The 84,202-nt window shown below is 64.1% G+C and carries 83 protein-coding genes and 1 tRNA gene; 43 read left to right on the top strand and 41 right to left on the bottom strand.

What is annotated here, in order from left to right:
• Positions 1–381: 381 nt before the first annotated feature.
• The 3 genes from AWB68_RS14150 to AWB68_RS14140 all read right to left on the bottom strand — a co-directional run bounded on the left by AWB68_RS14150 (position 382) and on the right by AWB68_RS14140 (position 6,692).
• Entirely contained in the window at positions 382–3,753 is a 3,372-nt protein-coding gene (locus tag AWB68_RS14150) for a maltotransferase domain-containing protein (protein ID WP_087644984.1), read from the bottom strand.
• A 305-nt stretch (positions 3,754–4,058) separates the two neighbouring features.
• Entirely contained in the window at positions 4,059–5,717 is a 1,659-nt protein-coding gene (gene glgA / locus AWB68_RS14145; protein ID WP_087644988.1) for a glycogen synthase GlgA, read from the bottom strand.
• A gap of 318 nt (positions 5,718–6,035) precedes the next feature.
• The gene (locus AWB68_RS14140) at positions 6,036–6,692 is read right to left on the bottom strand and encodes a DUF1345 domain-containing protein (protein WP_087644983.1); all 657 of its coding nucleotides are present in this window, start codon (positions 6,690–6,692) and stop codon (positions 6,036–6,038) included.
• A gap of 134 nt (positions 6,693–6,826) precedes the next feature.
• On the opposite strand from AWB68_RS14140, the gene AWB68_RS14135 reads away from it, so the two are divergent.
• From AWB68_RS14135 to AWB68_RS14115, 5 genes are all read left to right on the top strand, one after another.
• Entirely contained in the window at positions 6,827–7,360 is a 534-nt protein-coding gene (locus tag AWB68_RS14135; RefSeq protein WP_125482935.1) for a sugar dehydrogenase complex small subunit, read from the top strand.
• Between the two features lie 57 nt (positions 7,361–7,417).
• Positions 7,418–9,019 carry a GMC family oxidoreductase gene (locus AWB68_RS14130; RefSeq protein ID WP_087644982.1) on the top strand — a complete coding sequence of 534 codons (1,602 nt, stop codon included), beginning with the start codon at positions 7,418–7,420 and terminating at the stop codon, positions 9,017–9,019.
• Positions 9,019–10,296, top strand: a complete 1,278-nt coding sequence (locus tag AWB68_RS14125) for a c-type cytochrome (RefSeq protein ID WP_087644981.1) — start codon at positions 9,019–9,021, stop codon at positions 10,294–10,296. The genes AWB68_RS14130 and AWB68_RS14125 overlap by 1 nt, the downstream gene beginning before the upstream one ends.
• A gap of 165 nt (positions 10,297–10,461) precedes the next feature.
• Entirely contained in the window at positions 10,462–11,199 is a 738-nt protein-coding gene (locus AWB68_RS14120) for a metallophosphoesterase (protein ID WP_087644980.1), read from the top strand.
• A gap of 64 nt (positions 11,200–11,263) precedes the next feature.
• Positions 11,264–12,475, top strand: coding sequence for a DNA topoisomerase IB (locus AWB68_RS14115; RefSeq protein ID WP_087644979.1), 1,212 nt, complete (start codon positions 11,264–11,266; stop codon positions 12,473–12,475).
• Positions 12,476–12,531: 56 nt separating this feature from the next.
• On the opposite strand, the gene AWB68_RS14110 is transcribed toward AWB68_RS14115, so the two are convergent.
• From AWB68_RS14110 to AWB68_RS14100, 3 genes are all read right to left on the bottom strand, one after another.
• Positions 12,532–13,263 (bottom strand): RES family NAD+ phosphorylase, encoded by a 732-nt coding sequence (locus AWB68_RS14110; protein ID WP_087644978.1) that lies wholly within the window; start codon positions 13,261–13,263, stop codon positions 12,532–12,534.
• The gene (locus AWB68_RS14105) at positions 13,254–13,691 is read right to left on the bottom strand and encodes an MbcA/ParS/Xre antitoxin family protein (protein WP_087644977.1); all 438 of its coding nucleotides are present in this window, start codon (positions 13,689–13,691) and stop codon (positions 13,254–13,256) included. The genes AWB68_RS14110 and AWB68_RS14105 overlap by 10 nt, the downstream gene beginning before the upstream one ends.
• Before the next feature lie 83 nt (positions 13,692–13,774).
• Positions 13,775–14,032: a DUF2866 domain-containing protein gene (locus tag AWB68_RS14100; protein WP_087644976.1), complete on the bottom strand. Its 258-nt coding sequence runs from the start codon at positions 14,030–14,032 to the stop codon at positions 13,775–13,777.
• Positions 14,033–14,356: 324 nt separating this feature from the next.
• On the opposite strand from AWB68_RS14100, the gene AWB68_RS14095 reads away from it, so the two are divergent.
• Entirely contained in the window at positions 14,357–14,668 is a 312-nt protein-coding gene (locus AWB68_RS14095; protein ID WP_087644975.1) for a hypothetical protein, read from the top strand.
• A gap of 95 nt (positions 14,669–14,763) precedes the next feature.
• Here AWB68_RS14095 and AWB68_RS14090 read toward each other — a convergent pair whose 3' ends face one another.
• The 3 genes from AWB68_RS14090 to AWB68_RS14080 form a co-directional block, all read right to left on the bottom strand.
• Positions 14,764–15,552, bottom strand: a complete 789-nt coding sequence (locus AWB68_RS14090; protein ID WP_087644974.1) for an SDR family NAD(P)-dependent oxidoreductase — start codon at positions 15,550–15,552, stop codon at positions 14,764–14,766.
• A gap of 125 nt (positions 15,553–15,677) precedes the next feature.
• Positions 15,678–15,836, bottom strand: coding sequence for a DUF3309 family protein (locus AWB68_RS14085; protein ID WP_087644973.1), 159 nt, complete (start codon positions 15,834–15,836; stop codon positions 15,678–15,680).
• Between the two features lie 276 nt (positions 15,837–16,112).
• Positions 16,113–17,699, bottom strand: a complete 1,587-nt coding sequence (locus AWB68_RS14080; protein WP_087644972.1) for an inorganic phosphate transporter — start codon at positions 17,697–17,699, stop codon at positions 16,113–16,115.
• Positions 17,700–17,870: 171 nt separating this feature from the next.
• On the opposite strand from AWB68_RS14080, the gene AWB68_RS14075 reads away from it, so the two are divergent.
• Complete coding sequence (locus tag AWB68_RS14075; RefSeq protein ID WP_087644971.1) at positions 17,871–19,310, top strand: CHAD domain-containing protein; 1,440 nt, start codon at positions 17,871–17,873, stop codon at positions 19,308–19,310.
• A gap of 76 nt (positions 19,311–19,386) precedes the next feature.
• Here the strand turns inward: AWB68_RS14075 and AWB68_RS14070 are convergent, their stop codons facing one another.
• Positions 19,387–20,070 carry a phosphatase PAP2 family protein gene (locus AWB68_RS14070; protein WP_125482934.1) on the bottom strand — a complete coding sequence of 228 codons (684 nt, stop codon included), beginning with the start codon at positions 20,068–20,070 and terminating at the stop codon, positions 19,387–19,389.
• Positions 20,071–20,427: 357 nt separating this feature from the next.
• Here AWB68_RS14070 and AWB68_RS14065 point away from each other — a divergent pair, with 357 nt between their 5' ends.
• Both AWB68_RS14065 and AWB68_RS14060 read left to right on the top strand, forming a co-directional pair.
• Positions 20,428–21,585: an extracellular catalytic domain type 1 short-chain-length polyhydroxyalkanoate depolymerase gene (locus AWB68_RS14065; protein ID WP_087644970.1), complete on the top strand. Its 1,158-nt coding sequence runs from the start codon at positions 20,428–20,430 to the stop codon at positions 21,583–21,585.
• Positions 21,586–21,720: 135 nt separating this feature from the next.
• Complete coding sequence (locus tag AWB68_RS14060; protein ID WP_087644969.1) at positions 21,721–21,894, top strand: DUF3563 family protein; 174 nt, start codon at positions 21,721–21,723, stop codon at positions 21,892–21,894.
• Between the two features lie 106 nt (positions 21,895–22,000).
• On the opposite strand, the gene AWB68_RS14055 is transcribed toward AWB68_RS14060, so the two are convergent.
• The 5 genes from AWB68_RS14055 to AWB68_RS14035 form a co-directional block, all read right to left on the bottom strand.
• Positions 22,001–22,420, bottom strand: a complete 420-nt coding sequence (locus AWB68_RS14055; RefSeq protein ID WP_087644986.1) for an organic hydroperoxide resistance protein — start codon at positions 22,418–22,420, stop codon at positions 22,001–22,003.
• A gap of 99 nt (positions 22,421–22,519) precedes the next feature.
• Positions 22,520–23,002: a MarR family winged helix-turn-helix transcriptional regulator gene (locus AWB68_RS14050; RefSeq protein WP_087644968.1), complete on the bottom strand. Its 483-nt coding sequence runs from the start codon at positions 23,000–23,002 to the stop codon at positions 22,520–22,522.
• Between the two features lie 115 nt (positions 23,003–23,117).
• Positions 23,118–23,939 (bottom strand): BPSS1780 family membrane protein, encoded by an 822-nt coding sequence (locus AWB68_RS14045; protein WP_087644967.1) that lies wholly within the window; start codon positions 23,937–23,939, stop codon positions 23,118–23,120.
• A gap of 7 nt (positions 23,940–23,946) precedes the next feature.
• A complete protein-coding gene (locus AWB68_RS14040) occupies positions 23,947–24,918 on the bottom strand; it encodes a homoserine kinase (RefSeq protein ID WP_087644966.1) in 972 nt (323 codons plus the stop codon).
• A 154-nt stretch (positions 24,919–25,072) separates the two neighbouring features.
• Positions 25,073–25,471 carry a hypothetical protein gene (locus AWB68_RS14035; protein WP_087644965.1) on the bottom strand — a complete coding sequence of 133 codons (399 nt, stop codon included), beginning with the start codon at positions 25,469–25,471 and terminating at the stop codon, positions 25,073–25,075.
• 200 nt (positions 25,472–25,671) lie between these two features.
• Here AWB68_RS14035 and AWB68_RS14030 point away from each other — a divergent pair, with 200 nt between their 5' ends.
• Positions 25,672–27,201, top strand: a complete 1,530-nt coding sequence (locus AWB68_RS14030) for an AMP nucleosidase (protein ID WP_087644964.1) — start codon at positions 25,672–25,674, stop codon at positions 27,199–27,201.
• Between the two features lie 54 nt (positions 27,202–27,255).
• Here the strand turns inward: AWB68_RS14030 and AWB68_RS14025 are convergent, their stop codons facing one another.
• A complete protein-coding gene (locus AWB68_RS14025; protein WP_087644963.1) occupies positions 27,256–28,005 on the bottom strand; it encodes an LOG family protein in 750 nt (249 codons plus the stop codon).
• Position 28,006: 1 nt separating this feature from the next.
• Here AWB68_RS14025 and polA point away from each other — a divergent pair, with 1 nt between their 5' ends.
• The 3 genes from polA to AWB68_RS14010 all read left to right on the top strand — a co-directional run bounded on the left by polA (position 28,007) and on the right by AWB68_RS14010 (position 33,319).
• Positions 28,007–30,745, top strand: coding sequence for a DNA polymerase I (polA, locus tag AWB68_RS14020; protein WP_087644962.1), 2,739 nt, complete (start codon positions 28,007–28,009; stop codon positions 30,743–30,745).
• Positions 30,746–30,886: 141 nt separating this feature from the next.
• A complete protein-coding gene (locus tag AWB68_RS14015) occupies positions 30,887–32,224 on the top strand; it encodes an NAD(P)/FAD-dependent oxidoreductase (protein WP_087644961.1) in 1,338 nt (445 codons plus the stop codon).
• A 219-nt stretch (positions 32,225–32,443) separates the two neighbouring features.
• Positions 32,444–33,319, top strand: a complete 876-nt coding sequence (locus AWB68_RS14010; protein WP_087644960.1) for a dienelactone hydrolase family protein — start codon at positions 32,444–32,446, stop codon at positions 33,317–33,319.
• A gap of 6 nt (positions 33,320–33,325) precedes the next feature.
• Here AWB68_RS14010 and AWB68_RS14005 read toward each other — a convergent pair whose 3' ends face one another.
• Both AWB68_RS14005 and AWB68_RS14000 read right to left on the bottom strand, forming a co-directional pair.
• Positions 33,326–34,195 (bottom strand): sulfurtransferase, encoded by an 870-nt coding sequence (locus AWB68_RS14005; RefSeq protein ID WP_087644959.1) that lies wholly within the window; start codon positions 34,193–34,195, stop codon positions 33,326–33,328.
• Between the two features lie 139 nt (positions 34,196–34,334).
• Positions 34,335–35,441 (bottom strand): aromatic ring-hydroxylating oxygenase subunit alpha, encoded by a 1,107-nt coding sequence (locus AWB68_RS14000; RefSeq protein WP_087644958.1) that lies wholly within the window; start codon positions 35,439–35,441, stop codon positions 34,335–34,337.
• Positions 35,442–35,758: 317 nt separating this feature from the next.
• On the opposite strand from AWB68_RS14000, the gene AWB68_RS13995 reads away from it, so the two are divergent.
• The 4 genes from AWB68_RS13995 to folE2 all read left to right on the top strand — a co-directional run bounded on the left by AWB68_RS13995 (position 35,759) and on the right by folE2 (position 39,946).
• Entirely contained in the window at positions 35,759–36,079 is a 321-nt protein-coding gene (locus tag AWB68_RS13995) for an exodeoxyribonuclease VII small subunit (RefSeq protein ID WP_087644957.1), read from the top strand.
• Entirely contained in the window at positions 36,076–36,963 is an 888-nt protein-coding gene (locus AWB68_RS13990; protein WP_087644956.1) for a polyprenyl synthetase family protein, read from the top strand. Before AWB68_RS13995 ends, AWB68_RS13990 begins: the two co-directional genes overlap by 4 nt.
• 92 nt (positions 36,964–37,055) lie before the next feature.
• Positions 37,056–38,969 (top strand): 1-deoxy-D-xylulose-5-phosphate synthase, encoded by a 1,914-nt coding sequence (gene dxs, locus AWB68_RS13985; protein ID WP_087644955.1) that lies wholly within the window; start codon positions 37,056–37,058, stop codon positions 38,967–38,969.
• Between the two features lie 173 nt (positions 38,970–39,142).
• Positions 39,143–39,946, top strand: a complete 804-nt coding sequence (gene folE2 / locus AWB68_RS13980) for a GTP cyclohydrolase FolE2 (protein WP_087644954.1) — start codon at positions 39,143–39,145, stop codon at positions 39,944–39,946.
• Between the two features lie 59 nt (positions 39,947–40,005).
• On the opposite strand, the gene AWB68_RS13975 is transcribed toward folE2, so the two are convergent.
• Positions 40,006–40,932 carry a LysR substrate-binding domain-containing protein gene (locus AWB68_RS13975; RefSeq protein WP_087644953.1) on the bottom strand — a complete coding sequence of 309 codons (927 nt, stop codon included), beginning with the start codon at positions 40,930–40,932 and terminating at the stop codon, positions 40,006–40,008.
• Positions 40,933–41,032: 100 nt separating this feature from the next.
• On the opposite strand from AWB68_RS13975, the gene AWB68_RS13970 reads away from it, so the two are divergent.
• Together AWB68_RS13970 and AWB68_RS13965 are read left to right on the top strand one after the other, a co-directional pair.
• Entirely contained in the window at positions 41,033–42,277 is a 1,245-nt protein-coding gene (locus tag AWB68_RS13970; protein ID WP_235028324.1) for an MFS transporter, read from the top strand.
• A gap of 34 nt (positions 42,278–42,311) precedes the next feature.
• Positions 42,312–42,938, top strand: a complete 627-nt coding sequence (locus AWB68_RS13965) for a glutathione S-transferase family protein (protein WP_087644951.1) — start codon at positions 42,312–42,314, stop codon at positions 42,936–42,938.
• A gap of 41 nt (positions 42,939–42,979) precedes the next feature.
• Here AWB68_RS13965 and tsaD read toward each other — a convergent pair whose 3' ends face one another.
• The 3 genes from tsaD to AWB68_RS46475 form a co-directional block, all read right to left on the bottom strand.
• Positions 42,980–44,008, bottom strand: a complete 1,029-nt coding sequence (gene tsaD / locus AWB68_RS13960; protein WP_087644950.1) for a tRNA (adenosine(37)-N6)-threonylcarbamoyltransferase complex transferase subunit TsaD — start codon at positions 44,006–44,008, stop codon at positions 42,980–42,982.
• Between the two features lie 140 nt (positions 44,009–44,148).
• Complete coding sequence (locus AWB68_RS13955; RefSeq protein WP_087644949.1) at positions 44,149–44,430, bottom strand: hypothetical protein; 282 nt, start codon at positions 44,428–44,430, stop codon at positions 44,149–44,151.
• 85 nt (positions 44,431–44,515) lie between these two features.
• Entirely contained in the window at positions 44,516–45,262 is a 747-nt protein-coding gene (locus AWB68_RS46475) for a hypothetical protein (RefSeq protein WP_125482933.1), read from the bottom strand.
• 355 nt (positions 45,263–45,617) lie between these two features.
• On the opposite strand from AWB68_RS46475, the gene AWB68_RS13940 reads away from it, so the two are divergent.
• From AWB68_RS13940 to AWB68_RS13910, 7 genes are all read left to right on the top strand, one after another.
• Positions 45,618–46,850 carry a BaiN/RdsA family NAD(P)/FAD-dependent oxidoreductase gene (locus AWB68_RS13940; RefSeq protein ID WP_087644946.1) on the top strand — a complete coding sequence of 411 codons (1,233 nt, stop codon included), beginning with the start codon at positions 45,618–45,620 and terminating at the stop codon, positions 46,848–46,850.
• 373 nt (positions 46,851–47,223) lie between these two features.
• Positions 47,224–47,670: a GatB/YqeY domain-containing protein gene (locus AWB68_RS13935; RefSeq protein WP_087644945.1), complete on the top strand. Its 447-nt coding sequence runs from the start codon at positions 47,224–47,226 to the stop codon at positions 47,668–47,670.
• 12 nt (positions 47,671–47,682) lie between these two features.
• The gene (gene dnaG / locus AWB68_RS13930) at positions 47,683–49,557 is read left to right on the top strand and encodes a DNA primase (RefSeq protein WP_087644944.1); all 1,875 of its coding nucleotides are present in this window, start codon (positions 47,683–47,685) and stop codon (positions 49,555–49,557) included.
• A gap of 560 nt (positions 49,558–50,117) precedes the next feature.
• Positions 50,118–52,172 carry an RNA polymerase sigma factor RpoD gene (rpoD, locus tag AWB68_RS13925; RefSeq protein ID WP_374729572.1) on the top strand — a complete coding sequence of 685 codons (2,055 nt, stop codon included), beginning with the start codon at positions 50,118–50,120 and terminating at the stop codon, positions 52,170–52,172.
• 121 nt (positions 52,173–52,293) lie between these two features.
• Positions 52,294–52,370: transfer RNA gene (locus AWB68_RS13920), tRNA-Ile, on the top strand.
• Between the two features lie 111 nt (positions 52,371–52,481).
• Positions 52,482–53,393: a LysR family transcriptional regulator gene (locus AWB68_RS13915; protein WP_087644942.1), complete on the top strand. Its 912-nt coding sequence runs from the start codon at positions 52,482–52,484 to the stop codon at positions 53,391–53,393.
• Between the two features lie 101 nt (positions 53,394–53,494).
• Positions 53,495–54,946 carry an aldehyde dehydrogenase family protein gene (locus tag AWB68_RS13910; protein ID WP_087644941.1) on the top strand — a complete coding sequence of 484 codons (1,452 nt, stop codon included), beginning with the start codon at positions 53,495–53,497 and terminating at the stop codon, positions 54,944–54,946.
• A 62-nt stretch (positions 54,947–55,008) separates the two neighbouring features.
• Here the strand turns inward: AWB68_RS13910 and AWB68_RS13905 are convergent, their stop codons facing one another.
• A complete protein-coding gene (locus tag AWB68_RS13905; protein WP_087644940.1) occupies positions 55,009–55,359 on the bottom strand; it encodes a hypothetical protein in 351 nt (116 codons plus the stop codon).
• 99 nt (positions 55,360–55,458) lie between these two features.
• Positions 55,459–56,403 (bottom strand): LysR family transcriptional regulator, encoded by a 945-nt coding sequence (locus AWB68_RS13900; protein ID WP_087644939.1) that lies wholly within the window; start codon positions 56,401–56,403, stop codon positions 55,459–55,461.
• Positions 56,404–56,856: 453 nt separating this feature from the next.
• Here AWB68_RS13900 and oxlT point away from each other — a divergent pair, with 453 nt between their 5' ends.
• The 8 genes from oxlT (at position 56,857) to AWB68_RS13860 (ending at position 64,620) form a co-directional block, all read left to right on the top strand.
• Positions 56,857–58,203, top strand: coding sequence for an oxalate/formate MFS antiporter (oxlT, locus tag AWB68_RS13895; protein ID WP_087644938.1), 1,347 nt, complete (start codon positions 56,857–56,859; stop codon positions 58,201–58,203).
• A gap of 18 nt (positions 58,204–58,221) precedes the next feature.
• Positions 58,222–59,190, top strand: coding sequence for a LysR family transcriptional regulator (locus AWB68_RS13890; protein ID WP_087644937.1), 969 nt, complete (start codon positions 58,222–58,224; stop codon positions 59,188–59,190).
• A 171-nt stretch (positions 59,191–59,361) separates the two neighbouring features.
• Positions 59,362–60,375, top strand: a complete 1,014-nt coding sequence (locus AWB68_RS13885) for a 2-dehydropantoate 2-reductase (RefSeq protein ID WP_087644936.1) — start codon at positions 59,362–59,364, stop codon at positions 60,373–60,375.
• Positions 60,376–60,488: 113 nt separating this feature from the next.
• Entirely contained in the window at positions 60,489–60,710 is a 222-nt protein-coding gene (locus AWB68_RS13880; protein WP_087644935.1) for a hypothetical protein, read from the top strand.
• Entirely contained in the window at positions 60,700–61,431 is a 732-nt protein-coding gene (locus AWB68_RS13875) for a GntR family transcriptional regulator (protein ID WP_087644934.1), read from the top strand. The genes AWB68_RS13880 and AWB68_RS13875 overlap by 11 nt, the downstream gene beginning before the upstream one ends.
• 315 nt (positions 61,432–61,746) lie before the next feature.
• Positions 61,747–62,994 carry a formyl-CoA transferase gene (gene frc / locus AWB68_RS13870; RefSeq protein ID WP_087644933.1) on the top strand — a complete coding sequence of 416 codons (1,248 nt, stop codon included), beginning with the start codon at positions 61,747–61,749 and terminating at the stop codon, positions 62,992–62,994.
• An 88-nt stretch (positions 62,995–63,082) separates the two neighbouring features.
• Complete coding sequence (locus AWB68_RS13865) at positions 63,083–63,862, top strand: fumarylacetoacetate hydrolase family protein (RefSeq protein ID WP_087644932.1); 780 nt, start codon at positions 63,083–63,085, stop codon at positions 63,860–63,862.
• 17 nt (positions 63,863–63,879) lie between these two features.
• Complete coding sequence (locus AWB68_RS13860) at positions 63,880–64,620, top strand: hypothetical protein (protein WP_087644931.1); 741 nt, start codon at positions 63,880–63,882, stop codon at positions 64,618–64,620.
• 92 nt (positions 64,621–64,712) lie between these two features.
• Here AWB68_RS13860 and AWB68_RS13855 read toward each other — a convergent pair whose 3' ends face one another.
• The 3 genes from AWB68_RS13855 to AWB68_RS13845 form a co-directional block, all read right to left on the bottom strand.
• Entirely contained in the window at positions 64,713–64,967 is a 255-nt protein-coding gene (locus tag AWB68_RS13855) for a CsbD family protein (protein WP_087644930.1), read from the bottom strand.
• A 104-nt stretch (positions 64,968–65,071) separates the two neighbouring features.
• Positions 65,072–65,428, bottom strand: coding sequence for a response regulator (locus tag AWB68_RS13850; protein ID WP_087644929.1), 357 nt, complete (start codon positions 65,426–65,428; stop codon positions 65,072–65,074).
• Complete coding sequence (locus tag AWB68_RS13845; RefSeq protein ID WP_087644928.1) at positions 65,425–66,936, bottom strand: ATPase domain-containing protein; 1,512 nt, start codon at positions 66,934–66,936, stop codon at positions 65,425–65,427. Before AWB68_RS13845 ends, AWB68_RS13850 begins: the two co-directional genes overlap by 4 nt.
• A 407-nt stretch (positions 66,937–67,343) precedes the next feature.
• Here AWB68_RS13845 and AWB68_RS13840 point away from each other — a divergent pair, with 407 nt between their 5' ends.
• The 3 genes from AWB68_RS13840 to AWB68_RS13830 all read left to right on the top strand — a co-directional run bounded on the left by AWB68_RS13840 (position 67,344) and on the right by AWB68_RS13830 (position 69,472).
• Complete coding sequence (locus AWB68_RS13840) at positions 67,344–67,622, top strand: hypothetical protein (RefSeq protein ID WP_087644927.1); 279 nt, start codon at positions 67,344–67,346, stop codon at positions 67,620–67,622.
• Between the two features lie 137 nt (positions 67,623–67,759).
• On the top strand, positions 67,760–68,437 hold the full coding sequence (locus tag AWB68_RS13835) for a DUF2968 domain-containing protein (protein WP_087644926.1): 678 nt from the start codon (positions 67,760–67,762) through the stop codon (positions 68,435–68,437).
• 333 nt (positions 68,438–68,770) lie between these two features.
• Complete coding sequence (locus tag AWB68_RS13830; RefSeq protein WP_087644925.1) at positions 68,771–69,472, top strand: OmpA family protein; 702 nt, start codon at positions 68,771–68,773, stop codon at positions 69,470–69,472.
• A gap of 88 nt (positions 69,473–69,560) precedes the next feature.
• Here AWB68_RS13830 and AWB68_RS13825 read toward each other — a convergent pair whose 3' ends face one another.
• The 3 genes from AWB68_RS13825 to AWB68_RS13815 are packed head-to-tail and all read right to left on the bottom strand — an operon-like array spanning position 69,561 to position 71,140.
• Complete coding sequence (locus tag AWB68_RS13825) at positions 69,561–70,076, bottom strand: methylated-DNA--[protein]-cysteine S-methyltransferase (protein WP_087644924.1); 516 nt, start codon at positions 70,074–70,076, stop codon at positions 69,561–69,563.
• 52 nt (positions 70,077–70,128) lie between these two features.
• On the bottom strand, positions 70,129–70,389 hold the full coding sequence (locus AWB68_RS13820; RefSeq protein WP_087644923.1) for a hypothetical protein: 261 nt from the start codon (positions 70,387–70,389) through the stop codon (positions 70,129–70,131).
• Complete coding sequence (locus AWB68_RS13815) at positions 70,382–71,140, bottom strand: DNA/RNA non-specific endonuclease (RefSeq protein ID WP_374729573.1); 759 nt, start codon at positions 71,138–71,140, stop codon at positions 70,382–70,384. Before AWB68_RS13815 ends, AWB68_RS13820 begins: the two co-directional genes overlap by 8 nt.
• A gap of 186 nt (positions 71,141–71,326) precedes the next feature.
• Between AWB68_RS13815 and AWB68_RS13810 the strand changes: the two genes are divergently transcribed.
• Positions 71,327–72,385, top strand: coding sequence for an alpha/beta fold hydrolase (locus AWB68_RS13810; protein WP_087644921.1), 1,059 nt, complete (start codon positions 71,327–71,329; stop codon positions 72,383–72,385).
• A 7-nt stretch (positions 72,386–72,392) separates the two neighbouring features.
• Here AWB68_RS13810 and AWB68_RS13805 read toward each other — a convergent pair whose 3' ends face one another.
• Positions 72,393–73,718, bottom strand: a complete 1,326-nt coding sequence (locus AWB68_RS13805; protein WP_235028323.1) for an MATE family efflux transporter — start codon at positions 73,716–73,718, stop codon at positions 72,393–72,395.
• Positions 73,719–73,833: 115 nt separating this feature from the next.
• On the opposite strand from AWB68_RS13805, the gene AWB68_RS13800 reads away from it, so the two are divergent.
• The gene (locus tag AWB68_RS13800) at positions 73,834–74,154 is read left to right on the top strand and encodes a YnfA family protein (RefSeq protein ID WP_087644919.1); all 321 of its coding nucleotides are present in this window, start codon (positions 73,834–73,836) and stop codon (positions 74,152–74,154) included.
• A gap of 4 nt (positions 74,155–74,158) precedes the next feature.
• Here AWB68_RS13800 and AWB68_RS13795 read toward each other — a convergent pair whose 3' ends face one another.
• The 3 genes from AWB68_RS13795 to AWB68_RS13785 all read right to left on the bottom strand — a co-directional run bounded on the left by AWB68_RS13795 (position 74,159) and on the right by AWB68_RS13785 (position 75,743).
• Complete coding sequence (locus AWB68_RS13795; RefSeq protein ID WP_087644918.1) at positions 74,159–74,578, bottom strand: GNAT family N-acetyltransferase; 420 nt, start codon at positions 74,576–74,578, stop codon at positions 74,159–74,161.
• 15 nt (positions 74,579–74,593) lie between these two features.
• Complete coding sequence (locus AWB68_RS13790) at positions 74,594–75,193, bottom strand: short chain dehydrogenase (RefSeq protein ID WP_087644917.1); 600 nt, start codon at positions 75,191–75,193, stop codon at positions 74,594–74,596.
• A 94-nt stretch (positions 75,194–75,287) separates the two neighbouring features.
• Positions 75,288–75,743 (bottom strand): hypothetical protein, encoded by a 456-nt coding sequence (locus AWB68_RS13785; RefSeq protein WP_200828692.1) that lies wholly within the window; start codon positions 75,741–75,743, stop codon positions 75,288–75,290.
• Between the two features lie 117 nt (positions 75,744–75,860).
• On the opposite strand from AWB68_RS13785, the gene AWB68_RS48855 reads away from it, so the two are divergent.
• Positions 75,861–76,025 carry a hypothetical protein gene (locus AWB68_RS48855; protein ID WP_200828691.1) on the top strand — a complete coding sequence of 55 codons (165 nt, stop codon included), beginning with the start codon at positions 75,861–75,863 and terminating at the stop codon, positions 76,023–76,025.
• 62 nt (positions 76,026–76,087) lie between these two features.
• Here AWB68_RS48855 and AWB68_RS13780 read toward each other — a convergent pair whose 3' ends face one another.
• Entirely contained in the window at positions 76,088–76,708 is a 621-nt protein-coding gene (locus AWB68_RS13780) for a DUF3005 domain-containing protein (protein ID WP_087644916.1), read from the bottom strand.
• A gap of 292 nt (positions 76,709–77,000) precedes the next feature.
• Here AWB68_RS13780 and AWB68_RS13775 point away from each other — a divergent pair, with 292 nt between their 5' ends.
• Both AWB68_RS13775 and epsC read left to right on the top strand, forming a co-directional pair.
• Positions 77,001–77,234: a hypothetical protein gene (locus AWB68_RS13775; RefSeq protein ID WP_087644915.1), complete on the top strand. Its 234-nt coding sequence runs from the start codon at positions 77,001–77,003 to the stop codon at positions 77,232–77,234.
• A 111-nt stretch (positions 77,235–77,345) separates the two neighbouring features.
• Positions 77,346–78,311: a serine O-acetyltransferase EpsC gene (gene epsC, locus AWB68_RS13770; RefSeq protein WP_087644914.1), complete on the top strand. Its 966-nt coding sequence runs from the start codon at positions 77,346–77,348 to the stop codon at positions 78,309–78,311.
• Between the two features lie 36 nt (positions 78,312–78,347).
• Here epsC and folE read toward each other — a convergent pair whose 3' ends face one another.
• The 4 genes from folE to AWB68_RS13750 form a co-directional block, all read right to left on the bottom strand.
• Positions 78,348–78,998: a GTP cyclohydrolase I FolE gene (gene folE, locus AWB68_RS13765; protein ID WP_087644913.1), complete on the bottom strand. Its 651-nt coding sequence runs from the start codon at positions 78,996–78,998 to the stop codon at positions 78,348–78,350.
• A 68-nt stretch (positions 78,999–79,066) separates the two neighbouring features.
• Entirely contained in the window at positions 79,067–79,270 is a 204-nt protein-coding gene (locus AWB68_RS13760) for a hypothetical protein (RefSeq protein ID WP_087644912.1), read from the bottom strand.
• Positions 79,271–79,410: 140 nt separating this feature from the next.
• Entirely contained in the window at positions 79,411–79,842 is a 432-nt protein-coding gene (locus AWB68_RS13755; protein ID WP_087644911.1) for a VOC family protein, read from the bottom strand.
• Positions 79,843–79,856: 14 nt separating this feature from the next.
• Positions 79,857–80,279 (bottom strand): YybH family protein, encoded by a 423-nt coding sequence (locus AWB68_RS13750; protein ID WP_087644910.1) that lies wholly within the window; start codon positions 80,277–80,279, stop codon positions 79,857–79,859.
• A 137-nt stretch (positions 80,280–80,416) separates the two neighbouring features.
• Here AWB68_RS13750 and AWB68_RS13745 point away from each other — a divergent pair, with 137 nt between their 5' ends.
• A complete protein-coding gene (locus AWB68_RS13745) occupies positions 80,417–81,049 on the top strand; it encodes a TetR/AcrR family transcriptional regulator (RefSeq protein ID WP_087644909.1) in 633 nt (210 codons plus the stop codon).
• A 4-nt stretch (positions 81,050–81,053) separates the two neighbouring features.
• Here AWB68_RS13745 and AWB68_RS13740 read toward each other — a convergent pair whose 3' ends face one another.
• On the bottom strand, positions 81,054–82,460 hold the full coding sequence (locus AWB68_RS13740; protein ID WP_235028322.1) for an aspartate aminotransferase family protein: 1,407 nt from the start codon (positions 82,458–82,460) through the stop codon (positions 81,054–81,056).
• A 17-nt stretch (positions 82,461–82,477) separates the two neighbouring features.
• Positions 82,478–83,812 (bottom strand): glutamine synthetase family protein, encoded by a 1,335-nt coding sequence (locus tag AWB68_RS13735; protein WP_087644907.1) that lies wholly within the window; start codon positions 83,810–83,812, stop codon positions 82,478–82,480.
• Between the last annotated feature and the right edge of the window lie 390 nt (positions 83,813–84,202).

Here is an 84,202-nt window from a genome sequence, read left to right as displayed (position 1 = left end):
CTACGTTCCTGCTTGCTGCATGCTTCAATTCACCGCTTAGCGAACCTGTCGTCGGGCACGCAGTGCCAAGACGGATGTATGACTGCTGTTCCACTCCGCGCAGCGGTGCGACGTGCGCGCCTTGTCTACATGCCAACAACGATGAAACCCCGCTAACGACACTCCCCCGGTTGGACCACTCCGACACAGCGGGCTAGCGACGCTTGGCAAGGATTTGCGTTGGGAAGCTGCTTTCTTTGCTTACTTTCTTTGCAGCAGCAAAGAAAGTGAGTCCCGCCCCGGACAGGGGCAGAGCAAATAAACCAAAAACAAAGCAAGTTCCATAGGAGCGCTAGCGCATCAAACGGCGTAAACACCCCCCAACCCAACCCACACCCCTCCTCAAGCGCCAGCGACCGGCTGAATCCGCCAAACAGCAAACGGCAGCGAATTCGGATTCAGCCGTACATGCTGCCGCCGCCCGCGCCATTCAAATCGCTGTCCGGTCACCTGATCCTCGACCGCGACAGCGTCCCACTCATGCACGCCCCATCCTTCGAGCGTCTGCCACGGCAATTCAATATCCGCGCCCTGCTCATTGAACGGATCAAGATTGATCGCAACCAGCACGACGTTGTCCCTCGCCGCGTTGGCCTTCTCAAAGAAAAGAATCTGCTCATTGTGCGCCGGCAGGAAATTGACGCCCAAATGCGTCTGCAACGCAGGATTCGCCCGCCGGATACGATTGAGCGCCGTCACCTCGCCGACGATATTGCCCGGCCGGTTCCAGTCCCACGCGCGCAACTGATACTTCTCGGAATCGAGATACTCCTCGCTGTTCGGCAACGCAGCCGCCTCACAAAGCTCGAACCCGCTATACACGCCCCACAAGCCCGAAAGCGTCGCGGCAAGCGCCGCACGAATCACGAATCCGGCACGCCCCGAGCGCTGCAAAAAGCGCGGATTGATATCCGGCGTGTTCACGAAGAAGTTCGGCCGGAAAAATTCCTTCGCGTCGGTCTGCGTGAGATCGTGCATGTACTCGATGAAATCGCGCTTCGACTCGCGCCACGTGAAGTACGTGTACGACTGCGAAAAGCCAAGCTTCGCCAGCCGGTTCATCACGCGCGGCCGCGTGAACGCTTCCGCCAAAAACATCACATCCGGATGACGCGAGCGGACGTCGTTGATCGCCCATTCCCAGAACGGGAACGGCTTCGTGTGCGGATTGTCGACGCGGAAAATCCGCACGCCCTGCGCGATCCAGAACAGGAACACGTCGCGCAATGCAACCCACAACTCCGGCTTCGCATCCTTCGCGTAGAAGTCCGGATTCACGATGTCCTGATACTTCTTCGGCGGATTCTCGGCGTAGCGCAGCGTGCCGTCGGGACGCCACGCGAACCACGTCGGATGCTCCTTCAGCCACGGATGATCCGGCGAGCATTGCACGGCGAAGTCGAGCGCGATCTCGAGGCCGTGCGCGTGCGCGGCCTCCAGCATCTGTCTGAAGTCTTCGAGCGTGCCGAGCTCCGGATGCACCGCCGTATGCCCGCCTTCCTTGCCGCCAATCGCATACGGACTGCCGACGTCGCCCGGCTGCGCGGTCAGCGTGTTGTTCTTGCCCTTGCGGTTCGCCATGCCAATCGGGTTGATCGGCGGGAAGTACAGCACGTCGAAACCCATCTCGCGGATGCGCGGCATCTTGCCGATCACGTCGACGAAGGTGCCGTGGCGGTTTTCGTCGTCGCTCATCGAGCGGGGGAAGATCTCGTACCAGCTCGCGAAGCGCGCGGCGGCGCGCTCGGCGTCGACGCGATACGTCACCGGATCGCGCGACAGGAACGGCCGGTGGCGTGCCGCGGCCACCGCCTTTGCCGTCTCGGCCGCGAGCACGAGTTCGAGCTTGCGTTCGGCCTCTGCTTTCGTGAACTCCTTGACGATGCTCTTGAGCGGTTCCTTGGCGGCCCCCTCGGTCGTCTCCACTTCGGCGAGGATCAGCGCGAACAGGTGCCGCGCTTCCTCCAGTTCGAGTTCGACCGTCTGCCCGGCCTTCAGCTTCTTCTGCATGTGATCGATGAGCGACGCGAAGTCGTCGCGCCACGCCGTCACCGTGAACTCGTGCCGTCCGACGCGATCGAGCGGAATGCGCGTCGTCCACAAGTCGTTGCCAGTCGGCTGGACCGGGACCATCAGCGCTTCGTGCCAGTCGGTTTCGTCGGCGGCGCGCCATTGGACAGCGGCCGCGATCTTGTCATGGCCTTCGGCGAAAATCGCGGCCTGGACTTCCACCGCCTCGCCGACGATCCGCTTCGCCGGAAAGCGCCCGTGATCCACCGAAGGCGTCACGCTTTCGATCGCGACCCGGGGATTGCTCACCGCTTCATTGACGGCCTTCTTGTCGGCGGACTTCGAGCCGCGCTTGACCTGCGGCTGCGCGAGCAGCACGAACGGCTCGGACGCGGCCCGGAACATGCGCGCTTCGCCGGCCGCCAGCGTGAACGGAGCGAGCGGTTCGGGCGTGGCCTTCGCATCGTCAAGCGGACGAAAGCGCGTGAACTCGCCCGGCACCGCTTCGAGCAGATGCAGCGTATCGACGTGGACGGGTTTCGCGAGGTCGGGATTGATGACGATGAGCGCGGCAGTGTCGGCGTGGCGCAGGTCCGGACCGTTCGCGCGAATCAGCGCGGCGAACGACGTGCCCGCGCCGGTCAGCGAGCGCAGTTCGCCGGAACTCGCGAGCGTGCCGTTATCGCGCTGCAACGCGTTTGCCTTCGTGATGTCCTTCGACAGATCGAAACGCGCCTGCTCGCGCGCGCGCTCGTATTCGGCCGCGACGCCGTATTGATAGGACATCGGCAAGCCGACGCCGTATTCGAAACCCATCGGCACGAGCATGCCGGTGCCGATGGCGGCCGCCGCGTACAGTGCGCGGCGATATGCGCGCTCGACGAGCGAGGTGTCGCTCGTGTCGTGCAGGTCGGACAGCAGCCGCGTGCCGAACGGCTCCTCGGGAAACGAGATCGGCGGCGCGACGCGCACGAGCGCGGCGTGTTCATCGACGAGCCACGCGCTCTGGAAATCCCACCAGCGCGACGATGAGAACACGGCGTCGAACCCCGCATCGGTCAGGCCGTGCAGGTCGTGCCGGCTGATGTCGACGGTCCATGCGAGCAGTCGCACTTCCGGGTGACGCTCGCGCACCGCAGCCCCGAGCCGGCGCCAGACGTGCGCGGGCACCTTGTGCGGGGCGTCGAAGCGAAAGCCGCCGATTCCCGCATCCGCGAGCAGCAGCAGTTCGCGTGCCCACCATTCGGTGAGGTGCTGTGCCGCTTCGCCGTCACCGAAATTCGCGTGTGCAACGTTTTCCTCGCGCGGCGCGTGACGCGGATCGAGCCGCGCCTCGGCGCTCTCGAACGGATGGAACCAGTGCTTGTTCTCCTGATACAGCCCGCCATCGGCACTCACGCGATCGATCACGATGTCGACGAGCAGCGTCAGGCCGTGCTGCTTCGCGGCATCGGCGAGCTTGCGGAGACCTTCGCTCGCCGGTTCATCGGATTCGAAGGCGGCATGCAGGCGGTGATGATCGGAGACGGCCTGACGGTGCCCGTCCGCACCGGGCACGAACGGCGAGCCGGTCAGGACGTGGTCGAAACCCAGCGCGGCAGCGTGCTCGAACTGGGCAGGCCAGTTCGCGATGGGGCCGACGAGAAGCGGGTCGATGAAATAAATACGCGGCGCGTACGCATGATGGGCGGGATGGTTTTCCATCGTTCGTCTTTTCCAAAGTCGTCCTGCGGTGGCGGGGATGCGGGCAATCGACGCGATCACGCTCACGGGCGGCAAAGAGCCAATCCGCGTCGGATGGCTGCGGCAAGCGGGCCTCGGACAGTTTAAAGAATCGCCTTTCCGGGGTCACGCTTGGGGCGGATGCACCGCTTTCGAGCAGTGCGCCATTCGGTGCGGCGCCAGGGTCGCACGGGGGGTAGCAGCATGTAGCGTGCCGCACCCGGCGTGCAACCCGACGATATATTTCTCGAGACGCTTCCTTCAGACTGGTCTTCAGGCCGGTGGTTTCAAGCCATTTTTCGGGCACTGCGCGCGACAAGTCCCGCGCCGCCGCCGGCCGTGCGTTCCGCGAACGCTGGTGCGGGGGCTTCGGCTGCCCGGCGGGAGCCAGGCGTGGCCCTGGCCGGACGGGCATCGGACAGGCCGGCATACAACTGCACGAAACGCGCGACGGCATGCGTCCAGCCATAATCGCGCGACATCGCGTTGCGTTGCAGTGTGCGCCATTGTTGCGGACGCATGTAGGCATCGATTGCCCGGGTTGCGCCCGCGATCACATCGTGAACCGTTTCGCCGTCGAAAAGGAAGCCGGTCGGCGCGGGCGTCACGGTCGGCGCGAGGTGTGCGACCGGCGCGTCGTTGGTGGCTTCGCGCGGGATCGCCATCCGCGGGTCGATTGCGCAAGCACGGCTCGCGGCATCGACGATCGTATCGGCCAGCCCGCCGACGCGCGATGCCACCGGCACCGTGCCGTAGCGCATCGCGTAGATCTGCGTCAGGCCGCAGGGTTCGAAGCGGCTGCCGTGCAGCAGCATGTCGGCGCCCGCGTGCAGCGCGTGCGCGCGGCGCTCGTCGTAGCCGATGTGCACGGCCACGCGATCCGGCCAGTCCTGCGCCAGGCGCCGGAAGCCCGCTTCGATGTAGGCCTCGCCCTTGCCGATCACCGCGATTTGCAGGCGTGAATGCCTTTCCAGCAACTGCGGAATCGCCGTGACGACGACATCCGCCATCTTCTGCCCGGTCATGCGACTGCCGATCGCTATCAACGGCGCGAACGGATCGGCGGGCAGGCCGGACATCTGTTGCAGCGCGCGCTTGCAGGCGTGCTTGCCGCGCATATCGTCGAACGAATAGTTGCGCGCGATCAGCGGATCGGTCGCGGGATTCCAGGTCTTGCCGTCGATCCCGTTGATCACGCCCGAAAGCTTGTCCGCGCAGCTTTGCAGCACGCCTTCCATCAGTTGGCCGAAGCGCGGCGTGAGAATTTCGCGGGCGTAGGTCTCGCTGACCGTCGTAACCGAATCGGCGTGGACGATGCCCGCTTTCATCAGGCTCAAAGCGCCGTAGAACTCGATGCTCTTCGGCTCGGTCAGCGCGGGCACGAGCCATTCGGCGGGGACGCCGAGCGCCGCGCCCAACGACAGCGCGTAGTTGCCCTGGAACGCGAGGTTGTGGATCGTGAAGACGCTCTTCGCCTTGACGCCCGCGCATTTCATCAGGAGCGGCGTGAGGCCGGAATGCCAGTCGTGCGCATGAACGATGTCGGGTTTTTTCACGCCGCGGATGCCTTCCGCGACGCGCACCGCCGCCGTCGACAAAGCCGCGAAGCGCACGGCGTTGTCGGTGTAGTCGCGGCCCTGTTCGTCTTGATAGAGGCCCGCGCGAGCGTAGAGCGCATCGCAGCGCACGAGCAGGAGCGGCACGCCGGTATCGGGCATCCGGCCTCGCAATAACGCGCCGTCGCCGCCGGGCAGTCCGGGCAACGCGCAAACCTTGTGCAGCCCTTCCGCCGAAGCGATTGCGCCCGGATAGGCGGGCATCAGGATCGTGGCGTCGACGCCGGCTTCGCGGAGCGCGGCGGCGTAGGCGCTCACCATGTCGCCAAGCCCCCCGGTCTTGGCGAGCGGGACGGCTTCTGAAGCGACAAGCAGGACATTCAAGGACAAAATTCGGCTCCCGGTGCGAGCGAGGAAGACCGTCGATGGCGTGCCCGGAAGCTTCCGGGCCGCACGTTCGCGGCGCTTCATCAGGTTGTTTTTTATGCGGCCGGACTCGGATAGCAAGGGATGTGCCATGCGTCGTCGGATTGAATGGAGAGCAATGTCTTGCGTGGCGCTTCGAAACGACGCGCAGGGTGGAAAAAAGACGCCCGTGCCGCGTGTAAAACCGGTTGCGCGGCGGCCGCCTTTTTACACAGTGCGCGTGGGGGAAGCCGATTCGATCAGCTTAAGCAGCCGAGATGACAGTCGTGTTTAACGCGCGCATCAACTCCCGACGAGGCTCGCCGCGATGTTCACGCTCAAGCCCAGCACCGCGAGATTGAAGAAGAACGACAGCACCGAATGCGCGAGCGCCGTGCGCCGCACTGCGGTGGAACGCAGCACGACATCCGAGGTCTGCGACGCGACCGCGATCGTGAACGAGAAGTACAGGAAGTCCCAATAGCCGGGCTTGAGATCCCGGTCGGGGAAGAGCAGCGCGGTGTCGTCGTCGTCCGACTGGTAATAGTGTCGCGCGTAGTGCAGCGTGAACATCGTGGGGATGAGGAACCACGCGCCGAGCATCGTCGCGCCGGTCAGTGCGTAGTGCAGGACGGCCGCACCGACGCCGACGTTCTTCACCGCCGCCAGTTCGACGACGATTGCGACGACGCTCGCCAGTGCCGCGAGGCTCACGATGACCAGCACGGAGGCGGCGCTCTCGTCCTCGCGCTCGGCGAGTTCCTGAGCCTGCTGCTGCCCGGCGCGCGCCATCTTTATCCAGATCAATACGAGATAGAGCCAGACGGCCGTGTCCCAGCCGAGCAGCCCACGCACAATGGACGAGGCCTGTATCGGAACCAAAATCGAGACAAGGACACCAATCACGAGTGCGATCAGCGCGCGTGGACGGTAACGTAATGCGGTCGGGATGAAATTCATTCGATGCGAGGCGGAAGTGAAGGGCGCGCGTCGTCCGGCTGCGGGATGCGCGCGGCCGAGGGCGATGCGTGCCGATTATTGCCCAGCCGCCTTTCAACCGGCTAGACGCGTGCTTCGACGGGAACGGGAGCCACATGAGCAAGCCTCATCACGACGACGAGCGGCGCTTCGTGCTCGGCGCGCTGGCGTCGGCGGTCATGCTGGTGTTTGCGCCGGGTGCGGTTGCAGCAAGCGCGGGCGCCGCGGGCGCCGCGCCCGCCGTGCCCGCCGGGATCGATGCTTTCCTCGCCCTCTCACGCAAGCTCACGGGACGACCGGGCTTCGACCCCACGCTCGCCCGCCGTGTGTACGACGCGCTGTCGAGCGCCGATAGCGAGTTCGCGGCCAAGGTCGCCGCGCTCGACAAGTGGATCGCGACGCATGGCGGCACGCCCTCCGACGTCATCACCGACGCGCTTCAGGCCGACCAGCCGAAGCTCGCGGCCCTGGTCGGCACGGTGATGCGCGCGTGGTATCTCGGGCTGGCCGGGCTCGCACCGGGCGAGCGCGTGATCGCCTATGAGCGCGCGCTGATGTTCGACCCCGTCAGCGACGTGCTGACGATCCCGTCGTATTGCCGCGATGCGCCGATGTTCTATTGGACGCACAATCCCGCGAGCGCGGCGTGAACCACAGACGCCGCCAGCACGGCGCGCGAGCATCGTCGAAGGTCAAGGACAACAACAATGGCGAGTTCCGGTTCGGCCGATGTCGTGATCGTCGGCTCGGGGGTGGCGGGCAGTCTCGTCGCGCATCAGCTCGCGAGCGCGGGCGCGTCGGTGATCGTGCTCGAAGCGGGACCGCGCATCGCCCGCTGGCAGATCGTCGAGAACTTCCGCGATTCGCCGGCGAAGGCGGATTACGCGTCGCCGTATCCGTCGGCGGCTTATGCGCCGCACCCGATGCGTTCGCCCGACAACCACTATCTGATCAACAAGGGCGAGCAGCCTTACGACGCGCAATATCTGCGCGTGGTGGGCGGCACGACCTGGCATTGGGCGGCCGCCGCGTGGCGCATGCTGCCCGCCGATTTCAGGATGAGGACGCTCTACGGCGTCGGGCGCGACTGGCCGTTTCCGTACGAAACGCTCGAGCCGTGGTACTACGCGGCGGAAGTGCAACTGGGCGTATCCGGCCCGGGCGAGCGGATCGATCTCGGCTCGCCGCGCGCGAAGCCGTATCCGATGGACATGCTCCCGCTCTCCTGGATGGACCGGCGTTTCTCCGACGTGCTGAACGCGGCGGCGTTTCGCGTCGTGCCGGAACCGGTCGCGCGCAATAGCCGTCCATACGATGCGCGGCCCGTCTGCTGTGGCAACAACAACTGCATGCCGATCTGTCCGATCGGCGCGATGTACAACGGCATCGCGCACGCCGAGAAGGCCGAGCGCGCGGGCGCGAAACTGATCGCGCAGGCGGTCGTGCACCGCATCGAAGCCGACGGGCAGGGCCGCATCGCCGCGGTTCATTACAAGGACCCCGGCGGCCGCGACACGCGCGTGACGGGCAAGCTCTTCGTGCTCGCGGCGAACGGCATCGAGACGCCGAAGCTGATGCTGCTCTCCGCGACGCCGAAGTATCAGAAGGGCATCGGCAACAGTTCCGACCAGGTCGGCCGCAACCTGATGGACCAGCCGGGCACGCGCGTCACGTTTCTCGCGGGCGAAGCGCTCTGGCCGGGGCGCGGGCCGATGGAGATGACCTCGGTCGTCAATTTCCGCGACGGCGCCTTTCGCGCGCAATACGCGGCGAAGAAACTACAGGTGTCGAACGCGGTGCCGACGATCGCGATCACGACGGACCTCCTCGACAAGCATCTGACCGGCGGCGAACTCGACCGGCAGATTCGCAACCGCGTCGCGCGCACGCTGACGATCGGCAGCTTTCACGAGCAGTTGCCGGAGCCGGAGAATCGCGTGGTGCCGTCGGCGGATCACAAGGATGCGCTCGGCATTCCGCAGCCCGAAGTCCACTACGCGATCAGCGACTACGTGAAGAGGAGCGCCGCCGACACCCGCACGCAATTCGCGCGCATCGCCGCGCTTTTCAACGGCACCGAAGTCGCCTTCGACGATTCGCTCTTCTCCAGCAGCAACCTCATGGGCACGGCGATCATGGGCCGCGATCCGAAGGACTCGGTCGTCGACGACCAGTGCCGCACGCACGATCACGCGAACCTGTTCATCGCGGGGAGCGCGGTGATGCCGTCGGCGGGATCGGCGAATTGCACGCTCACGCTGGCGGCGTTGTCGCTGCGTCTCGCCGACAAGCTCAAGCAGGAGCTCTGATGCGCGTGCCCCGGCGACGGACGTGGCTGGGCATTGCGGGCGTCTTGCTCGTATGTCTCGCGGCGCGTGCACCGGGCGCCGATCTTTCCGCCGCCAATGCCCCGCAGTTGATCAAGCGCGGCGAGTATCTGGCGCGCGTGGGCAACTGCATCGGCTGCCACACCGCCGATCCGGCGCGTCCGTTCGCGGGCGGCCGGCCGATCGCGACGCGCTTCGGCACGATCTACACGCCGAACATCACGAGCGACCCGGAGACGGGCATCGGCCGCTGGACCGACGCCGAGTTCCTGCGCGCGATGCACGAAGGCATCGGGCGAGATGGAAAGCGGCTTTATCCGGCGTTTCCTTACGTCGAATATACGAAGCTCACCGACCAGGACGTGCTCGCGATCCGCGCGTATCTTGGCGCCGTCGCGCCGGTTCGCTTCACGCCGCCGCGCAACGACCTTGCGTTTCCGTTCAGCCTGCGCTGGCCGATGGTCTTCTGGAACCTGCTCAATTTCACGGAAGGCCGCTTCGTCCCCGATCCCAAGGCGAGCGCCGAGCGCAATCGCGGCGCGTATCTGGTCGAAGGGCTCGCGCACTGCGGCAAATGCCATACGCCGCGCACTGTGACGCATGGCTTGAACGCGAGCGAGCGGTTGGGCGGCGGCACGGTGGCGGGCTGGCACGCCTACAACATCACGCCTGACAAGAACGCCGGCATCGGCGCCTGGAGCGACGCCGACCTGACGGCCTATCTCTCGACCGGTGCCGCGCCCGGCCGCGCAAACGCGGCCGGACCGATGGCCGAAGTCGTGTCGAACGGCACGCAGTATCTGACGCAGGAAGACTTGCGGTCGGTCGCGGCGTACCTGCGTTCGCTGCCCGCCGTGAGCGACGGCGCGACGCGTCCACGTGCGAACTTCGACCCACCAGCCCGCGACGATGTGGCCGCGCTGCGCGGATCGCCCGCCGGCGCGCTCGATGGCGCGCGGCTCTTCATCGGCAATTGCGCGAGTTGTCACGGATGGAACGGCGAAGGCGCCGGGCCCTATCCGCCGTTGCGGGGAAACAGCGCATCCGGCGCGAACCCGGCGGACAACCTCGCGCTCGTGATTCTGAACGGCGTGACTCGAAGCACGCAGCGCGCGTCCGTGTTCATGCCCGCGTTCGCCGGACAACTCAGCGATGCCCAAATCGCTGCCATCAGCAACTATGTGACGAACCGTTTCGGCAACCGCCAGGCGTCGATGAGCGCCGAGCAGGTCGGAAAGCTGCGCGCGACGCCGCAATAACTGCAATCTTCCGACCAGAAGATGATGCGTCGCGGCACGTTTTACCCGAAAGCGCGCCCTTGCCGCACGTTGATGCGTTTGAACCCGAAAAGTTGCGTCGAAATAGCGTTGCGAAAGCGACCAAGCGCGCACATGCTTGAGGTTTGGAAAGTTAAGATTGGTCGCATGAATGCTCTTACTCATCCTGTCGTTCGTTGGCATCCGGCCAACAAGGCGGGTCGCGATTTTGTCGTCGGCGACCTGCATGGCTGCGTCGACTCGCTGCGCTATCTCCTGACTGAAATCGGTTTCGATGGCTCGCGCGACCGGCTCTTCTCCGTCGGCGATCTCGTCGATCGCGGCACGGATTCGCTCGCGGCAATCGATCTCGTCGACAAGCCGTGGTTCTTTCCGGTGCTCGGCAATCACGAAGACGCGCTGATCTCGGTCGCGGCCGGCAAGATGCGCCGCCAGGCGTGGTACGCGATCGGCGGCGCGTGGGCTGAAACGCTCGCCGACGACCAGCTCTCCGTGCTCGCCGCGCGCTTGTCGGTGCTGCCGCTCGTGCGCATCGTCGGCGAAGGTCCGGGCCGCTTCAACGTTTTGCACGCCGAGTTCTTTGGTGCCGACGCGGATCTCGAAGTCGCCGATTTCCCCGGCGACGTCCGCAATACGCTGCTGTGGGGCCGCGGGCTCGCGCTCGGCAGCGCCGATCCTGCGCGCCAGCGCGGCCTGTCGATGACCTACTGCGGCCACACGCCGACCCGGGCGGTGAAGACGGTCGGCTCGCAGGTCTTCATCGATACCGGCGCGTTTTCGTCCGATGGCCGGCTCACGATCGTCGAGGCGGGCACCGATCGGCGCTGGTCGGTGAAGGAACGCTGGGCGGCGCAGGAAGGCGCGCGGGAACTGGCGCTGCCGTAGTCTCGCCCGGCACGTCCTTTGCTCATTTCGTCGGGAATCCGACCACGAGACGGCGAGGCGCGCGGTGACGACTCCGGCACAACTCAATCGATCGAACGGCAGCGGCGGCCCGCAAGGCTGCCCGGAAGACCTGCCGCCCGGCCTGCGCTACGTCGACGATTCGCGCGCTGGCTACACGCGCCAGTGGATCGATGGCGCGTTCGCCTTCTTCAACACGCAGGGCAAGCGCATCGACGACCCGGCGGAAATCCGCCGCATCAATGCCCTCGCGATTCCGCCGGCTTACATCGACGTCTGGATCTGTCCCGATCCGCGCGGCCATCTGCAGGCGACCGGCCGCGACGCGCGCGGCCGCAAGCAGTATCGCTATCACCCGCAATGGCGCGAAACGCGCGACGCCACCAAGTACGAACGCATGCTCGCATTCGGCGCCGTGCTGCCGAAGCTGCGCGCCCGCGTGACGCGCGATCTCGCCCTCGACGGCATGCCGCGCGACAAGGTGCTTGCGACGGTGGTCCGTCTGCTCGACACGACGCTGATTCGCGTCGGCAGCGAGGAATATGCCCGCGACAACCGCTCGTACGGCCTCACGACCTTGCGCAAGAAGCATCTGAAGATGACCGCCGGCACCTTGCGCTTTCAGTTTCGCGGCAAGAGCGGCATCGAGCACGACGTGCCGGTGAGCGACCCGCGCGTCGCCAGGATCGTCAGGCGCTGCATGGATCTCGCGGGACAGGACCTGTTTCAGTATCTCGACGCGGACGGCGCGCGGCATTCGGTGTCGTCGTCGGATATCAACGACTATCTGCGCGAGATCACCGGCGCCGATTTCACCGCGAAGGACTATCGGACGTGGGCCGGCAGCGTGTTCGCGCTCGCGGCGCTCAGGCGCCAGACTTGGGAGACCGTGATCGAGGCGCGCAAGCTCGTGGTCGGCACGATCAAGGAGGTGTCGCAACTGCTGCGCAATACGCCCGCCGTGTGTCGCAAGTGTTATGTGCACCCGGCCGTGATCGAGGCGTTCGAAGCGGGCGAACTCGCCGAAGCGATGCCCGCGTTGCGCCGTCACGGATTGAAGGCCGACGAAGCCGCGCTCGCGATTTTTCTTGAGAAGGATGCAAAGCGGCGGGCGCGGGAGGCGGCGCGCAAACACAGGAGCGGTGCGGTGGCCAGCGATGCGCGGCTGACCGGTCTGCTTGCGAAGTCGAGCAGGAAAGCGCGGGTGAAGAAGTCGCTGGCGCTTGGGGCGGGGCGGGTTTCCGCTGTCCCTGGATGAGTCGCTGGCGCTTGGGTCGAGTTGGGGTTACACCATCCCGAAGCGCCTGCGACCCTTCACCCGATTTGATTCGTCTCCAGCACGTAGTCGATCGTTTCGCCGTTCCAGTTGTATTCGAGATGCGCCGCATGGCGGCAATCACGCAACATCGTCGTGCGGAACGCGGCGAGGCACTCTCCTTCCGCATCCCGCACCGACGGATACACGATCCCCGGCGCCCCCGCATTGCGCGCCGCGCGGCCGAGCGCTTTACCAGGACCATAATCGTCCGGTGCGAGGATGCGCGGATCGAGCGACGCCTTCTCCAAAAGACCTCCGCGCAGATCCACCGCTTCGCCACGCGCCGTCACCGTGTACAGGCGCATCTGCTGACGCAGCGGCGCTTCGTTCGTCGCCATCAGGAACAGCGCCGAGTGATAGCGCGTCTCCGCGATCGCGGTCTGCCGGCCGCGCGCGCAATAGAAGACGCCGTAACTGCCGTCGGAAAAGCGGCTGCCGTTCGGGTTCAGGTGCGTGAAGGCCGCCATGATCGGGCCGCAGCCCGGACCGAAGCAACGCTCCTCGCGCGGGACGAGATCGAGTTCGCCGACTTCGGTGCGCAGCCGGTCGTTGGTCATCGCTTCGAGCGCGTAAAGCGCTTCGAAATCCTCCGGCGAGGCCACGCGGTCGAACAGGTTGACGGCGGGAAAGCGGGTGGGAATTACGCGAAATGCGGGCGACCAGTCGACGGTGTTGTGAGGCCAGTTCTCGCGCCAGCCGGATAAAGCAGTCCGTTCTGTCACGCCCATCCGCCTCGCATGGCATCGAGGTATTGCCGGACCGCGACCAGATCGCTGACATTGCCGGCCAGCATCCGGTCGAGCGCCGGACGGCCGCCAAAAGGCGGCGCGCTGTTGGCGCGCTTCACCCAGGTATCGGCGGCTTCGGGTTGGGGCAAAAGAATCTGCAGCGCCTTGTAGATGCCGAGAATCAGCGACAGGCGCTCCAGCGTATCGCGGCCGAGGCGCGCGGTGTGCGGCTCCGATTTCCACTTGAAGAACGTCGAGCGCCCCGGCTTGCCGAGCAGCACGATTTGTTCGTCGGCGGAAAGCGACCACGCGCTGGCAATCCTGAAGAAAGCACGCAGGCCAGCAGCCGATAGGTCACCCAGGTCGGGCGCCGGACGCGGCGCCGCGTGTTCATGTACCGCTGGAGTTGCACGGGCGGCGTTGGTCATTTGAGTTAGTCTCCATTGGAACTTGATTTTTATAATAGTCCATATATGGATTTGGTCAAGCGACTTGTCAAGCGAAATGTGTTTTAGTCGTTATCGGCTGGACCATAGCGACGGCCCGGCACGTGGGTTCTGAGCACATCGGCGATTTGCGAGGTCGTGCAATCCGCCGGAACGACCCGGCGCTGAATGCAGCGATCGTTCTTCAACACCCATTCGACCAGCCGGTAAGGTGGGCCGAATGGCTGGTCGAACGGCGCCGACAAACGGCACTCGTGCAGCGCCAGCGAGTGCTGGGATTTCATCTCCGATGCGAGATTCCTGGATGATGCGTTGGCAGACATGGCCTGTCCTCACTCATGTAGATGCTCGTGGCAAGCAGCCGAAAAAAGAAGCCACCGACCGCTACACGACGGCACGGTGGCAAACAGGGAGACGGGATGAGTGTGGCCAGTGAGAATTAAGCGCAACTTAAACCTTCGGACGGAAACGTTTGGCATTTTTGCCACGCCGAGGTGTTGAGGCTTTTTGACCGCGTGAATTTACTGTATATTCATACAGCTTAATTGCCGGAAGATGGGCATTGAGCGATGCCCGTTCGCAATGCTTTTTCCCCACGATGGATTCCTCCGCGTGCGCGGAGACAGACCACACATGGAGCGATTGTCTTGAAGCCCGTATTCCTCACTATTTGTCTTTTGGTGGCATCGTCGACCGCGTTGGCAGCCGAGCGTTACACCGAAGTCTGGAATCCGCCCGAGGCGCAAACCGCGAAAACCAGGGCGAAGGCACACAACGTCGTGCCCGTGCAGGCGAAGAAGAAGCACAAGAACGTGACGTCGGTGAAGAAGGTTGCCGACAAGACATCGGTCGCGCAGCCGGTCGCCGTGCCGCGCGTGAAGCCGGCGCCCCGGCAAGCCGAGCCGGTGATGGAATTGCCGCGCAAGATCGGGCCGGACGGGCAGGTGCTGCGGGTGTGAGAGCGGGCTGGGAAGGCCTAAGCTTCTCGGATTAAACAGAAAGGGCGCTCGAATGAGCGCCCTTTCTTTTTTATCGGAAGCGATGGCCCACGAACTCAAAACGCCGAGCGCACAACCCCGCCGTCCACGCGCAACGCCGCGCCGTTCGTCGCCGACGACGCCTCCGAGCACACATACACCACCATGTTCGCGACTTCCTCGGTCGTCGCGAAACGCTTGATCAGCGAACTCGGCCGCCCAGTTTCGAAGAACTCCTTCTCGAATTCGCGGAACGACTTGCCGCCGCCCATCTTCTGCGCCATCTCCTCGACGCCGTCCGAATGCGTCGGACCCGGCAGCACGGCGTTGACCGTCACCCCAGTGCCCGCGCAACTCTCAGCCAGCCCACGCGACAAGCCGAGCTGCGCCGTCTTCGTCACGCCGTAATGGATCATCTCCACGGGTATCTGGACGCCGCTCTCGCTGCTGATGAACACCACGCGCCCCCAGTTCTTCTCCTTCATCTTCGACAGGTATGCACGCGTGAGCCGCACGCCCGACATCACATTGGTGTCGAAGAAACGCTGCCAGTCTTCGTCGGGGATGTCGTCGAACGGTTTCGGATCGAAGATGCCGAGATTGTTCACGAGAACGTCGACCGCCGGATAGCGCGCGACGATCGCATCGACCTGCGCGCGCTCGGCGAGATCGCCGGCGAAGCCTTCGGCTTTCGCGTCGGGCACCTGTTCGCGCAGCTTCGCGAGCGCATCGTCGACGGACTTCTGCGTGCGGCCATTCACGATCACCCGCGCGCCTTCCCGCGCGAGCCCCACGGCGATCGCGTGGCCGATTCCCTTCGTCGATCCGGATACGAGCGCGAGCTTGTTGTCGAGGTGCAGGTTCATCGGTTGATCTCCAAAAAAAACGGTTGACGAGCCGTGGGACGGCCCGTCAACCGAGTTGTATCGAACGGGTCAATTCAGGAACTTAGCACCGTTCAGCGCCGAACGCAGAGCGCGTTACGGCATCTTTATAAGCGTCCCATGAGCAAGAGGACAATCACCACAACCAGCACGACGCCGAGTATGCCGCTCGGGCCGTAGCCCCAGGCGCGGCTGTGCGGCCACGACGGAATGGCCCCGATCAGCAGCAGGATCAGGATGATCAGCAAGATGGTTCCGATCGTCATATCGACTTCTCCTTGTTCAAAGATCGCGGGATTTGGCGGGCATGCGCATTCGTCGAGACGACGACGCGCCACGCGGCGGGTGTCCAGCCGCCGCGATCACCTTTTGGTTTGCGATCGACGCCCAGCATTCAGCAAGGGCTGTGCCACACGGGCGCGAGCCCCGTGCAGGAACGGAGTGCGCCGCCGGTCGGAGCGGCGGCGCAGAGTCGAAAAGACAGGACTCGGCAAGAATTGCACGCTTCGCCGAGCGTTTTGTAAGCCGCCGTGGCGAGCGCTTCAGAACACGCCGCGGAACACCCAGAACAGCCCGCCCGCCAGCGCGATCGAGACAGGCAACGTCAGAATCCACGCGAGCGCGAGACTGCGCACCGTACGCCATTGCAGGCCGGAGCCGTTGGCGGCCATCGTCCCCGCGACACCCGATGACAACACGTGCGTCGTGCTGACGGGCAGGCCGTAGACGTCGGCGGCGCCGATCGTCAGCATCGCGACGAGTTCGGCCGACGCGCCCTGTCCATACGTCAGATGCGTCTTGCCGATGCGCTCGCCGACGGTCACCACGATCCGCTTCCAGCCGACCATCGTCCCGAGTCCGAGCGCGACGGCCACGGCGACCTTGACCCAGGTCGGGATGAACTTCGTCGCGTGATCGAGCTCGTGCTTGTAGTTGTCGAGGACGGCGGTGTCGTCGGGAGCGAAGGCGGGCGTCTTCTGCTTTTCCATCAGCCGCATTGCCTCGGACACGATGTACATGTTGTTGCGCACGTTATTGACGATGCCCTGCGGCACGGCCGCGATCGAACCGTTCGGGCGGACCTGCGAGTCGATCAGGTCGACCACCTGTTTCACCGCGACCACCGTAGTCGGCGTGAGCTGTTTCGTCTGCACGAAGCGCTCGACGTCGGCGCGCGGATCGGCGACAGGCGCCGCGCCGTTGGCGTACCGGCCGAGCACTTCGGAGGCGTGATGGCTTACCGAGAGGAACGTCTGCGTCTCGTCGGAGGTCACCGCCTTGTTCAGCGCGTAGGCCGTGGGCACGGTGCCGATCAGGATCAGCATGATGAGTCCCATGCCTTTCTGGCCGTCGTTCGAGCCGTGCGCGAACGAGACGCCAGTGCACGTGAGGATCAGCAGGCAGCGGATCCAGAACGGCGGCGGCGTGTTTTTCTCCGGCTCCTTGTAGAGCGAGGGAACCTTCACGACGAGCTTCAGCACATAAAGCAGGAAGCCCGCCGCGATAAATCCGACGAGCGGCGAAAACAGCAGCGACTTGCCGACCGACATCGCCTGACTCCAGTCGACGCCCGAGGTGCCGTTCGTGCCGTGCAGCATCTGGTTCATCAGCCCGACGCCGATCACCGAACCGATCAGCGTGTGCGAACTCGAAGAAGGAAGGCCGAGCGCCCACGTGCCGAGATTCCAGATGATCGCGGCGATGAGGAGCGCGAACACCATCGCGAATCCTTGCGTCGTCCCGACGCCGATGATCAACTCCACCGGCAGCAATTGCAGGATCCCGAACGCGACCGCGCCGCTCGAAACCAGCACGCCGATGAAGTTCCACGCGCCCGACCAGACGACGGCCAGATTCGGCGTCAGCGAATGCGTGTAGATGACGGTGGCGACGGCGTTGGCCGTATCGTGGAAGCCATTGACGAATTCGAAGCCGAGCGCGATCAGGAGCGCGACGCCGAGCAGCGCGTAAGGCAGCCACGACGCTTGCCGGACCGGCTCCAGGTCTTCCAGCAGATGCACGATGCAGTAAATGGCGCCCGCAGTGATCACGAGGAAAAACAGCAGCAGCGCGAGCCGCTGCCCGAGCGAGCGGCCTTCTCCTGACTGGGGAAACGCGAGATCGGTCATGGTGCGTCCTTGGGTGGGCGTTACGATGTAGGCTCTGATGGGCGTTGACGCAGGCGGCTTGCTCGTCCGCAGGCCGCCATGGTGGCACGCGCTTTGTGTCGCTTTGATGAACGCGCTGTAAGCTGAATTTGTCTGATCTGCAAGGCGTTCGCGCGATTTTGCGAGGAATCCATGACGGCACGGATTGAACTGGCGCTGGTCTCGCCGGAGAAATCATTCGAGGAATTCGCTGGCAACCTGGCGGCGCTGCCGTCGCTTGCGGGAGCCGAAGCCGTGCGCTCCCGCGTGGTGCTTCAGGACCTCGAAACCGGCGTGGATGGCTGGCGCCTGTGGGTCGGCACAGAGGAGGGCCAGTCGACGGTCCACGCGGTCGAGCAACTGCGCCCGATCCTGCCCGGCCTGTCGCGCTGCCGCGAGTGTGTCCGGCCGACGGCGGGCGATCTCGCTGCATCGCTGAGCGGGTTTGGCGACGTACTTCCGTCCCTTGAGGGCCGCGATGTCGAGCCGGGGCCCGCGCGCGAAATGAGGCGCGTGCAATGGCGCATCGGCAACGTCCTCGCGACGCTCACGGCCGAGAACGGCGAGCGGATCATCTTGACCTTTGCCGCGCCCCGCGACGACGAAAGCGCGTTCGACGGGATGTTCAGCCTCGCGCGTGAAGCGGTCGATTCATTGCCGTTGTTGCTATTGGCCGATGCCAACGCTGGCACCGTCGCTTCCTCCGATGCCCCGGTCATCTACGCGTCGAAGCTCGATCTGCCGAAGCAGTCGACGACCCGCGAGGCGTTCCTCGAGATCGCGGCATCGGTTGCGTTGCACTGGTTTGGCAACGACGCGGGCGCGCGCCATTCGCTCGATGTCGATCGCGTGCATCAGTTGCGCGTCGCGCAGCGGCGGCTGAAGACGCTGCTGAAGCTGTTCCCCGAGTACGTCGACGAAGCCTGGAACGAGACCGTCGCGCCCGATCTGAAATGGTTCGGCGACCTGCTCGCCGACGCCCGCGACTGGGACGTCTTCACCGATACCGCACTCACCGCCTTCGCTGCGGCGGACGCCGGCGGCCCGTCGTGGCAGAACGCGATCGACGCCGCCAACACGAAACGGCTTGCCGCGCGGGAAAAGCTCGGCGAAGCACTGCGCTCGAGGCGGTACTTGCTGCTGTCGCTTGCGTTCGTCGAATGGCTCGGACGGCTCGACGCGCGTCCCGAGGACGAACCCGTCCCGCTCATGGACTACGCGAAAACGCACGTCCGCAAGCTCTATCGGAAGATCGCCAGGGTGCCGGATCTCGCGACACTCGACGTGCCCTCGCGGCATCGCGTGCGCATCCACGCGAAACGGCTGCGCTACGCGCTCGAATTCCTGCGCTCGCTGACGACGCAACGCACGCACGGCAGCATCGCAAAACGCCTGGGGCGCCTGCAGACGGTGCTTGGCGAAGGAAACGACGCCGCCGTCGCCGCCGAGCGGCTTGCGACGCTACCCGAAGCCAGCGACTACCAGCGCGGTTTCGCGCGGGCGTGGGCGGCGGTGTCGGAGGAAAAGGACGCGCGGGAGGGCGAGCGCATCCTGCGTTCGATTGGGCGTCCGCGCGTGAAGACGTTGGATTAGGCGTCGGCGGTCGCGATCCAGCGATCCAGCGATCTGACGATCAAGCGATCAAGCGATCAAGCGTGAACGCGCCGCTTCAGGCGACCGGAAACCGGGGCGCGGGCGCTTCGGTGCGCCGGACTGGCGCGTCGTAGTGGCCGGCTTTCCAGCGTGCGCGTATGTAGGGCCGCTCGTGGCCTGACAATTCCAGCGCGATCTGCGTGATCCAGTATTGAGTCGGCACCGGCACGCCGTGCAGCGTGATCGCCACCACGGCGAGGCTGGCTGCGACCGGCGCCGGTGACAGCCGTCCCGCCTCGGCGCGCCACGCGAGCCGCGCGAACGACACCGCGACCACGGCGCCGAGCGCGCAGCCCGCGATCACTTCCGATTCCGAATGCGCGTTCAACACGATCCGCGACACCCCGACCGCGACGCCTCCCGCGAGCCCGAGCAGCACGCCCGTCGCGCGGATCGCACCACGCGCGGGCAGCAGCGCGACGAACAGCGCCACGGGCAGGACCGCGGTCGCGACCATCGCGTGTCCGCTGATGCCGGTGAAATCCCAGCCGCGCACGCCGAGTCCCCAGCCGAGAAACGCGATCTTGCTGACGAACACCAGACCGCTCGCCGCCCCGAGGACGCCAAGCCAGCCGAGCGCGTACCGGCGCGGATAACCGATCGCGAGCCACGCGGCCACGGCGAGCGCGAGCGGAATCATCACGCCGACACTGCCAAGTGCGGTAATCGACAACCAGAGTGAAGGTGGAAAATCAGGCATCGAATTATTTTTTGACTGGGTGGAACGATCGTTGCTGCAACGCCGCAGCCGAAGCGGCGTTCCAGTGTTCCCTTGGCATCCCGTTTCACCGATCACAACGATGCGACCGGCTAGCAACAGTATACCTTTTGAGGAAATTTCCGAATTTTGCCAGGACCGGCTGGGAATTCTGCGCGTAATGATCAATAAGTTGCATTATTTTACGGTTAAAGTCGCTATCGCCATCTAGTTTGGCCCGTTTCCGCACCGCGCTGCTGCACGCAACCCAAGATGATCGGTGTTATTGTGCACTGCACAAACTTCCGGTGCGTCCTTCGTCGCGCCGGACCAAATTGCATGCTGTGGAGCCCCATTCAAATGCCAAAAAGTCTCACCAATCTCTGGCTGCGCGGCCTGCGACGTCTGATCACCGGCCAGGCCGAAACGGTCCGGTCGCCGAAGACGCGCACGCCGGCAAAGCAAAAACGCGCGACGACCGTCAAGAAGGCGAAGGTCGCCGCCCCGGTCAAATCCGCACCCGTGGCGCGTGCCAGCGCTCGGCCGCCCGTGCACGAGTCGCGTGTTCGTCCCCGCGCATCGGCGTGGGCACGCGGCAAATGGGAGCGCTCGTTCCATTCGGCGCCGCCGACGGCCGGACGCTTCGTCAATCACCTGTCGTATGCGCTCTATACGCCGCCGGGCGCGGCACTCGCGCGGATGCCGCTCGTCGTGATGCTGCACGGCTGCAAGCAGAACGCCGACGAATTTGCGCAAGGCACGCGCATCAACTTGCTCGCCGACCGCTACGGTTTCGCGGTGTTGTATCCGGAGCAGTCAAAGCACGATCACGCGCACCGCTGCTGGCGCTGGTACGACGACTCCAGTGCCGGTGGCGGCGGCGAAGCGGCATCGGTCGTTTCGCTGGTGCAGGCGGTGGTCGCGCAACATCGGCTGGACCCGGAGCGGGTGTACGTCGCCGGGATGTCGGCGGGCGCGGGGCTCGCCGCGTTGCTCGCGATCCGCTATCCGTCGGTGTTCGCTGCGGTCGGACTGCATTCGGGCGTCGTGTTCGGCGAGGCGCGCTCCGCGGTCGCCGCGATGGACGTCATGCGGCGCGGCAGCCGCAACGACCCGGTTGGGCTGATCGACGCCACCGTCGACGTGCGCAACTTTCCGGGCATGCCGGCCATCATCGTGCACGGCGAACTCGATTCGGTCGTGTCGGCTAACAACGCCGAGCAACTGTCCACGCAGTTCTTGCGGCTGAACGGCTTCATCGATGCGACCGGTGCACGTCGCGCCGGCGAAACGCGCGAGGAAAAGGTGGCGGACGGAGTCGTCCGCGACTTCGTGAAGAACGGGCGTCGGGTCGTGAAGACCTGCGTCGTGCGCGGGCTCGGCCATTCGTGGGCCGGCGGCGACGATACCGTCGCGTTCCACTCGTCGAAGGGGCCTGATTCGACCGCGCTGATGTGGGAATTTTTCAAGCACCAGCGGCGCGTCAAGCACTCGATCGGCGACGAATTGCTTGCCTGAGGCCCTTTCGGCATTTCGGTTGTTGCAATTAAGTCTTCAGGGTCAGGTTTCTGGAATGAAGGCTGGCGTCGAATAAGGGATTACCCTATAATCGGTTCTGTCATAGGTATTTACCCTTAATCTTCGAGGTGCACCATGTATCTGCTCAGCCGAATCTTCCTGTTTCTGACCAAGACCCCTGATGAACGCGCGCGTGAACGCGACGACGCCTATCTCGCCGAAGCCACCGACATCTACGATCTCGAATATCGTATGAAGAACCTGGATCGTCGTGGCTCGCAACGTCATCCGTCGTGGCTCGCTCAGTAAGAGCGAGGCGCCATGCACGGCGCAGCGCGATCGAAAGCGCAAGCATCAAACGCAAATGCCGGCTCTTGAGCCGGCATTCGCATTTTGTGGCCGAAGCTTTGTAGCCTCAGGCCACCTTCACGCGGACGTCCACGTTATTGCGCGTCGCGTTCGAGTAAGGGCAAACCTTGTGCGCGGCATCGACCAGTTGTTGGGCTTCTTCCGCCGACAAGCCGGGCAGCGTGACACGCAGTTCCACGTCGAGCGCAAAACCGCCGGTGTCGTTCGGACCGACGCCTACGTCCGCCGTCACGGTCGTATCGGTGGGAACCGAACGCTTTTGCTGGCCGGCGACGAATTTCATCGCGCTCAGGAAGCACGCCGAATAGCCGGCTGCGAACAGTTGCTCCGGGTTCGTACCCGCCGCGCCCGTGCCGCCCAGTTCCTTCGGCGCGCTGAGCTTTACGTCAAGTTGCTGATCCGACGAAACGGCGCGGCCGTCGCGGCCACCCGTGCTCGTTGCCGTTGCCTTGTAGAGGATGCTCATCATTTGCTCCTTTCGTTGAGTTCGGTTCGATTTTTGGTTCGCTGAAGCGCCAACCACGGGATGAAATGTATCGCGATAATAATTAGTGTACAAAGTAAATTATTTTGATGGCCGCGTTTGACTCAGGCTATCAACCGCGATGTATTCGTTCAGCGACGCTCGCAGTTTGACCAGCGAATCGCGCAATTGCGTGAGGTTGTCGGCGTCCGACCCGGCGGCGCAGTAGATTTCCGGCGGTATTTCGCGCGCCGCTTGCTTCAGCGCGCGGCCGACCTCGGTCAGGCGAATATGAACCTGCCGCTCGTCCTCGACGCCGCGCACCCGTTCGACGTAGCCCTGCGCTTCGAGGCGCTTGAGAAGCGGCGTCATCGTCGCGGAATCGAGGCTCAGGCGCGCGGCCATTTCCTTGACGGTCAGGTCGTCGCTTTCCCAGAGAACGAGCATGGTCAGGTATTGCGGATAGGTCAGCCCGAGTTTTTCGAGCGGCGGCTTATAGGCCTTCGTCATCGCGAGCGACGTCGAATAGAGCGCGAAGCACAGTTGCTCGTCGAGTTCGAGCGGGAAGTTCTGGGGCGAGGTCATGGCGGAAAGCCCGGGAGCGCGAATGGCCGATAGCGCTAGTCTACGCAAATCCTTTGCGCACGAATGAAACGGGCGCCCGAAGGCGCCCGTTTTCAACGGCGGACGGCCAGCCGAATCACACGCCCGGCGCGTCCGAGCCGTCCGGAATATCGGGCGTGTCGGGCGATTGCACGCCGAAACAGCCGCGATAGGTCGCGTAGAACGAGCAATACAGCGCGGTCGTGACGAGAATCGACGCGGGCATCAGCACCGCGAGCGCTACTTCCTGCCCTGCGCCGAGCGCCTGCATTAGCGCGGTCAATCCGAACGACACGGCGAGCGCGATCGCGATCCACAGTACGCCATAGAAAACGAACGCTCCGCGATTGCGCCAGCAACCGACAAAGCTGAAAAAGAGCGCTTTCGCCGGCGGCACGTCGTGCCACGCAACCAGGATCGGCGCGAACCAGAAGAGCATCGCGACGGGCAGATACCCACCCATCGCCACCAGCACGGCGAGCGGACTGAAGCTGGCGGCCACGGTTTCCGGGTCGCCGGTCGGGCCGTTGCCGAGCATCATGCTGAGCAAAAGCCCGCCGTCCACGAGCGCCGACAGCGCGAAAATCGCGCCCATCGCGACGATATAGAGCGCGCCCAGCACCAGCAGCCTTCGCGAGACGACGCTGCCGTAGGAGCGAAATCCGTCGACGAGGACGGTCGGCCAGACGGGCTTGCCCGCGATGGTGTTGCGGCACGCGGCCATGAAGCCGACGGCGACGCCCGGAATTAGCAGCAGCGGCAGGAACGGGCCGACCAGCGGGATGCGCGAGATCAGCGTCATGATGAACAGATACGCGAAGAACACCGTGAGAAACGCGAGCGGATTGCGGCGGAACAGCCAGATGCCCTGGCGGAACCACACGTAACCGGCTTTGGCGGGGACTTCGATCAGTTGCATAAATTGCTTACCGTGTGGCGGGATGGGGTGCGGCTTTGACGCGTTCACGCAGGATGCGTTCGAAATGACCCGGGTCGTGCGGCTTGAGCATTTCGGCCTCGCGCGGGCGATGGAAATCGTAGAGACGCGAGACCCAGAAGCGCAGCGCGCCCGCCCGCAGCATGTCGTTCCAGTGCCGCTCCTCGGCGGGCGTGAACGGGCGCACGGTCTGGTAGGCGCGCAGCATTGCGTCGACGCGCGATGGGTCCAGTACACCCGTCGCGAGGTCGATGCACCAGTCGTTCACGCACACGGCGACGTCGAACAGCCACTTGTCGACGCCGGCGAAATAGAAGTCGAAGAAGCCGCCGAGGCGCACATGACCCGCCGTGTGCGCGAACAGCACGTTGTCGCGGAAGAGGTCGCAATGGCACGGGCCTTCCGGCAGCGACGCGTAATCGGCCGAACCGAAGAACGCCGTCTGATGCGCGAGTTCGGTTTCGATCAGGGCGCGCTGGTCGCCGGCGAGGAATGGCAGGATCGCGGGCAGGTTCTCCTGCCACCACGCGAGGCTGCGCAGGTTGTGCTGATGCTGCGGGAAATCGCGGCCCGCCAGATGCAGGCGCGCCAGCATCTGGCCGACTTCGATGCAGTGCGCGGGCGTGGGCGCCAGTTCGGGCGCGCCTTCGAGCTTCGTCACGATGGTCGCGGGCTTGCCGTTGAGTTCGGCGAAGAGCGAGCCGTCGCGATGCGGCATCGGATCGGGCACCGGCACGCCATGCGATGCGAGATGGCGCATCAGGTCGAGGTAGAACGGCAGTTGCGTGGCGCTCAGGTTCTCGAAGATCGTGAGGACGTACTGGCCGTGCGTCGTGGTCAGGAAGAAGTTGCTGTTCTCGATGCCCGACGCAATGCCGCGAAATTCGGCGACATCGCCGAGATCGTAGTTCTGCAGCCAGTCGTCGAGCTGGGAAGGGGTGACAGGAGTAAATACGGCCATGCGGGGAACGTGGTCAGGTTGGATGGCTGGCTCGTTCAAACGCGTGGCGCGCGACGCTGCCAGTCTGGCGAACCGCTCACGCGACGAGCGGCTGCCAGGCGGGGATTGCGGAAGCCCTCAGTGCACGCTGCGGGCGGGCGATCAATAACGCAGGTCAATAACGCAGATTCAACGACGGCAGGCGCGTGCTCGCCTTGCCGTTGTCGCGTACCGCGGGCGACGTGTCGGCGGGCGCGCTCATCTGGTAGCGCGTGCCGAAATTCGACTGCACGTTGATTTCGACGGGCTTGCCCTTGTCGCGGTACTCGGTGATTTCCGTGCCGTTCGTACTCAGTTCGTGATAGCTCGGCTGGCGCGGCGGCGAGATTTCGACCTTCGAACTCACCGATGCCGGCGGGCGGTTGATGGCCTTCAGGTCCGGAAGCCCGGCGGCTTCTTCCGGCGACATCGTGTGCGCCTGGGGCTCTGCTGCCGCGGGCGTCGGCTGCGCAATCGCGCTGATGCTGCCGGCGGCGAGGACTGCCGCAACGGCGGCAGAAAGAAGCGGCTTCATGGTGTTTCTCCAAATGACTGGCCGGATTTTAGCAAAACGCATCCGTCAAAGGGTCTCGCAACGCCTTATTTTGCGCCGCTTTTGGCTTATTTGATGACCGCGTCATAAAGGTGTTGCAGCGCGCACGCGGCGAGCATGGGCTTCATGGATCTTGCGTTCTTCCGTGGTAATGTCGATTCATCACAAGAGCGCGCAAGATCATGACCAACGACCGGACTCAGAGCACGCAGGCCACACCCGCCAACGATTTCCCGACGGAATCCTTCGACGATCCCGTCGCCGCCGTCACGCGTCTGTCGGCGATTTATGAAGCAAATACCGCGTTTTTGCGCGATGCTTTCGCGCGTTATCGGCGTAACGAGCGCTTCACGCATCGCGTGCGCGCGTGTTATCCGTTCGTGCGCGTGCGGACCGAACTGAATACGCAAATCGATTCACGCCGCTCGTATGGCTTCGTGGCCGGGCCGGGCATCTTCGAGACAACGCTCACGCGTCCCGACCTGTTCGGCGATTACTATCGCGAGCAGTTGCGGCTTCTGGCGAAGAACCATCACGTCGGCATCGAAGTGGGGGTGTCGGCGCAGCCGATCCCGATTCATTTCGCATTTGCCGAGGGCATCCATCTCGAAGGCGATCTCGATCGCGACCGCCTGCTCGCGATGCGCAACATCTTCGATACGCCCGATCTCGCGCTGCTCGACGACCGCATCGTCAACGGCACCTACGAGCCGGGTCCGGGCGAGCCGCATCCGCTCGCGCTGTTCACGGCGGCGCGCGTGGATTTCTCGCTGCATCGGCTGAGGCATTACACGGCTACGCTTCCGACGCATTTCCAGAACTACGTGCTTTACACGAACTACCAGTTCTACATCGACGAGTTCGTGAAGCTCGGTCGCACGATGATGTCGCGCACTGACGATGAAGAAACGCGTGCGTATCGCAGCGAGTATTCGTCGTTCGTCGAACCGGGCGATGTGATCACCTACAACGCGAACCTCAGCGAGCAGTTCGAGGACGAGGGCACGGCACCGGCGCGCTTGCCCCAGATGCCCGCGTATCACCTGAAGCGCGCCGACGGCAGCGGCATCACGATGGTCAACATCGGCGTCGGGCCGTCGAACGCGAAGACGATCACCGATCACATCGCGGTGCTGCGTCCGCATGCGTGGATCATGCTCGGGCACTGCGCGGGGTTGCGCAACACACAGCGTCTCGGCGACTACGTGCTCGCACACGGCTATGTGCGCGAGGATCATGTGCTCGATGCGGATTTGCCGCTATGGGTGCCCGTGCCGGCTCTGGCCGAAGTGCAGGTTGCGCTGGAGAAGGCGGTCGCGCAGGTGACGCAACTCGAGGGCGTGGAACTCAAGCGCGTGATGCGCACGGGAACGGTGGCGAGCGTCGACAACCGCAACTGGGAATTGCGCGATCATCGCGAGCCGGTGCAGCGGCTGTCGCAAAGCCGCGCGATCGCGCTCGACATGGAAAGCGCGACGATCGCGGCGAACGGGTTCCGCTTCCGCGTGCCTTACGGCACGCTGCTATGCGTATCCGACAAGCCGCTGCATGGCGAGCTGAAGCTGCCGGGCATGGCCGACCAGTTCTACCGCGCGCAAGTGGACCAGCATTTGCAGATCGGCGTGAAGGCGATGGAGTTGCTGCGCATGAACGGGCTGTCGAAGCTCCACAGCCGCAAGCTGCGCAGCTTCGCGGAAGTCGCATTCCAGTAGCGCCTACTCTGCAAACGAAACGGGCGGCCTTTAAAAGGCCGCCCGTTGCGCATCTCAGAGATAGAACATCCGGTCTTCGTCGGACTTGCCTTCGGCCGGCTGCTCTTCCGCTTCCTCGCGGTCTTCATAGAACTTGAGCACCGCTTCGAGCACCTGGTCAGGATCGTCGATCACCTGCATCAGGTTCAGGTCCTTGTCGCCGATCACGCCGTTCGTGAGCAGCGTGTCCTTGAACCAGCCGAGCAGACCCGCCCAGAACTCCGCGCCGACCAGCACGATCGGCACATGGCGCGACTTCTTCGTCTGAATGAGCGTGAGCACTTCGGCGAGTTCGTCGAGCGTGCCGAAGCCGCCCGGCATCACCACCACCGCATCCGAGTTCTTCACGAACGTGACCTTTCGCGTGAAGAAGTGACGGAAGCGCAGCGAGATGTCCTGCCACTGATTGCCCGACTGCTCGTGCGGCAACTCGATGTTCAAACCGACCGACGGCGACTTGCCCGCATGTGCGCCTTTATTGGCCGCTTCCATGATGCCGGGACCGCCGCCGGAGATGACGGCGAAGCCCGCGTCGGAGAATCGCTGCGCGATCTCGATGGTGAGTTTGTAGTATGGCGACTCAGGTTTGAGACGCGCGGAACCATAGATGCTGATGGCAGGACGGATCTCCGAGAGGTACTCGGTCGCCTCGATAAACTCTGCCATAATCGTGAACATCTGCCACGATGCGCGAGCCTTCTTGGCCGTCGCGCGCTCTTGATCTGCGAGCGATCGCAGACTCGGAATCACTTTTCTCTTGTTCATAATGCCTGAAGAACTCAGTCTTGAAGGTAAGACCCTGCTATTGGTCGACGGTTCGAGTTATCTCTACCGAGCCTATCACGCGATGCCCGATTTACGCGGCCCCGATGGCGGGCCGACGGGCGCGCTGTATGGAATGGTGAACATGCTGCGCCGTTTGCGGCGCGAGATCAATGCAGAGTATAGCGCGTGCGTATTCGACGCCAAAGGCAAGACGTTTCGCGACGACTGGTATGCGGACTACAAGGCCAACCGCCCATCGATGCCTGACGACCTTGCGCGTCAGATCGAGCCCATCCACGTGACGGTGCGCGCGCTCGGCTGGCCGCTCGTGATGATCGAAGGCGTCGAGGCCGACGACGTCATCGGCACGCTCGCGGTGGCCGCCGAGAAGCGCGGCATGAAGGTTATCGTGTCGACGGGCGACAAGGATTTGGCACAGCTCGTGACTGATCATGTCACCCTCATCAATACGATGACCAACGAGACGCTGGATCGCGCCGGGGTTGCGGCCAAGTTCGGCGTGCCGCCCGAGCGGATCGTCGACTACCTCTCGCTCATCGGCGATACGGTCGACAACGTTCCGGGCGTCGAGAAGTGCGGGCCGAAGACGGCTTTGAAGTGGCTCACCCAATACGAAACCCTTGATGGCATCGTCGCACACGCCGACGAGATCAAAGGTGCGGTAGGAGACAATCTGCGCAAGGCTCTCGACTTCCTGCCGATGGCGCGCAAGCTCGTGACCGTGCACACGGAGTGCGATCTCCGCTCGCAGATCGAGTCGATCGAAGCGACCTTGCCGAGCCGTCCCGAATCCCGCGAGGAACTGCGCGACCTCTTCACGCGCCACGGTTTCAAGACGTGGCTGCGCGAAGTCGAGATTGCCGATGCGGTGGAAGGCCCGACCGATACGCCGCCCGCCGAAGCCACCGAGATCGTCCATCACTACGATACCGTGCAGACCTGGGAGCAGTTCGACGGCTGGCTCGCGAAGATTGATGCGGCCGAACTCACCGCGTTCGATACCGAGACCACGGCGCTCGATCCGATGGTCGCGCAACTCGTGGGCTTGTCGGTGTCGGTCGAGCCGGGGCATGCGGCTTATATCCCGGTCGCGCATCGCGGGCCGGACATGCCCGTTCAGTTGCCTCGCGATGAAGTGCTTCAGAAATTGAAGCCTTGGCTCGAGGATGCATCGAAGAAGAAGGTCGGCCAGCACCTGAAGTACGACGAGCAGGTGCTCGCCAACTATGGCATCGAGTTGAACGGCGTCGAGCATGACACGCTGCTGCAATCCTACGTGTTGGAATCGCACCGCACGCACGACATGGACAGCCTCGCGCTGCGTCATCTCGGCGCGAAGACGATCAAGTATGAAGACGTGGCAGGCAAGGGCGCATCGCAGATCGGCTTCGACGAGGTCGCACTCGACAAGGCCGCCGAGTACGCCGCCGAGGACGCTGACATCACCTTGCGTCTGCATCAGGCGCTGTATCCGCAAGTTGCCGATGAACCTGGCCTGCTGCGCGTGTATCGCGATATCGAACTGCCTACGTCGCGCGTCCTGCGCAAGATGGAGCGCAACGGCGTGCTGATCGATCGCGAGAAGCTGCAAAAGCAAAGCAGCGAGATCGCGGCGCGGCTCATCGAACTCGAAGGCACGGCGTACGAACTGGCGGGCGGTGAATTCAATCTCGGATCGCCGAAGCAGATCGGGCAGATCTTCTTCGAGAAGCTGCAATTGCCGGTGGTGAAGAAGACGCCGAGCGGCGCGCCATCGACCGATGAAGACGTGCTCCAGAAGCTCGCCGAAGACTATCCGTTGCCGAAGATCCTGCTTGAGCATCGCGGCTTGTCGAAGCTGAAGTCCACCTATACCGACAAGCTGCCGCGCATGGTCAACGTGGCGACGGGCCGCGTGCATACGAACTACGCGCAGGCTGTCGCGGTGACGGGGCGCTTGTCGTCGAACGAGCCGAACCTGCAGAACATCCCGGTGCGCTCAGGTGAAGGCCGGCGTATCCGCGAAGCGTTCATCGCGCCGCCGGGCAGCCGGATCGTGTCGGCGGACTACTCGCAGATCGAGTTGCGCATCATGGCCCACATCTCCGGCGACCCGTCGCTGATGCGCGCGTTCGCACAGGGCGAGGACGTGCATCGCGCGACCGCTGCGGAGATCTTCAGCGTGACGCCGATCGAGGTATCGAGCGATCAGCGCCGCATCGCGAAGGTGATCAACTTCGGCCTGATCTACGGCATGAGCGCGTTCGGACTTGCGTCGAACCTGAGCATCACGCGGGATGCCGCGAAGCTTTACATCGACCGCTATTTCGCGCGCTATCCGGGTGTCGCGGCGTATATGGAGAACACGCGCACGAGCGCGAAGCAGAAAGGCTTCGTCGAGACCGTGTTCGGCCGGCGCCTGTGGCTGCCCGAGATCAACGGCGGCAGCGGACCGCGCCGCCAGGCCGCCGAGCGCGCCGCGATCAACGCGCCGATGCAAGGCACCGCGGCCGACCTGATCAAGCTCTCGATGATCGCGGTGCAGGACTGGCTCGAAGCATCGAACGTCAAATCGAAGATGATCATGCAGGTGCACGATGAACTGGTGCTCGAAGTGCCCGAAGACGAACTGTCGGACGTCCGTAAGCGTTTGCCGGAACTGATGTGCGGCGTGGCGACGCTGAGGGTGCCGCTCGTCGCGGAAGTGGGCGCGGGCGCGAACTGGGAGGAAGCGCACTGATTTTTGCTGCCGCATGTCGCGCGTGCGGAACACGGGCTTGTGGGCGCACCGCAAGGGCGCGCACAATGCCTCGTCGAGGCGAGCAGGAATGCCAATGTCCGAAGAATCAACGAGTTCAAGTAACGACAACGGGAGAATTCAATGCATCGCTTCATCATCGTCGGCGGAGGGGCCGGCGGGCTCGAACTGGCCACGCGTCTCGGGGACCGGTACGGTTCGACCGATTCGAAAAAGACGCCGCAAGCCCAGGTCACGCTGATCGACCGCAACCCGACTCACATCTGGAAGCCGCTCCTGCACGAAGTCGCGGCGGGCAGCATGGACCCGTTCACGCAAGAACTCGAATACGCAGCGCAGGCGCTCTGGCACGGGTTCGAGTTCGCGCAGGGCGAACTCATCGGGCTGGATCGCGCGGCCAAGCGCATCACGATCGGGCCGCTGCGGGACGAGGAAGCCGGCGAGCTGATCCCGCAACGCGAGTTCGAATACGACACGCTGGTCATCTCCATCGGCAGCACGACGCACTTCTTCGGCGTCGCGGGCGCGCAGGAGAATTCGATCGCGCTCGACACCGTCGGGCAGGCTGAACTCTTTCGCAAGCGGCTGATCGCGGCTTGCATGCGCGCGGAGCATCGCGCGCCGGACCCGGTCGTCGAGGGCGCGCCTCACCAGCCGCGCATCCAGGTGGCGATCGTCGGCGCGGGCGCGACGGGCGTCGAACTGTCGGCGGAATTGCGCAATACCGCGCAAGTGTTGTCGGCGTACGGGCTGCACAAGCTCGACCCGAAGCACGACATCGGCATCGCGCTGATCGAAGCGGGGCCGCGCATCCTGCCCGCGTTGCAGGAGCGCGTGTCGACGGCCACCGCCGAGTTGCTCACCAAGCTCGGCGTCATGCTGATGACGAACGAAACGGTCGCCGAGGTCTCGCGCGAGTCGATCCGCACGGCGAGCGGCAAGACGATTCGCGCCGACCTGACGGTGTGGGCGGCAGGCATCAAGGCGCCGGCGGTGCTGACGAACCTCGACGGCCTGCCGACCAATCGGCTCGGCCAGCTCGTCGTGCGGCGTACGCTGCAAACCGAAATCGACGACAACATCTTCGCGCTCGGCGATTGCGCCGCCTGCGCGTGGCCCGGCAACGAGCGCAACGTGCCGCCGCGCGCGCAGGCCGCGCACCAGCAGGCGAGCTTCCTGATGAAGTCGCTTGCGCGCCGGCTCGAAGGCAAACCGCTGCAGGAGTACACCTATCGCGATTTCGGCTCGCTCGTCTCGCTCGGGCATTACAGCGCGGTCGGCAGCCTGATGGGCGGGCTGATCGGCGGGAACATGCTGATCGAGGGGCTGTTCGCGCGCTTCATGTACATGTCGCTGTACCGGCTGCACATCGCGGCGCTGCACGGCTATCCGCGCATGGTGCTCGACACCTTCGCGCACTGGCTGCGCCGTTCCACCGCGCCGCGGGTCAAGCTCCACTGAGCTCCGCATCGGCATGGGCGCCGGCTATCGGCAAAGCTGTTTAGAATGGGCGGCGCGCCGTCTGGCGCAGGGTTCGAAGGCGCGGTCCGAGGCCGCGCCGCGTTTTCGCCGATGCAGCGCCCGGTTTCGTGACGCCCGGCGCGCGGTCTCTGAAACAGCGTCGTCCGGCGCGCACGCGCAGCCGGCGGCCCTTGGCGGCACTCGCCGCAGGAGCTTCGTATGCTTAAGCCTGATGTCGACTGCCTCATCCCGCATGTCCCGTTCGACCGACGCACCTTCATCAAGGCCACCTTCGGCACCGGCTTCGCGGCCGCCGTGCTGCCGGTCTCGGCGCAAACCATCCACACCGACAGCGAAGGACTCGAAGCCGGCGCGATTGGCGTCCGCGCGTCCGATGGCACGCTGGTGCCGGCCTATCACGCGCAGCCGAAGGGCAAGACGAAGCTGCCGGTGATCATCGTGATCCATGAGGCGTTCGGCGTGCACGAGCATATTGCCGATGTCTGCCGGCGCTTCGCGAAGCTCGGCTATCTGGCGATTGCGCCGAATCTCTACACGCGCCAGGGCGATCCATCTTCGTATCAGTCGATCCAGCAGTTGATCGACCAGGTGGTGTCGAAGGTGCAGGACGCGCAGGCGCTCTCCGACATCGACGCGACCGTCGCCTGGGCCGGCCAGCATGGCGGCGACCTGAACCGGCTCGGTATCACCGGGTTCTGCTGGGGCGGGCGGATTGCGTGGCTCTACGCGGAGCACAATCCGCGCGTGAAGGCGGCGGTGGCGTGGTACGGACGGCTCACCGGCGACAAGACCGCCAACTCGCCGAGCAATCCGATCGACAACGCGGCGGAGTTGAAGGTGCCGGTGCTCGGCTTATATGGAAGGCAGGATCAGAGCATCCCGCAGGATACGATCGAGGCGATGAAGCAGGCGATCGCCAATGGGCCGCCGAGTGCGCGCGGCTCGCAGTTCGTCGTCTACGACGACGCGGGGCACGCTTTCTTCGCCGACTATCGTCCGAGCTACCGCAAGGCGGACGCCGAGGACGGCTGGCGCCGCGCCATCGCGTGGTTCAAGGAGCACGGCGTCAAATAGCCGGCATCAGGGTGCCGCGCCCGTCGCCACCGGCCGCGACGGGTTCGCGCTCCACTCGCTCCACGAGCCTGCGTAAAGCGCCGCGCCGTGCAGGCCGGCGATCTCCATCGCGAGCGCGTTGTGGCACGCGGTCACGCCCGAGCCGCATTGCAGCACGACCCGATCCGGAGCCGTCGCGCCGACGAGCGCGCTGAACGCGTCGCGCAATTCGTGGGCGGTCTTGAAGCGGCCCTCGGCGGTCAGGTTTTCCTTGTAGTGATGATTGAGCGCACCCGGAATGTGCCCGCCGACGCGGTCCAGCGTTTCGTTCTCCCCGCGATAGCGGTCGGCGGCGCGCGCATCGATCAGCACATGGTCGCGCGTGGTCAGATTGCGCTCGACCGCCTGAACGTCGACGGTCACGGCGAGCGGCGCACCCGCCTTGAAGTTTCCCGGCGACCTGGGCTGCGCCTCCGTCTCCAGTGGCTTTCCGGCGGCTTCCCACGCTTGCAGGCCGCCATCGAGAAGCGCGACGGAGTCGTGTCCGAGCCAGCGCAAAAGCCACCACAGCCGCGCGGCGTACATGCCGCCCTGCGCATCGTAGGCGACGACCTGCTGGCCTTCGTTCAGTCCGACGCCCGCGAGTTTGGCCACCAGATCCGCGCGATCGGGCAGCGGATGCCGTCCGTTCGTGCCGGTCGTAGCCCCCGACAGATCGCGGTCCAGATGCAGGTAAAGGGCGCCTGGCACGTGACCGGCCGCATACGCGGCTTCACCCGCCTCCGGCGCGGCGAGATCGAAGCGGCAATCGAAGACGAGCACGCTGCCGGGCGCGGCGGCGAGCCGTTCGGCGAGATTGGCGGCGGAAATGAGCGTGGTGTGGTGGGTGTGCGGCATGACAGCTCCTGATGCTCGCCCGACTTGGCCGATGGCAGAAGGGCAGAGCGCTTTCGAGTAGTGGATGCACTAAGTCTAAACAAAAAAAGACGGGCTCACGCCCGTCTTTCTGGATCAACCCGCGATGCACCCGCCGCGCTCAGATTTCGCCGAGCTGATGCCGCAGGAATTCGTGAAAATGCTGCATGCCCGATTCCATCGGACTCTGATACGGCCCGACCTGCGATTCCCCGCGCGACATCAGCGCGCGGCGCCCGGCATCCATCCGCTCGCCGATTTCATCGTCTTCGCGTGCGGTTTCCATATACGCGGCGCGTTCCGCCTCGATGAACTCGCGCTCGAACAGCGCGATTTCCTCGGGGTAATAGAACTCGACGATATTCGTCGTCTTCTGGGCGCCGCGCGGAATCAGCCACGACACCACCAGCACGTGCGGATACCACTCGATCATGAGGCCCGGGTAGTACACCATCCAGATCGCGCCGAATTCGGGCGGCGCGCCGTTGCGGAACCTGAGCACTTCGTCGTGCCATTTACGGTACGTCGGGCTGCCCGGCTTCTCCAGGTTCTTGTGTACGCCCACCGTCTGGACGCTGTACCAGTCGCCGAATTCCCACGTCAGGTCGTCGCACGAGACGAAGCTGCCGAGGCCCGGATGGAACGGCGCGACGTGGTAATCCTCCAGGTAGACCTCGATGAAGGTCTTCCAGTTGTAGTTGCACTCGTGCACTTCGACGTGATCGAACATGAAGCCGGAGAAGTCGAAATGCTGCGCGGTGCCCAGACGCGCGAGATCAGCCGCGACGTTGCGGCCCTGCGACTCGAAGAGCAGGCCCTGCCAGTTCTGCAGCGGCGTGGCGCCGAGGTTCAGGCACGGGTTGTCGGCGAAATGCGGCGCGCCGAGCAGTTGCCCGTTGAGATCGTAGGTCCAGCGGTGGAGGGGACAGACGATGTTGTCCGCCCGGCCGCGCCCGTTCAGCATGATGGCCTGCCGGTGACGGCAGACATTCGACAGCAATTCGATCTGCGATTGCTGGTTGCGCACGAGCAGGCGCCCTTCGCCTTCACCTGGAAGCGCGAAGTAGCTCCCCGCATCGGGAACCATGAGTTCGTGCCCGATATAACGAGGACCTTGCTTGAAAAGTGTGCCGATCTCGCGCGTAAGAAGCGCTTCGTCAAAGTAAGCCGTGACTGGCAGCTGGCTGTGAACAGCCTTCAACTGCAATGCATTGCTCAGATTGGACATTCCCACTCCCGTGAAGACGTGAAAGCAGTGAACAACCCAACCATCGAAAATTCGATTTAGGGAGCCGGCGATTATACCCAAATCCCCCTTTTCGGGGCGCGCAGGTGTTGATTTGGGTCAGATTTGGGCCGGGAGTTCCAAGCGGTTAAGGGCGTTTAGCGGCGGTTTCGGACACCGCCCGCGCGGCGCGCGAAGCGCATGCAACGTGTGCCGAAGGCGCTGTGCGTGCGGGTCTGGACCGTTCGGAGGTCGGAAAATTGGCTTTTGCCGTAGAATGTGCGACTTGTTCCCAAAATTCGATTCCACACCAAAGATTCATGGCGAAAACCGCAACAGAGGAAGCTGCCGCCAGTGCGCCGGACGCCGATGGCACGACGCCTCCGGAGAATTACGAAGCGGCGCTGACAGAACTCGAAGGACTCGTCGCGCGCATGGAAGGCGGGGCCCTGAGTCTCGAGGAATCGCTTGCGGCATACCGGCGCGGTGCGGTGCTCGTGGGCTTTTGCCAACAGCAGCTCGAAAAGGTCGAGCAGCAGGTTCGCGTGCTCGACGGCGAAACACTCAAGGCGCTGCCCGCCGACGCGCAGCGCGCGGCCCAGGGTACGGGCGCCGCGGCCGACAACGGGGACGATCTATGACATTCGAACAATGGATGCGTGCCAGTCTCGACCGTGTCGAGACGGCACTCGAACACTACTTGCCGGGCACCGACATCGCGCCGGCGAAGCTGCATGAAGCGATGCGTTATGCGGTACTCGGCGGTGGCAAGCGGGTGCGCCCGCTTCTGTGCCATGCCGCGGGCGGACTGACGGGCGCAAGCGCCGAGGCGGTCGAAGCTGCCAGTGCCGCGCTGGAGATGATCCATGTGTATTCGCTCGTGCATGACGACATGCCCGCAATGGACGACGACGCGTTGCGTCGCGGAAAGCCCACCGTACACGTGCAATATGACGAAGCGACGGCACTTCTCGTCGGCGATGCGCTGCAGTCGCAGGCGTTCGTCGCGCTGACCGCGGCCGGCAATGGTCTGAACGATGCGCAGCAGGCGGCGCTCGTGCGTGAACTGGCGCTCGCGAGCGGCTCGATCGGCATGGCCGGCGGGCAGGCGATCGACCTGGAAAGCGTCGGACGCAAGCTGTCGCGGCCCGAGCTGGAAACGATGCACCGGAAGAAAACGGGCGCGTTGCTGCGCGCAGCGGTGCGCATGGGCGCGCTGGCTGGCGCCACGCCTGACGAAGCGGCACTCAGGGCGCTCGACGATTATTCGGCCGCGGTCGGCCTTGCATTCCAGGTGGTGGACGACATCCTCGACGTCACCGCCGACTCCGCAACCCTCGGCAAAACCGCGGGCAAGGACGCGCAGCACGACAAGCCAACCTACGTGTCCATCATCGGACTCGACGCCTCGCGCGAACTCGCCGCGCAATTGCGTCGCGACGCACATGCCGCGCTCCAGCTGTTCGGCGCGCGCGCGCAGCGCCTCGCCGAACTTGCCGACCTGGTCGTGAACCGGGTGCACTGAACGTTGAATGCGTGAATCTGACCGACGGCGCCGAAAAAACGGCGTTTGATCGGACCACGGAACCGCGCCAGTTTTCCTAAAATGGGACGACGATGTACGACTTGCTGAAAACCATCGACGATCCGGCCGCCCTGCGTGCCCTCGATCGCCGCCAACTGCAGCCGCTTGCCGACGAACTGCGGGCCTTCGTGCTCGACAGCGTGTCGCAGACGGGCGGTCACCTGTCGTCGAATCTCGGCACGGTCGAACTGACGATCGCGCTGCACTATGTATTCGACACGCCCAGCGACCGCATTGTCTGGGACGTCGGTCACCAGACGTATCCGCACAAGATCCTGACCGGCCGGCGCGACCAGATGCCGACGCTGCGCCAGCTCGGCGGCATTTCGGGCTTCCCCCGCCGCAGCGAATCCGAGTTCGACACGTTCGGCACGGCGCACTCCAGCACGTCGATCTCGGCCGCGCTCGGCATGGCGATCGCGAACAAGTTGCAGGGTGACAACCGCTTCTCGATCGCCGTGATCGGCGATGGCGCGATGACCGCCGGCATGGCCTTCGAGGCGATGAACAACGCGGGCGTCGAGGACGACCTGCCCTTGCTCGTCATCCTGAACGACAACGACATGTCGATTTCGCCGCCGGTCGGCGCGTTGAATCGCCATCTCGCGCGGCTGATGTCGGGGCGTTTCTACGCGGCGGCCCGCGCGGGCGTCGAGCGCGTGCTGCGCGTCGCGCCGCCGATGCTCGATCTCGCCCGCAAGCTCGAAGAGCACGCGAAGGGCATGATCGTGCCGGCCACGTTGTTCGAGGAATTCGGCTTCAACTACATCGGCCCGATCGACGGCCACGACCTCGATTCGCTGATTCCGACGCTGCAGAACATCAAGGAACTGCGCGGCCCGCAATTCCTGCACGTCGTCACGAAGAAGGGGCAGGGCTACAAGCTCGCCGAGGCCGATCCGGTGCTGTATCACGGGCCGGGCAAGTTCAATCCGGCAGAGGGCATCAAGCCGTCGGCCGCGCCGTCGAAGAAGACCTATACGCAGGTGTTCGGCGAGTGGCTTTGCGACGCCGCCGCGCAGGATTCGCGCGTCGTCGGCATCACGCCCGCGATGCGCGAAGGCTCGGGCATGGTCGAGTTCGAGAAGCGCTTTCCGGACCGCTATTTCGATGTCGGCATCGCCGAGCAGCACGCGGTAACGTTCGCGGGCGGTCTCGCCGCCGACGGCATGAAACCGGTCGTCGCGATCTATTCGACGTTCCTGCAACGCGCCTACGATCAGTTGATCCACGACGTCGCCTTGCAGAACCTGCCGGTCGTGTTCGCCATCGACCGCGCCGGACTTGTCGGCGCCGATGGCGCGACGCACGCGGGCAACTACGATCTCGCGTTTCTGCGCTGCATTCCGAACATGACGGTGATGGCCGCATCCGACGAGAACGAATGCCGCCAGATGCTCTACACCGCGCTCCAGCAACCGGGACCGGCGGCCGTGCGCTACCCGCGCGGCGCCGGCACGGGTGTCGCCACGGTCAAGCAGATGACCGCCATTCCGCTCGGCCGTGGCGAGATCCGCCGCGAGTCGTCGCAGAAACTCGGTTCGGGCAAGCGCATCGCGATTCTCGCGTTCGGCACGATGGTCGCGCCGTCGCTCGTGGCCGCCGAGGAACTCGACGCCACCGTCGCCAACATGCGCTTCGTGAAGCCGCTCGACGCCGACTTGCTGCGCGAACTCGCCGCGACGCACGATGTGCTCGTGACCGTCGAGGAAGGCGCGATCATGGGCGGCGCGGGTTCGGCGTGCGTCGAATCGCTGCTGGCGAATTCCGTGATCAAGCCGGTGCTGCAACTTGGCCTGCCCGATGCGTTCATCGATCACGGCGACCCGGTCAAGCTGCTCGCCAGCGTCGGGCTGGATGGCTCGGGCATCGCCCGGTCGATCCGCGAACGATTTCTCGCCGAGGTCGAAAGCGTGCCGGGCAAGCTGACGAAGCGCGTCGCGTAAGCCGAAAACAGGGTGTGGAGGGCGCGCCCGGGGAACGTGCGTCCCGCTCGCCGCATCAATCGACATGACGACATCCCAACGCGTCTTTTTCCGCGTTTCACTGAAATTCGCCGTACCGTTTGACGTCGCGCGTTGCCCCGGACCAGCCGCGCGGCGAATGAGGACATAACAAAATGAATCAGATGAATCCCGCCTTCGTGATGCCCGACGTGCAAAGCACGCCCGACACCCGCCAGATCCCGATTCAGCGGGTCGGCGTGAAGGCCGTGCGTTATCCACTGACCGTGCGTACAGCAAGCGGTGACCTTCAGCCGAGCATCGGCATGTGGAACCTCGACGTGCATCTGCCCGCCGAGCAGAAGGGCACGCACATGTCGCGCTTTGTCGCGCTGCTCGACGAGCATCGCGCGCCGCTCGATCAGGCCGCGTTCCGCGTGATGCTTGAATCGATGCTGGCGAAACTCGAAGCGCATTCGGGGCGTATCGAAGTGTCGTTTCCGTATTTCGTGATGAAGACGGCGCCTGTTTCAGGCGTGCAAAGCCTGTTGGACTATGAAGTCACGCTGACGGGCGAGATGCGCGAGGGAGAGACGCGCATGTCGCTCAAGGTGCTCGTGCCGGTGACGAGCCTGTGTCCGTGCTCGAAGAAGATTTCCGAGTACGGCGCACACAACCAGCGCTCGCACGTGACCATCTCCGCCGAACTCGCCGCCGACATGCCGATCGAGGATCTGATCCGAATCGCGGAAGAGGAAGCGTCGTGCGAATTATGGGGCCTGCTGAAGCGGCCCGATGAGAAGTTCGTGACCGAGCGGGCTTATAAGAATCCGAAGTTCGTCGAGGATCTGGTGCGGGATGTCGCGACGCGGCTGAATGCGGATGAGCGAGTCGTCGCGTACGTGCTCGAAGCCGAGAATTTCGAGTCGATTCATAACCACAGCGCCTACGCCGTGATCGAGCGCGACAAGCGCGTATGAGCTTCCTTGCGTGCTTGCTGCGATAAAAGAAGGCCGATCACTGGATCGGCCTTCTCCTTTTACGCCGCCGCTTTTTCCCACGCCGCCGGCTCGCCGCGCACCGCGTCCAGCAGAATCGCCGCGAGCCGCTCGATCGATGCCGGAGCCGTCGCCGATGCGCGTTGCAAGGCGAGCGGAATCGTCGGCAACGACGGCAGGCCGGTTTCTCGAGGATCGAGCGCGCGCACGGTCGAGGGCAAGCCATAGCGTGTGCGCACCGTCACGCCGAGCCCGGCCGCCGCAGCCGCCCACAAGCCCGCGAGACTCGGGCTTGTAAACGCCACCCGCCATTTGATCCCCGCCCGGTCGAGCGCGGCCGTCGCGGCGCTGTGGAACAGGCACTGGCGGTCGAATGCGACGAGCGGCAGCGGTTCGCTGTCGTCGTCGCGGGACCAAGGCACGCTCGACGAGCCGATCCAGCACATCTGCGGTTCCGCGATCGGTTCGACGAGCGGCTCGACAATGGCCTCGGCAAGCCCGGACGCCGTCGAGCTGCCCCACACCAGCGCGAGATCGAGCTGATTCGTTTCGATGCGCTCCAACAGTTCCGCATTGCGTGCCACCCGCGCTTCGATGCGCACTTTCGGATGCGCGCGCGCGAAGCGCCCGAGCACTTCGGGCAACACGACTTCGCCGAAATCCTCCTGCAAGCCGAGCCGTATCCAGCCTTCCAGATCGACGCCGCGCATCGCGACGGCGGCTTCGTCGTTCAATTCGACGAGCCGTCGTGCGTATCGCAGCATCAGTTCGCCGGCTTCGGTCAGCGCGAGACCACGGCCTGACTTGCGAAAAAGCGTGGTGCCCGCCTGTTCTTCGAGCTTGCGAATCTGCGCACTGACCGCAGAGGTCGATCGCCCGACGCGATCCGCCGCCTTCGCGAAACTCCCGAGATCCATCCCCGCGACAAAGCTGCGCAGAACGGCGAGATCGAATGAGACCTGGCTCATAAAGTCCTGTTTTATCGAATGGTCAGTACGAAATTTTCCGATATTCAGGACGATGTTAAAGCGGGAAACTGCTCAGGTCAATTTCAGGAGAGCAGGGATCATGGCGATACCGCTTACATGGCAGGCGAATACGCGCGATGAATCGCATCGCTGGAAGGTGCTGGGCGTCGGCGTTGCGGCCAACGCGAGCTTTTCGGCGGCGTCCGCCGGCATTCCGACGACGGCCGTCTGGCTGCGCTCCGGCTATCACCTCGGCAACGCCGAACTCGGCCTCGTGCTCGGCGCGATGGGGTTGGGCGTGGCCCTGTCGGAGTTGCCGTGGGGCATGCTCACCGATCGCTGGGGCGACCGGCCCGTCCTGCTTACGGGTCTCCTTGCCACCGCCGCCGCGCTGCTCGCGATGGCGCTGTTCCTCGTGCCGTCGGCGGAGCTTGCGGTCCCTGCGCTCGGCTGGCTCGTGGCCGGCATGTGTTTGACGGGGCTCGTCGGCGGCAGCGTCAACGGGTCGAGCGGGCGGGCAGTGATGGCGTGGTTTCGCGAAGGCGAACGCGGGCTCGCGATGAGCATCCGCCAGACCGCCGTGCCGCTCGGCGGCGGACTGGGCGCGCTGATGCTGCCGTGGCTCGCGGCATCGCACGGATTCGCGGCGGTGTACGGCGTGCTCGCCGCGATGTGCGCTGTGTCGGGTGCGTTCGCGTGGCGCTGGCTGCACGAACCGCCGCCCGCGCATGCGGCCGCGAGCGCGTCGCATGCTCCCAAACCGCAGGCCGACCCTTTGCGCGACGCCCGGATCTGGCGCGTGGTGCTCGGCATCGGCATCCTGTGTTCGCCGCAGATGGCCGTGCTGACGTTCGCGACCGTTTTCCTCCACGACGCGGCGCATCTCGGCATCGCGGCGATCAGCGGGACGATGGCCGCCGTCCAGACCGGCGCGATGGCGATGCGCGTCTGGAGCGGGCGTTTCACGGATCGTCGCGGCAACCGGCGTGCTTATCTGCGTGGCTCGACGCTGGTTGCGGCGGCGTCGTTCGTCGTGCTGGCGCTCGCGGTACGCGCGGTCGGGGACGCTTCGGGCGCGCTGCTGATGGCGCTGGTTGCAGTGGCGGGGATTTGTGTGTCGGCGTGGCACGGCGTGGCGTACACCGAACTCGCGACGCTCGCCGGAACCGCGCGGGCGGGCACGGCGCTCGGCATGGCGAACACGGCGGTCTACGCCGGCCTCTTCATCACGCCGCTCGCGATCCCGCATGTGCTCGCAGCGGGATCGTGGGGAACGGTCTGGCTGGTCGCCGGGTTGTGCGCGCTGTGCGCGTTTCCGTTGTTTCCGAAGCCGCAGCGCCCTTAAACTGGCCGTCCCAAAATAAAATCCTTGCCACACCATGATCCTGATCGGCCAATACGATTCACCGTTCGTGCGGCGCGTCGCCATCGCGCTGACACTCTACGAGATGCCCTTCGAGCAGCGCCCGTGGTCCGTGTTCGGCGACGCCGACGAGGTCGCGCAATACAACCCGCTGATCCGCGTGCCGACGCTCGTGCTCGATTCCGGCGAGGTGTTGATCGAAAGCGCGATGATTCTCGACTATCTCGACGAAGAAGCTGGCGCGGCGAGAAGGATGATGGCCGAAGCCGGCCCGGCGCGTCGCGAGGCGCAGAAGATTTGCGCGCTCGCGACGGGGCTCGGCGACAAGGCCGTCGCGCTGGTCTACGAGCGCGTGCTGCATAAGGAGAAGTCGGAGGTGTGGGTCGAGCGCTGCACGGGGCAGGTCGAGCGCGTGCTTGCTGCGCTCGAAGCGGACCGCGCGCCGCGACCGACGCCGTATTGGTTCGGCGATGCGATCGGTCACGCCGATATTGCCGTGACATGCGCGCTGCGCTTTGCCCGCGAGGCGCATCCGACGCTGTTCGCCGAATCGCGCTGGCCGACGCTGATCGCGCATGCGGACCGCTGTGAGGCGCTGCCCGCGTTCAAGGCGATCGTGCAGGCGTTCAACCCGCCGAGCTGAAGGGTCGAGAAGCGCCGCGCGCGGCGGGGCGCTTCAAAGGCTCAGGCGCTGGCGAGCGAGGTCAAGTCCCAGCGCGGCTTGACGGTGAACGCGTAGTCGCGCACGGCCTGATCGGGCCAGCGCGCAAGACGCAGCGCGCCGGCCAGCGCGATCATCGCGCCGTTGTCGGTGCACAGCGACAGGTCGGGATAGTGCACGTCGAAGCCGCGCTTCTTCGCCGCCGCCGACAGCGCCTCGCGCAACTGCCGGTTCGCACCGACGCCGCCCGCCACGACGAGCCGCTTCAGCCCAGTCTGCTTCAGCGCGGCGACGGATTTGGCGGTCAGCACGTCGACGGCGGCATCGACGAAACCGCGCGCCAGATCCGCCTTAGCCTGTTCGCAGACGTTCGCGCCGAGCTTTCGGCTGTGCGTGAGGACTGCGGTTTTCAGACCGCTGAAGCTGAAATCGAGATCGCCGGAATGGAGCATCGGACGCGGCAGCGTGACGGCGCCCGGCGTGCCGAACTCCGCCATCCGCGAGACTTCCGGGCCGCCCGGATAGCCGAGCCCGAGCAGCTTGGCGGTTTTGTCGAACGCTTCGCCGGCGGCATCGTCGAGTGTCTCGCCTAGCGTTTCGTACACGCCGACGTCGGTCACGCGCATCAACTGCGTGTGGCCGCCCGATACCAGCAACGCGACGAACGGAAACGGCGGCGGCTCATCGACCAAAAGCGGCGACAGCAAATGCCCTTCCAGATGGTGAATGCCGACGGTCGGCTTGTCCCAGGCCATCGCGAGCGCATTTGCGATGCTCGCGCCCACCAGCAGCGCGCCCGCGAGGCCCGGACCCTGCGTGAACGCGATGGCGTCGATGTCGCCGCGCGCCGCGCCCGCTTCGGCCATCACTTGCTCGAGGAGCGGCAACGCGCGCCGGATGTGATCGCGCGACGCCAGTTCCGGCACGACGCCGCCGTATTCGCGATGCATCGCGATCTGCGAATGCAGCGCATGCGAAAGGAGACCGCGCTCGGTGTCGTAGAGCGCGAGGCCGGTTTCGTCGCAGGAGCTTTCGATGCCGAGAACTAGCATGGGATTGGGGGTGAGGGGAACGTTAAAGTATAGCAGCGGGGCTTTTGCAGCGCGCCCAGGCGCGCCGCCGCCGGTCAACGTCCCTACGGTTCTTTTTACGAAATGCCGCGTCATGCGTACCCTGCTTTCCAACGTGAAGGCTATCGGGGCATAGGGCTTTGCGTCACGCTCATGAACTGCTTGATTTCGGGCTGACCCAGCGCAATGAGGTTGAGTACGGCAACGCCCAGTCGCCGCGCAAATTCGTCGTCGAGTTTGAACTCGAACTCGTCCAGGAGGATCGGCATCTCAAGTCTCGTTGCCACGAGCGGCGCCAGTTGTGCGGCTTCGACCGTACGCGCGGTCAGCATTTGGCGATCTTCGGCGTAAGTCAAAACGACAGAATAGGGTGGGTGTTTTGCTGTCGTCAATATCCCCTGCATTGCTGATAATTATCCTGTGGGAAGCGGTCGAGGAGGATGCGAGCGACTTCTTCGTAGCGTATTGCGGCATCGTTCGGGCGCTCCTTCACTTCGCAGTTCCCGATCGTTCGCCAACCAGCCGTGCTATCGCTGCCCGTCGGCATTCGAGGATCTGTTCACGACGGAGGGACGTATCGACGGCATAGTGCAGAAGCAGTTCAAACCGGTCGATTCCTCGTTCTAACGCCAGTTCCCGCATCTCATGTGCTATCGCAATCCGTCGATCCTGAGCGTAGTCGCGGCCCATGAGCGCCGCAATTTCTGGATCTATACCGCGCACCACCTCGGGATTCTCGGCGACGAAACGTTCAAGCGCCCCCTCCCGTTCAGAGTCTGTAAGTAGGGTCTTGTCAATTTCATCAAAGGTGCTATGGCTTGGTATGACGTCATTAAGGCGCGTTTCTACCGTGATTTCGACAAGTTCGCGATTGATCACCTGGGCGCCCCAGTCTATGAGCTTCCAGAAAAATCCTGGTACGGGCCCGTAGATGAAGATCCGGTATCCATGCTGATGCACGACCTCACGAACTGCGGCGATGAGGCGGCGCACGGAACCACGCTCGCAGCCCTCTGGTTTCAGCAGCGTATCAAGAAAGACATTGCGGTTCTTCTCGTCAACATTCAGCCGGAACATGCGCCCGAGATTTGTTTGCTCGGGCGTGGAACGGAAGTGCACCACAAGGCTGTCGCTGTCGGTTTTTACTTCGATCTCATATAAGGCCGGTCGAAGACCATCAATTACCGGTTTGACTGCGTCAAAGATGCTAGGGATGATTGTGGAAGGCGCGCGCAATTGGTTGTCTCTGGCTATTGACTTAAAGGGTGGTACTAAAAAGTAATGCGTGACCTTGCGATCTTGCCAGCATAAAAGGTCCGCGGTGACGTCGGCTCGGACAGTCACAGCTTGAATATAGTTCGCGATGCCATACTAAGAATGGCTTCTCTTCGGGCTCGAACGTCATATATCGCTCATTGCTTCGATACAGCATGTAGCGGTGCCACGAGTCCGTTTTCAGTTCCGCTGCCATCTACCGCCCTTCCACTTTCGTCTTAGGATACCCAACTATACTATACCGGAGCCAAGCCGTTGAACCATCTCCGGGGTGAGAGCGGTCGCCGCCCCAGCCGCCCCGGTTACAATGCGCGCCATGGAATCCTTCGATATCGCCGTCATCGGCGCCGGTGCGGCGGGCATGATGTGCGCCGCCGTCGCAGCGCAAAGCGGTCGCCGCGTCGTCCTGATCGACCACGCCGAACGCCTCGCCGAAAAAATCCGCATTTCCGGCGGCGGACGCTGCAACTTCACGAACATCAACGCGGGGCCGGCCAATTTCCTGTCGGCGAATCCGCATTTCTGCCGCTCGGCGCTCGCTCGCTATACGCCGCGCGATTTCCTCGCGTTGCTCAAGCAGTACCGCGTGAGCTGGCACGAGAAACACAAGGGCCAACTCTTCTGCGACGATTCGAGCGAATCGGTCATCAACCTGCTCAAGAGTGAGTGCGACGCCGGACGCGTCGCGTGGCGGCGTCCGGTGACGGTCGACACGATCCGCCACAACGGCGAGCGCTTTTCCCTCGACACGACCGCCGGCACGATCGACACGGCCGCGCTGATCATCGCGACGGGCGGTCTGTCGATCCCGAAGATCGGCGCGACGGATTTCGGTTACCGCGTCGCCAAGCAGTTCGGCCACAAGCTCATCGACATGCGTCCGGCGCTCGTGCCGCTGACCTTCGCCGCCGACGACTGGGCGCCGTTCGCGGCGCTGTCGGGGCTGTCGGTGGCGGTGGAACTGAGCACCGGCAAGGGGAAGACGCGCGGCGAATTTTCGGAAGATCTGCTGCTCACCCATCGCGGGCTGTCCGGCCCCGGCGTGCTGCAGATTTCGAGCTACTGGAATCCATCGGAGCCGATTCAGATCGATCTGCTGCCGGGCGTCGACGCCACCGGGGAATTGCTGGCGGCAAAGGCCGGCTCGAAGAAGCAGATCGCCACCTTTCTCTCCGAACACGTGCCGGCGCGCCTCGCGCATACGTGGCTCGAAGCGCAGCGCGTCGCAGCCGATGCCCGCCTTGCCGATCTGCCGGACAGGACGCTCAAGGCGCTCGGTGAATCGCTCTCGCGCTGGACGCTCACGCCAAACGGCACCGAAGGCTATCGCAAGGCGGAAGTCACGCGCGGCGGAGTGGACACCCGCGACCTGTCGTCGACGACGATGATGAGCGCGCGCGTGCCCGGCCTCTATTTCATCGGCGAGGCGGTAGACGTTACCGGCTGGCTCGGCGGCTACAACTTCCAGTGGGCGTGGGCGTCGGGCGTGGCGGCAGGGCAGGCCGCTGCCGAATTCGCTCGCGAACGGGCGCTGCGCGATTCCGCCTGACGTCGCAGAAAACGGCCGGCAAGTGTCCGCGAAGCCATGCGGTACAAGGCTCGCGACTGTCGCCGTGTAGCCCGGCCGCCATCTCGAAACGGAAGTTTCGACCTGCTATACTCGATCGGCATATTCGGTCGATCGGCGCGAGCTTGAAACCTTGCGGAAAAATGTCCGTGCGCAGGTTGGCACGACCGAAACAGCGACATTGAAACGCGACGGAAAATCTCCATTTGTCTCTTTGCCGCCCGCACGTTGGTTACTTCATGGTCCCGCTTGAGGAAGCATCCCAAGCGGGTTTTTGCTTTGTTCCCGCGAGCGACATGAAGGCCGCATCCGGCCGGCCCGATCTCTTCAAATTTGCAATTGCACTGGATAAACGATGAGCCTCAAGGACCAGATCACCGACGACATGAAAACTGCGATGCGCGCACGGGAAACCGAGCGTCTCGGCACGATTCGCCTGTTGCTCGCCGCGATCAAGCAGCGTGAAGTCGACGAGCGCGTGACGCTCGACGACACCGCCATCACCGCCGTCATCGACAAGATGATCAAGCAGCGCAAGGACTCGATCAGCCAGTTCCAGACCGCCGGACGCGACGATCTCGTCGCGAAGGAAACCGCCGAACTCGCCGTGCTGGCCGCGTACATGCCGGAACAGTTGTCGGCGGAGGCGATCGCCGCGGAAGTGCAGGCGGCCGTCGCGGCGACGGGCGCAGCCGGCCCGCAGGACATGGGCAAGGTGATGGGCGTGCTCAAGCCGAAGCTTGCCGGTAAGGCCGACATGACGGCCGTCTCGGCGCAGGTGAAAGCGGCGTTGTCGAAATAAGCGCGTCTCACGGTGATTCCGCACGCGTTCCTGCAGGACTTGCTCAACCGCGTCGATATCGTCGACGTGGTGGGCCGCTTCGTCCAGTTGAAGAAGGGCGGCGCGAACTTCATGGGCCTGTGCCCGTTCCACAATGAAAAAAGCCCGTCGTTCACGGTCAGCCCGACCAAGCAGTTCTACCACTGCTTCGGCTGCGGCGCGCACGGCACGGCGATCAGCTTTCTCATGGAGCACACCGGGCTCACGTTCCCGGAGGCCGTCAAGGAACTCGCGCAGTCGTGCGGCTTGACGGTGCCGCAGGAACCGTCTTCGTTCAGGGGCGGCGGCGATGGCTACGCGCCGGCGCCCAGCAAAGCCGTGAGCGTCGCGCTGACTGAAATCATGCAGACCGCCTGCGACTTCTACCGCAAGCAGCTTCGCAGCGCGCCGAACGCGATCGCATATCTCAAAAAGCGCGGACTGACCGGCGAAATCGCCGCGCGCTTCGGCCTCGGCTACGCGCCGGACGGCTGGCAGAACCTCGAATCCGCGTTTCCCGACTATCGCAACGACAACCTCGTCGAAGCGGGGCTCGTGATCGTCAGCGAGAAAAATGACGGCCAGGGCCAGGCGCGTCGCTACGACCGCTTCCGCGAACGTGTGATGTTCCCGATCCGCAACGTGAAGGGGAGCGTCATCGGGTTCGGCGGACGCATTCTCGACAGCGGCGAACCCAAGTATTTGAATTCCCCGGAAACGCCGCTATTTAGCAAGGGCAGCGAGCTATACGGCCTTTTCGAGGCGCGTCTTGCGATTCGCGAACTGGGATATGTGCTGGTCGTCGAAGGTTATATGGACGTCGTGGCGCTCGCGCAGCTCGGGTTCGCCAACGCCGTCGCGACCCTTGGGACCGCGTGCACGCCGGTTCATGTGCAGAAGCTGTTTCGTCAGACCGATACGGTCGTGTTCAGCTTCGATGGCGACGCGGCCGGGCGGCGCGCGGCGCGGCGCGCGCTGGAGGCGTGTCTGCCGCACGCCGCTGACAACCGCACGATCCGCTTCCTGTTCCTGCCAGCGGAGCACGACCCGGACAGCTACGTGCGCGAGTTCGGCGCGGACGGTTTTGGCGAGCAGGTCGACCGGGCGATGCCGCTGTCGCAGTTTTTGCTGAACGAGGTGCTGAACGACAAGGAGTTGGATCAGCCGGAGGGCCGCGCCAAGGCGCTGTTCGACGCGAAACCGCTGTTGCAGGCGCTGCCGGCGAACGCATTGCGGGTGCAGATCTTGCACATGTTGGCAGACCGGCTCGCCACGCCGTTCGCCGAGATCGCGGCGCTGTGCGACATCGATTCGCGCGCGGCCGCAGTGGCGCGCTCGGCGCTGCCGAAAAGCGAGCGCCGGCGCGTGACGGGTCATGAACAAAGGGCGCTGCGCAATCTGGTGATGTATCCCGGAATCGCGCAGACGCTGGATCACGAGGGCGAACAGACGCTCGTGACGATGACCGAACACGGCGAGTTGTTCAGCGAGGTCATCGGCCACGCCCGCGAACTCGGCGAGAGCGCGGAGTTCCAGATGCTGTCCGACTTGTTGAGAAACGCCGCGAATGCGCCCACGTACGAGGATATCTTCCAGGAAATTCTCGCCTATGATGAAAATGTACGAGATCTGCTGCTGCGCGACCCGGCGGACGAAAATGCGGCAGAACGGGTGCAGGAACAAAAGAAGCTGCTCGCGGAGGAATTGCAGGCGACGGTGGTGAAATTGCGACACGACAGTTATCGCACGCGATTGGACCAACTGGCGCGGCAAGCGACGCTCTCGCCGGAAGAAGTTGCAGAATTTACCGACTTGTCGGCGAAAGCCGCGCAGATGAAGGCGGCGCGGGTGGTGAGCCGGGACAGCTAAACCGGCGATGCTATAATTAAAGGCTTTAAGCAAGTGTTTTTTCTGAGTTTGTTCTCCTTGTACGGCGCGTGGTTTTTCGTCCGCGCGCCAGGCGAAAAAGGCAAATGGCAAAGACTACTAGCGGGAAGAAAGCGACAGGACACGGCTCGTCGAACGAGCCGGAACGGGCGGTGGCCCACGATGAGTCAGATTCTTCCGCCGGAGTAACGAAGGCCCGCGCCGCGCCGCGCGACGAGACAAACGCGAGGAAGAAGGCGTTGGCTGAATCGACTGCGAACAAGGCATCGGCGACTTCGGTGAAGGCCGTGCGTGCGCCGGCAGCGCCCGATCGGGCGGATACGCGAGCAGACGAACAGACGGGCGTCAGGGTAGCGGCTGTTAATGAAGATCAACGCGCAGACCGTAGCGAAGGTCGAAGTCGTCGCGAAGGCGAGGATCCGCAGCACGACCCCGGGCAGGGCACGCAGGACGAAGCAGCGCGCGCAAATTCAGTATCCACGGTTCCATCGGCTGCCGTCCAGCAGCCGCGAGTCGAGACTAAAGCCGGCACGGCGAATTCCATGACGAAAAAGCTGAACGAAGTACCCGTCGAAGACGACGCAACGCAAACCGCAGAGCCTGCTGCTGCTGCCGCCGCCCCCACGGCCAAGGTGGAGAAGGTGAAGGCACGCGATCGGCGAGCGAAGGAAAAGGCGCTGCTGAAGGATGCGTTTGCCTCGGCCGCGCCCGGCACCCTCGAAGAACTCGAGGAGCGCCGCTCGAAACTGCGCGCGCTGATCAAGCTCGGCAAGGAGCGCGGTTTCCTGACCTACGCGGAAATCAACGATCACCTTCCCGACAACTTCACGGAAACCGAAGCGATCGAAGGGATCATCAGCACGTTCAACGACATGGGCGTCGCCGTCTACGAGCAGGCGCCCGATGCCGAAACGCTGCTGCTGAACGACAACGCGCCCGCCGCTTCCTCCGACGACGAAGTCGAGGAAGAAGCCGAGGTCGCGCTGTCCACCGTCGATTCCGAATTCGGCCGCACGACCGACCCCGTGCGCATGTACATGCGCGAAATGGGCACGGTCGAACTGCTCACGCGCGAAGGCGAAATCGAGATCGCGAAGCGGATCGAGGACGGCCTGAAGCACATGGTCATGGCGATCTCCGCCTGCCCGACGACCATCGCCGACATTCTCGCGATGGCCGAGCGCGTGCAGAACGAAGAAACGCGCGTGGACGAACTCGTCGATGGCCTGATCGACCCGAACGCCGCCGATGCCGACGGCTTCTCCGAGCAGGAAGCGGAAGCGATCGAGAGCGAGGAAGACGAGGAAGTCGAGGAAGAAAGCGAGGACGAGGACGAAGAGGACGAAAGCACCGCGCAGGCGAATGCGAACGCCGCTCAGCTCGAAGCGCTCAAGCGCGCGTCGCTGGAGAAGTTCTCGCTGATCAGCGAGTGGTTCGACAAGATGCGTCGCGCATATGAGAAGGAAGGCTACAAGTCGAAGGCGTATCTGAAGGCGCAGGAAGCCATCCAGACCGAACTGATGTCGATCCGCTTCACGGCGCGCACGGTCGAGCGTCTGTGCGACACGCTGCGCGCGCAAGTCGACGAAGTGCGTCAGGTCGAGCGGCAGATCCTGCATACGGTCGTCGATAAGTGCGGCATGCCGCGCGCCGAGTTCATCACGCGTTTCCCGGGTAACGAGACGGACCTCGAGTGGTCGGAGAAGGTCGTCGCGGAAGGTCACGGCTATAGCGGAATCCTCGAGCGCAACATCCCGGCGATCCGCGAACAGCAGCAGCGTCTGCTCGACTTGCAGGCGCGCGTCGTGTTGCCGCTGAAGGACCTGAAGGAAACCAATCGCCAGATGGCGGCGGGCGAACTGAAGGCGCGTCAGGCGAAGCGCGAGATGACGGAAGCGAACTTGCGGCTGGTGATTTCGATCGCCAAGAAGTATACGAATCGCGGCCTGCAATTCCTCGACCTGATTCAGGAAGGCAACATCGGCTTGATGAAGGCGGTGGACAAGTTCGAATATCGCCGCGGCTACAAGTTCTCGACGTACGCGACGTGGTGGATTCGTCAGGCGATCACGCGGTCGATCGCGGATCAGGCGCGCACGATCCGGATTCCGGTTCACATGATCGAAACGATCAACAAGATGAACCGGATTTCGCGGCAGATCCTGCAGGAAACCGGCCTCGAGCCGGATCCGGCAACGCTCGCCGAGAAGATGGAGATGCCGGAAGACAAGATCCGCAAGATCATGAAGATTGCGAAGGAGCCGATCTCGATGGAAACGCCGATCGGCGACGACGACGATTCTCATCTCGGCGATTTCATCGAGGATACGAACACGGTCGCTCCCGCCGACGCCGCGCTGCATGCCAGCATGCGCGATGTCGTGAAGGACGTGCTCGATTCGCTGACGCCGCGCGAGGCGAAGGTGCTGCGCATGCGTTTCGGCATCGAAATGAGCACGGACCATACGCTCGAAGAAGTCGGCAAGCAGTTCGACGTGACGCGTGAGCGGATTCGCCAGATCGAGGCGAAGGCGCTGCGCAAACTGCGTCACCCGAGCCGCTCGGACAAGCTCAAGTCGTTCCTCGAAGGGAACTGACCGGCCCTTGTCTTGCGAGGCGTTGTGAGGCAAACTCGCAACCCTCGCCGAGCGAGCGCAATGTTCCGATGTAACGAAAAGCGCCGCCAGGCGCTTTCTTTTTGCCCTGTGCACGCAAAAAGGGCCGGAAGCTTAATTGGTATAAGCTGTCGACTCATAATCGACCGATAGTGGGTTCGAATCCCACCCGGCCCACCAAGACGCCCACGCTGTATCCCCGCCGTGCCGCGCCGCCTGTGCGCCTCGCGCGCAACACTCCGCATTAGAATCCCTGAAGACGCAGAAAAACCATCCCGACAGGACCGTCCAATGGATCGCCTGCAAGCCATGGAAGTCTTCACGCGAGTCGTCGAAACGAGCAGTTTCTCGAAGACGGCCGACTTGCTGCAATTGCCGCGCGCGTCTGTCAGCAACATCATTCAGGCGCTGGAACTGTATGTCGGCGTTCGGCTGCTCAACCGGACGACGCGGCGCGTGAGCGTCACGGAGGACGGCGCGCTCTATTACGACCGATGCGTGCGCATTCTCGACGAAATCACCGACGCCGAGTCGACGCTCGCCAGCAAGCGGCGTGATCCGGTCGGCGTGGTGCGGGTCGATACGTCGGGCAGTTTCGGCAAGCTCATGCTGCCCGCGCTGCCGGATTTCTATGCGCGCTATCCGGGCATCGAACTGCGGATCGGCCTCGCGGACCGGATGATCGACCTGATCCAGGACGGCGTCGACTGTGTGATCCGGCTGGGCGCGCTGGAGGATTCGAGTCTCATCGTGCGAAAGATCGGCAGCGCCCGCGTGACCACCTGCGCGGCGCCTTCGTATCTTCAACAGCACGGCGTCCCGGCGACGCTCGAAGAACTGCGCGGCCATCGGGCGGTCAACTATTTCTCGGCACGCAGCGGCAAGCAGTTGTCGTTCACATTCGAACTCGAAGGCGGCGAAACGGCGAGCGTTCCGTTGCCGGGCATCGTCGCGGTGAACGACGGCGACGCCTACGTCAATGCCGGCGTTATCGGCCTGGGCATCATCCAGCCGCCGCGCTTCATGGCGGCGCCGTTCATCGAGGAAGGCGCGCTCACGGAGATCCTGACGGGGGAACATAGCCCGCCGACGCCGCTCTCGGTTCTCTATCCCCCTACGCGCAACATCGCGTCGCGGGTGCGCGTGTTCAGCGACTGGGTCGCCGACCTGTGCGCACGGAATCCCGACTTGCGGATACCTTGATCATAACGTTCGACTAATGGACTCGATAAGAATGTTTTGCTGTCGTTTATAAGTCATCCGGTCCAGCATGAATGGACATGAGCACATAAGGAGTGAGACACATGGAAAGCAATGCGGATTTGAAGCGCTACGAGTTGTTGATCGGAGGCGAATCGGTGCCTCCGAGCGGCGGCGAATATTCGCTCAACCTCAATCCGGCCACTGAAACGCCGATCGCGCGGGTCGCCCAGGGCACCGCGGCCGACGTCGATCGCGCCGTGCAGGCCGCGCGGGCCGCGCTCAAGCCCTGGAATGCGATTCGTGCCGGCGAGCGCGGCCGCATCCTGATGCGCTTCGCGGAGTTGCTGCGCCAGAATCAGGAGGAAATCGCCGCCGTCGAAAGTCTCGACTGCGGCAAGCCGATCGCGGGCGTGCAGCGTCAGGACGTGCCCGCCGCCATCGACACGCTCGCCTACTACGCCGGCTGGTGCGACAAGATCAACGGCCAGGTCGTGCCGGCGCGTCCCGATGCGCTCACTTATACGGTACGCGAGCCGGTCGGCGTGGTCGCGGCGATCGTGCCGTGGAATTTCCCGCTGATGATCGGCATGTGGAAGATCGCGCCCGCGCTCGCGTGCGGCTGCACGCTCATCGTGAAACCGGCGGAGATCACGCCGCTGTCGGCGCTGATGATCGGAAAACTGGCGCTCGAGGCCGGCGTGCCGCCGGGCGTGCTCAATATCGTGACGGGCAAGGGATCGGTCGTCGGCGATGCGCTCGTCGCCCATCCGGGTATCGATAAGGTGACGTTCACCGGGTCGCCTTCGGTCGGACGCGGCATCCTTCAGGGTGCAGCGGGCAATTTCAAGCGCGTGACGCTCGAACTCGGCGGCAAGTCGGCGAACGTGATCTTCGCCGACGCCAACCTCGACGCCGCCACACGCGCGGCCGCCTCCGGCATCTTCTTCAACGCCGGGCAGGTGTGCTCGGCGGGCTCGCGCGTGCTGGTGCAACGCGCGGTGTACGACGATGTCGTCGAGCGGATCGCGGAGCGCGCGAAGTCGATCAAACTCGGCGATCCGTCGAAACGCGAGACCAACATGGGCCCGCTGATCTCCTCGAAGCAGATGAAGACGGTGCTGGATTACGTGGACATCGGCAAGAGCGAGGGCGCATCGCTCGTGACCGGCGGGCGGCGCACCGGCGAGCGTGGCTACTTCGTCGAGCCGACGGTGTTCGCGAACGTCGAGCACGAAATGCGCATTTCGCAGGAGGAAATCTTCGGCCCGGTGGTGAGCGTGATTCCCTTCGACGACGAAGCGGACGCCCTGCGCATCGCCAACGGCACCGCGTACAGTCTCGCGGCGGGCGTATGGAGCGCCGATATCGGCCGGGTGCACCGGATGGCGGCCGAACTGAAGGCGGGCACGGTATGGGTCAACACCTACGGCTACACCGACGTCCGCCTGCCGTGGGGCGGCTCCGGCGATTCGGGCTTCGGGCGTGAACATGGCGATGTCGCCATCGAAAACTTCACGGAGCCGAAAGCCGTCTGGATCTCGCTGACGCCTTGATTGACCTGGACCAGTAAAAGGGCGACCCGGAAATCCGGGCCGCCCTGGTCGCGCAGGCCGTTTCAGGCGCGCGCCGAACTTCCGAGCGATTCCTCGTTGCGCGAGCGCCAGAGCCGTGCGCGGCGCGCGCTGTCGTCGTTCTTCACGGTGTTCGAGCGGCATGCTTCCAGCACCGCGTTCTTCCGGTCGACGATCGCCTGGCAAAGGAAGTCCGCGCTGTACGCCTTCAGCAGATGCGGGCACTGCGACTCGATGTACTGCGCGATCTTCGCGTAGTCGCTGTCGGCGGAAGCCAGCCCGTGGTACGTGCGCGCATCCCAGCGGAACATCAGATCGAGTTCCTCGAACGCGTTGTTGTATGCGCAAAGTTGTGCCTGTACTTCGCGGTCGTCGCTGTGGGTTGCGTGGATCATCGTCGTCTCCTGAGTTGGCCGTGAGGGGTTACTAGCAGGATAGAAACTTCGATCCATATACGACAGTTAAAGTTATTTCGAATAACGATAACCAAAACTTTATGAATTCGGTCTTCCGGTTTCTGCACCGATATGGGTGATCGATTCGATCTGCGCGGCGCCTTCGTCGATCAGGAACTGCTTGAACGCCAGTGCGACAGGCGGCAGGCGTTTGTTGTTCCGGTGCACGACGAACCAGTTGAGCATGACCGGAAAGCCCGCGATGTCGAGCACGGAAAGCTTGCCGACCTGCAGTTCCATGCTGATCGTATGCGCCGACAGGAAGCTGATCCCCATGCCCGCGATCACGGCCTGCTTGATCGTCTCGGTGCTGGTGATTTCCATCGCGATGTTCAGGTTCGGCAGGCGCCCCGCGAAGCCTTCCTCCATTGAATTCCACGTATCCGACCCCTTCTCGCGGACGATGAACGGCTCCTCGGCGAGCGCTTCCAGCGGGACGTCCGCCAGGCCCACGAGCGGGTGATCCGGCGGCGCGACGATCACATACGGATGCGGCGCGAACGAAACGTTCTCCGTGTCCATGTCCTGCGGCGGGCGAACCATGATCGCGAGATCGGTGAGGTTGTCGGAAAGCTGGTGCAGCAGTTCCTCGCGGTTGTGAACGGCGAGATTCAGGCGCACGTCCGTGTTGCGCTTCGTGAACGCGGCGAGCAAGCGGGGGAAGAAATAATCGCCGGCGCTGATCACCGCGACGTTCAGCGTTCCACCCGCGATTCCTTTCAATCGCGCCATCGCGTCGTCAGCTTCGCGGAATTGCTCCAGAATGGCGCGGCTGTAATGAAGCATTTCATTGCCAGCCGGCGTCAGATAGATCTTTTTGCCGAGTTGCTCGAAAAGCGGCAATCCCGCGTGCTGCTCCAGTTGCTTGACCTGGGTCGAAACGGCAGGCTGGGTAAGGTAAAGCTCTTCCGCGGCACGCGAAAAGCTCAGGCGGCGCGCGACAGTTTCGAAGATCTTCAACTGTCGCAGCGTGGCATTGCGCATCAAGGCGGAGCCCTCCATCCATACACGATTGCTAACTTATACAATAAATTTTTCTAACTTTCCTTAATCATTTTTCTCCCCCACGATGCTTTCAACGTTCGGCATGCGTTGTAAGCCGAACATCGTTCATCGTCGTTGGCGGCCATGCTTTGCCCGAAGCCCGGGCCGACAACACGCGATGCAAGCAGCGCTGTTAAAAGCTGCGCCAAACCCTCCGGAGCGCTCCGGAAATTGGAAAATCGCCAAAAAAGATGACCGTTCGATCCCGTTTCGCGGATGTCCGTAGCCGCTTTGCCCCGTGTATCCCGTCCGTCTCGCGGCCGCCAGCCTGCGCCGTGTGGTTCGAGCATTTCCCCTGACAGACCGACCACCCGACGCACCGGCACGATCCGCCGGTGATCCTGCACTGAATCAAGCGCCGCACGAGCGCTGAAGCAATAAACGGAGACAGACATGGCAAAGGCAGGCACAGTCACGCCCGGGCAAGCGCTCGGCCGTCACCACAACCGATGGATACAACTGGCGATCGGCATCATCTGCATGGGGCTCGTCGCCAACCTGCAATACGCGTGGACGCTCTTCGTCGTCCCGATGGATGCCAAGCATCACTGGGGGCAGGCGGCGATCCAGACCGCGTTCACCATCTTCATCGTCACTGAAACCTGGCTGGTTCCCGTCGAAGGCTGGCTGGTCGACAAGTTCGGGCCGCGCCCGGTCGTGATCGGCGGATCGATCTGCGCGGCGCTCGGCTGGATCATCGACGCGCATGCGACGAGTCTCGTGCACCTGTACATCGCGGCGGTCGTCGCGGGCGTGGGCGCGGGCTGCGTCTACGGCACCTGCGTCGGCACGGCGCTCAAGTGGTTCCCGGACAAGCGCGGCCTCGCAGCGGGCCTGACCGCTGCTGGTTTCGGCGCGGGCGCGGCCGTCACCGTGATTCCGATTTCGAACATGATCCAGAACTCGGGCTATGAGCACGCGTTCATGTTCTTCGGCATTTTCCAGGGCGTCTGCATCTTCCTGCTTGCGCTGATGCTCGTGCGTCCGAACCCGCCGGCGTATGCGGCGACGGCAAAGCGCGTCGTCGCGACGAAGATCGACTACACGACCGGACAGATGGTGCGCTCGCCGCTCTTCTGGGTGCTCTACATGATGTTCGTGTTCGTCGCGGCGGGCGGCGTGATCGCCACCGCGCAGCTCGGCCCGATCGCGAAGGAATACGGCTTCGCGAAGATGCCGGTCAGCCTCCTCGGCGTGACACTGCCGCTCCTCACGATGGCGCTCTCGATCGACAACCTCTGCAACGGCTTCACGCGACCGTTGTGCGGGTTCATCTCCGACAAGATCGGCCGCGAAAACACGATGTTCTTCATCTTCCTCGGTGAAGGCGTGGCGTTGCTCGGCCTGATGTACTTCGGCCATAACCCGTATCTCTTCATGTTCTTCGCGGCGATGACGTTCCTCTGCTGGGGCGAGATCTTCTCGATCTTCCCGGCGACCTGCGCGGACACCTTCGGCAGCAAGTACGCCGCGGCCAACGCGGGCACGCTCTACACGGCGAAGGGCACGGCGTCGATGCTGGTGCCGCTCGCTTCGGTGCTCTCCGCGATCGGCTCGTGGAACGCGGTGTTCATCGCGACAGCCACGATTTCGATCGCGGCGGGCCTGTGCGCCAAGTTCGTCCTCGCGCCGATGAGAAAGCGCTGGATCGAGAACACGGTCGCGCAGACGTCGAATTCGATCGACGCGTCGTTCCAGACCGCGTGGGTCGACGCGCCGAGCAAATCGTCCGCGCAATGAGCATCGGGAGGGCATGACATGCGTGATCTTCCGCCTGATGTCGCGCATGTCCCGAAGGCGAAGGCGCTCAGTGTGTCGTTGCATCAGTTGCGGCTTTTCATCACGCTCGCACGGCACCGCAGTTTCACGCGGGCGGGCGATGAATTCGGCATCACCCAGTCGGCGGTGAGCCGTAGCATCCGCGAACTCGAAGACGAAATCGAGCTGAGGCTTTTCGACCGGACCACGCGGCAGGTCGCGCCGACGGAGGTCGGCCGGCATTTGCTGGCGCGCGTCGCGCCGCTCGTGGAAGAACTCGAGGTGACCTTGCGGCCGCGTTCCGGCGATGCCTGCGAGCCGGGCATCGTCAGGCTCGCGAGCAGTTCGAGCCTGACCGCGAGCGTGCTGCCCGCGTTGCTCGCGTCCTGCCAGGCGAGCTATCCCGATCTGTCGACCGCGCTCGTCGATCAGCCACAGAGTGCCGTACTCCAGCTCGTGCGCTCGGGCGAGGCGGACCTGGGCGTCGTCGTCGCGCCCGAAAGCCTCGACGAACTCGCCGCCGAGCCGCTCTTCGACGATCCGCTCTGTGCGCTCGTGCCGGCGCGCCATCCGCTTGCAGCACAACGGAGCGCGAATTGGCGCGCGTTGCGCGGCGCATCGCTCCTCATCCTCGACGACGATACCGGCAGCCACGCGGCCATCGATCGCGCGCTCTTGCTGCATGACGTGGCGGGCACGATGCGGCAACCACTTGCGCAGGCGTCCGCCGTCGCACAGATGGCCGAGGCGGGGCTCGGCATCGGCGTCCTGCCGATGCATGCGTGCCGGGCCGCAGGGTGGGGCGCGCAGGCGGTCACGCTCACGCCGGAAGTCTCACGGACCGTCATGCTCGTGCGCCGGCGCAGCCGCGCGTTGCGCCCGGGCGCGGCGAACGTGTGGGCGCATTTCGTGGCCGCGTCGCTGACGAAGCGTGCGGTATCGGCCGCACCACAGGCTATCGAAGCCTGACATCGAACGCGCGAGCGTTCATCTTCCGCAATCCATCCAAGGTTCGTCACGCCGCTTCCGGAAGCGCGGGTTTTCGCTCGTCATCGGAAACGCGATTCGCCTTGTCCTGACCCAATGCTGAATGTAGTATGTTGTATATCAGAAGCCAATAATCATCCTTAGGAGACGAGCATGAAGATCTGCGTATATGGAGCGGGTGCAATCGGTGGCTACATGGGCGCGCAGTTGGCGCGTGCGGGTGCGGACGTCAGCTTTGTCGCGCGCGGACCGCACCTCGCGGCCATGCAGGCAAACGGCGTGCGACTGCAAATCGACGGTGAAGAGCACACCGTCAAGGTGCGTTGCACGAACAATCCGGCCGAACTCGGGCCGCAGGATTACGTGATCATCGCGTTGAAGGCGCACTCGGTGCCGGCTGTCGTCGACCTGATGCCGCCGCTGCTCGGCCCCGATACGTCAGTGGTCACCGCCGTGAACGGCTTGCCGTACTGGTACTTCTACAAGCACGGCGGCGACCTGGCCGGCACGACGCTGCAAAGCGTCGATCCCGGCGGCAAGCAATGGAACGTGCTCGGGCCGGAACGCGCGATCGGCTGCGTGCTGCTGCCGGCCGCTGAAATCGCCGAGCCGGGCGTGATTCGGCATGTCTACGGCAAGAAATTCCCGATCGGCGAGCCGAGCGGCGAAATCACGCCGCGACTGCAGGCGTTCCACGACATCATGGCCGCCGCCGACATGGAAGCGCCGATGCGCAACAACATCCGCGACGAAATCTGGCTGAAGCTGTGGGGCAATCTGTGCTTCAACCCGATCAGCGCGCTGACGCACGCCACGCTCGACGTCCTGACGAGCGATCCGGGCACGCGCGCACTGTCGAAGGCGATGATGCTGGAGGCCAAGGCAATCGGCGACAAGATCGGCGTGAACTTCCGCGTCGACGTGGAAAAGCGCATCAACGGCGCGGGCGCGGTCGGCGCGCACAAGACGTCGATGCTGATGGACTGCGAAGCCGGCCGCCCGATGGAAATCGATCCGCTGATGACCGTCGTGCAGGAAATCGGCCGGCTGGTGCACGTCGACACGCCGATGCTCGATGCGGTTCTCGCATTGATCAAGTTGCGCGACGCCGTGAACCAGGGCACGGCCGAGCCGCGAGCCCCTGTCGAAACCCAAAAAGCGGCCTAAACTGGAATTAAGCCGCTGCTGTTGTTTGTGATATACAAGATGCAAAATATGTTGCGTCCTGCTGCGACGCAACATATACTGGAGGCTCTTAAGTACTTACCCGGAGCCTTGAAATGAGCATCGCACTGTTGATCGTATTGGGAATCGCGTTGGTGGCCGCTGGTGTGGGCGTTACGTTTATGATTGCATCGGCGGTACCGCAGTCCATGTTGCAGCGCGCGCAGGATCACGGTCGGTTTGCCGGCTTGGCGGCGGACGATCAGAACGGCGGCTCGGGCAAGCGTGTTGCGGCGGGCCAGCCGAACTTGGGAAATCGAACCATCAATGCCATCTGATACTCAATCTGTAGACAGACCCGACGTCCGTCCGAACGGGCTGACGCTTTCGCTGCAACCGATCAATGCCACGGTTTCGCTGCGCGACCAGGCGTACGCGAAACTGCGGCAGGCGATCGCAGAGGCGGACATCTATCGCTCGCGAGAAGAAATCCGGCTCGACGAAAAAGAACTGACGGAAGCGCTCGGCGTGAGCCGCACGCCGATCCGCGAGGCGATGACGCTGCTCGAGCAGGAGGGTTTCCTCCGCACGGTGCCGCGACGGGGCGTATACATATTGCGCAAGACGAAGCGTGAAATCGTCGAGATGATTCATATGTGGGCGGCGCTCGAAAGCATGGCCGCGCGGCTTGCCACGCAGCGCGCGACGGACGAGGAAATCGCCAGCCTGCGTCACATGTTCGACAATTTCCGCGACACCACGCCTGCCGAGCACATCGACGAGTATTCGGAGGCGAACATCGCGTTTCACCAGGCGATCGTTCAGCTAGGCAAGTCGCAGATCATCTTCGACACGATCAAGAATATTTTCGTGCACGTCCGCGCGATCCGGAAGATGACGATTTCGCAGAGCGACCGCGCGTCGCGTTCGATCGTCGATCACATGCGGATCATCGAGGCGCTGGAAAAACGCGATACCGAGCTGGTCGAGCGGCTGGTCAGGCAGCATTCGCTGGATCTGGCTGCGTTCGTCGAGGCGAATTGCGATTTTCTGGATTGAGGTCCGGCGCTGCGGCGCGGACGAAAAAAACCGTTCGGCGTGCGCCGGACGGTTTTTTTTTGTTTCTGCGACACGCAACGGTATCTGCTGCGATGCGTCATCTAACCCACGAAACCCTGATTAGATAAGGAATCCAGCCATGCTGCATCGCACTACAGGGTTTCCGAGATAGCCACAACGCTTGACTAATATTGTGTCTGGAATATTGTATATCACAGATCAGCGACAGCCTGCGGACGCCGAAAGGCCAATCCGACTGTCCACGCGTCGTCACGGCGACGCGGACGAATGTGCAAAAACGATAGGGAGACGGCAATGAGCAAGGCATTGGATGGTGTGCGCATCCTCGATTTCACGCACGTTCAATCGGGTCCGACCTGCACGCAGTTGCTCGCGTGGTTCGGCGCGGATGTCATCAAGGTGGAGCGCGCCGGAGCGGGCGATATCACGCGCGAGCAACTGCGCGATATCCCCGACGCCGACAGCCTCTACTTCACGATGCTCAACCACAACAAGCGTTCGATCACCATCGACACGAAGAACGCCGAAGGCAAGAAGGTTCTGGAAACGCTGGTGAAGAAGTGCGACGTGCTGGTCGAGAACTTCGCGCCCGGCGCACTCGATCGCATGGGCTTTACGTGGGAGCGCATCCAGGAACTGAACCCGAAGATGATTGTGGCCTCGGTCAAGGGCTTCGGTCCCGGACCTTACGAAGACTGCAAGGTCTACGAAAACGTCGCGCAGTGCGCGGGCGGCGCGGCATCGACGACCGGTTTCGACGACGGCCCGCCCGTCGTGACCGGCGCGCAAATCGGTGACTCGGGCACGGGCCTGCATCTCGCGCTCGGCATCGTTGCGGCGCTCTATCAGCGCAACACCACGGGACGCGGCCAGAAGGTCCTCGCCGCGATGCAGGACGGCGTGCTGAACCTGTGCCGCGTGAAGCTGCGCGACCAGCAGCGGCTGGAGCGGACCGGCGTGATGAAGGAATATCCGCAATACCCGAACGGCACTTTCGGCGACGCCGTGCCGCGCGCGGGCAACGCTTCGGGCGGCGGCCAGCCGGGCTGGATTCTGAAGTGCAAGGGCTGGGAAACCGATCCGAACGCGTACATCTACTTCATCACGCAGGCGCCCGTGTGGGGCGAAATCTGCAAGGTGATCGGCAAGGAAGAGTGGATCGATCATCCCGACTACAAGACGCCCGCCGCGCGCCTGCCGCACCTGAAGGACATCTTCGCGGAGATCGAGCGCTGGACGATGTCGAAGGACAAGTTCAAGGCGATGGAGATCCTGAACAAGCACGACATTCCGTGCGGCCCGATCCTGTCGATGAAGGAGATCGCGGAGGACGAGTCGCTCAGGAAGACCGGGACGATCGTCGAAGTGGATCATCCGGTGCGCGGCAAGTATCTGACGGTCGGCAATCCGATCAAGCTCTCCGACAGCCCGACCGACGTCACGCGCTCGCCGCTGCTCGGCGAGCACACCGACGAAGTGATGGCCGAGCTCGGCTACAACGCCGACCAGATCGCGACGCTGAGAAGCCTCGGCGCGATCTAGCCTCGTCAACCGTCTTGAGCCGCCGCGCCGGCGCTTCCAGCCGGCGCGCTTCAACCGCTCCCTGTCCATCTCCATCAAGGAAAGCTTCGTGACCAACTGGATTCGCTTTCGCGATGCCGAGGGCCGTATCGGCTTCGGCACGCTGGATCAGCACGCACTCCGCGTCCTCCAATACGACGGCACGCTGTTTGACAAGCCGAAACCCACCAACATCTCCTTCGCGCTCGAAGACGTGACGCTGCTCGCGCCGTGCCAGCCGAGCAAGGTCATCGCGCTCTGGAACAACTACCACGCGCTGTCGCAGAAGCTCGACAAGGCGCCGCCGCAGCATCCGCTCTTTCTGATCAAGCCGCCGATGTCGGTGATCGGGCCGGGCGAGGCGATTCGCCGGCCGAAGAGCTATCAGGGCAAGATCGCATACGAAGGCGAACTCGGCATCGTGATCGGCAAGACGTGCAGCAATGCGACCGTCGACGAAGCCGAGGCGGCGATCTTCGGCTACACCTGCGTGAACGACGTCACCGCCATCGAATTGCTGCAGGAGGATCCCAATTTCGCGCAGTGGTGCCGCTCGAAGGGCTTCGACACGTTCAGTTGCCTCGGACCGTCGATCGCGACCGGCTTCGACTGGCGCCGCGCGCACGTCGTCACGACGCTCGAAGGCGTCGAGCGCCAGAATTATCCGTTGGACGACATGATCTTCACGCCCGCCCAGCAGGTGAGCATGATCTCGGCCGACATGACGCTCGTGCCCGGCGACGTGATCATGTGCGGCACGTCGATTGGCGTCGGCTCGATCAAGGACGGCGCGAGCGTCGATGTGTCGATCGAAGGGATCGGCACCCTGACGAACCGGCTCGCGGCCTAGCGCGCAAGGAGGCGCGAATGATCGATGTTGTCGGCGGCGCGCTGTGTGTGTTCGCGGTCGTCGCGATGATGGAGGCGCTGCGCGCGAGCGGCGGCCTCTCAGCGGCGCGGCGGCGCGTGCTGTGGGAAATCGGCGCCACGGGCGCGGTCGTCGTGCTTGCGCATGCGCTCGCCGGAAGCGCCGATGCCGTGGTCACGATGCTCGTGGCGCTGGGTATTGCGGGCGGTTCGGCTGCGCTGTGCGCGCGCTCGAGGATCGAACGCGCGCCGCGCCTGACGCGCGTGCAGGGCATGATCGCGGCGGGGGCGCTCGGTTCGACGCTGCTCGCGCCAGCGGACGCGCCGCTTTCCGCCGTGGCGGGCGCGGTCATCGCGGTCGTTGCGCTCGCCGGCGTCGCGGGTGTCGCGCGGGTTCGCTTGCGGTTCAGCGATGCATCGCTCGCCAGTTCGCTGCACTTCGCGTGCGCGGGCGTGTGCGCCGTGATCGGCTATGCAGCGGGACAACAGGCGGGCGGGCTCGCGGTCGTGATCGTCAGCGCGATGGCGGCGCTCATCGCCTCGCATCTCGCGATGGCGCTCGCCGGTGCCGCGTGGCCCGCGCTCGTATCGACCCTCGACGGCTTCGCGGCGTGTTCGGTCGTCGCGGTCGGGATCGCTGCCGGCGATGCCGTGCTGCTCGTGACGGGCGTCGCGTTGGCGATCGGTTGCGCGGCGTCGCACGCGAGCGCGATCCAGTCGCGGACGAGCTATTCGAAGTAAGAGCCTAGCGAATCGAACGCAAGGCAAAACGGCGGTCCGCATCGAAGCGGAGCCGCCGTTTTTACATTCAACGCGCGTTTTTCAACGCGTCGTCAACGATCCCGATTCCACAGCGCGCCGAGCACGAAGCCGATTGCGGCCGCGACCAGCACGCCATTGATCGGCTGGCTGACGACGGCGGTACGCACGTTGTCGATGGTCTGCCCGTAGGTTTGCTGCAGCGAGCCGAGTGCCTGGCGCGCCTTGCCTTCCGCCTGCGTCGACGCGTCGCCGGTAATGGCACCGACGGCGTCCTGCACCTTGCCCACGACGGTCTGCGCCGCGCCTTCCACCTGATCCTGCACCATGGTGCCTCCCGTTCGAGATGATTCGGATTGTCGAGTTTCTCCGGCATGGCCGGAACGCATGATTCAGCACGGTTCGTGCCCAGTGCTCAGTGTGTCCGCCGCTTTCAGGCCGCGCCGATCAACCGAGTGACGATCGCGAGCAGGTCGTCGATCGAAACCGGCTTGCGATGAAATTCGGCCATGCCGTGTTCCAGTTGCGGCGCCCGCGCGGCAGCGCTCATCAGCACGACCGGCACGCCCGAGAGCGCCGGATCGTGCGCGAGTTCGCGGATCAGCGCGACGCCGTCCATGCGCGGCATCATCCAGTCGGTGATGATCAGGTCGGGGAGATGGGCGCGCGCGGCATCGAGTGCCAGGAGGCCGTTGGACGCCGTGACGACTTCATAGCCTTCCATCTGAAGCACGAGGCGCCAGGTGGTGAGGATGTCGAATTCGTCGTCGACAACGAGGATGTTTTTCATGTCCGCGTGCCGGCATCGGACACAGAAAGCGAAGGCGCGATCGAGCCGCGTCCCGACAACAGCCCGGTCCCGCCGATGAAACTCTCGGTCACGCGCAGCCCGCGCTCGTCGATGATGAAGCGGCGGATCGCCGAATCGTGCGCGTTCTCGCGCTGCTTGACGACCGCCAGCATCCGGTAGAGCCCGGAATTCGCCTCGACGTAGCGCAGGAGCACGATATTCTCGGTCATCGCCGAGGCGCGCATCGCGACGGTGTGCACCGCGTCCGTGTAAAGCGGCAGTTCCTCGGTGAGCATCGTCGTGACGCCGAATTGCCGCAGCCGGTGCGTGAGCGCGTTGAGAAACAGACCGAAGCGCTCGACGCGGTTCGCCGAATCGTGGAAGCCCTCGATACCGTCCACCACGAGCCGCGACGCGTTCGTGCGCTTGACGACCGCGATCAGTTCCGCGGCGAGTTCGTCAATGGCGAGTTCGACCGCCGGCTGCCACTGGATCGTGAGACGTCCGTCCTTCACGGCGGCGTCGAGCCTGATCGACACCGCCTCGGCTTTCGCGACGAGCCGCTCGGGCGACTCGTAGAAGCCGAAGTACACGCAACGCTCGCCGCGTTCGAGCCCGGCTTCGAGAAACTTCAGCGAAAGCAGCGTCTTGCCGACGCCGGACGGGCCGATCAGCGTGGTAGTCGAGCCTCTCACGACGCCGCCGCCCATCATCGCGTCGAATTCGGCGATGCCGAACCCGAGCTTGGACTTGAGGTCGGGCGCACCTTCCATCATCGAGGGGCGCGCTTCGAGGCGCGGGAACGTCACGAGCCCGTCGCCGGTGATCTTGAAGAAATGCTTGCCGAGCAGGTGGTCGCGCGCGCGCAGCTTGTGCACCTCGATCTCGCGCGCGCGCCGCATGCCGGTGCTGTAGCGGTTCAGTTCGATCAGGCCGTCGACCAGCGTGTGTTCCGGATGCGGCTCGTTGCCGGAAAGCGGCGCGAGGATCAGCGTCGTGCAGCGCGCGGCTGTGACGAACGCGCTGAGTTCATGGATAAATTGCGACAGTTCCAGCTCGGTCGAGCTGAATTCTCGGGCGCTGCGGAAGCCGTCGATGACCATGAAGCGCGGGCGATTCGCCTTGATCGTCGCCGCGATCAGCGCGAGGAAGCCCGACAGGCCGTCGCGCATCAGTTCGTGGTAGCCGGAGACGAAGAGCATGCGGTCGGAGATCGCGTCGGCGTCGTAGAAGGAGAGGCGCTTCAGGTGCGCGAGCAGCTTCGTGTGCGATTCGGCGATCAGCGTGACATACAACACCATGTCGCCTTCGGACACCCGGTGAAAGCCGATCTGCGAGGACAGGATCGTCTTGCCCGCGCCCGCCATGCCTTCGATCAGGTACAGGCCGCCTTCGACCAATCCGCCGCCGAGGATGTCGTCGAGACCGGGGACGCCGGTCGTGATGTTGGTCGCATCGTCTGCGGGCTCGTCGGCCGGCTTCTTCGATGCCGTGTCGTCTTTGATCATGATTTTTTCGTTGTGTCTGGCGAGGCGCCGTGGGCGAACGCGAATTATGGCCGACGGGAAGCCGGGTGTCGCGTGACGAGGCGTGTCCTGCCCGGTTTTGCCGTCAGCAGCCAGCCGCCGATTTCGTCGCCGGAGGGTTGGTTCTCCGGTCCGCCACTCGGCACGCCCTCTGCGATGAAAGTGCGATCCATCAGGTCAAGCAGCATTTTCCGCGCCCGCCAGCGGCTCGCGCGCTTTGCCACGCAGCCAACGCAATTGGGATGACTCCGATGCCGGTCCCGGGCCGTCGATGGTCTGATTACGGTCCCTCGCGTCCGGCCGGCACTGGACGCGTCTTTCAGTCATTTGCCTGCCGCGCACCGGAAGCGTCCGCCGGCAGCGCACGGGCTCAGTAATCGGTTCAATTCATGTCCGTGTCCCATGCTGCCGTTGCCGCCGCGATCCTCGCTTCCGGCGCGTTCGTCAATCACTCGTCGCCGGCAGCGGCGGCGGCCGCCATCAACGCGCTTCCCGACGCCGGCATCCTTTCCAGGGCCGTGTTCGCCTTCCACGCCGACCGGCGCATTTTTATCGATTTGCACGAAACGCCGACCGATCCGCGCATCTTTTCGAAACCCGGACGATTGCCGCGCGCGCCGCATGAAAATGCGTCGGCTGAACGGTGGAGCGCCGGCGATTCGCTTTAACGCGGCCGCGGATTAAAGCGCCGCGTGAAACCCATAAACGGCATTCCCGCATTGCTCACTAAATTCTGGAATTCGACCTGTCAAGTCGCCATAATCTGGAAGACCATGCGTTCTTTTCAAGCGGACACGGAAATTACATGAATTGCAAATCGATCGGCAGGAGCACGGCAGCGGTGGTCGCCGGACTGCTGTTCGCCACGGCGGCGGCAATGGCCGCAGGTCCCGCGAGCACTCCGCTCGCAGACATGAGCGGGCGGCGCGACGCGCTTTCGGGCGGGACCGACGACACCCAGCAGCCCGCGGCGAGCGGCGATATCGCCGAGTTGCAGCAAATGATCCGCGATGGAAAAGTCCGGGAATTGCGCACCACTTATAACGGCAGTTATGGCGCGAGCCTGCTGTACTACCCCGACGAAATGCTTTATTACGTCGCAATGTTTCAGCAAAAGAAATTCTGGCGCGTCATCAAGACTCAAAATGACGTGCGGGCCGAATCGGTCTATACGGACTTCGCGAAATCAACGATGCAGCTTTCCGATTCGGAAATTCGCCGCATCAAGCTGGAAGCGGAAAAAGCTTATGCGGACCGCCTGATCGCGACCCAGCAAGACCGCGCGAGCCGTCTGCAGGCAGACCTCGACGTCGCGCGCACGCAGCAAAGCCAGGTGGCGGACCGCCAGCAGCAACAGCAGGAAGCAATCCGCGCGCTGCGCAACGAGCAGGCCGCCGCGCAAGCGCAATTGCGCGCGTTGCAGGCTCGCGTGCAGGAACTTCAGAAGCAGCAGGAGGGCGATCTTCCGACGCCCTCGAAATGAAACCTGCCGGGTTTTTATGAACCCGTTAATTTGAGATAAGAGCGGCCGCATTGCGGCCGCTTTTTATTTGCGAGAGTCCGCGTGGCTTTCGATTGCGAGACGGCTTGAGGCGCTCGCCGGCGCCCGTGCTGTTTAAGAGTTTTCGCGTGAAATGGGCTGTATACCCCATGCTAAGATTCCGCGCGATTTCGGATTCCCGATTATTTCGAGATCTAGATCGTCGGCGTGAGGCGAATAAGGTGGCTGTGAAGATCGGGTTGTTGTCTGGTGCCCAAGCAGTGCGTATTTGTCTCGATTTTTTCAGTCATAAGTCAATTCAGAATGGTATCCAGGATGTCCAATAAACTAGTCGTTGCAAGTCTTCTTTCGATCGGCCTGATTGCCGGTTGCACCACCACCGCCCAGGGGCCGACGTTCAACGTGTATCAGATCCAGACGGCGAACGGCACGAAGGCCTATCGCGCGGAATGCCACGGGTTGGTCGAGAACGTGAGCGCCTGCGTCGCGGCTGCACAGAAGGTCTGCGGCGATCAGCCCGCCTACAAGCTCGACACGATGGAGCGCCTGCGCGCACCGAACGAAGAGGCCAACGATCCGCGCATCGTCACGTTCCAGTGCGGCGCGCCGCAAGTCGCCGCACCGGCTCCGGCACCCGAGCCGGCTCCGCAGCCGGCGCCCGAAATGCCGCGCCAGATCAACCTGAGCGGCGACGCCAACTTCGCCACCGACAGCGCAAGCCTCACGCCGAAAGCGACGGCCACGCTCGACCAGTTCATCGAAGCCGGCCAGAACGTGACGTTCAGGTCGGTGACGGTTGCCGGCTACACGGACTCGACGGGTTCGGCATCGCATAACCAGCAGCTCTCCGAGCGCCGCGCGCAGTCGGTTCTTTCGTACCTGAAGAGCCACGGCCTGCGTTCGCAGAGCTATGCGGCGCAAGGCTTCGGTGCATCGAACCCGGTAGCGTCGAACGCAACGACCGCTGGCCGCGCGCAGAACCGTCGCGTGGAAGTCCGCGTCAGCACCCAGCAATAAGCCGGGCTGCGCCGAACGTCCGCGTGACAAAAAAACCCCGCAAGCCTTCCGGCTTGCGGGGTTTTTTGTCGCGCGTCGAAAGCGTCAGTCAGAACAGCGTGAGCTGCGCGCGCCCCCGACCGCCTTCCAGCGTGAGCAGATGCTGCTTGCGTTCGATGCCGCCGGCATAGCCGGTCAGCGTGCCATCGCCGCCGATCACGCGATGGCAAGGCACGATGATCGCGACCGGATTGCGTCCGTTCGCACCGCCTACCGCGCGCGATGAACCCGCCGGCAATCCCAGGCGCCGCGCGAGATCGCCGTAGGTCCACGCATCGCCGAAAGCGATCTCCTGCAAGGCGCTCCAGACGCGCTGCTGGAACGCCGTGCCGTTGAGCCGCAGCTTCACCGCAAATGTCCGCCGGCCGCCGGTGAAATACTCGTCGACCTGTTCGCGCGCGGCTGCGATCACGCGCGGCAACGGCGCGCGATCGGACAACACCGGCTCGGCGATGCCCGCCGGAAAATGCTTCTGTCCGACAAAGAAAAGCCCGGTGAGGCTGTCGCCTTCGGCCCGGTACAGGATGTGCCCAAGCGGACTCGGGGCAACATGGGATTCGATCATTGGGCGTCTCGTGTTCGAATTCGTCGTGCACGCAGACGATTGTAATGGCGCGTCAGATGAACGGGTTGTCCGTCGACCCCGTTGGCGCGCGCGGTTCGTCCGCGATTTTGGCCGGCAGCGCCGCGTCCTTCTGCAACGCATCGACGATGGCGTTCACCGCCTTTTGCAACGCGAGCGCGGTTGCCAGCCCGGTCTTGTCGCGGGCGATCTCGAGGTCGGCTGCGATCGTGATGCGCGTGGTGTCGTTGGTGACGGTCAGCGCGTCGCCGTTGATGTTCAGCACGTCGGTATCGTTGGCAAATGGCTTAAACACCTTTCAGTCCTCCAATTCGTTTGTCCTTCAGTGACTCGGGGATGCCGGGAAACTGCAGCCCGCTCATCGCCTCGAGTTCATGCACGGTCTTGACCGCGTAGGTGTCGGTCGCCGTGTTGTCGACGACGACCGAGAACGCGAGCTGCCGCTTCGGCAAGTACACAAGCTTGTACAACTGCGTCGGCACGAACACCCGCGTTTCGCCGATCGTCTGCAGTTCGCGGCCCGTGAAGAGCGGTCCGGTCACGACGTACGCATCGCCCGATTGCTCGGCGAGACGCCGCACGGCTTCCTCGATGCGCGCCCAGATGCGCCGGTTATTCGACGAATTTTGCGGCACGATGTTCGCGAGCGAGAACGATTCGGCCATGCCTTTCTTGTCCCAACGGTCGCCGGCCGGGCTCATGTGGCCGCGGTCGTAGCCGCTTCGCTTGTAGTCGGCGAGTTGCGCGCCGGCGCCGGGCGGCAGCTTGCGCTCGGGGAAGAAGCGATTGGTGCGCGTGTTGTTCTTCGCGTCGTCGACGTGCGCGGCCGTCAGGTGTTCCGCCGACCACAACGGCCCGTGCGTCACGCCGGAGTGCAGCACCGCGAAGTCGGAATAACAGAGTTCCTGCGTGGCGGCGCGCATCTTCGCATTGGCGACGACGGGCGGCCGGCCATTCGGACTGAATTGCGCGCAATCGGTGGATGCGGCGGCGATGGCCGCGGTGAACGATGAAGCGCCGAGTAGCGCTGCGACAAGGGCCTTGATGCGTGCTGTCATGCTGTTGTTTTGAGTTTTTTTATGGTGTGTGAAAACGGGAACGGTGACGTGCTGCGACTGAAGGCCGCAAAGTATAAAGCGTGCCTGGGCGCCTGGTCATCTCCGTACGATGAAAAACCCCGCGCGATAGAATCTCCCGCATCGCGCCCATCCACTTCGAGTCGATACGTTTCCATGACCTTCAAGAGCCGCACGTTGTCCGCCTTGTTCTCGCTCGCGACGTTGTGCTTCGCGATCCACGCATCCGCCGATGAACCCGCTTCCCAACCCTACGGCAACGAGGGCACCGCGTACGGCCCCGAGCTTCAGGGCTTCGAGTATCCGTATCCGGTCGCGCAATTCGCGATCACGTCGCAGCGGCAGGTGCTGAAGATGGCCTACATGGACGTGCATCCGCCGCGTCCCAACGGGCGCACGGCGGTGCTCCTGCACGGCAAGAACTTCTGCTCGGCGACCTGGCGCCAGACCATCGACACCCTGGTCGACGCCGGCTATCGCGTGATCGCGCCGGATCAGGTCGGCTTCTGCAAGTCGACCAAGCCGGTGCGCTACCAGTACAGCTTCCAGCAGCTCGCGCGCAACACGCATGCGCTGCTCGAAGCGCTCAACGTCAAGCAGGCGACCTTGATCGGGCATTCGACGGGCGGCATGCTCGCCGTGCGCTACGCGCTGATGTACCCGCGCGAGACGGAGCAACTGGTGCTCGTCAATCCAATCGGGCTGGAGGACTGGAAGGCGAAGGGCGTGCCGTCGATTGCGATCGACGATTGGTACGCGCGCGAGCTGAAAACCAGCGCCGACAGCCTCCGCCGCTACGAGCAGAGCACCTACTACGCGGGCCACTGGAGCGCCGACTACGAGCCGTGGGTGCAGATGCTTGCGGGCATGTATCGCGGATCGGGCAAGGAAGTGGTCGCGTGGAATTCGGCGCTGCTCGACGACATGATCTACACGCAACCGGTGGTCTACGAATTCGACGCACTGCGCACGCCGACGCTGCTCCTGATCGGCGACAAGGACACCACCGCGATCGGCAAGGATTTCGCGCCGCCGGAAATTCGCCCGACGCTCGGCCGGTATCCCGACCTGGCGAAGCTCGCGGCGGAACGGATCGCGGGGGCGAAGCTCGTCGAGTTCCCGGAACTCGGTCATGCGCCGCAGATGCAGGACCCGGCGGCGTTCCACAAGGCGCTGCTCGAAGGGCTCGCCGCCAAGGACGCGAAGGCGCAGTGAGCCGATCCTAAGCGGAAGTCACCGCCCGCTCGATGGCGGGCAACTGCACGATCAGCGTGACGCCGCGGGCCACCATGAAAATGGTCAGCGCGAGCCACAGGCCGTGATTGCCGAGCGGCCCGGCGAGCGCCCACGCTCCGAGCAGGAACACGGCCGACGACACCGCCATCGCCTTCATCAGTTCGCCGGTGCGCGTGGCGCCGATGAAAACCCCGTCGAGCTGAAAGCCCGCCACCGACGCGAGCGGCAGCACCGCCGCCCACGGCAGGAAGTGCAGCGCCGCTGCGCGCACGGCGGCCTGGTCGGTGAGTTGTCCGACGATCCACGGGCCGCACACCCAATACACGAGCGAAAAACCCGCCGCGCCGATCACCGACCAGAGCATCGTCACTTTCACCGACTGACGGAACGCGTGCCGGTCGCGCGCGCCCGTCGCGGCGCCGACGAGCGCCTCGGCCGCGTGTGCGAAGCCGTCGAGCCCGAACGCCATGAAGGTCTGGAAATTGAGCAGCAGCGCGTTGGCGGCGAGGATCGCGTCGCCTTGCCGCGCCCCGAGATGCGCGAACCAGCCGAACGAGCCAAGCAGGCACAGCGTGCGCACGAAGATATCGCGGTTGATCGCGACGAGGCGCTTCATCGCATGGGTATCGAGGAGCGAGCGCCACACGAGCGGCGGCAGGCCGCGCGGACGAAGCCGCCACAGGATCGCGATGCCGAGCGCGAAACCGCAGGCGTCGGCGGCGGCGGTCGCGGCGCCGATGCCGGCGATCCCCCAGTCGAGTCGATACACGAAGAGAAGCACCGCGACGATGTTCACCGTGTTGATGAAAACCTGCGTGACGAGCGCGAGCCGCACGCGCTGACAGCCGAGCAGGAAGCCGAGCACGACGTAGTTGGCGAGCGCGAACGGCGCCGCCCAGATGCGCGCGTGGCAGTAGAGGCGTGCGGTAGCCTGCACGGCGTCGCTGCCGCCTAGCGCGGCGAGCCCGTAGCCGATCAGCGGCACCTGCACGGCGAGCACGGCCGCGCCGATCGCCACCGCAAGCAACAGGGCACGCAGGAGGGTCGCGCGCAGCGCGGTGTCGTCGCGGGCGCCGAACGCCTGCGCGACGAGCCCGGTCGTGCCCATGCGCAGAAAGCCGAAGCCCCAGAACACGAAGCTGAAGACGAGGCCGCCGAGCGCGACGCCGCCGAGATATTGCGGACCGTCGAGATGGCCCGCGACGGCGGTATCGACGGCGCCGAGGATCGGTTGCGTGAGGTTCGCGAGGACGATGGGGAATGCAAGCGTCAGGACGCGGCGATGCCATCGGACGGGGAGGGGAGCGGTCAAGGGCTTATGGCGAAGGAAAGGGGCGATGGGCGTTATTGTATTGGGACGGAGGCGGTGCTAATAAACCAACACCCGATACGAACGGCGTCAGCAAAACCCACCACGACCCCATCCGATGAAAACCTTCGTGCTCTACGTCGTCACTGCAATCGCCGAAATCGCCGGTTGCTATTTTCCGTATCGCTGGCTGAAGGCCGATGGCTCCGCGTGGCTGCTGGTGCCGGGCGCGCTGTCGCTTGCCGCGTTCGCGTGGCTGCTCACCCTGCACGACAGCGCCGCCGGACGCGTCTATGCGGCCTACGGCGGCGTCTATATCGGCGTGGCGATTGCGTGGCTGTGGGTCGTCGAGCGCATCCGGCCGAACGCCTGGGACGTGACCGGCGCGGCGATCGCGCTGGTCGGCATGGGCGTGATCGCGTTCCAGCCGCGCGGCTGAGCGCTCAAGGCTTGCGCTCCATGATGCGCTCGGGATGCGCCGGCGCCGTGAAGCCGAATTTCGCGTAAAGCCCGTGCGCATCGGACGTGACGAGCATCATGCGCCGCAGGCCCTGCACATCGTCGTGCGACAGGATGCACGTCATCAGCCACGTTCCGAGGCCCTTGCCCTGATGCGCCGGCAGGATGAAGACGTCGGCGAGATAGGCGAAGGTGGTGGCGTCCGTGACCATGCGCGCGTAGCCGATCTGCGCGTCGCGTTCGAACAGGCCGAATGCGAGCGAACGCCGCGCCGCGCGCTCGACCTTCGCACGCGCGATTCCCGGCGACCAGTACGCGACTTCGCTCAGATACCGATGCACGACATCGAACTGGAATTCGTCGGCGTTCGTCGTGATGCGGTAGTCACCCTTGGTCCATTGCATCGGTGTGCTCCGAGGTCAATGCACCGTGTACACGCGGCCGGTTTCCGCGCCTTCCACGCTGCGGCTGTACGCGAGCGCGACGCGTGCGCCCGGCGCCGCCTCGAAGCCGCGGAAGTACGGGCCGAAGCTCTCGCTCGCTTCCTCGAGCATCGTCGGGCTTACCGCATTGATGCGCAACCCGCGCGGCAATTCGATCGCGGCGCCGCGCACGAAGCCCTCGATCGCGCCGTTCACCGCGGCCGCGCTCGCACCCTTACGGATCACTTCGGCGCCGACGATGCCGCTCGTCAGCGTGAACGAGCCGCCGTCGTTCAGATAGTCGCGCGCGGTGAGGACGAGGTTGACCTGGCCCATCAGCTTGTCGTCGAGTCCCTGGCGGAATTGCTCGGGCGTCATCGTCACGAGTTCGCCGAAATACACGTGGCCGGCGGCCGAGACGATTGCGTCGACGCGGCCGATCGAATCGAAGAGACGTGTGATGCTGCCGATATCCGTCAGGTCGACGCGATGCGCGCCGCGCGTGGCGCCGATCTCGAACATTTCGTGGCGCTTCGCGAGTTCCGCGTACACCGCGCGGCCGACGGTGCCCGTTGCACCGATCACAGCAATCTTCATGGCTTGCCTCATTGGGGGGTAAGGATGGCAGCCATTGTGCACGTCATACGCGAGGGGGAAAAGCCATGTCCTGTCGAGGCGCCGGCAATTACGTTCAGGCGGTCACGCGAGCGTGTTCCTGCAACGGCGAGAGCAGGAAAAGCGACGCGCACAGCCTGCAGACGAGCGCGAGTCCCGACGCTATGGCAGCGGCGGGGAAGACTTGCCACTGGAGCGCGAGCGTAGGCGCGACGAACGCAACCGATGCGAAGCCCAGCGCGACCGTCACCCAGCGCGCCCATTGCAGCCGCGACGCGACGCACAAATACAGCAGCCCGATCAGCACGCGCGCCACGATCGATGCCGCGAGCGGATGACTGGCCGAATCGCCCGGAAGGCCGATGATGAGCGCGAGGCCCAGTTCGACCCAGGACAGCGCGTACGCGACGCCGAGACTCGTCAGCGCGGCGGTATGGCGATCGCCGCCAACGAGGCGCGCGACCCACCCGGGCGTAGCGCCGGTTTCGATGGGATTCACGGCGTCGCGTGAATACGCGTTGACTGTGCTCATGTCCGGCTCCGTGGCGATTGTCGACCCGACGGCTTACCGCACGAGCCGTGCCCGCTCCGAACTAACGTTGGTGGAACGGCGGTTGCTCAACCAGACACGACACCCAAGGAGCCAGCAATGAGCAACACGAAAGAGCAGAACCCGCATTCGGAACGCGCCGAAGAGGACGTCGACAAGGCCGTCGAGGACAGCTTCCCGGCGAGCGATCCCCCGGCGACGGGTGGCGTGACCCGCATCGAATCGGACGACGAAACGGACAAGAGCGACAAGAAGCCGGCGTAATCCACGATTGACAAGGGGCCGCGAACGTAGCGGCCCCTTCCCCGAAATGAACAACAAGCAGACTACTTGTCGCCCCGCTCCAGCTCGATCAGCCGCGACGGCCGCATATGATTGAGCGCATAGTGCTTGCGGCCGCGCAGCGGGTGTCCGCCCGGGTCGCGCCCTTCGAAGCGCAGTTTCTCGACGACCTCGCGCAACTCTGGCGCGACCATGCCCTTGTCGACCATCCGGTAGCCGCGTTCCAGCGCGAGCAAGAGGCCATTGCGGGCGGGCCGGCTGTCGAAGCCGCCGAGCCCGTCGCCCGTCTCGCCGACGAAGTTCACGCGCGTCGCATTCGACGTGACGACGGCGTCGGGTTCGCGCTCGCGCATCTCCATGTAACGCTTCGCATCGCGGTTCTTGCCGTCGGTGTCGACGGTGTCGTCGAGCGATTCGTCGTTCAGCACGTCCAGCCCGCGCGGATGACGCGATGTCGCGCCAAGCGGGCCCGGCGTCGCGGCGGCGTCGGCCTTCGAGAAACTGCCCGCGCTTGTCTCGCCGACTCCGGCTTCCTGCCCGCTCGCCGCCTTCACGGCGTCCTGGAGCTTGATGTGTGCCGTCTCGGTCTCGGGCTTCTTGACGGGACTCTCGGCCGCGCGGGCGGCCTGCTTGTCCTGCGATTCGTTGCCTTCTGCGTTGCTCATGATGTGCTCCCGTTCTGCAAACCAAAGGACATGCTCACGCAAGACTCATTCCGGGTTTTTGGCGCCGGAACCGCAAGCCTTGTCGGAGCGACGCTTCAAATCAGCACAGGAATTTGCGCATGTTTTTCAACCCAAAGCACGTTTTCTACAGAGTATGATTTGGAACCTGCCAGTCCGAAAGCCCACGCTTCATCAAAGCTGCGCGCCTTGCGCGCCACGCCCGTGCCGAGCTTTCGCCTGCGCTAGAGCGTTGCCGAATCGAATTAGCAGGGCACTTTCACACAGGTGACTCATGCAACACGATGCTGCATTTTCACACCGCGGCTATCTGCTCAATTGTGCGCCCGCCCGGGCCGGAGATGGCAGCTTTCATCCCTACGTCGTCATCTCGCGATCGAGCGATGGAGAGCTCGTTGCGAACCGGTTCTTCCCCTCGGAACTGCGTTTCCGCAGTCCGGACGAAGCGATCGCGCACGCGCGCGACTGGGCCGTGCGATGGATCGACGCGAGCAACGTCACGGTTTGAAGCAGAGCGGCAGCGACCACGCTGCTCCCAGCGAGCCCGGGCGTCACTCCGATTCGCAAAAGCGGTTAATCTTGGACTATCCCTCCACAGTGACAATCGCTCATCGTGACCATGCCGAACAAACTGCCACAGCCTCCCCACGATCCGTCCCGCGAGTGGGGACTGGCTGACATCGTCGCCGGTTTGCGGGCGTCGCGCGAGGAATTGCATCGAACGCGCCATCCGCTCGGCATTCGCGAGCTGCCGTCGCGTGACGCCATCATCAAGATCGTCAACGGCCTGCGCTCGGCGCTCTTTCCCACGCACTACGGCGCGCCCGACCTGACCGATGAGAGCGTCGACTACTACGTGGGCAATACGCTCGAAAGCACCTTGCGCCTGCTGCATGAGCAGATGCGCCGGGCGCTGCGCTTCCTGCCTGAGCATCGCGACACGAGCGACGCCGAACTGAGCAAGCGCGCCTTCGACATCGCGCGGGAATTCGGCGCGCAGTTACCGGGCATCCGCGCGCTGCTCGTGTCCGACATCCAGGCGGCGTTCACCGGCGACCCCGCCGCGCAGCACATCACGGAGATCCTGCTGTGCTATCCCGGCGTGTGGGCGATGACGCACCACCGCCTCGCGCATGCGCTGCATCGGCTGGGCGTGCCGCTGCTCGCGCGCTTCATCAACGAGATCGCGCACTCGGCAACCGGAATCGACATCCATCCGGGCGCCAACATCGGGCCGAGCTTTTTCATCGACCACGGTACGGGCGTCGTGATTGGCGAGACGGCGATCATCGGCGAACGGGTGCGCGTGTATCAGGCGGTGACGCTCGGTGCGAAGAGCTTTCCTTCAGGCAGCGACGGCGCGCTCGTGAAGGGCAACGCGCGGCATCCGGTGGTCGAGGACGACGTGGTGATCTACGCGGGCGCGACGATCCTCGGACGGGTGACGATCGGGCGCGGGTCGGTGATTGGCGGCAACGTGTGGCTGACGCATAGTGTGCCGCCCGGGAGCAACGTGTCACAGGGCAAGGTGCGCGAAGGCAGTCGCACCGAGCCGCCGGACAACGGGCACGTCTACGGGGCGTGAATGGAGTGCGACGCGTAGGGCGCTGCTCACCGGCACTCAGGTATTCGACACGCTGTAAGCGTTCTGATTGCCGACGATCGCGAGGAATTCGCGGCGGGTTGAGGGGTCGTCGCGGAAAGCGCCGAGCATGCGCGACGTGACCATCGACGCGCCCGCTTTATGGACACCGCGCGTCGACATGCACTGGTGCGCCGCCTCCAGGATCACGCCGACGCCCAGCGGTTGCAGAACTTCGTTGAGCGTATCGGCGATCTGCGCCGTCATCTTTTCCTGGATCTGCAGACGCTTGGCGAACGCATCGACGAGCCGCGCGAGCTTCGAAATGCCGACCACGCGCTTGCTCGGCAGATAGGCGACGTGCGCGCGCCCGATGATCGGCACCATGTGATGCTCGCAATAGCTCTCGAAACGGATGTCCTTGAGGACGATCATCTCGTCGTAACCCTGCACTTCCGAGAACGTGCGCGCGAGGATTTCGCGCGGGTCCTGTTCGTAGCCGCGAAAAAATTCCTCATACGCGCGGATGACACGCGCCGGCGTATCGCGCAGGCCTTCGCGGCGCGGGTCGTCGCCGGCCCAGCGCAGCAAGACGCGCACGGCGGCTTCGGCTTCTTCGCGGCTCGGACGATTGGCGGAATCCGCCGGCGTGTCCGAACCGGAAAGGGGGGATTTGCCCGAGGCGCTCATCGATGACTCCTGTTGCTCTTGTGGTCGAGAGACCCATTGTTTCACGTTTCGGAATTCCGACAGGCGGGTCAGGTCTTTCCGCCGCCGTCGATGCCCGACCCGGTGCGCCACGCCTCCTTGCCTTCCTCCGACAGCTCGCCGCTGCTGTGCTCCGCGTCCGGCTGCGTGCCTTCCCGCGCCATCGATCCGCCCGGTTGCTCGTCGGCCTTTGGCTTCTTGCCCTTGCGCTGGGCGATGCGCTCTTCCTGTGAACGTCCGGCGTAGTTGCTCATGTCGCTTCTCCTTCGATAAAGACAAAGGACGGGCGCGCAAGAGACGTTCCAAGGCGGCGCTTCGTGCAGGGTGAATGCACGAAGCGCGCCAGCCGAAGAGCGTTACAGTATGTTCAACGAATGCAGAAGCGCCCCGCCGATCACTGCGGCGCGCCGTGCTCCAGACCGCCGAGGATCATCCACGACAGGCCGAACTTGTCCGCGACCATGCCGAAGCGCTTCGCGAAGAAGGTTGGGGTCAGCGCCATCTGCACTTGTCCGCCTTCAGCGAGCGCGTTGAAGTACTGCTCCGCCTGCGCGACGTCGTCGACGGTCAGCGAAAGCGACACGCCCTGGAAATTCGGCTTGCCGCTGCACATGCCGTCGGACGCCATCAGTTCGGTTTCGCCGACACGAAACGACGCATGCATGATCTTCTCCGCCATCTCCGGACGGTTCGTGCACGCGTTGTTTTCCTGCGGGCCTTCCTTGTAGCGCATCATCATCTGCGATTGCGCGCCGAGTTTCTCGGCGTAGAACTTGAGTGCTTCCTCACAACGGCCTTCGAAGAACAAATAGGGTTGTACTAGCATGAGTGCTCCTTGGGTTAAGACTGGTCGTCAGGGTCCATGTCCATCATGAGCGGCACCGACGCGTGCTCGTGCACGACGCGCCAGTCGCCGTCGATCTTGCGAAAGCATACGGTGGCGCGCACCACATTTTCCTGCCCGCCGATGACAACGCGATTCACGCTGTGCGCATAAGCGATGTCATCGCTTGCTGTGACCTGCACGTCGTTCATCTCGAACGCGATCGGCCCCTTCATGGAATCGAACCAGCGCTGCCAGTTGTCGCGATACTGATCCGATCCGCTGAATGACGCCGGCGGCACGACGTCGAACACGACGACGTCGCTGGCGTAGTGACGAATCAGCGCATCGGCATTCTTGGCGAGCACCGCGCTGCGCCATTCCTCGATGAGCTCGCGTATGCGAACTTCGTCGTTGCCACGATCATTCGATTCGGTCATGCCCCGGCTCCTGGTGAGTTCGACAAATACTCAAAAGGCCCTTAAAACAGGCTCTTTTTCAATTTGTGTACACCGTCCACAAAAAATAGCAGAGATAATGGACGGCGTCCACATGTGAAAGGTTTCATGAAAACAATATGACGAAACCGAAACCGCGCAGCACGTATCGTCATGGAGATCTGCGTCGTGCATTGCTGGATGCGGGCATCGAACTTGCACGCGACGGCGGCCCCGATGCCGTCGTGTTGCGCGAAGCGACACGCCGTGCGGGCGTCGTGCCGAATGCCGCTTACCGGCACTTCGCGAGCCGGCACGCGTTGCTCGTGGCGGTGCGGGCAGCGGCACTATCGGCGGTGGCCGTGGCGATGGAAGCCGAGCTTGCCGACATGCCTCGCAAGCGCCGGCGCGCGGACGCGGCGCGCGCGAGCCTGCGCGCGGTCGGCACGGGTTATCTGCGTTTCGCGCAAACGCAAACGGGGCTCTTTCGCACGGCATTTGCCGCGCCCAAGGCGGAGTGGGATATGCACGATCCGATGAGCGCCGGGCGCAGCGGGCTCGACCCGTTCCAGTTGCTGAGCGCGGCCCTCGACCGGATGGTCGAGGCGGAAGTGCTGCCGGCGGCGCGTCGCCCGGATGCGGAATATCTCGCGTGGTCGGCGGTGCATGGATTTGCGTTGTTGCTGATCGAAGGACCGTTGCAGCGGCTCGATCGCGCCGAGGCCGAAACGCTGGGCGCGCGCCTTCTCGACATGGTCGAGAAGGGCATCTGAAGCACTACGCCCGCTCGCCGGGACACACCAGCCGCGCGGTTGCATCGATCGCGGTCTTCGCTTTCGCGATGATCTCGTCGACTTCCGCGTGCGAGATGACGAGCGGCGGCGAGAGCAACATGCGGTCGCCGGTGGCGCGCATCACGAGGTTGCCGTTGAAGCAGAAGTCGCGGCACAGCGTGCCAACTTCTCCGCCATTGGCGAAGCGCTTCCTCGTGCGCGGATTCTCGGCAAGCTGAATGCCCGCGACCAGACCCGTGCCGCTGATTTCCCCGACAATCGGATGCGCTTCGAACGTCTCGCGCAAGCGCTTCTGAAAATACGGTCCGATATCGCGCTTCACGCGCTCGACGATCTTCTCGTCTCGCAAGAGCCTGAGGTTTGCCACCGCGACGGCCGCTGCCACCGGATGCCCCGAATACGTGAGCCCGTGATTGAACTCGCCGTTTTCGACGATCGCCTTGGCCACGCGATCATGCAGACCGACCGCGCCCATCGGCACGTAGCCGCTCGTCAGGCCCTTCGCGAGCGTGATGAGGTCGGGCTCGAAGCCGAAATGCTGATGCGCGAACCATTCGCCGGTGCGCCCGAATCCGCCGATGACTTCATCGGCGGCGAGCAGCACGTCGTATTTACGGCAGATGCGCTGGATCTCCGGCCAGTAGGTCGATGGCGGAAAGATTACGCCGCCCGCGCCCTGAAACGGCTCGCCGACGAATGCCGCGACGTTCTCCGCGCCCACTTCGAGAATCTTCGCTTCGAGTTGCGCCGCGCGTGCAAGACCGAATTCGTCGGGCGTCATGTCGCCGCCTTCGCCGAACCAGTACGGCTGGTCGATATGCACGATGTTCGGCACCTGCGACGGCATCTGCTCGTGCATGTAGTCCATGCCGCCCAGCGTGCCGCCCGCAATCGTCGAACCGTGATAGCCGTTCCTGCGCGAAATCACGATCTTCCTTTGCGGCTTGCCAAGCGCTGCCCAATAGCGATGGACGATGCGCAGCATCGTATCGTTGCCTTCCGAGCCGCTGTTGCAATAGAAGAAATGATTGAACGGCGCGGGCGTGAGTTCGGCGAGCAGCGCGGACAGCTCGATGACCGGTGGATGCGTGGTCTTGAAGAACGTGTTGTAGAAGGGCAATTGCTGCATCTGGCGATAAGCGGCCTCCGCGAGCTCGCGTCGTCCGTAGCCGACGTTCACGCACCAGAGCCCGGCCATGCCATCGATCATGCGATTGCCGTCCGAGTCCCACAGGTACACGCCCTCGGCTTTCACGATCACACGGCTGCCCGCTCGATTGAGCGCGCCCATGTCGGAAAACGGGTGGATGTGATGCGCGGCGTCGAGCGCGCGATATTCGGCGGTCGTGCGCGCCTGATCGGGTGCGATGTGACTGATCCTGTCGTTCATGTTGTTCTCCGGTTGCATCAGACGTGCAGCAGCAGATGCTTGCGTTCCCACGAACTGATCACGCGGAAGAACGCTTCGTATTCGGTTTCCTTCAGTGCGAGATACGCGCGCACGAATTTCTCTCCGAGCATGTCGGCGAGGGGTTCGCATGCGCCCATCAGCGTCAGGCCTTCTTCGAGATTGCGCGGCAACTGGTAAGCCAGCGCGTAACCGTCGCTGGCCAGCGGTAGCGTGGGTTCCAGATGCTGCGTCATGCCAAGATAACCGGCGGCAAGCGTCGCCGCGATCGCCAGATACGGGTTGCAGTCCACGCCAGGAATGCGGTTCTCGATGCGGCGCGCGGCCGGCTCCGAATGCGGAATGCGAAAGCCGACGGTGCGGTTGTCGTAGCCCCATTGCACGTTGATCGGCGCGGCCATGAAACGCGACAGCCGCCGATACGAGTTGATGTACGGCGCGAAGATCGGCATCAGCGCCGGCGTGTATTTCTGGAGCCCCGCGATATAGCCGTGAAAGAGGGAAGTCGGTTCGCCGTCGCGGCCGGTGAACAGATTGCGCCCGCTCTCCGCGTCGACGAGACTCTGGTGCACGTGCATCGCCGAGCCCGGTTCGTTCTCCATCGGCTTCGCCATGAAAGTCGCGTACATCTTGTGGCGCAGCGCGGCCTCGCGCACGGTGCGCTTGAAGAGGAACACGCGGTCGGCGAGGTTGAGCGGGTCGCCGTGCAGGAAGTTGATCTCCATCTGTGCCGCGCCAACCTCATGGATCAGCGTATCGACCTCCAGTTCCTGCACGTCGCAATACTCGTAGATGTCTTCGAACAAGGGATCGAACTCGTTGACGGCCTCGATCGAGTACGCCTGGCGACCGGTCTCGGGGCGGCCCGTTCTGCCGATGGGCGGTTGCAACGGCAGGTCGGGGTCCTTGTTCATGTCGACGAGAAAGAACTCCAGCTCGGGCGCGACGACGGGCTTCCAGCCCTTCGCCGCGTATTTTTCCAGCACCTGGCGCAGCACGCGGCGCGGCGAGATCGCGACGGGCGTGCCGTCGAAGTGGACGCAGTCGTGGATCACCTGCGCGGTCGGATCGACGGCCCACGGCACCAGGCGAATCGTCGACGCGTCGGGCACGCAGACCATGTCGGGATCGGTGACGCCGGTGAAGCTGCCATCGTCGGGATAGTCGCCGGTCACGGTCTGGATCATCACGGCCTGCGGCAGCCGCATCGACTCGCCCGACTCGAACTTGCTGCGCGGAATGATCTTGCCGCGTGCGGTGCCGGCCATGTCGGGGATGATCGCTTCGATCTCGGTGATGTGATGCTTCTTCAGAAACTCGTCGATGTGTTGCATGGTTGGGGTTCCTGGTTTTCGGTTCTACGGCATGCGGTGGCGAAGGCGCGGGGGATGGGGGGTGGGGGGCGGGATTGACACCGTTTGATGCACGCAGGCTTCTATGGAACTTGTATTGTTTTTGGTTTATTAGCTCTGCCCCTGTCCGGGGCGGGACTCACTTTCTTTGCTGCTGCAAAGAAAGTAAGCAAAGAAAGCAGCTTCCCACCGCCAATCCTTGCCCTGCGCCGCCAGACCGTTATGTCGGAGTGGTCCAACCGGGGGAGTGTCGTTAGCGGGGTTTCGTCGTTGTTGGCATGTAGAAGAGGCGCGCACGTCGCACCGCTAAACGAAGTGGACCAGCAGTCATACATCCAGCCTCGCGCTACGCGCTCACCCGTCAGGCAAAAC

It is taken from the genome of Caballeronia choica (assembly GCF_001544535.1).
In the GTDB taxonomy this organism is placed as follows: Bacteria; Pseudomonadota; Gammaproteobacteria; order Burkholderiales; family Burkholderiaceae; genus Caballeronia; species Caballeronia choica.
The sequence above is the reverse complement of the archived record's forward strand: the minus strand, read 5'-3'. Positions and strand labels throughout refer to the sequence as shown.

Coding starts and splice junctions, on each gene's coding strand:
- AWB68_RS13990 (WP_087644956.1), top strand. CDS start 36,076: ATGACATTCGAACAATGGATGCGTGCCAGTCTCGACCGTGTCGAGACG.
- AWB68_RS13740 (WP_235028322.1), bottom strand. CDS start 82,460: ATGAACGACAGGATCAGTCACATCGCACCCGATCAGGCGCGCACGACC.
- AWB68_RS14025 (WP_087644963.1), bottom strand. CDS start 28,005: ATGAACAAGAGAAAAGTGATTCCGAGTCTGCGATCGCTCGCAGATCAA.
- AWB68_RS14085 (WP_087644973.1), bottom strand. CDS start 15,836: ATGACGATCGGAACCATCTTGCTGATCATCCTGATCCTGCTGCTGATC.
- AWB68_RS48855 (WP_200828691.1), top strand. CDS start 75,861: ATGAGCAACACGAAAGAGCAGAACCCGCATTCGGAACGCGCCGAAGAG.
- AWB68_RS13755 (WP_087644911.1), bottom strand. CDS start 79,842: ATGCTAGTACAACCCTATTTGTTCTTCGAAGGCCGTTGTGAGGAAGCA.
- AWB68_RS13750 (WP_087644910.1), bottom strand. CDS start 80,279: ATGACCGAATCGAATGATCGTGGCAACGACGAAGTTCGCATACGCGAG.
- AWB68_RS13940 (WP_087644946.1), top strand. CDS start 45,618: ATGGAATCCTTCGATATCGCCGTCATCGGCGCCGGTGCGGCGGGCATG.
- AWB68_RS14055 (WP_087644986.1), bottom strand. CDS start 22,420: ATGAGCATCCTCTACAAGGCAACGGCAACGAGCACGGGTGGCCGCGAC.
- AWB68_RS13905 (WP_087644940.1), bottom strand. CDS start 55,359: ATGATCCACGCAACCCACAGCGACGACCGCGAAGTACAGGCACAACTT.
- AWB68_RS13915 (WP_087644942.1), top strand. CDS start 52,482: ATGGATCGCCTGCAAGCCATGGAAGTCTTCACGCGAGTCGTCGAAACG.
- AWB68_RS14125 (WP_087644981.1), top strand. CDS start 9,019: ATGCGCGTGCCCCGGCGACGGACGTGGCTGGGCATTGCGGGCGTCTTG.
- folE2 (WP_087644954.1), top strand. CDS start 39,143: ATGAATCAGATGAATCCCGCCTTCGTGATGCCCGACGTGCAAAGCACG.
- AWB68_RS13860 (WP_087644931.1), top strand. CDS start 63,880: ATGATCGATGTTGTCGGCGGCGCGCTGTGTGTGTTCGCGGTCGTCGCG.
- AWB68_RS13850 (WP_087644929.1), bottom strand. CDS start 65,428: ATGAAAAACATCCTCGTTGTCGACGACGAATTCGACATCCTCACCACC.
- AWB68_RS14110 (WP_087644978.1), bottom strand. CDS start 13,263: ATGGGCGTGACAGAACGGACTGCTTTATCCGGCTGGCGCGAGAACTGG.
- AWB68_RS13955 (WP_087644949.1), bottom strand. CDS start 44,430: ATGCAGGGGATATTGACGACAGCAAAACACCCACCCTATTCTGTCGTT.
- AWB68_RS14135 (WP_125482935.1), top strand. CDS start 6,827: ATGAGCAAGCCTCATCACGACGACGAGCGGCGCTTCGTGCTCGGCGCG.
- epsC (WP_087644914.1), top strand. CDS start 77,346: ATGCCGAACAAACTGCCACAGCCTCCCCACGATCCGTCCCGCGAGTGG.
- AWB68_RS14150 (WP_087644984.1), bottom strand. CDS start 3,753: ATGGAAAACCATCCCGCCCATCATGCGTACGCGCCGCGTATTTATTTC.
- AWB68_RS13775 (WP_087644915.1), top strand. CDS start 77,001: ATGCAACACGATGCTGCATTTTCACACCGCGGCTATCTGCTCAATTGT.
- AWB68_RS14015 (WP_087644961.1), top strand. CDS start 30,887: ATGCATCGCTTCATCATCGTCGGCGGAGGGGCCGGCGGGCTCGAACTG.
- AWB68_RS13800 (WP_087644919.1), top strand. CDS start 73,834: ATGAAAACCTTCGTGCTCTACGTCGTCACTGCAATCGCCGAAATCGCC.
- AWB68_RS14035 (WP_087644965.1), bottom strand. CDS start 25,471: ATGAAGCCGCTTCTTTCTGCCGCCGTTGCGGCAGTCCTCGCCGCCGGC.
- AWB68_RS13995 (WP_087644957.1), top strand. CDS start 35,759: ATGGCGAAAACCGCAACAGAGGAAGCTGCCGCCAGTGCGCCGGACGCC.
- AWB68_RS13780 (WP_087644916.1), bottom strand. CDS start 76,708: ATGAGCAACGCAGAAGGCAACGAATCGCAGGACAAGCAGGCCGCCCGC.
- AWB68_RS13885 (WP_087644936.1), top strand. CDS start 59,362: ATGAAGATCTGCGTATATGGAGCGGGTGCAATCGGTGGCTACATGGGC.
- AWB68_RS13785 (WP_200828692.1), bottom strand. CDS start 75,743: ATGAGCACAGTCAACGCGTATTCACGCGACGCCGTGAATCCCATCGAA.
- AWB68_RS13880 (WP_087644935.1), top strand. CDS start 60,489: ATGAGCATCGCACTGTTGATCGTATTGGGAATCGCGTTGGTGGCCGCT.
- AWB68_RS13965 (WP_087644951.1), top strand. CDS start 42,312: ATGATCCTGATCGGCCAATACGATTCACCGTTCGTGCGGCGCGTCGCC.
- AWB68_RS13825 (WP_087644924.1), bottom strand. CDS start 70,076: ATGATCGAATCCCATGTTGCCCCGAGTCCGCTTGGGCACATCCTGTAC.
- AWB68_RS14075 (WP_087644971.1), top strand. CDS start 17,871: ATGACGGCACGGATTGAACTGGCGCTGGTCTCGCCGGAGAAATCATTC.
- AWB68_RS13835 (WP_087644926.1), top strand. CDS start 67,760: ATGAATTGCAAATCGATCGGCAGGAGCACGGCAGCGGTGGTCGCCGGA.
- AWB68_RS14000 (WP_087644958.1), bottom strand. CDS start 35,441: ATGTCCAATCTGAGCAATGCATTGCAGTTGAAGGCTGTTCACAGCCAG.
- AWB68_RS13760 (WP_087644912.1), bottom strand. CDS start 79,270: ATGAGCAACTACGCCGGACGTTCACAGGAAGAGCGCATCGCCCAGCGC.
- AWB68_RS13890 (WP_087644937.1), top strand. CDS start 58,222: ATGCGTGATCTTCCGCCTGATGTCGCGCATGTCCCGAAGGCGAAGGCG.
- AWB68_RS13935 (WP_087644945.1), top strand. CDS start 47,224: ATGAGCCTCAAGGACCAGATCACCGACGACATGAAAACTGCGATGCGC.
- AWB68_RS13975 (WP_087644953.1), bottom strand. CDS start 40,932: ATGAGCCAGGTCTCATTCGATCTCGCCGTTCTGCGCAGCTTTGTCGCG.
- AWB68_RS13745 (WP_087644909.1), top strand. CDS start 80,417: ATGACGAAACCGAAACCGCGCAGCACGTATCGTCATGGAGATCTGCGT.
- AWB68_RS14105 (WP_087644977.1), bottom strand. CDS start 13,691: ATGACCAACGCCGCCCGTGCAACTCCAGCGGTACATGAACACGCGGCG.
- polA (WP_087644962.1), top strand. CDS start 28,007: ATGCCTGAAGAACTCAGTCTTGAAGGTAAGACCCTGCTATTGGTCGAC.
- AWB68_RS13795 (WP_087644918.1), bottom strand. CDS start 74,578: ATGCAATGGACCAAGGGTGACTACCGCATCACGACGAACGCCGACGAA.
- AWB68_RS14045 (WP_087644967.1), bottom strand. CDS start 23,939: ATGCAACTGATCGAAGTCCCCGCCAAAGCCGGTTACGTGTGGTTCCGC.
- AWB68_RS14050 (WP_087644968.1), bottom strand. CDS start 23,002: ATGACCTCGCCCCAGAACTTCCCGCTCGAACTCGACGAGCAACTGTGC.
- AWB68_RS14070 (WP_125482934.1), bottom strand. CDS start 20,070: ATGCCTGATTTTCCACCTTCACTCTGGTTGTCGATTACCGCACTTGGC.
- AWB68_RS14030 (WP_087644964.1), top strand. CDS start 25,672: ATGACCAACGACCGGACTCAGAGCACGCAGGCCACACCCGCCAACGAT.
- AWB68_RS14130 (WP_087644982.1), top strand. CDS start 7,418: ATGGCGAGTTCCGGTTCGGCCGATGTCGTGATCGTCGGCTCGGGGGTG.
- AWB68_RS14090 (WP_087644974.1), bottom strand. CDS start 15,552: ATGAACCTGCACCTCGACAACAAGCTCGCGCTCGTATCCGGATCGACG.
- AWB68_RS13830 (WP_087644925.1), top strand. CDS start 68,771: ATGTCCAATAAACTAGTCGTTGCAAGTCTTCTTTCGATCGGCCTGATT.
- AWB68_RS13810 (WP_087644921.1), top strand. CDS start 71,327: ATGACCTTCAAGAGCCGCACGTTGTCCGCCTTGTTCTCGCTCGCGACG.
- AWB68_RS14065 (WP_087644970.1), top strand. CDS start 20,428: ATGCCAAAAAGTCTCACCAATCTCTGGCTGCGCGGCCTGCGACGTCTG.
- AWB68_RS13845 (WP_087644928.1), bottom strand. CDS start 66,936: ATGATCAAAGACGACACGGCATCGAAGAAGCCGGCCGACGAGCCCGCA.
- rpoD (WP_374729572.1), top strand. CDS start 50,118: ATGACGAAAAAGCTGAACGAAGTACCCGTCGAAGACGACGCAACGCAA.
- AWB68_RS13875 (WP_087644934.1), top strand. CDS start 60,700: ATGCCATCTGATACTCAATCTGTAGACAGACCCGACGTCCGTCCGAAC.
- AWB68_RS13855 (WP_087644930.1), bottom strand. CDS start 64,967: ATGGTGCAGGATCAGGTGGAAGGCGCGGCGCAGACCGTCGTGGGCAAG.
- AWB68_RS13790 (WP_087644917.1), bottom strand. CDS start 75,193: ATGAAGATTGCTGTGATCGGTGCAACGGGCACCGTCGGCCGCGCGGTG.
- dxs (WP_087644955.1), top strand. CDS start 37,056: ATGTACGACTTGCTGAAAACCATCGACGATCCGGCCGCCCTGCGTGCC.
- oxlT (WP_087644938.1), top strand. CDS start 56,857: ATGGCAAAGGCAGGCACAGTCACGCCCGGGCAAGCGCTCGGCCGTCAC.
- AWB68_RS13900 (WP_087644939.1), bottom strand. CDS start 56,403: ATGCGCAATGCCACGCTGCGACAGTTGAAGATCTTCGAAACTGTCGCG.
- AWB68_RS14120 (WP_087644980.1), top strand. CDS start 10,462: ATGAATGCTCTTACTCATCCTGTCGTTCGTTGGCATCCGGCCAACAAG.
- AWB68_RS14005 (WP_087644959.1), bottom strand. CDS start 34,195: ATGCCGCACACCCACCACACCACGCTCATTTCCGCCGCCAATCTCGCC.
- frc (WP_087644933.1), top strand. CDS start 61,747: ATGAGCAAGGCATTGGATGGTGTGCGCATCCTCGATTTCACGCACGTT.
- tsaD (WP_087644950.1), bottom strand. CDS start 44,008: ATGCTAGTTCTCGGCATCGAAAGCTCCTGCGACGAAACCGGCCTCGCG.
- AWB68_RS13970 (WP_235028324.1), top strand. CDS start 41,033: ATGGCGATACCGCTTACATGGCAGGCGAATACGCGCGATGAATCGCAT.
- AWB68_RS13910 (WP_087644941.1), top strand. CDS start 53,495: ATGGAAAGCAATGCGGATTTGAAGCGCTACGAGTTGTTGATCGGAGGC.
- AWB68_RS14080 (WP_087644972.1), bottom strand. CDS start 17,699: ATGACCGATCTCGCGTTTCCCCAGTCAGGAGAAGGCCGCTCGCTCGGG.
- AWB68_RS14100 (WP_087644976.1), bottom strand. CDS start 14,032: ATGTCTGCCAACGCATCATCCAGGAATCTCGCATCGGAGATGAAATCC.
- AWB68_RS14060 (WP_087644969.1), top strand. CDS start 21,721: ATGTATCTGCTCAGCCGAATCTTCCTGTTTCTGACCAAGACCCCTGAT.
- AWB68_RS13735 (WP_087644907.1), bottom strand. CDS start 83,812: ATGCAACACATCGACGAGTTTCTGAAGAAGCATCACATCACCGAGATC.
- AWB68_RS14040 (WP_087644966.1), bottom strand. CDS start 24,918: ATGGCCGTATTTACTCCTGTCACCCCTTCCCAGCTCGACGACTGGCTG.
- folE (WP_087644913.1), bottom strand. CDS start 78,998: ATGAGCGCCTCGGGCAAATCCCCCCTTTCCGGTTCGGACACGCCGGCG.
- AWB68_RS14140 (WP_087644983.1), bottom strand. CDS start 6,692: ATGAATTTCATCCCGACCGCATTACGTTACCGTCCACGCGCGCTGATC.
- AWB68_RS13840 (WP_087644927.1), top strand. CDS start 67,344: ATGTCCGTGTCCCATGCTGCCGTTGCCGCCGCGATCCTCGCTTCCGGC.
- AWB68_RS14010 (WP_087644960.1), top strand. CDS start 32,444: ATGCTTAAGCCTGATGTCGACTGCCTCATCCCGCATGTCCCGTTCGAC.